The 110,076-nt window shown below is 62.1% G+C and carries 108 protein-coding genes and 2 pseudogenes (1 of these 110 only partly in view); 54 read left to right on the top strand and 56 right to left on the bottom strand.

The window, feature by feature from the left end; genetic code table 11:
* Positions 1–202 (top strand): annotated as a pseudogene (locus AC0ZZU_RS00005) (hypothetical protein); the annotation flags it as partial.
* A 270-nt stretch (positions 203–472) separates the two neighbouring features.
* Here the strand turns inward: AC0ZZU_RS00005 and AC0ZZU_RS00010 are convergent.
* Together AC0ZZU_RS00010 and AC0ZZU_RS00015 are read right to left on the bottom strand one after the other, a co-directional pair.
* On the bottom strand, positions 473–1,693 hold the full coding sequence (locus tag AC0ZZU_RS00010; protein WP_476338080.1) for a CaiB/BaiF CoA transferase family protein: 1,221 nt from the start codon (positions 1,691–1,693) through the stop codon (positions 473–475).
* A gap of 14 nt (positions 1,694–1,707) precedes the next feature.
* Positions 1,708–2,889, bottom strand: a complete 1,182-nt coding sequence (locus AC0ZZU_RS00015) for an acyl-CoA dehydrogenase (RefSeq protein WP_158460940.1) — start codon at positions 2,887–2,889, stop codon at positions 1,708–1,710.
* A 160-nt stretch (positions 2,890–3,049) separates the two neighbouring features.
* On the opposite strand from AC0ZZU_RS00015, the gene AC0ZZU_RS00020 reads away from it, so the two are divergent.
* The 10 genes from AC0ZZU_RS00020 to AC0ZZU_RS00065 all read left to right on the top strand — a co-directional run bounded on the left by AC0ZZU_RS00020 (position 3,050) and on the right by AC0ZZU_RS00065 (position 12,548).
* Positions 3,050–3,967, top strand: a complete 918-nt coding sequence (locus tag AC0ZZU_RS00020; RefSeq protein WP_476338082.1) for a LysR family transcriptional regulator — start codon at positions 3,050–3,052, stop codon at positions 3,965–3,967.
* 276 nt (positions 3,968–4,243) lie between these two features.
* Entirely contained in the window at positions 4,244–5,365 is a 1,122-nt protein-coding gene (locus tag AC0ZZU_RS00025) for a Re/Si-specific NAD(P)(+) transhydrogenase subunit alpha (RefSeq protein ID WP_476338084.1), read from the top strand.
* Between the two features lie 11 nt (positions 5,366–5,376).
* The gene (locus tag AC0ZZU_RS00030; protein WP_476338085.1) at positions 5,377–5,694 is read left to right on the top strand and encodes an NAD(P) transhydrogenase subunit alpha part 2; all 318 of its coding nucleotides are present in this window, start codon (positions 5,377–5,379) and stop codon (positions 5,692–5,694) included.
* Positions 5,695–5,696: 2 nt separating this feature from the next.
* On the top strand, positions 5,697–7,133 hold the full coding sequence (locus tag AC0ZZU_RS00035) for an NAD(P)(+) transhydrogenase (Re/Si-specific) subunit beta (RefSeq protein ID WP_476338086.1): 1,437 nt from the start codon (positions 5,697–5,699) through the stop codon (positions 7,131–7,133).
* 116 nt (positions 7,134–7,249) lie between these two features.
* Positions 7,250–8,743, top strand: coding sequence for an acetyl-CoA hydrolase/transferase family protein (locus tag AC0ZZU_RS00040; protein WP_476338088.1), 1,494 nt, complete (start codon positions 7,250–7,252; stop codon positions 8,741–8,743).
* 320 nt (positions 8,744–9,063) lie between these two features.
* Positions 9,064–9,279: a DUF1127 domain-containing protein gene (locus AC0ZZU_RS00045; RefSeq protein WP_158460934.1), complete on the top strand. Its 216-nt coding sequence runs from the start codon at positions 9,064–9,066 to the stop codon at positions 9,277–9,279.
* A gap of 262 nt (positions 9,280–9,541) precedes the next feature.
* Positions 9,542–9,859: a DUF2388 domain-containing protein gene (locus AC0ZZU_RS00050; protein ID WP_476338089.1), complete on the top strand. Its 318-nt coding sequence runs from the start codon at positions 9,542–9,544 to the stop codon at positions 9,857–9,859.
* 78 nt (positions 9,860–9,937) lie between these two features.
* Positions 9,938–10,231 carry a DUF2388 domain-containing protein gene (locus AC0ZZU_RS00055; protein WP_476338090.1) on the top strand — a complete coding sequence of 98 codons (294 nt, stop codon included), beginning with the start codon at positions 9,938–9,940 and terminating at the stop codon, positions 10,229–10,231.
* A 41-nt stretch (positions 10,232–10,272) separates the two neighbouring features.
* Positions 10,273–10,593, top strand: coding sequence for a DUF2388 domain-containing protein (locus tag AC0ZZU_RS00060; protein WP_476338091.1), 321 nt, complete (start codon positions 10,273–10,275; stop codon positions 10,591–10,593).
* Positions 10,590–12,548: a DUF7844 domain-containing protein gene (locus tag AC0ZZU_RS00065; protein ID WP_476338093.1), complete on the top strand. Its 1,959-nt coding sequence runs from the start codon at positions 10,590–10,592 to the stop codon at positions 12,546–12,548. The genes AC0ZZU_RS00060 and AC0ZZU_RS00065 overlap by 4 nt, the downstream gene beginning before the upstream one ends.
* Positions 12,549–12,555: 7 nt before the next feature.
* Here the strand turns inward: AC0ZZU_RS00065 and AC0ZZU_RS00070 are convergent, their stop codons facing one another.
* The gene (locus AC0ZZU_RS00070) at positions 12,556–12,954 is read right to left on the bottom strand and encodes a GFA family protein (protein WP_476338095.1); all 399 of its coding nucleotides are present in this window, start codon (positions 12,952–12,954) and stop codon (positions 12,556–12,558) included.
* Between the two features lie 311 nt (positions 12,955–13,265).
* Between AC0ZZU_RS00070 and AC0ZZU_RS00075 the strand changes: the two genes are divergently transcribed.
* The 5 genes from AC0ZZU_RS00075 (at position 13,266) to AC0ZZU_RS00095 (ending at position 19,800) form a co-directional block, all read left to right on the top strand.
* Complete coding sequence (locus AC0ZZU_RS00075) at positions 13,266–14,573, top strand: CitMHS family transporter (protein ID WP_476338096.1); 1,308 nt, start codon at positions 13,266–13,268, stop codon at positions 14,571–14,573.
* Positions 14,574–14,642: 69 nt separating this feature from the next.
* Positions 14,643–15,413, top strand: coding sequence for a TerC family protein (locus AC0ZZU_RS00080; protein WP_476338098.1), 771 nt, complete (start codon positions 14,643–14,645; stop codon positions 15,411–15,413).
* Positions 15,414–15,606: 193 nt separating this feature from the next.
* Positions 15,607–17,265 (top strand): Na/Pi cotransporter family protein, encoded by a 1,659-nt coding sequence (locus AC0ZZU_RS00085; protein WP_476338099.1) that lies wholly within the window; start codon positions 15,607–15,609, stop codon positions 17,263–17,265.
* A 35-nt stretch (positions 17,266–17,300) separates the two neighbouring features.
* Positions 17,301–18,707, top strand: a complete 1,407-nt coding sequence (locus AC0ZZU_RS00090) for a M16 family metallopeptidase (RefSeq protein WP_476338100.1) — start codon at positions 17,301–17,303, stop codon at positions 18,705–18,707.
* Positions 18,708–18,750: 43 nt separating this feature from the next.
* Positions 18,751–19,800 (top strand): DUF5924 family protein, encoded by a 1,050-nt coding sequence (locus AC0ZZU_RS00095; protein ID WP_476338102.1) that lies wholly within the window; start codon positions 18,751–18,753, stop codon positions 19,798–19,800.
* On the opposite strand, the gene AC0ZZU_RS00100 is transcribed toward AC0ZZU_RS00095, so the two are convergent.
* The 6 genes from AC0ZZU_RS00100 to AC0ZZU_RS00125 form a co-directional block, all read right to left on the bottom strand.
* Positions 19,782–21,011, bottom strand: coding sequence for a nucleoside recognition domain-containing protein (locus AC0ZZU_RS00100; RefSeq protein ID WP_324123432.1), 1,230 nt, complete (start codon positions 21,009–21,011; stop codon positions 19,782–19,784). The two genes, AC0ZZU_RS00095 and AC0ZZU_RS00100, sit on opposite strands and share 19 nt — an antisense overlap.
* 121 nt (positions 21,012–21,132) lie before the next feature.
* Positions 21,133–22,464, bottom strand: a complete 1,332-nt coding sequence (gene gltP / locus AC0ZZU_RS00105; RefSeq protein WP_476338104.1) for a glutamate/aspartate:proton symporter GltP — start codon at positions 22,462–22,464, stop codon at positions 21,133–21,135.
* A 729-nt stretch (positions 22,465–23,193) separates the two neighbouring features.
* Positions 23,194–23,664, bottom strand: a complete 471-nt coding sequence (locus tag AC0ZZU_RS00110) for an inhibitor of vertebrate lysozyme family protein (RefSeq protein WP_476338105.1) — start codon at positions 23,662–23,664, stop codon at positions 23,194–23,196.
* A gap of 2 nt (positions 23,665–23,666) precedes the next feature.
* Positions 23,667–23,831, bottom strand: coding sequence for a DUF1328 domain-containing protein (locus AC0ZZU_RS00115; protein WP_009401691.1), 165 nt, complete (start codon positions 23,829–23,831; stop codon positions 23,667–23,669).
* Positions 23,832–23,879: 48 nt separating this feature from the next.
* Entirely contained in the window at positions 23,880–24,164 is a 285-nt protein-coding gene (locus AC0ZZU_RS00120) for a hypothetical protein (protein ID WP_158460920.1), read from the bottom strand.
* Positions 24,165–24,337: 173 nt separating this feature from the next.
* Entirely contained in the window at positions 24,338–25,171 is an 834-nt protein-coding gene (locus AC0ZZU_RS00125; RefSeq protein WP_476338107.1) for a BON domain-containing protein, read from the bottom strand.
* Positions 25,172–25,379: 208 nt separating this feature from the next.
* On the opposite strand from AC0ZZU_RS00125, the gene algB reads away from it, so the two are divergent.
* Entirely contained in the window at positions 25,380–26,726 is a 1,347-nt protein-coding gene (gene algB, locus AC0ZZU_RS00130) for a sigma-54-dependent response regulator transcription factor AlgB (protein ID WP_476338109.1), read from the top strand.
* Positions 26,723–28,501 carry a KinB sensor domain-containing domain gene (locus AC0ZZU_RS00135; RefSeq protein ID WP_476338111.1) on the top strand — a complete coding sequence of 593 codons (1,779 nt, stop codon included), beginning with the start codon at positions 26,723–26,725 and terminating at the stop codon, positions 28,499–28,501. Before algB ends, AC0ZZU_RS00135 begins: the two co-directional genes overlap by 4 nt.
* Positions 28,502–28,507: 6 nt before the next feature.
* Here AC0ZZU_RS00135 and AC0ZZU_RS00140 read toward each other — a convergent pair whose 3' ends face one another.
* The 7 genes from AC0ZZU_RS00140 to AC0ZZU_RS00170 all read right to left on the bottom strand — a co-directional run bounded on the left by AC0ZZU_RS00140 (position 28,508) and on the right by AC0ZZU_RS00170 (position 35,615).
* On the bottom strand, positions 28,508–30,124 hold the full coding sequence (locus AC0ZZU_RS00140) for an EAL domain-containing protein (RefSeq protein ID WP_476338113.1): 1,617 nt from the start codon (positions 30,122–30,124) through the stop codon (positions 28,508–28,510).
* Between the two features lie 73 nt (positions 30,125–30,197).
* On the bottom strand, positions 30,198–30,974 hold the full coding sequence (locus AC0ZZU_RS00145; protein WP_476338115.1) for an N-acetylmuramoyl-L-alanine amidase: 777 nt from the start codon (positions 30,972–30,974) through the stop codon (positions 30,198–30,200).
* 102 nt (positions 30,975–31,076) lie between these two features.
* Positions 31,077–32,969 carry a GGDEF domain-containing protein gene (locus tag AC0ZZU_RS00150; protein WP_476338117.1) on the bottom strand — a complete coding sequence of 631 codons (1,893 nt, stop codon included), beginning with the start codon at positions 32,967–32,969 and terminating at the stop codon, positions 31,077–31,079.
* 28 nt (positions 32,970–32,997) lie between these two features.
* The gene (locus AC0ZZU_RS00155; protein WP_476338119.1) at positions 32,998–33,852 is read right to left on the bottom strand and encodes an endonuclease/exonuclease/phosphatase family protein; all 855 of its coding nucleotides are present in this window, start codon (positions 33,850–33,852) and stop codon (positions 32,998–33,000) included.
* Between the two features lie 12 nt (positions 33,853–33,864).
* Positions 33,865–34,500, bottom strand: coding sequence for a thiol:disulfide interchange protein DsbA (dsbA, locus tag AC0ZZU_RS00160; protein WP_158460912.1), 636 nt, complete (start codon positions 34,498–34,500; stop codon positions 33,865–33,867).
* A 163-nt stretch (positions 34,501–34,663) separates the two neighbouring features.
* Positions 34,664–35,281 (bottom strand): c-type cytochrome, encoded by a 618-nt coding sequence (locus tag AC0ZZU_RS00165; RefSeq protein ID WP_476338122.1) that lies wholly within the window; start codon positions 35,279–35,281, stop codon positions 34,664–34,666.
* 31 nt (positions 35,282–35,312) lie between these two features.
* Positions 35,313–35,615, bottom strand: a complete 303-nt coding sequence (locus AC0ZZU_RS00170; protein WP_476338124.1) for a c-type cytochrome — start codon at positions 35,613–35,615, stop codon at positions 35,313–35,315.
* 192 nt (positions 35,616–35,807) lie between these two features.
* Between AC0ZZU_RS00170 and yihA the strand changes: the two genes are divergently transcribed.
* Positions 35,808–36,440 (top strand): ribosome biogenesis GTP-binding protein YihA/YsxC, encoded by a 633-nt coding sequence (gene yihA / locus AC0ZZU_RS00175; RefSeq protein WP_476338126.1) that lies wholly within the window; start codon positions 35,808–35,810, stop codon positions 36,438–36,440.
* Positions 36,441–36,699: 259 nt separating this feature from the next.
* Here the strand turns inward: yihA and polA are convergent, their stop codons facing one another.
* Positions 36,700–39,474: a DNA polymerase I gene (gene polA / locus AC0ZZU_RS00180; protein WP_476338128.1), complete on the bottom strand. Its 2,775-nt coding sequence runs from the start codon at positions 39,472–39,474 to the stop codon at positions 36,700–36,702.
* Positions 39,475–39,549: 75 nt separating this feature from the next.
* On the opposite strand from polA, the gene AC0ZZU_RS00185 reads away from it, so the two are divergent.
* Both AC0ZZU_RS00185 and AC0ZZU_RS00190 read left to right on the top strand, forming a co-directional pair.
* A complete protein-coding gene (locus AC0ZZU_RS00185) occupies positions 39,550–39,837 on the top strand; it encodes a DUF2782 domain-containing protein (protein WP_158460907.1) in 288 nt (95 codons plus the stop codon).
* A gap of 69 nt (positions 39,838–39,906) precedes the next feature.
* Complete coding sequence (locus tag AC0ZZU_RS00190) at positions 39,907–40,857, top strand: homoserine kinase (RefSeq protein ID WP_476338130.1); 951 nt, start codon at positions 39,907–39,909, stop codon at positions 40,855–40,857.
* 47 nt (positions 40,858–40,904) lie between these two features.
* On the opposite strand, the gene AC0ZZU_RS00195 is transcribed toward AC0ZZU_RS00190, so the two are convergent.
* Positions 40,905–41,870: a zinc ABC transporter substrate-binding protein gene (locus AC0ZZU_RS00195; RefSeq protein WP_476338132.1), complete on the bottom strand. Its 966-nt coding sequence runs from the start codon at positions 41,868–41,870 to the stop codon at positions 40,905–40,907.
* A gap of 18 nt (positions 41,871–41,888) precedes the next feature.
* On the opposite strand from AC0ZZU_RS00195, the gene zur reads away from it, so the two are divergent.
* The 4 genes from zur to AC0ZZU_RS00215 all read left to right on the top strand — a co-directional run bounded on the left by zur (position 41,889) and on the right by AC0ZZU_RS00215 (position 44,770).
* The gene (gene zur, locus AC0ZZU_RS00200; protein ID WP_158460904.1) at positions 41,889–42,374 is read left to right on the top strand and encodes a zinc uptake transcriptional repressor Zur; all 486 of its coding nucleotides are present in this window, start codon (positions 41,889–41,891) and stop codon (positions 42,372–42,374) included.
* The gene (gene znuC, locus AC0ZZU_RS00205) at positions 42,371–43,150 is read left to right on the top strand and encodes a zinc ABC transporter ATP-binding protein ZnuC (RefSeq protein WP_476338135.1); all 780 of its coding nucleotides are present in this window, start codon (positions 42,371–42,373) and stop codon (positions 43,148–43,150) included. The genes zur and znuC overlap by 4 nt, the downstream gene beginning before the upstream one ends.
* Positions 43,143–43,925: a zinc ABC transporter permease subunit ZnuB gene (gene znuB / locus AC0ZZU_RS00210; protein ID WP_158460902.1), complete on the top strand. Its 783-nt coding sequence runs from the start codon at positions 43,143–43,145 to the stop codon at positions 43,923–43,925. The genes znuC and znuB overlap by 8 nt, the downstream gene beginning before the upstream one ends.
* 128 nt (positions 43,926–44,053) lie before the next feature.
* Complete coding sequence (locus AC0ZZU_RS00215; RefSeq protein WP_476338137.1) at positions 44,054–44,770, top strand: PA5502 family lipoprotein; 717 nt, start codon at positions 44,054–44,056, stop codon at positions 44,768–44,770.
* A gap of 38 nt (positions 44,771–44,808) precedes the next feature.
* Here AC0ZZU_RS00215 and katE read toward each other — a convergent pair whose 3' ends face one another.
* A complete protein-coding gene (katE, locus tag AC0ZZU_RS00220; RefSeq protein WP_476338139.1) occupies positions 44,809–46,953 on the bottom strand; it encodes a catalase HPII in 2,145 nt (714 codons plus the stop codon).
* 222 nt (positions 46,954–47,175) lie between these two features.
* On the opposite strand from katE, the gene AC0ZZU_RS00225 reads away from it, so the two are divergent.
* From AC0ZZU_RS00225 to AC0ZZU_RS00235, 3 genes are read left to right on the top strand one after another with little or no spacing between them, the layout of a single operon-like run.
* The gene (locus tag AC0ZZU_RS00225; RefSeq protein ID WP_476338141.1) at positions 47,176–48,183 is read left to right on the top strand and encodes a methionine ABC transporter ATP-binding protein; all 1,008 of its coding nucleotides are present in this window, start codon (positions 47,176–47,178) and stop codon (positions 48,181–48,183) included.
* Positions 48,183–48,854: a methionine ABC transporter permease gene (locus tag AC0ZZU_RS00230; RefSeq protein WP_476338143.1), complete on the top strand. Its 672-nt coding sequence runs from the start codon at positions 48,183–48,185 to the stop codon at positions 48,852–48,854. The genes AC0ZZU_RS00225 and AC0ZZU_RS00230 overlap by 1 nt, the downstream gene beginning before the upstream one ends.
* 38 nt (positions 48,855–48,892) lie before the next feature.
* Entirely contained in the window at positions 48,893–49,663 is a 771-nt protein-coding gene (locus tag AC0ZZU_RS00235) for a MetQ/NlpA family ABC transporter substrate-binding protein (protein ID WP_476338145.1), read from the top strand.
* Between the two features lie 24 nt (positions 49,664–49,687).
* Here the strand turns inward: AC0ZZU_RS00235 and AC0ZZU_RS00240 are convergent, their stop codons facing one another.
* From AC0ZZU_RS00240 to AC0ZZU_RS00255, 4 genes are read right to left on the bottom strand one after another with little or no spacing between them, the layout of a single operon-like run.
* Positions 49,688–50,320: an SCO family protein gene (locus AC0ZZU_RS00240; protein WP_476338147.1), complete on the bottom strand. Its 633-nt coding sequence runs from the start codon at positions 50,318–50,320 to the stop codon at positions 49,688–49,690.
* Between the two features lie 37 nt (positions 50,321–50,357).
* A complete protein-coding gene (locus AC0ZZU_RS00245) occupies positions 50,358–51,419 on the bottom strand; it encodes a COX15/CtaA family protein (protein ID WP_476338149.1) in 1,062 nt (353 codons plus the stop codon).
* A 9-nt stretch (positions 51,420–51,428) separates the two neighbouring features.
* On the bottom strand, positions 51,429–52,013 hold the full coding sequence (locus AC0ZZU_RS00250) for a hypothetical protein (protein WP_476338151.1): 585 nt from the start codon (positions 52,011–52,013) through the stop codon (positions 51,429–51,431).
* The gene (locus AC0ZZU_RS00255) at positions 51,979–52,719 is read right to left on the bottom strand and encodes an SURF1 family protein (RefSeq protein ID WP_476338153.1); all 741 of its coding nucleotides are present in this window, start codon (positions 52,717–52,719) and stop codon (positions 51,979–51,981) included. The genes AC0ZZU_RS00250 and AC0ZZU_RS00255 overlap by 35 nt, the downstream gene beginning before the upstream one ends.
* Before the next feature lie 51 nt (positions 52,720–52,770).
* On the opposite strand from AC0ZZU_RS00255, the gene AC0ZZU_RS00260 reads away from it, so the two are divergent.
* The gene (locus AC0ZZU_RS00260) at positions 52,771–52,974 is read left to right on the top strand and encodes a twin transmembrane helix small protein (RefSeq protein ID WP_158460893.1); all 204 of its coding nucleotides are present in this window, start codon (positions 52,771–52,773) and stop codon (positions 52,972–52,974) included.
* A 6-nt stretch (positions 52,975–52,980) separates the two neighbouring features.
* On the opposite strand, the gene AC0ZZU_RS00265 is transcribed toward AC0ZZU_RS00260, so the two are convergent.
* From AC0ZZU_RS00265 to coxB, 4 genes are read right to left on the bottom strand one after another with little or no spacing between them, the layout of a single operon-like run.
* Entirely contained in the window at positions 52,981–53,868 is an 888-nt protein-coding gene (locus tag AC0ZZU_RS00265) for a cytochrome c oxidase subunit 3 (RefSeq protein WP_476338155.1), read from the bottom strand.
* An 11-nt stretch (positions 53,869–53,879) separates the two neighbouring features.
* Positions 53,880–54,419 (bottom strand): cytochrome c oxidase assembly protein, encoded by a 540-nt coding sequence (locus AC0ZZU_RS00270; protein WP_476338157.1) that lies wholly within the window; start codon positions 54,417–54,419, stop codon positions 53,880–53,882.
* 1 nt (position 54,420) lies between these two features.
* Entirely contained in the window at positions 54,421–56,010 is a 1,590-nt protein-coding gene (gene ctaD, locus AC0ZZU_RS00275; RefSeq protein ID WP_158460890.1) for a cytochrome c oxidase subunit I, read from the bottom strand.
* A gap of 37 nt (positions 56,011–56,047) precedes the next feature.
* Positions 56,048–57,175 carry a cytochrome c oxidase subunit II gene (gene coxB / locus AC0ZZU_RS00280; protein WP_476338160.1) on the bottom strand — a complete coding sequence of 376 codons (1,128 nt, stop codon included), beginning with the start codon at positions 57,173–57,175 and terminating at the stop codon, positions 56,048–56,050.
* Between the two features lie 367 nt (positions 57,176–57,542).
* On the opposite strand from coxB, the gene AC0ZZU_RS00285 reads away from it, so the two are divergent.
* Positions 57,543–58,184, top strand: a complete 642-nt coding sequence (locus AC0ZZU_RS00285) for a hypothetical protein (protein WP_476338162.1) — start codon at positions 57,543–57,545, stop codon at positions 58,182–58,184.
* 32 nt (positions 58,185–58,216) lie between these two features.
* On the opposite strand, the gene AC0ZZU_RS00290 is transcribed toward AC0ZZU_RS00285, so the two are convergent.
* From AC0ZZU_RS00290 to prlC, 7 genes and pseudogenes are all read right to left on the bottom strand, one after another.
* Positions 58,217–59,752, bottom strand: a complete 1,536-nt coding sequence (locus tag AC0ZZU_RS00290; RefSeq protein ID WP_476339087.1) for a SulP family inorganic anion transporter — start codon at positions 59,750–59,752, stop codon at positions 58,217–58,219.
* A gap of 185 nt (positions 59,753–59,937) precedes the next feature.
* Complete coding sequence (locus AC0ZZU_RS00295; protein ID WP_476338164.1) at positions 59,938–60,657, bottom strand: carbonic anhydrase; 720 nt, start codon at positions 60,655–60,657, stop codon at positions 59,938–59,940.
* Between the two features lie 346 nt (positions 60,658–61,003).
* Positions 61,004–62,062 (bottom strand): PA0069 family radical SAM protein, encoded by a 1,059-nt coding sequence (locus AC0ZZU_RS00300; RefSeq protein WP_476338166.1) that lies wholly within the window; start codon positions 62,060–62,062, stop codon positions 61,004–61,006.
* Positions 62,063–62,128: 66 nt separating this feature from the next.
* Positions 62,129–63,544: pseudogene (locus tag AC0ZZU_RS00305) on the bottom strand (M3 family metallopeptidase).
* The gene (locus AC0ZZU_RS00310) at positions 63,545–63,667 is read right to left on the bottom strand and encodes a hypothetical protein (RefSeq protein ID WP_476338168.1); all 123 of its coding nucleotides are present in this window, start codon (positions 63,665–63,667) and stop codon (positions 63,545–63,547) included.
* Between the two features lie 127 nt (positions 63,668–63,794).
* The gene (locus tag AC0ZZU_RS00315) at positions 63,795–64,076 is read right to left on the bottom strand and encodes a YheV family putative zinc ribbon protein (RefSeq protein ID WP_476338170.1); all 282 of its coding nucleotides are present in this window, start codon (positions 64,074–64,076) and stop codon (positions 63,795–63,797) included.
* On the bottom strand, positions 64,073–66,124 hold the full coding sequence (gene prlC / locus AC0ZZU_RS00320) for an oligopeptidase A (RefSeq protein WP_476338172.1): 2,052 nt from the start codon (positions 66,122–66,124) through the stop codon (positions 64,073–64,075). The genes AC0ZZU_RS00315 and prlC overlap by 4 nt, the downstream gene beginning before the upstream one ends.
* Positions 66,125–66,225: 101 nt before the next feature.
* Here prlC and AC0ZZU_RS00325 point away from each other — a divergent pair, with 101 nt between their 5' ends.
* Together AC0ZZU_RS00325 and AC0ZZU_RS00330 are read left to right on the top strand one after the other, a co-directional pair.
* Positions 66,226–66,774 carry a gamma carbonic anhydrase family protein gene (locus tag AC0ZZU_RS00325; protein ID WP_476338174.1) on the top strand — a complete coding sequence of 183 codons (549 nt, stop codon included), beginning with the start codon at positions 66,226–66,228 and terminating at the stop codon, positions 66,772–66,774.
* 23 nt (positions 66,775–66,797) lie between these two features.
* Entirely contained in the window at positions 66,798–67,442 is a 645-nt protein-coding gene (locus tag AC0ZZU_RS00330; protein WP_476338176.1) for an HAD family hydrolase, read from the top strand.
* 3 nt (positions 67,443–67,445) lie between these two features.
* On the opposite strand, the gene AC0ZZU_RS00335 is transcribed toward AC0ZZU_RS00330, so the two are convergent.
* A complete protein-coding gene (locus AC0ZZU_RS00335; protein ID WP_476338178.1) occupies positions 67,446–68,555 on the bottom strand; it encodes an aminopeptidase in 1,110 nt (369 codons plus the stop codon).
* Positions 68,556–68,622: 67 nt separating this feature from the next.
* On the opposite strand from AC0ZZU_RS00335, the gene AC0ZZU_RS00340 reads away from it, so the two are divergent.
* Both AC0ZZU_RS00340 and AC0ZZU_RS00345 read left to right on the top strand, forming a co-directional pair.
* Positions 68,623–69,036, top strand: coding sequence for a PA0061/PA0062 family lipoprotein (locus AC0ZZU_RS00340; RefSeq protein WP_476338180.1), 414 nt, complete (start codon positions 68,623–68,625; stop codon positions 69,034–69,036).
* A 55-nt stretch (positions 69,037–69,091) separates the two neighbouring features.
* Positions 69,092–69,505: a PA0061/PA0062 family lipoprotein gene (locus tag AC0ZZU_RS00345; RefSeq protein ID WP_476338182.1), complete on the top strand. Its 414-nt coding sequence runs from the start codon at positions 69,092–69,094 to the stop codon at positions 69,503–69,505.
* Positions 69,506–69,508: 3 nt separating this feature from the next.
* Here the strand turns inward: AC0ZZU_RS00345 and AC0ZZU_RS00350 are convergent, their stop codons facing one another.
* Together AC0ZZU_RS00350 and AC0ZZU_RS00355 are read right to left on the bottom strand one after the other, a co-directional pair.
* On the bottom strand, positions 69,509–69,742 hold the full coding sequence (locus tag AC0ZZU_RS00350) for a DUF1161 domain-containing protein (protein WP_476338184.1): 234 nt from the start codon (positions 69,740–69,742) through the stop codon (positions 69,509–69,511).
* 72 nt (positions 69,743–69,814) lie between these two features.
* The gene (locus AC0ZZU_RS00355; RefSeq protein ID WP_476338186.1) at positions 69,815–70,240 is read right to left on the bottom strand and encodes an OsmC family protein; all 426 of its coding nucleotides are present in this window, start codon (positions 70,238–70,240) and stop codon (positions 69,815–69,817) included.
* Positions 70,241–70,396: 156 nt separating this feature from the next.
* Between AC0ZZU_RS00355 and AC0ZZU_RS00360 the strand changes: the two genes are divergently transcribed.
* Positions 70,397–71,401, top strand: coding sequence for an LLM class flavin-dependent oxidoreductase (locus AC0ZZU_RS00360; protein ID WP_476338188.1), 1,005 nt, complete (start codon positions 70,397–70,399; stop codon positions 71,399–71,401).
* A gap of 58 nt (positions 71,402–71,459) precedes the next feature.
* Here AC0ZZU_RS00360 and AC0ZZU_RS00365 read toward each other — a convergent pair whose 3' ends face one another.
* Positions 71,460–71,681, bottom strand: coding sequence for a DUF1161 domain-containing protein (locus tag AC0ZZU_RS00365; protein WP_476338190.1), 222 nt, complete (start codon positions 71,679–71,681; stop codon positions 71,460–71,462).
* A gap of 37 nt (positions 71,682–71,718) precedes the next feature.
* A complete protein-coding gene (locus AC0ZZU_RS00370) occupies positions 71,719–71,934 on the bottom strand; it encodes a dodecin (RefSeq protein WP_158460873.1) in 216 nt (71 codons plus the stop codon).
* A 154-nt stretch (positions 71,935–72,088) separates the two neighbouring features.
* On the opposite strand from AC0ZZU_RS00370, the gene AC0ZZU_RS00375 reads away from it, so the two are divergent.
* Positions 72,089–72,415 (top strand): ElaB/YgaM/YqjD family protein, encoded by a 327-nt coding sequence (locus tag AC0ZZU_RS00375; RefSeq protein WP_158460872.1) that lies wholly within the window; start codon positions 72,089–72,091, stop codon positions 72,413–72,415.
* Here AC0ZZU_RS00375 and AC0ZZU_RS00380 read toward each other — a convergent pair.
* Positions 72,412–73,308 (bottom strand): LysR family transcriptional regulator, encoded by an 897-nt coding sequence (locus AC0ZZU_RS00380; protein ID WP_476338193.1) that lies wholly within the window; start codon positions 73,306–73,308, stop codon positions 72,412–72,414. The two genes, AC0ZZU_RS00375 and AC0ZZU_RS00380, sit on opposite strands and share 4 nt — an antisense overlap.
* Positions 73,309–73,418: 110 nt before the next feature.
* On the opposite strand from AC0ZZU_RS00380, the gene trpB reads away from it, so the two are divergent.
* Both trpB and trpA read left to right on the top strand, forming a co-directional pair.
* Entirely contained in the window at positions 73,419–74,636 is a 1,218-nt protein-coding gene (trpB, locus tag AC0ZZU_RS00385) for a tryptophan synthase subunit beta (RefSeq protein ID WP_476338195.1), read from the top strand.
* Entirely contained in the window at positions 74,633–75,445 is an 813-nt protein-coding gene (gene trpA / locus AC0ZZU_RS00390) for a tryptophan synthase subunit alpha (RefSeq protein ID WP_476338197.1), read from the top strand. Before trpB ends, trpA begins: the two co-directional genes overlap by 4 nt.
* A gap of 59 nt (positions 75,446–75,504) precedes the next feature.
* Here the strand turns inward: trpA and AC0ZZU_RS00395 are convergent, their stop codons facing one another.
* Positions 75,505–75,837 carry a DOPA 4,5-dioxygenase family protein gene (locus tag AC0ZZU_RS00395; protein ID WP_476338199.1) on the bottom strand — a complete coding sequence of 111 codons (333 nt, stop codon included), beginning with the start codon at positions 75,835–75,837 and terminating at the stop codon, positions 75,505–75,507.
* Positions 75,838–75,861: 24 nt separating this feature from the next.
* On the bottom strand, positions 75,862–76,761 hold the full coding sequence (locus tag AC0ZZU_RS00400) for a choline sulfate utilization transcriptional regulator (RefSeq protein WP_476338201.1): 900 nt from the start codon (positions 76,759–76,761) through the stop codon (positions 75,862–75,864).
* A 110-nt stretch (positions 76,762–76,871) separates the two neighbouring features.
* On the opposite strand from AC0ZZU_RS00400, the gene betC reads away from it, so the two are divergent.
* The 3 genes from betC to AC0ZZU_RS00415 all read left to right on the top strand — a co-directional run bounded on the left by betC (position 76,872) and on the right by AC0ZZU_RS00415 (position 80,997).
* Positions 76,872–78,383, top strand: coding sequence for a choline-sulfatase (betC, locus tag AC0ZZU_RS00405; RefSeq protein WP_476338203.1), 1,512 nt, complete (start codon positions 76,872–76,874; stop codon positions 78,381–78,383).
* An 18-nt stretch (positions 78,384–78,401) separates the two neighbouring features.
* Positions 78,402–79,325: a choline ABC transporter substrate-binding protein gene (choX, locus tag AC0ZZU_RS00410; protein ID WP_476338205.1), complete on the top strand. Its 924-nt coding sequence runs from the start codon at positions 78,402–78,404 to the stop codon at positions 79,323–79,325.
* Positions 79,326–79,431: 106 nt separating this feature from the next.
* Positions 79,432–80,997, top strand: coding sequence for a SulP family inorganic anion transporter (locus AC0ZZU_RS00415; protein WP_476338207.1), 1,566 nt, complete (start codon positions 79,432–79,434; stop codon positions 80,995–80,997).
* Here the strand turns inward: AC0ZZU_RS00415 and aroE are convergent.
* Together aroE and hemF are read right to left on the bottom strand one after the other, a co-directional pair.
* Positions 80,994–81,815, bottom strand: coding sequence for a shikimate dehydrogenase (gene aroE / locus AC0ZZU_RS00420; protein WP_476338209.1), 822 nt, complete (start codon positions 81,813–81,815; stop codon positions 80,994–80,996). The genes AC0ZZU_RS00415 and aroE overlap by 4 nt on opposite strands.
* A 25-nt stretch (positions 81,816–81,840) precedes the next feature.
* Positions 81,841–82,770, bottom strand: coding sequence for an oxygen-dependent coproporphyrinogen oxidase (hemF, locus tag AC0ZZU_RS00425; protein ID WP_476338211.1), 930 nt, complete (start codon positions 82,768–82,770; stop codon positions 81,841–81,843).
* A 133-nt stretch (positions 82,771–82,903) separates the two neighbouring features.
* Between hemF and AC0ZZU_RS00430 the strand changes: the two genes are divergently transcribed.
* A complete protein-coding gene (locus tag AC0ZZU_RS00430; RefSeq protein WP_476338213.1) occupies positions 82,904–83,881 on the top strand; it encodes an NADPH:quinone reductase in 978 nt (325 codons plus the stop codon).
* Between the two features lie 64 nt (positions 83,882–83,945).
* On the opposite strand, the gene tsaC is transcribed toward AC0ZZU_RS00430, so the two are convergent.
* Together tsaC and dprA are read right to left on the bottom strand one after the other, a co-directional pair.
* A complete protein-coding gene (gene tsaC, locus AC0ZZU_RS00435; RefSeq protein ID WP_158464740.1) occupies positions 83,946–84,503 on the bottom strand; it encodes an L-threonylcarbamoyladenylate synthase type 1 TsaC in 558 nt (185 codons plus the stop codon).
* Between the two features lie 37 nt (positions 84,504–84,540).
* On the bottom strand, positions 84,541–85,638 hold the full coding sequence (dprA, locus tag AC0ZZU_RS00440; RefSeq protein ID WP_476338216.1) for a DNA-processing protein DprA: 1,098 nt from the start codon (positions 85,636–85,638) through the stop codon (positions 84,541–84,543).
* A gap of 210 nt (positions 85,639–85,848) precedes the next feature.
* On the opposite strand from dprA, the gene def reads away from it, so the two are divergent.
* The 5 genes from def to AC0ZZU_RS00465 are packed head-to-tail and all read left to right on the top strand — an operon-like array spanning position 85,849 to position 90,362.
* Positions 85,849–86,355, top strand: a complete 507-nt coding sequence (gene def, locus AC0ZZU_RS00445; protein WP_476338218.1) for a peptide deformylase — start codon at positions 85,849–85,851, stop codon at positions 86,353–86,355.
* Positions 86,356–86,413: 58 nt separating this feature from the next.
* Positions 86,414–87,346 carry a methionyl-tRNA formyltransferase gene (gene fmt / locus AC0ZZU_RS00450; RefSeq protein ID WP_476338219.1) on the top strand — a complete coding sequence of 311 codons (933 nt, stop codon included), beginning with the start codon at positions 86,414–86,416 and terminating at the stop codon, positions 87,344–87,346.
* Positions 87,343–88,653 (top strand): 16S rRNA (cytosine(967)-C(5))-methyltransferase RsmB, encoded by a 1,311-nt coding sequence (gene rsmB, locus AC0ZZU_RS00455; RefSeq protein ID WP_476338221.1) that lies wholly within the window; start codon positions 87,343–87,345, stop codon positions 88,651–88,653. Before fmt ends, rsmB begins: the two co-directional genes overlap by 4 nt.
* A 15-nt stretch (positions 88,654–88,668) precedes the next feature.
* On the top strand, positions 88,669–90,042 hold the full coding sequence (trkA, locus tag AC0ZZU_RS00460) for a Trk system potassium transporter TrkA (protein ID WP_476338223.1): 1,374 nt from the start codon (positions 88,669–88,671) through the stop codon (positions 90,040–90,042).
* Positions 90,043–90,053: 11 nt separating this feature from the next.
* Positions 90,054–90,362, top strand: a complete 309-nt coding sequence (locus tag AC0ZZU_RS00465; protein ID WP_476338225.1) for a tetratricopeptide repeat protein — start codon at positions 90,054–90,056, stop codon at positions 90,360–90,362.
* Positions 90,363–90,405: 43 nt separating this feature from the next.
* On the opposite strand, the gene AC0ZZU_RS00470 is transcribed toward AC0ZZU_RS00465, so the two are convergent.
* Together AC0ZZU_RS00470 and AC0ZZU_RS00475 are read right to left on the bottom strand one after the other, a co-directional pair.
* The gene (locus tag AC0ZZU_RS00470) at positions 90,406–91,293 is read right to left on the bottom strand and encodes a lysophospholipid acyltransferase (protein ID WP_476338227.1); all 888 of its coding nucleotides are present in this window, start codon (positions 91,291–91,293) and stop codon (positions 90,406–90,408) included.
* Positions 91,294–91,333: 40 nt separating this feature from the next.
* Positions 91,334–91,885, bottom strand: a complete 552-nt coding sequence (locus tag AC0ZZU_RS00475) for a DNA-3-methyladenine glycosylase I (protein WP_476338229.1) — start codon at positions 91,883–91,885, stop codon at positions 91,334–91,336.
* Positions 91,886–91,967: 82 nt separating this feature from the next.
* On the opposite strand from AC0ZZU_RS00475, the gene glyQ reads away from it, so the two are divergent.
* Genes glyQ through AC0ZZU_RS00495 form a run of 4 tightly spaced genes read left to right on the top strand, consistent with a single transcriptional unit; the run spans position 91,968 to position 96,333 of the window.
* A complete protein-coding gene (gene glyQ, locus AC0ZZU_RS00480) occupies positions 91,968–92,915 on the top strand; it encodes a glycine--tRNA ligase subunit alpha (RefSeq protein ID WP_158460849.1) in 948 nt (315 codons plus the stop codon).
* A complete protein-coding gene (gene glyS / locus AC0ZZU_RS00485; protein ID WP_476338232.1) occupies positions 92,912–94,966 on the top strand; it encodes a glycine--tRNA ligase subunit beta in 2,055 nt (684 codons plus the stop codon). The genes glyQ and glyS overlap by 4 nt, the downstream gene beginning before the upstream one ends.
* 3 nt (positions 94,967–94,969) lie before the next feature.
* A complete protein-coding gene (gmhB, locus tag AC0ZZU_RS00490) occupies positions 94,970–95,503 on the top strand; it encodes a D-glycero-beta-D-manno-heptose 1,7-bisphosphate 7-phosphatase (protein WP_476338234.1) in 534 nt (177 codons plus the stop codon).
* A 59-nt stretch (positions 95,504–95,562) separates the two neighbouring features.
* The gene (locus AC0ZZU_RS00495) at positions 95,563–96,333 is read left to right on the top strand and encodes a lysophospholipid acyltransferase family protein (protein WP_476339089.1); all 771 of its coding nucleotides are present in this window, start codon (positions 95,563–95,565) and stop codon (positions 96,331–96,333) included.
* A 170-nt stretch (positions 96,334–96,503) separates the two neighbouring features.
* Here AC0ZZU_RS00495 and AC0ZZU_RS00500 read toward each other — a convergent pair whose 3' ends face one another.
* On the bottom strand, positions 96,504–98,126 hold the full coding sequence (locus AC0ZZU_RS00500; RefSeq protein WP_476338236.1) for an MFS transporter: 1,623 nt from the start codon (positions 98,124–98,126) through the stop codon (positions 96,504–96,506).
* Positions 98,127–98,224: 98 nt separating this feature from the next.
* Entirely contained in the window at positions 98,225–99,874 is a 1,650-nt protein-coding gene (locus tag AC0ZZU_RS00505; protein WP_476338238.1) for a GMC family oxidoreductase, read from the bottom strand.
* Positions 99,875–100,011: 137 nt separating this feature from the next.
* Here AC0ZZU_RS00505 and AC0ZZU_RS00510 point away from each other — a divergent pair, with 137 nt between their 5' ends.
* Positions 100,012–100,899: a LysR family transcriptional regulator gene (locus tag AC0ZZU_RS00510; RefSeq protein WP_476338240.1), complete on the top strand. Its 888-nt coding sequence runs from the start codon at positions 100,012–100,014 to the stop codon at positions 100,897–100,899.
* Between the two features lie 2 nt (positions 100,900–100,901).
* Here the strand turns inward: AC0ZZU_RS00510 and AC0ZZU_RS00515 are convergent, their stop codons facing one another.
* The 6 genes from AC0ZZU_RS00515 to dnaA form a co-directional block, all read right to left on the bottom strand.
* Positions 100,902–101,708 carry a sulfite exporter TauE/SafE family protein gene (locus AC0ZZU_RS00515; protein WP_476338242.1) on the bottom strand — a complete coding sequence of 269 codons (807 nt, stop codon included), beginning with the start codon at positions 101,706–101,708 and terminating at the stop codon, positions 100,902–100,904.
* A gap of 15 nt (positions 101,709–101,723) precedes the next feature.
* Entirely contained in the window at positions 101,724–102,608 is an 885-nt protein-coding gene (locus AC0ZZU_RS00520; protein WP_476338244.1) for an MBL fold metallo-hydrolase, read from the bottom strand.
* A 163-nt stretch (positions 102,609–102,771) separates the two neighbouring features.
* Positions 102,772–105,192, bottom strand: a complete 2,421-nt coding sequence (gene gyrB / locus AC0ZZU_RS00525; RefSeq protein ID WP_476338246.1) for a DNA topoisomerase (ATP-hydrolyzing) subunit B — start codon at positions 105,190–105,192, stop codon at positions 102,772–102,774.
* 4 nt (positions 105,193–105,196) lie between these two features.
* Entirely contained in the window at positions 105,197–106,300 is a 1,104-nt protein-coding gene (gene recF, locus AC0ZZU_RS00530) for a DNA replication/repair protein RecF (RefSeq protein WP_476338248.1), read from the bottom strand.
* A 12-nt stretch (positions 106,301–106,312) separates the two neighbouring features.
* Positions 106,313–107,416, bottom strand: coding sequence for a DNA polymerase III subunit beta (dnaN, locus tag AC0ZZU_RS00535; RefSeq protein ID WP_158460839.1), 1,104 nt, complete (start codon positions 107,414–107,416; stop codon positions 106,313–106,315).
* A gap of 41 nt (positions 107,417–107,457) precedes the next feature.
* On the bottom strand, positions 107,458–108,975 hold the full coding sequence (gene dnaA, locus AC0ZZU_RS00540; RefSeq protein ID WP_476338251.1) for a chromosomal replication initiator protein DnaA: 1,518 nt from the start codon (positions 108,973–108,975) through the stop codon (positions 107,458–107,460).
* 584 nt (positions 108,976–109,559) lie between these two features.
* Between dnaA and rpmH the strand changes: the two genes are divergently transcribed.
* A complete protein-coding gene (gene rpmH, locus AC0ZZU_RS00545) occupies positions 109,560–109,694 on the top strand; it encodes a 50S ribosomal protein L34 (RefSeq protein ID WP_003253163.1) in 135 nt (44 codons plus the stop codon).
* Positions 109,695–109,707: 13 nt separating this feature from the next.
* Positions 109,708–110,076: the 5' portion of a ribonuclease P protein component gene (gene rnpA / locus AC0ZZU_RS00550; RefSeq protein ID WP_191622473.1), read on the top strand. Its footprint extends 36 nt past the window's final position; 369 of the gene's 405 nt are visible here — the first part of the coding sequence; it begins with the start codon at positions 109,708–109,710; the stop codon falls past the right edge of the window.

Here is a 110,076-nt window from a genome sequence, read left to right on the forward strand (position 1 = left end):
GCAATCTCAAATGACTACTATGATTGCTCATGTGGTCACTTGTGATGCTGATAATCTTGCAGACTATCAGTCCGTACTCACAAGCACCCACACGAATTGCTTGATTCAATTGTTAAAGAGCGGTTGGTCCGAAGCGCTTGGCTTGCTGAACCGAGGTGCGCATTCTACGCTTTCCTCTGTGTCTGTCAAGCGTTTATTTTGAAGTTTTTAACCAGAAAGCTGTTTAACTTCAAACACTTGACTCGCTGCATCACTGCTAGCGGGAGGCGAATTCTACAGCGTTTCAATCTGCTGTCAACCACCTTTTTCACCGCTACCGATCTTTCGACCGGAGCCACTTCCGGCTGCTGTCCTGAACATCCAACTCGTTGATTCTCAAGGAGTTTTCCGTTCCAACTACGCTGGAAGTGGGCGCATTATAAGGGGATTCGAAATCCGGTCAAGGACTTATTTCATAAATGTTTCAAATACTTCAAAGCACCCCGGTTTCCCTCAATTGCTGCAGATGACCGGCATCAAGACCCAGCAGCTCACTCAATACCGCCTCGGTATGCTCACCTAATAAAGGAGGTGCATGCCGGTACTGCACAGGCGTCTCGGAGAGCCTGATGGGACTGGCCACTTGCGGCACGCTGCCCGCCAAGGGATGAGCGAGGCTTACCGCCAACCCCCGCGCCTTGACCTGTGGATCCTGGAACATCTGCTCCAGGTCATTGATCGGCCCACACGGCACACCCGCCGCTTCTAGTTGACTCACCCATTCAGCGGTCGTCTTGAACACGGTAGCCTGGCGGATCAGCACCACGAGCTCCGCGCGGTGAGCTACACGCTGCTTGTTAGTAGCGAAGCGCGGATCGTCCGCCCACTGTGGTTGCCCGGCAACTTCTGCAAATCTGCGGAACTGCCCATCGTTGCCCACTGTAAGGATGAAGTCGCCATCTGCGGTGGGAAAGTCCTGGTACGGCACAATATTGGGATGGGCGTTACCCAGGCGCTGAGGCGAAGCCCCCGTGGTCAGGTAGTTCATGGCCTGATTGGCCAGGCAAGCCACCTGCACATCCAGCAAGGCCATGTCTATATGTTGTCCGACGCCTTGCTGGTCCCGGTGTGCAAGCGCGGCAAGGATTGCCACGGTCGAATACACCCCCGTGAGAATGTCGGTCAGCGCGACGCCCACCTTAACAGGGCCTGCGCCATCTTCGCCCTCAGGGCGCCCGGTCAGGCTCATCAGCCCTCCCAGGCCCTGGATCATGAAGTCGTAGCCGGCGCGCTTGGCGTAAGGCCCAGTCTGGCCGAAGCCGGTAATGGAGCAATAGATCAGCTTCGGATTGACCGCCTTGAGGCTGTTGTAATCCAGGCCATACGCCGCCAGCCCACCCACCTTGAAATTCTCGATGACGATATCGGACTTGGCCGCCAGCTCGCGTACCAGACGCTGACCCTCTGGCTGAGTGAAATCGAGCGTCACCGAACGCTTGTTGCGGTTGGCTGCCAGGTAGTAGGCGGCCTCGCTGGTGTTCTCGCCCTGGACATCCTTGAGGAAGGGCGGTCCCCAGGCGCGTGTATCGTCACCGCTGCCCGGGCGCTCCACCTTGATGACATCAGCCCCAAGGTCGGCAAGGATCTGGCCAGCCCAAGGGCCCGCCAGCACGCGCGAAAGGTCCAGCACACGCAGATGTGATAGCGCACCCATGACCGGCCCCTCTATTAATAGAAAGCCTGGATGCCGGTCTGCGCACGACCGAGGATCAGCGCATGCACATCGTGGGTACCTTCATAGGTGTTGACCACCTCCAGGTTCACCAGGTGACGAGCCACGCCGAATTCATCGGAGATACCATTGCCACCGAGCATGTCACGGGCCAGGCGCGCAATGTCCAGCGCCTTGCCGCAAGAGTTGCGCTTCATGAGCGAAGTGATCTCCACCGCCGCGGTGCCTTCGTCCTTCATGCGGCCCAGACGCAGGCAGCCCTGCAGGCCCAGAGTGATTTCGGTCTGCATGTCGGCCAGCTTTTTCTGGATCAGCTGATTGGCTGCCAGTGGGCGGCCGAACTGCTGGCGATCGAGGGTGTACTGACGCGCAGTGTGCCAGCAAGCCTCTGCAGCCCCGAGGGCACCCCAGGAGATGCCATAGCGTGCCGAATTGAGACAAGTGAACGGGCCTTTGAGGCCGCGAACATCCGGGAAGGCGTTCTCCTCTGGCACAAAGACGCTGTCCATCACGATTTCGCCTGTAATCGACGCACGCAGGCCGACCTTGCCATGAATAGCCGGCGCGCTCAGTCCCTGCCAGCCCTTCTCGAGGATGAAGCCGCGAATGTCACCAGCATCATCCTTCGCCCAGACCACGAACACATCGGCGATCGGGCTGTTGGTGATCCACATCTTGCTGCCACTCAGGCGATAGCCGCCATCGACCTTCCTGGCACGGGTGATCATCGCCCCCGGATCGGAGCCGTGGTTGGGCTCGGTGAGGCCGAAGCAGCCAATCCATTCGCCGCTGGCGAGCTTGGGCAGGTACTTCTGCTTCTGCGCTTCGCTGCCGAACTCGTTGATCGGCACCATCACCAGCGAAGACTGCACGCTCATCATCGACCGGTAGCCCGAGTCGATACGCTCGACTTCTCGGGCAATCAGGCCATAGCACACATAGTTGAGGCCACTGCCGCCGTACTGTTCAGGGATGGTCGCACCCAGCAAGCCGACTTCGCCCATCTCGCGAAAGATCGCAGGATCCGTCCGCTCGTGACGGAAAGCTTCGAGCACGCGTGGAGCGAGCTTGTCCTGGGCGAACTGATAAGCGCTTTCACGCACCATGCGCTCTTCGTCAGTGAGCTGCTGATCGAGCAGGAGCGGATCGATCCAGTTGAAGCTTGCCTTACCGGCCATGAGCGGATTCCTCGAAATAGGGCGCAGAGTTCTTGTGCATTGATCGTAGGCGCGATCAAGGGAGGCGACAAACGAGGATTGCGCATGCCCCTGTGCAGACTTATCACTCCGTGCTACCAATTCATGGCTTATTACAGCCTGAAGAGTGAGGTAGACGTACATGCGCCGGAAAATTCCCAACACCACCGCATTGATCTGCTTCGAGGCCGCAGCGCGCCACGAAAGCTTTACCAAGGCCGCCCACGAGCTGGCCCTGACCCAAGGCGCCGTCTGCCGTCAGATCGGCGGGCTGGAGGCCTTTCTCAATGTCGAGCTGTTTCGCCGCTCCCACCGAGGCGTGAAGCTGACCGAGGCCGGACTTTCATATAGCCGCCAGGTGGCCGCGCAACTGGATGCGGTGGAGCGCGACACGCTCTCGGTGATGCGTCAGCAAGGTGCCAACGTGATCGAGCTGGCAGTAGTCCCGACTTTCGGTACCCAGTGGCTGCTGCCACGCCTGAAGGACTTCCAGCGGCTGCATCCGGAGGTCACGGTCAACCTGACCAATCGCACGCGCCCCTTCCTGTTTGCAGACACCACCTTCGACGCGGCCATCTATTTCGGCGATGCCGACTGGTCCGGCACCCAGTCCCACCGCCTCATGGGCGAGAACCCGATGCCTGTATGCAGCCCGGCATTGCTTGAGGGCCAGGACACCCTTGCCGCCGAGCGGATCGCCCAGTTGCCGCTCCTGCAGCAGACCACCCGCCCGTACGCCTGGCGGCAGTGGTTCGACAGCCAGGGAATGACTGTCGACCGCGACATGACAGGCCCGCGGTATGAACTATTCTCGATGCTGGGCCAGGCGGCCATGCACGAGATGGGCATCGCGCTGATCCCGCCATTTCTGATCCAGCGGGAGCTGGAGGAGGGCAGACTGGTGGTCGCCAACACCCAGGCGCTTTCCAGCCCCAGGGCCTATTACCTGATGATCCCCGAACGCAAGGTCGAGTCAGCATCGCTTCGATCTTTTCGGGACTGGCTGGTACAGCAGGCGCACCGATACGCCACCGCTCACAAGGGCCTCCCACCTGCATGAATCCCTAGTCAATTATATTAAACGGCTCAACGTAAGCTTTTGAAACCAATATGAATTTTGCTCAAGTTGCCGAAAATACTGGTTCAAACCCAACAAACCCGGCGGTTTCATGCCGTTTACGACCTCAGTGAATGCATGGGCGAACTCTGTCCGATGCTTCTGATTTTTTCCCCTAAGCTGCGAGTAGCCTGTGCTGATCGGCCGCCCCAGACGCACCATCCGCAGTCAGTGCGCCGCTTCACCTATACAAGAACAAGGTCACGCAGGAGATAAGTCGTGCACATTGGTGTTCCTCTCGAAACGCACACGGGCGAGGCACGTGTTGCCGCTACCCCGGAAACCATCAAGAAGCTGGTCGCCCAAGGTCATCAGGTCACCGTCCAGCGAGATGCCGGCGTCAGCGCCAGCATCCCGGACTCTGCCTATGAAGCCGCAGGTGCCTCCATTGGCAGCTCCGCCGATGCTTTCGGCGCCGAACTGGTGCTCAAGGTTGTCGCCCCGCAGGACAGCGAACTCGTGCAGCTCAACAGCGGCGCCGTCGTGGTCGGCATGCTCAATCCGTTCAACAACGAACTCATCGCCAGAATGGCCGAGCGGGGTATAACCGCCTTCGCTCTGGAGGCCGCGCCGCGTACCTCCCGCGCCCAAAGCCTGGACGTGCTGTCATCCCAGGCCAACATCGCCGGATACAAGGCCGTACTGCTGGCCGCTCACTACTACCCGCGCTTCATGCCGATGCTGATGACCGCCGCTGGTACCGTGAAAGCCGCCCGCGTGCTCATCCTGGGCGCTGGCGTCGCGGGCCTTCAGGCCATTGCCACGGCCAAGCGCCTGGGCGCGGTGATCGAAGCTTCCGATGTGCGCCCGGCGGTCAAGGAGCAGATCGAATCGCTCGGCGCCAAATTCATCGATGTGCCCTACGAGACCGACGAGGAGCGTGAGTGCGCCGAAGGCGTGGGTGGCTACGCACGGCCAATGCCAGCCAGCTGGATGCAGCGCCAGGCCCAGGCAGTGCATGAGCGCGCCCGTCAGGCCGATATCGTCATCACCACCGCGCTGATCCCTGGCCGCAGGGCGCCCACGCTGCTCAGCGCCGAGACCGTGGCGCAGATGAAACCGGGCTCGGTGGTGATCGACCTGGCGGCGGCGCAGGGTGGCAACTGCCCGCTGACCGTGGCTGACCAGGTGGTGGTGGAGCAGGGCGTGACCATCGTCGGCCCGACAAACCTGCCGGCCCAGGTCGCGGCCGATGCCTCGGCGTTGTATGCGCGCAACCTGCTGGACTTCCTCAAGCTGATCTGCACGCCGCAAGCCGCGCTGTCGATCAACCTCGAAGACGACATCGTCGCCGCGTGCCTGATGTGCCGCGACGGCCAGGTCATCCGCAAGAACGGGTAAGGAGCAACACAATGGAAGACATGCTGATTTCCGACGGCATCTACAACCTGATCATCTTCGTGCTGGCGATCTACGTGGGTTACCACGTGGTGTGGAACGTCACCCCGGCCCTGCACACACCGTTGATGGCGGTCACCAACGCCATTTCGGCCATCGTCATCGTCGGCGCCATGCTGGCCGCCGCACTGACCGTGACCACGGCGGGCAAGATCATGGGCACCCTGGCCGTCGCCCTGGCGGCGGTAAACGTTTTCGGTGGTTTCCTCGTCACCCGGCGCATGCTGGAGATGTTCAAGAAAAAAGCTGTAAAGGCTGAGGGGCGCAAGTAAAGATGAGCATGAACCTGGTCACACTTCTCTACCTTGTCGCATCGGTCTGCTTCATCCAGGCCCTCAAGGGCCTGTCGCACCCGAACACGTCGCGGCGTGGCAATGTCTTCGGCATGCTCGGCATGGCGCTGGCGATCATCACCACGGTAGGGCTGATCTACAAGCTTGGGGCCGAGCTTGGCTCCGGCGGCATCGGCTATGTGATCCTCGGCCTGCTGATCGGCGGCACGGCCGGCTCGATCATGGCCAAGCGCGTCGAGATGACCAAGATGCCTGAACTGGTCGCCTTCATGCACAGCATGATCGGCCTGGCCGCGGTATTCATCGCCATCGCCGCGGTACTCGAACCGCAGTCGCTGGGGATCGTTGCCAGCATCAGCGACCCGATTCCCGCAGGCAACCGGCTGGAGCTGTTCCTGGGCGCGGCCATTGGCGCGATCACTTTCTCGGGCTCGGTCATCGCCTTTGGCAAGCTGTCGGGCAAGTACAGGTTCCGCCTGTTCCAGGGTGCGCCAGTGCAATTCAACGGCCAGCACAAACTGAACCTTATCCTGGGCGCCACGACGCTGGTCCTGGGGCTGCTGTTCACGTTCACCGGTCATTACAGCGCCTTTACCTTGATGCTGATCCTGGCATTCGTCATGGGCGTGCTGATCATCATCCCGATCGGCGGCGCCGACATGCCGGTTGTGGTGTCGATGCTAAACAGCTACTCGGGATGGGCTGCGGCGGGCATCGGCTTCTCGCTGAACAACTCCATGCTGATCATTGCAGGCTCCCTGGTCGGATCGAGCGGTGCGATTCTGTCGTATATCATGTGCAAGGCCATGAACCGCTCGTTCTTCAATGTACTGCTTGGCGGCTTCGGCGGTGCCACGGCCGCGGCCTCAGCCAGCGGCAGCCAGGAAGCACGCCCGGTGAAGTCGGGCTCGGCCGACGATGCCACCTTCCTGCTGAGCAACGCCGACACAGTGATCATCGTCCCAGGCTACGGCCTGGCGGTGGCGCGGGCCCAGCATGCACTCAAGGAGCTCACCGAGAAGCTCACCCACAACGGCGTGACCGTGAAGTACGCAATCCACCCGGTGGCCGGGCGCATGCCCGGGCACATGAACGTGCTGCTGGCCGAAGCCGAAGTGCCCTACGATCAGGTGTTCGAGATGGACGACATCAACGCCGAGTTCGGCCAGGCCGACGTGGTGCTGGTGCTGGGGGCGAACGACGTGGTGAACCCCGCGGCGAAGAACGATCCCACCTCGCCGATCGCGGGGATGCCGATCCTCGAGGCGTTCAAGGCCAAGACCATCATCGTCAACAAACGCTCGATGGCCAGCGGGTACGCAGGGCTCGATAACGAGCTGTTCTACCTGGACAAGACGATGATGGTGTTCGGGGATGCGAAGAAAGTGATCGAGGACATGGTCAAGGCGGTGGAGTAGGGCGGTGTTGGCCGGCTTTCCTTGCAGAAGGCCGGCATTCGACCTTGGTCGTGGGACGGGGCTGGGCTAAAACACTAGACTGCGCATCTAGCTTCAGTAGCCCGAGATAACAATCCATGTACCGTGATCGTATCCGCTTGTCCTCCCTGCACAGCAAGGTAATGAGTGCGGCTGATGCCGCTGGTCTGATCGAGGACGGCATGACCGTCGGCATGAGCGGCTTCACCCGCGCCGGCGAAGCCAAGGCTGTCCCCCTTGCATTGGCCGAACGCGCCAGGCACTCGCCCCTGAAAATCAGCCTGATGACCGGCGCAAGCCTGGGCAACGACCTCGACAAGCAGCTGACCGAGGCCGGTGTGCTGGCCCGCCGCATGCCGTTCCAGGTCGACAGCACGCTGCGCAAGGCCATCAATGAAGGCCAGGTGATGTTCATCGACCAGCACCTGTCGGAAACCGTCGAGCAGCTGCGCAACAAACAGTTGACTCTGCCGGACATCGCGGTCATCGAAGCAGTCGCCATCACCGAGCAAGGGCATATCGTGCCGACCACCTCGGTGGGCAACTCGGCCAGCTTCGCGATCTTCGCCAAGCAGGTGATCGTCGAGATCAACCTGGCGCACAACGCCAATCTCGAAGGCCTGCACGACATCTATATCCCCACCTACCGCCCGACGCGCACCCCGATCCCGCTGGTGCAGGTCGATGATCGCATCGGCGGCACCGCCATTGCGATCGACCCAGCGAAGATCGTCGGTATCGTGATCAGCGAACAGCCGGACTCACCCTCGACCGTGCTGCCCCCGGATCACGAGACCCAGGGCATCGCCAATCACCTGATCGACTTCTTCAAGCAGGAAGTGGCGGCCGGGCGCATGACCAACAGGCTCGGCCCATTGCAGGCAGGTATCGGGAGCATCGCCAACGCGGTGATGTGCGGTCTTATCGACTCGCCGTTCGAAGACCTGACCATGTACTCCGAAGTGCTGCAGGATTCGACCTTCGACCTGATCGACGCTGGCAAGATGAGCTTCGCCTCGGGCAGTTCGATCACCCTGTCGAGCCGCCGCAACGCCGACGTGTTCGGCAACCTCGAGCGCTACAAGGACAAACTGGTGCTGCGCCCGCAGGAAATCTCCAACCATCCCGAAGTGGTACGCCGCCTGGGCATCATCGGCATCAACACGGCGCTGGAGTTCGACCTGTACGGCAACGTGAACTCCACCCATGTCTGTGGCACCCGAATGATGAACGGCATCGGTGGTTCAGGCGACTTTGCCCGCAATGCTCACCTGGCCATCTTCGTCACCAAGTCGATCGCCAAGGGTGGCGCGATTTCCAGCGTGGTGCCGATGGTCAGCCATGTGGACCACACCGAGCACGACGTGGACATCCTGGTCACCGAGCAGGGCCTGGCCGATTTGCGCGGCCTGGCACCCCGCGAGCGCGCGCGGGTGATCATCGACAACTGCGTTCACCCTGACTACCGCGACGCTCTGAATGACTACTTCGAGCGCGCAAGTCAGCGGGGCGGCCACACACCGCACATCCTGCGCGAAGCCTTGGCCTGGCATGACAACCTGGAAGAAACAGGACGCATGATCGCCGTCTGATCCAGAACAGATATCCGGCCGATGACGTGCAATGCGCATCAGCCGGGTAACTGAAAGAGCTGTAACGCACATAACTGTACTACTGTACTGCTTTAACCCCACCTTCGAATCAGCAGACCCCCTGACCTTTCGGTGAAAACGCACCATCACGGAGCGGACCGGTACAGTTTCGCCATTTTCGAGTGCAACAGTAGGGTCTATCAGTTAACTGACTGATCGCTTTACTGTTGAACTGTATCTACTGTTATGGACGACAGAGGAGGATCATTGGCATCAGTTAAATCACTACCTAATGCCGCCATAAGCGGAAGGATGACATCATGGAACGTACCCTCAGTTCCGACATGGTTTTTGAAAGCAACGCTCAACAGTCCCACGCCTCGCTGCCTCTGCGCGTACTGGCCAACATGCTGCTGTGGCAGCGCCGCCTCTCGAGCCGCCGTCAACTGGCTCGCCTGGATGCTCGCCTGCTGGCAGATGCCGGTATCAGCGAAGCCCAGCGCTACGAAGAGCTGAGCAAGCCGTTCTGGCGTTAAGCCTGGCTCGCCGGCCACGGTCGGCACCGAATTTGAAAACCCGCCACAGGGAACTGCGGCGGGTTTTTTTATGCCTGCAGCGAAACTGTACTGGTAGTCGTAAAGTTTTTCGAAATTGTTCTGGTATGAACGCTATGAGCATGAACTTTCTCACCTCGTGGTACGCTTATTCCTCACCAGCTTGGGTAAAAAGTACCGCAACAAGCTGTGAGTGCGTCTGAAAGCAAGAACCACCCTCAGCCCATGCAGGAGTCAATCGATCATGTTCCGTACCCATTTGTTTGGCGCCGCGTTGCTGCTGTCCCTGGCCGGTGCCGCCAATGCCACCAGTTTCATCGTTACCACGGACGCGGTTGTCGGTGCGGTCGCCGAGTCCACCGATGCCACTTCCGACATGACCTCGTCGCTGCGTGATGACAAGGTCGTCCGCGCAGCCCGGGACGATGCGGCAAGCTTTGTCGGCAGCGAAGGAGCCATCCGTGGCGTCAAGCTGGAAAGTGCCTTTGACCACATCCGCCAGCATATGCCTGACCTGCAGGCAAGCGATGCCCAGCTTGCCCAGGCCATCCTGGCGATCTGATGCATCCCCCGGTGCGCTGGCCTGGGCCGGCGCATTCGGGGTAGCCTTGGCGCCCCTTGATATCAACCTTCGAAACCCATGCGTTATTTGCCGCCACTGCTGTTCGCACTTGCTGGTATGGGCACTGCCCATGCCATGGACGTCACCACCCAGACTCTGGTCAGGAGCGGTTATGTCACCAGCCAGGTGACTACTGCACCCTTCGACCGCAAGCTCGTGCTGGAGGCCCGCGACGATGCCGCCGCCTTTGTCGCCAGCGACGGTCGGATCCGCGGCGCACGCCTGCAGGCTGCGCTGACTTCGTTGCACGAACGCTATCCCAGGCAATCTGCCGACGACCTTGAACTGGCGCGGGCGATTCTCGTCCAATGACCATTCCCCTCCCGACTCCCTGTATTACCCGGAGATGCTCCATGCGTAAAACGCTGATCGCCGCCACCCTCGGCTTCCTAGTGCTGGCCGATGTGGCCCAGGCGCAAACCCTGGTGGCCACCAGCAATATCATCGTCCGCGCCTTCGGCCGGTCGATCGACTTCACTTCGGACACCACCACCTCGATCCGCGACTCCAAAGTGGTGCGCGAAGCCCACGACGACGCCGCAAGCTTCGTCGCCAGCAACGGTGATATCCGTGGCGCCCAGCTCGAAGCCGCATTCGATACCGTGCGCCAGCGCGTGCCCGAAGCTCGCGACGTCAGTGACCAGGTCCTGGCCGAAGCCATTCTCGCCCTGTGAATCGCGTGCGTGCCTGGCTGCTTGGCTGCGTCCTGACGCTGCTCGGCACGCCCGCCCTGGCCGACCTGCAGCTTGAGCTGCAGGCTGCAGGTCTTGATCCGCAACAGCAGCGCGCTACCCAGGCACTCCTCGATGAAGCCCTTGGCAAACTGCCGCCTCTGTTCAGGCAGCAGCTGGACCGGCGTATCGCGGTCAGTTGGCGTGATGACATGCGCACCGATGCCTACGGCCAAGCCTCGCTCGTCTCCACCCTTGAACTCAATCGCCGTCTGTTGCCCGGCCTGGTCGACGGCAGCGCTGCACGCGAACAGACTGGCCGTCCGCATGGCACGGTTCGCCAGGAGCTGCTGGCCACCGTCCTCCACGAACTTACCCATATCTACGACCGCGCCCGCCTGTGGCCAAGCCCGGAGCGACGGCTGATAACCCTGTGCAAACGCCAGCAGTCCAGCCTGGGCAGCATTGGCCTGCCGGAGCAGTGCCGTGGCCAGACCGAGCGCCGCTTTACCCTGAGCGACGACCCGCGCCTGCTCGACCTCGCGGGCTGGCCGCAGTACGTTGGCAGGCGCGGTGAGCGCGAGCAGCACAATCGTCAATTGGTTCGCAGCCCCGACACCTACGAGCTGAGCAGCCCCAAGGAATTCATCGCGGTCAACATGGAGTACTTTCTCCTCGACCCGAGCTTTGCCTGCCGCCGTCCGGCGATCAACCGCTACCTGAGCGAGCACTTCGGCTGGGCACCGACTCAATCCAGTTGCGCCAAAGGCTTGCCCTTCCTCAATGCAGGCAACGACTTCGCCCGCCAGCCCCTCGGTGAGATCGACCCCGAGCGGGTCTATTCCGTCGACTACCTGCTGGCCGAAGCCAATCAGAACTGGGTCAGCCGCTGGGGCCACAGCATGCTGCGCCTGGTGATCTGCGCGCCAGGGCGCCCACGCGGCCCTGATTGCCGTCTGGACCTGGACCAGCACCTCGTGCTGTCGTACCGCGCCTTCGTCAACGACCTGCAACTGTCGAGCTGGGATGGCCTGACCGGCGCCTATCCGTCGCGCCTGTTCGTGCTGCCGTTGGGCCAGGTGATCGATGAGTACACCAAGACCGAGCTGCGCAGCCTCGCCTCGATCCCCCTCAAGTTCAGCCGTCCGGAGATCGAAAGCCTGGTCCGCCAAGCCGCCGAGATGCACTGGAGCTACGACGGGAACTACTACTTCCTGTCCAACAACTGCGCGGTGGAAACCTTGAAGCTGCTACGCAGTGGCAGCGCCAATCCACGCCTGGCGGACCTGGACAGCATCGTTCCCAACGGCCTGCTCGAAGTGCTCAAGGGCCGTGGCCTGGCCGATACCAGCGTGCTCGATGACCCGCGCGAGGCGCTGCGCATGGGCTACCGCTTCGACTCCTACCGTGATCGTTACCAGGCCATGTTCCACGTGCTCAAGCAACAACTGCCCATCCCGCAGACAACGGTCGAGGGCTGGCTGGAGCAGGACGCCGCGCAGCGTCGGCAGTGGTTTGCCCAGGCCGACCTGCGCACCAGTGCCGCATTGCTGCTGCTTGAACAAGCCAGCTTGCGCCGCCAGTTGCTGCTGGCCCAGGACGAGGTCAAGCAGCGCTACTTCAATGCACGGGCGCAAAATGACGGCAGCATCGCCAAGGCCAACGAGACCCTGCAGCAGATACTTGCCAACAGCGGCTTCCTCAGTCGACCGGCCGAACTGCTCGGCACCCAGGGTTACGGCCTGCCCCAGGCCGATGAGCGTCGTCAGTTGCAGAAGTCCAGCAGCGAGCGCCAGGCACAGCTGCACCGCCTCAGCGCCGACCTGGACAAAGAAGCACGCACCTTGCTCGAACCTGCCAGAGCCAAGGAAATCGCCGCCGTCGAAACCAACGTCAAGCAGATTGGCGAACACCTTCGTGCCTTGCACAAGGCCGCTGGCGGGCTGCAGCTTCCCTGAGCGATGCTCAGGGTGACTCGCGGCCCTCGCCGGGCAGGTTCTCATCCAGGTGCAGCCAGGGCAGGCGGCTGTCGGTCCAGATATGCCGCTGCGGCCTGGCCAGCTCTGGCTCGTCCAGCGTGGCGACAGTGATGTCGATGGTCTGCGGGCTGTGCAGGGTGATCAACGCCACGTGGGCGCCGCACTTGCCGCAGAAGTAGCGCGTGCAGCTGGCGGGGGCCCGGTAGGCCCTGGGAGTGCCACACAGCCACTGGAAGCGCGGGTAGGGAAGGGTGATCCAGGTCACCAGCAGGCCGCCGCTGACCTTTCGGCAGATCGAGCAATGGCAGTGGGCGACATCGTCCAGAGTCCCCTCCAGCCGGTAGCGCAAGTTGCCGCAGTGGCATCCGCCTTCGTGGAATTGCATTCATCTACCTCCAGAGTAATGCCCCAGGACGGTGCGTTTCTGGGGTGTATGCAGATTAGGTGTTGGCCGAAAGCTGGATGAAAGCTTCCGCTCTTAGGATAGCGTCACTACCGGCGTAAGACCGGTCAGCCAGGGCAGTCGGAAAACGCGGCGCCCGGCCCGATTAACAACAACAATGGTGATACTGATGTCTTTCCGCGCCCGCCTTCTCTTCGTACCCCCCCTGCGACTCCTGGCGCAGCGCTGCACGCGCTGACCCCCAACGCCCGAAACGTCCTTCCCGTTCGCCGCGCCACGCCTGGAGTACCGCCATGCTGACCTTCCTCGGCTTTGCCATGGTCATCACCTTCATGTACCTGATCATGACCAAGCGCCTCTCGGCCTTGATCGCGCTGATCCTGGTACCCATCCTGTTCGCCCTGTTCGGTGGCTTCTACTCCGATATCGGCCCGATGATGCTGCAAGGGATCAGCAAGCTTGCGCCCACTGGCGTAATGCTGATGTTCGCGATCCTCTATTTCGCCCTGATGATCGACTCCGGCCTGTTCGACCCGGCCGTGCGCAAGATACTCAAGATGGTCAAGGGTGACCCGCTCAAGGTCTCGGTCGGCACCGCCGTGCTGGCTCTGGTGGTCTCCCTGGACGGTGACGGCGCCACTACCTACATGATCTGCGTAGCCGCCATGCTGCCGATGTACAGCCGCCTGGGCATGAGCCCGCGGATCATGGCCGGCCTGATCATCCTGGCCGGTGGCGTGATGAACATGACCCCTTGGGGCGGTCCCACCGCACGCGCTGCCAGCGCTCTGCATGTGGATCCCTCGGACATCTTCGTACCGATGATCCCGGCCATGCTGTTTGGTGTCTGCGCGATCCTGGCCATCGCCTACATGTACGGCAAGCGCGAGCGCGCCCGCCTGGGCGAGTTGCACCTGCCCGGTGATGAGGTGGATCACAGCGAGATCAGCGTGTCGCAGTTCCCTGACGCCCGCCGCCCCAAGCTGATCTACTTCAACGGCGCCCTGACCCTGGCCCTGATGGTTGCCCTGGTCAGCGGCGTGCTGCCACTGCCTGTACTGTTCATGATCGCCTTCAGCGTTGCCATGATCGTCAACTATCCGTGCCTGCAGCAGCAGAAAGACCGTATCGCCGCCCATTCCGGCAGCGTGCTCGCCGTGACCGGGCTGATCTTCGCTGCAGGTATCTTTACCGGCATCCTGTCGGGCACCGGCATGGTCGATGCCATGTCCAAGAGCCTGCTGTCGGTGATCCCCGACGCGCTCGGCCCGTACCTGGCGGTGATCACGGCGCTTGTGAGCATGCCGTTCACCTTCTTCATGTCCAATGACGCCTTCTACTACGGCGTGCTGCCAGTGCTCACCGAAGCGGCGGCCCACTATGGCATCACCCCTGTCGAGATGGCTCGCGCGTCGATCGTCGGACAGCCGGTACACCTGCTCAGCCCCTTGGTACCCTCTACCTACCTGCTGGTTGCCCTGGCGGGCATCGAGTTTGGCGATCACCAGCGATTCACCCTCAAGTGGGCAGTGCTGGTCTGCCTGTGCATAATGCTCGCCGCGCTGCTCATGGGCATTTTCCCGCTGTTCAGCAGTCTCTAGCAAACCCGCCTCATCCCCGCGATGCGCCCCATGCCGGGCGCATTGCCTTTATCGTTCGAAGGAATAGACATGGAATGGCTGACCAGCCCGGAAATCTGGGTTGCCTTTTTCACCCTCACAGCGCTCGAGATCGTTCTCGGTATCGACAACATCATCATGATCTCGATCCTGGTCAGCCGCATGCCCAAGCACATGCAGCCACGTACCCGAATCTTCGGCCTGGCCCTGGCGATGGTCACGCGTATCCTGCTGCTGCTGTCGATCACCTGGGTCATGCGCCTGACGGCCGACCTGTTCGAGGTATTCGGCCAAGGCATCTCCGGCCGCGACCTGATCCTGTTCTTCGGTGGCCTGTTCCTGTTGTGGAAGAGCTCCCAGGAGATCTACCACGGCCTGGAAGGTGACGACGAAAGCAGCGAAGACCCCAAGGGCGCAGGGGGCAAGTTCCTCTACACCATCATCCAGATCGCCATCATCGACATCGTGTTCTCGCTCGACTCGGTGATCACTGCCGTGGGCATGGTGTCGCATGTACCGGTGATGATCGCCGCGATCATCGTGGCGGTGCTGGTGATGATGCTGTGCGCGGGCGCCATCAGCAACTTCATCGACAAGCACCCGTCGCTGAAGATGCTGGCGCTATCGTTCCTGATCGTGGTGGGAACGGTGCTGATCGCTGAATCCTTCGACGTGCATGTACCCAAGGGCTACGTCTACTTCGCCATGGCGTTCTCCCTGGCAGTCGAAGCCATCAACATCCGCATGCGCGCCGCACTGGCGCACAAGCGCGGCAAGGACCGCGAGGCGGTCAAGCTGCGCAAGGATATCCCGGGGCAATAAGCTTTCGGACAGCAGTGAGAAAAAGGTCCTTCGGGGCCTTTTTTTGTGCCTGAGCGTCACGCCGCGCCCGTGTGTGTTTCAAAAATGTTTCAGCCTGTGCGATGCTGGCGCCAAGGCCTTGAGCCGACTACACCAAGAAGAACGCCCACGGCCAGGCATGGCCCACGGCGTCATTCAACAGGGGGCCTGCCTTATGCTCACCCTGCTCAACCTGCTCTCGGCCGTGACCTTGCTGATCTGGGGCACGCATATCGTGCGGACCGGGGTCCTCAGGGTCTACGGGTCGAACCTGCGCAGAGTACTGAGCCAGAACATGTCCAGGCGTCCGCTGGCCTTCATTGCCGGGATCCTGGTCACCGCACTGGTGCAAAGCAGCAATGCCACCGCCATGCTGGTGACGTCCTTTGTCGGCCAGGGCCTGATGGCGATGACGCCTGCCATGGCGATCATGCTCGGTGCCGACGTGGGTACGGCGCTGATGGCGCGGGTGCTGACGTTCGACCTGTCGTGGCTGTCGCCGCTGCTGATCTTCCTGGGGGTGATCCTTTTCCTCTCGCGCAAGCAGACCCGTGCAGGCCAGCTGGGCCGGGTGGGTATCGGCCTGGGGCTGATCATCCTGGCGTTGCAACTCATCGTCGAAGCCGCCGCGCCCATTACCCAGGCCCAGGGCGTGAAGGTGCTGTTCGCCTCGCTGACCGGCGATATCCTGCTCGATGCCTTGGTCGGTGCGATGTTTGCCTTGATCTCCTACTCCAGCCTGGCCGCGGTGCTGCTGACCGCGACCCTGGCCGGGGCCGAGCTGATCAGCCTGCCGGTGGCGATCGGGCTGGTGATCGGTGCCAACATCGGCAGCGGCCTGCTGGCGTTTCTGAGCACCAGCATGCAGAACTCGGCCGGGCGCCGCGTCGCCCTGGGCAGTCTGCTGTACAAGCTGATCGGCCTGCTGCTGGTGATCCCGGTACTCGACCCGCTGGTGCGATGGATGGACCAGCTGCGCTTCAGCCCGCAAGAACTGGTGATCGGCTTCCACCTGATCTACAACACCTTGCGCTGCCTGCTGATGCTGCCCACCGTGACCCCCATGGCGCGCCTGTGCAGCTGGTTGCTCCCCGACCGGGAAGACAGCAACGGCCGCGCCCGGCCGCGTCATCTGGACCCTACAGCGCTGGTAACGCCGAGCCTGGCGCTGGCCAACGCCGTGCGCGAGACCCTGCGCCTGGGCGACATCGTCGACAGCCTGCTGGACGCCATGCTCGGTGCCCTGCGCGGTACCCAGTCGGCCCTGCCGCAACAGGTGCGGGCCCTCGCCGAAGATGCCGAGGCTCTGTACAACGCCATCAAGCTCTACCTGGCACAGATGCCGCGCGAAGACCTCAGCGAGCAGGACAACCGCCGTTGGGCCGAGATCATCGAGCTTGCGATCAATCTCAAGCTGGCCACCGACCTGATCGAGCGCATGCTGCGCAAGGTCCAGCAGCAGAAGACCTCTCAGCGCCGGGAGTTCTCCGAGATCGGCCTGCAGGAGCTGTCCGGGCTGCAAGAGCAACTGCTGGCCAACTTGCGCCTGGGTTTGTCGGTATTCCTCAGCGCCGACCCCGAAAGCGCCCGCCAACTGCTGCGCGAGAAGCGTCGGTTTCGCGCCCACGAACGGCGCCTGGCGCATGCTCACGTCAGCCGTCTGCAACGCAAGGTGGTGCAGAGTATCGAGACCAGCTCGCTGCACCTGGAGCTGATCGCAGACATGAAACGTTTGAACTCTTTGTTCTGCAGCAGTGCCTATGTGGTACTGGGGGGCGCGGACACCGGCGGGCTCATGCTCGACAGCGTGCCGGACGAAGTCCGCCTGTCCTGACCTGTACATTTACGAATACCGGCCTGGAAGATTTCATGCGTTGCCTGTCGTTGATCTGCCTGCTGATCTTCAGCCTTCCGGGCTTTGCTCTCGACCGAACACGGACCGAGGGTTACCTGTTGCCCAATGGTCTGCAAGTGATACTCAAACCCGGCTACGAACGTGATCACGTGGCTATCCGCCTGGTGGTCGGAGTAGGACTGGACGACTTCAACTGTGAGCAGAAAGAGCTGCCGCACCTGCTCGAACACCTGCTGTTCAGCGGTATCGATGAAACCGGCGAGGGTGGCCTCGAGGCTCGTATGCAGGCGCTAGGCGGAGAATGGAACGCCTACACCAGCAGTACCGATACCACCTTTGTGATCGAGGCGCCGGCGCGCAACCAGCGCAAGGTCCTCGACCTGTTGCTCGCCGTGATCCACGACACCCGCATCGACCCCAAGGCACTGGCCACGGCCAAGAAGATCATCGAACGCGAGGACGGCGGCCACTACGGTCACCTGCAGCGCTGGCTAGACCGCCAGGACATCGGCCATCGCGCCAGTGACCAACTGGCAATCGAACTCGGCCTCAAATGCCCCGAGCGCTCTTCTCTCGAAGACATGACCCTTGAGCAGGTCGAGACCTTGCGCAACCACTGGTACGCCGCCAACAACATGACCCTGATCATGGTGGGTGGCTTCGACCGCCTGCTGCCGGCCTACCTGGAACGCACCTTTGGCGAGCTGCCTGCGGTGGAGCCTGCAGAGCGCCGCGACCTTGAAACCATCACCCAGCAGGCCGAACACCGCCGGGACCTGACCCGCGGCTGGGTGGGCGACAGCGTCAAGCTGCACTGGCTGTTCATCGAGCCGGTGCTCGACAATGCCCACGACCAGACCCTCGAGCTGCTATCGCGCTACATGGACTGGGCCCTGTACGACCAGCTCCGGCTGCGCAACGGCTTGTCCTACGGGCCCAGTATCCAGCGCGAGAGCTTTGGCAACAGCGGCATTCTCAGCCTGAACGCCGACCTTGAACGCCAGGACCTCGACAAGGCCGTGAAGGTACTGGAGGAATTGTTCGAGCAGATGCGCAAGGAAGGGCTCGACCCGGACACTTTCGAGCGTATCAAGCAAGCGGCCATCGCCCGTGAGAGCTGGACCACCCAGGGTAACAGCGCCCTGGCCGACTACTACTGGGGCGCACTCAATGACTACAACGATGGCCGTTTCACAGACCCGGTCAAGAAGCTGCGCCAGGTCACCCTGAAGGAAGCCAATGAAGCGCTGGACGGCTTGCTCAAGGAGCCGGGATACCTGCGCATCGAGAAACCACTACTCGGCTATGACGAGCTGTACGGCATGGTGGCGCTGGTGCTGGGGCTGGTTCTCGCCGCCGGCCTGCTACGCCGTCGGCGCCACGCACCGACGCCCCCGAGCGGCGCTACACGGGATCGATGAATCGGCGGTATCCTGTGCAGTTACTTAATCCAGACGGCCCCCCATGCCTCCAATACCGCAACTCATCCAGCGCTTGATCGAACTGCTCAAGCGCTATCCTGGGGTCATCGCCCTGGGTGGTTTCCTTTCGGGTATCGGCAGTTTCATCCTGGTTGACCGCCAGGCCGGGCTGGCCAGCTGGATCGCGGTGATGCTGCTGGTCAGCTGGGTCTGGCTGATGCTGGAAAACACCGTCACACGGTTGTTCAGTCGCACCTTCAACCGCGAGATCCCGCAACCGCTGCTGCGGTATGCAACGCAGATGATCCACCAGGAAAGCCTGTTCTTCGTCCTGCCGTTCTTCTTCATCACCACCACCTGGAACAGCGGCCAGCTGCTGTTCACCGGGCTGCTCGGCGCGGCGGGACTGATCTCCATCATCGACCCGCTGTACTACCGCTGGCTGGCGCCACGGCGCTGGCTGTTCATGGCCTTGCACACGCTGACACTGTTCGCGGCCCTGCTCACGGCGCTGCCGATCATCCTGCACCTGACCACCTCGCAGAGTTTCAAGCTGGCGTTGATCGCGGCAATGGTGCTGTCCTTCCCGAGCCTGGCGACCAGCTTCCCGATCACCGACTGGCGACGCGGCGTAGGCCTGGTGGCGCTGACGTTGGCCGTCGGTGGCTGCGGTTGGCTGCTGCGCTCGTGGGTGCCGCCCGCGACCTTGTGGATGACCGAAGTGGCGGTGAGCACCGAGCTGCAGAACCGCACCCCGGGGGACTCGCTGGACGAGGTGCCGGCCAGCCGCATCCTCAGTGCCGGCTTGTACGCCTACACCGCGATCAACGCCCCGCGCGGCCTGAACGAGCGCATCTACCATGTGTGGCAGCTGAACGGCAAAGAGGTCGACCGCATCGCCCTGGACATCAAGGGCGGGCGCAAGGAAGGCTACCGTGCCTGGACCCACAAGCAGAACTTCCCGCCCAATCCGGTCGGCCGCTGGCAGGTACGGGTGCTGACCGAGGACGGGCAGGTGATCGGCGTGCTGCGCTTCAAGGTGGTGGGCGACGCATCAGCCGCCCCAGGGAAGGCTCAGGCGAAGAACCAGTAGCAGACCAGGATCGCCGCGATCACGCCCGACAGCTCGGCCAGCAGCGCGCAACCGACAGCGTGGCGAGCACGCTGGATACCCACTGCACCGAAGTACACCGCCAGCACATAGAATGTGGTCTCGGTGCTGCCCTGGATCGTCGCCGCCACCAGGGCCGGGAAACTGTCGACGCCATGGGTCTGCATGGTCTCGATCAGCATCGCGCGCGCGGCACTGCCTGAAAACGGCTTGACCAGCGCAGTGGGCAGGCCTTCGACGAAGCGGGTGTCCATTCCCATCCAGTCAACCGCATGGCGGATGCCATCGAGTGCCAGCTCCAGCGCGCCCGAGGCCCTCAGCACACCTACCGCGCAGAGCATGGCGACCAGGTACGGCAACAGGCTCTTGGCCACATCGAAACCTTCTCGAGCGCCCTCCACGAAGGTTTCATACACCTTGACTCGCTTCAGCGCCCCAATCACCAGAAACAGCACGATCAGCCCGAACAGGGTCAGATTGCCCAGGATCGACGACAGGCTGGCCAGCGCTGCAGCCGACAAGGTACCCAGGAAGGCCATGAACACGCCCAGCAGCACCGCGCCGGGGATCAGGTAGGCCAGCACCACGGGGTCCCACAGGCGCAGCCGCTGCATGACCGCGACCGAGAGCAGGCCGACCAGCGTCGAGCAGCTGGTCGCCAGCAGGATGGGCAGGAACACCAGTGTAGGGTCCATCGCCCCTTGCTGGGCGCGGTACATGAAGATCGTCACCGGCAGCAGGGTCAGGGACGAGGCATTGAGCACCAGAAACAGGATCTGCGCGTTGCTCGCCGTCGTGCTGCTGGGGTTCAGCTCCTGCAATGCGCGCATGGCCTTGAGGCCGATGGGGGTGGCTGCGTTGTCCAGACCCAGGCCATTGGCGGCAAAGTTCAAGGTGATCAGGCCCAGCGCAGGGTGGCCAGGCGGTACCTCGGGCATGAGGCGCGCGAAGAGCGGGCCGAGCACCTTGGCCAGCCATTCGACGATGCCGGCTTTCTCAGCGATCTTCAGGAAACCCAGCCACAGCGTCAGGGTGCCGAACAGCAAGACCATGACCTCGACCGACAGCTTGGCCATGGCAAAGATGCTCTCGACCATCGCCGCGAAGATGCCCGCATTCCCCCCGATCAGCCACTGCGCCATGGCAGAGACGGCCGCCACCAGGAAAAAGCCGAGCCAAAGGCCGTTGAGCATCCGAAAGTCCCCCTGAAAAATGGGTGGGATCATAGCGTATCGGGGCGCCGGGTTCGCCCCTAACCTGTGGGAAGCAAAAAGCCCCGACGAGTCGGGGCTTCTGGTTCAGCTCAGGTATGGCCTAGCGTTTTGCAGTCTCGCCAACCACTGCCGTCTGCTTGCCGCGCATGTGCGGCAGGGAGTTCCAGTAGCGCTCGCCCTTGGCGGCGTCGTACATGCCTTCCCAGCGGGAGACGACCAGCACGGCAAGGGCGTTGCCGATCACGTTCAGCGCGGTACGGGCCATGTCCATGATGCGGTCGACACCGGCGATGAATGCCAGGCCTTCCAGCGGGATGCCGACACTGCCAAGGGTGGCCAGCAACACCACGAACGAAACGCCCGGCACGCCAGCAATACCCTTGGAGGTGACCATCAAGGTCAGGACCAGCAGCAGTTGCTGGCTCAACGACAGGTCGATGCCGTACAGCTGGGCGATGAAGATTGCAGCGATGCTCTGGTACAGGGTCGAGCCGTCAAGGTTGAACGAGTAGCCGGTCGGGACCACGAAGCTGCAGATCGCCTTGGGCGCACCGTAGGCCTCCATCTTCTCGATCACGCGCGGTAGCACGGTCTCGGAGCTCGACGTCGAGTACGCCAGCACCAGCTCGTCTTTCATGATGCGCATGATCTTGATGATCGAGAAGCCGAACAGGCGTGCCACCAGGCCCAGCACCATGAAGGCAAAGAAGGCAATGGCGAAGTACACCAGGAGCACCAGCTTGGCCAGCGGCAGCAGCGAGGCGAAGCCAAAGTTGGCCACGGTCACGGCAATCAGGGCGAACACGCCGATCGGCGCGTAGTTCATGATCATGTGGGTGACCTTGAACATGGCTTCCGACACGCCCTGGAAGGTGCGTACCAGCGGTTCGCGCAGGTCGGCCTGCAAGCTGGAGAGGCCCAGGCCGAACAGCACCGAGAAGAAGATGATCGGCAGCATTTCGCCACGCATCAGCGCTGCGAAGATGTTCGACGGGATCAGGTTCAGCAGGGTCTCGATGAACGCGTGTTCATGTTGCACTTCGGCCGCAGTGGCCTGGTACTTGGAGATATCCACGGTACCCAGGGTGCTCATGTCTATGCCGCTGCCCGGATGGAAGACGTTGGCCAATCCAAGACCGACAACGATCGCGATGGTAGTCACGATCTCGAAGTAGATGATGGTCTTGAGGCCGATGCTGCCCAGTTTCTTCGCGTCGCCTACTCCAGCGATCCCTACGATCAGCGAGGAGATAACGATCGGGATGACGATCATCTTGATCAGGCGAATGAAGATGTCGCCGGCAGGCTGCAGTACGTTACCGATCCACCATGCCTTTTCCGCACTGAAATGGTTCAGCAGAGCGCCAATTGCGACGCCGAGGACGAGGCCGATGAGGATCTGCCAGGCGAGGCTTAGTTTTGCCTTCTTCATGTCATTACCTTTACTTCAAGTGAACACATCGACAGGGCGCCAACCATTGCCCTAGAGCCATCCTAGGCATCTTGCAGGCTCATGGCACTGCGCGCGGCAGATGTGCAGAAGGTCGTCGCGGGGCGTACACGACCGCGCTTTGCCCCGCGAAAAAGGCCGCAACTATTGCCATGGGAGGAGGGTCAGTCTAATGCCGGAAACGACTACCCCATGCCGATTCGGCATAATAATGAAAGGTAAAAATAGGGTGTCAGGACAGGAAGACAATACGCGTTCGGTTTTCCGAACATGGCCAAAGCGCCATATTCCGGCAGATTTGTCCGGCTGCGTTCGAGGTTAGAAGGCCGTTGTTCGACAATCCGAATGGAAGCCGGGCGGCAAATGCGGGAGGGTCCTGAAGACGAAAAAATATCGATGTACGGTCCAGGTGAAATGTGTCTCGCAGACTGATTCCTGCGTAGGGTCCGGAGATGGCACGAGATAGCGCTCCGGAAGCCAGGTCAGCAGAGCGTCGTCTCCGTACTGCTGACCTGAAGCTTCCGATGCCGCTTTACCTGACCCGGCCCACAAGATGGAGGCACTCCCTGTACCCCTAGGCCACTCCGGTCCTGTTACAACCAGAACAGCCCGACCCCTTGGTCATGCATCGACTCTCTTCGAGTGACGCATCATAGAAACGCGAATGCATGAATCTCCGGCTTCTATTCAGTTACAACCTGATGAATCTGCTCAGTACCAGTTCGGATCGCGCTTGAGCTGTTCGCGAAGCAAGGCCTGCATACCCTCATCGGGCTTGCCGAGCCAGCGGTATTCGGCATGACGCGTTGGGGACTTGTCAGCGGGCAATCCCTCCGGCACTTCCACCAGCATGCCGTAGGCCTCATCCTTGTCCCAGCTGAAGGCCACGATCAGGCGCTTGTGCAAGCAGTTCTGCTCCGTCTCGCACACAGGCCCAACCAGGTACTTGTCGCCATCTTCCTCCACGGCGGACATCTGCTGTTCGGAGCTACCGCTCAGGTTGATCACCCAATCGGGGAGGCGCTCCTCCTTTTTGACCACGTCTTGCCAGGTATCCCGATACTCGGGGTCCGCGCCCAACAGCTGGTTGACACGGATCTGGCCGTCATTGGCCGCCATGGCCGCTGAACCACTGCCTAGTAATACGGCAGTGGCCAGGGCTGCGCAAAACGCTCTAACCATGGTCAACCTCGACCGCGACGTCCGAAGAAGAAGGAAGCCACGAACAGGACCAGGAAGACGATGAACAAAATCTTCGCGATACCGGTAGCGGCGCCGGCGATACCACCGAAGCCCAGCACGGCGGCGACAATGGCGATGATCAGGAAAGTGATGGCCCAACTCAGCATGGTGATTCTCCTTACTCTCTATTTTCCGAAATCATTTCGGGACGGCGCTTAGAAAACCCAGCGCTCCTGGGGTACGACAGTGTTCAACGTGGCCGGTGCGGCATTCGTCTCCGGCAGCCGGTCGGCGGCTTGCACCAAGGTGCTGGCTCGCGTTGATTGGATCTGGGCCAGCAAAGCGGTCTGAGCGGCGACCTGATCGGCCAACCGGGCAGTCTGCCAGCTGTGGTAGAGCTGGCCGGCAACCAGCGTCAACATCAGTGCCAAGGTCAGAAAAAGAACCTGGCGCAAAGGCAGTGTGGTGATCTGCGTGGTGTTGACGTTCTGGCGGTTCATGCCGGCTCCTCCTGCTGTACTTTTTATGAAACCTGATACAAGTAGTGCAGCCTGCATGCCAGCTTTTGAAACAATAAAAAATCCTTATAATTCAATGAGTTATGATTGATACGCAGACACTGCGGGGACGTATCCTGCACGATGGCCCCCGCCAGGTCGTGCGATTTGCATGATCAGCCTTCGACCTTGGTTGCCACCTTGAGCAAATCGGCGTCCACGCCACGTACTCCGACGATCTGCCGGGCAACTTCGCTGGCGATGGATTTCTGCTCGGCGCTGACCACTTCTCCAGACAGTCGGACCAGGCCGTCCTGGCTGGAAACCTTGATGTTGAGGCCGTCAAGATTGCGGCTGAAGCGATAGCTGGTCTGGATCTTGTCGATGATCCAGCTATCCCCAGGCTGCGGGCCCTTGGGCGCATCCACGGGCGTCTCGCGGGCCTTGGCCATGGCGGCGGTGTCCATGCTGACCAGGTTGTTGACGAGGTACACGCCCTCGGTCGAGCGGGCCAACACACCGGCCAGTTCCTTGGCCTCGGGACTGGCCACCTTTCCGCGCAAGGTCACAACGCCTTCACGGCTCTCTACCTCGATCGGCGCCTCATGTGTAATACGGCTCCACAACAAGCGCGAACGGATGACTGCTCCCAAGGTAGCGTCCTCCAGGCGCTGGGCGTAGGCACGCAGCTCAAGCGGCTGCTCCACCAGCTCCGGGTTGATTTGCAGCTGGTTATCGACCTGTTCGATACCCTTCGTCGCCAGTGCGACGCGCTCGGCCAAGTCACGCTGCACCTGGTTTTCCACCTCACCACTCAAGCGTGCCTTCTGATCCTGGACATGCACCTCGATGCGCAACGCATTGAGGACGCGATTAAGCGTCAGGGCCGTCTGCAGCGCACCTTCGCGCCGGGCATCCTGCACGCTGTCGGCATTCGCCATAGGCAACGACAAGACCTGAGCCAGCAAGACAGCGGCACCCGCTGCGGCCAATCGACGGGGGACGGACATGGAAACTCCTCCTTAGCGTTAAAAACCCAAGATCCTCGCAACCTGCGTGCCAAACGCGGGACTGCAAAAATTCTGTTGTTTTTCAAATAGTTAACGAATGGCTTGGCAAGCGACTAGCATGCAAGCAAGAAAATCAATCAGAATTGACCATGCAACTTGCCCGATTTTTCCGACACTAACCAAGATCTATCCCAAAGGAGCGTAGGAAATGGAATCAGCCCAGGACAACAAAGGCCGTATTCTGTTGGTGGATGACGAGTCCGCCATTCTGCGGACCTTTCGTTATTGCCTGGAGGACGAGGGCTACAGCGTGGCGACCGCCAACAGCGCGGCACAAGCCGAGACGCTGCTGCAGCGCCAGGTCTTCGACCTGTGTTTCCTTGACCTGCGCCTGGGTGAAGACAATGGCCTGGATGTTCTGGCGCAGATGCGTATCCAGGCGCCCTGGATGCGCGTGGTCATCGTGACCGCTCATTCGGCAATCGACACAGCCGTGGATGCCATCCAGGCTGGCGCAGCCGACTATCTGGTCAAGCCTTGCAGCCCCGATCAACTGCGCCTGGCCACCGCCAAGCAGCTGGAGGTGCGTCAACTGTCAGCGCGGCTTGAAGCCCTCGAAGGCGAAGTACGCAAGCCCAAGGACGGCCTGGACTCCCACAGCCCGGCGATGATGGCGGTGCTTGAAACCGCGCGGCAGGTGGCCACCACCGACGCCAACATCCTTATTCTCGGTGAGTCGGGTACCGGCAAGGGCGAACTTGCCCGCGCCATCCATGGCTGGAGCAAGCGCGCACGCAAGTCGTGCGTGACCATCAATTGCCCGTCGCTGACGGCGGAGCTGATGGAAAGCGAGCTGTTCGGTCACAGCCGCGGTGCATTTACCGGCGCCAGCGAAAGCACGCTGGGACGGGTCAACCAGGCCGATGGCGGTACACTGTTCCTCGATGAGATCGGTGACTTCCCGCTGACCCTGCAACCCAAACTGCTGCGCTTTATCCAGGACAAGGAATACGAGCGGGTTGGCGATCCTGTCACGCGCCGGGCCGATGTACGCATCCTTGCGGCCACCAACCTCAACCTGGAGGACATGGTCCGCGAAGGGCGTTTCCGTGAGGACCTGCTGTATCGCCTTAATGTGATCACCTTGCACTTGCCGCCGCTGCGCGAGCGTAGCGAAGACATCCTCACCCTGGCCGAACGCTTCCTGGCGCGCTTTGTGAAGGAATACTCGCGGCCGGCCCGGGGCTTCAGCGAAGAAGCCCGCGCCGCGCTCCTCAACTACCGCTGGCCAGGCAACATACGAGAACTGCGCAACGTGATCGAGCGAGCCAGCATCATCTGCGCGCAGGAGCGAGTAGAGATCTCGCACCTGGGCATGGGTGAACAACCTGCTGGCAATTCACCTCGCGTGGGCGCGGCGCTGAGCCTGGACGAGCTTGAGCGGGCGCACATCGGTGCGGTGCTGGCCACCAGCGACACCCTTGACCAGGCTGCACGTACATTGGGTATCGATGCCTCCACGCTCTACCGCAAACGCAAGCAGTACAACCTGTGAAGTGGGCGATGAAGCTGCGTACGCGGCTTTTCCTGAGCATCTCTGCGTTGATTACCGTGGCCTTGCTCGGCCTGCTGATCGGCCTGGTCAGCGTGCTGCAGATGGCGACATCGCAACAGACCCTGGTGCGTGACGCAACGCATGTGCTGGAGGTAGGTCTGAAGCTGCGGCAGAACCTTGGCGAGCAGCTGACGCTTATCCTCGACGACACACCCGACCCGAGAAGTCTGGAAGCCTTGCAGGGTGGCTTCCAGCAATTGCTGGACCAGGGGCTGGAGCAAGGTGGTGAGCGCACTGGCCTGAGCAAGACCAGCAGCAACTACCAGACTTTCCTGCAGGCCTACCGCAACACTCCGGTTCCCGCTGACAGCATGGGCGTCAACGAGCCATTGGGAGCGGCCTTCAACCAGGTACGCACTGACCTGATCGAGTCGCACAAGCAGGTTCTGGAGCATATCAGCCGTAACGAGGAACAAGCCCGTGACCGGGCGCTGTTGATAGGTGGAATGCTTGGCCTGATGGGACTGGCGGTGCTGATATTGGGCTTTATCACCGCTCATAGCATTGCTCGCCGCTTTGGCCAGCCGATAGAAGCACTCGCCCAGGCTGCGGATCAGGTAGGCCAGGGCAATTTCGAGGTGACTCTGCCGGTCACCCAGGCTACCGAACTCAACCAGCTGACCCGGCGCTTCGGCCTGATGGCCCAGGCGCTGCGCAAGCACCAGGCCACCAACATCGACGAACTCCTGGCCGGCCAGCAGCGCCTGCAGGCGGTACTCGACAGCATCGATGACGGTTTGCTGATCATCGATCGCCAGGGCCGCCTGGAGCACCTCAATCCGGTTGCCCAACGTCAGTTGGGGTGGGACGACAGCCGTTTGGGCAGCGGCCTGGGCGATGCCTTGCAGCGACCCGAGCTGGACGAGCAACTGCGTCAGGTACTGCGCGGTGGCACTCTCGACCGGCTGCCTGAAGACCTCAGCCTGGAGGTCGAAGACGAATCACGCCTGCTGACCTACAGCCTGACTCCGGTGAGTCATCCACAGGGCCCGATCCTTGGCGCTGTGATGGTGCTGCACGATGTCACCGAGCAGCGGGCCTTCGAACGGGTGCGCAGCGAGTTCGTGCTGCGCGCCTCTCATGAACTGCGAACCCCGGTCACCGGCATGCACATGGCTTTCGGCTTGCTCAGCGAGCGGGTTAAATTTGGCGCCGAGACCCGCGAGCACGACCTGTTCGAAACCATCGGCGAGGAGATGCAGCGGCTTACCCAGCTGATCAACGACCTGCTGAACTTCTCGCGCTACCAGAGCGGACTGCAGAAGCTTGACCTGTCGCCCTGCGTCATCGATGAGCTGCTGGACCGGGCCCGGTCACGCTTCGCCGACCAGGCCGCGGGCAAGCAGATCGAACTGATCAACGAACTCGAAGAACCCTTGCCGCGGATCCAGGCAGACATGGCGCAGCTCGACCGCGTGCTGGACAACCTGCTGCATAACGCCATCCGTCATACCGCCAGCGGTGGCCGCATTCGCCTGCACGCCCGGCGTCATGCCGAGCGGGTCATCATCAGCGTCGAGGACAACGGCGAAGGCATCGCCTACAGCCAGCAGGGGCGCATCTTCGAGCCCTTCGTGCAGGTTGGGCGCAAGAAGGGTGGAGCGGGATTGGGACTGGCCCTGTGCAAGGAGATCGTGCAGTTGCATGGCGGGCGCATGGGCGTGTTTTCCCGGCCCGGCCAAGGCACCCAGTTCTACATGGCGCTACCGGCCTGACGGGCCTCAGGCCTCGTCGCCAAAGCGCCGGGCGCCCATGCGCCGGCCACGGGTGATCAGTTCGCAGAACTGCCGCGCACTGAGCGGATGGGCGAACAGCCAGCCCTGGCCGTAATTGACACCCTCGCTGTTGAGCAGTTCGGCCTGGTCCTCGTATTCGATGCCCTCGGCGATCACCCGCAACTGCAGGGCATGTGCCATGCGGATGATATGCGGCGCCACGCCACTGCTGGCGGCGTCGTGGCCGAGCGCATCGATGAACGCTTTGTCGATCTTGAGGCAGTCCACCGGCAAGGTCTGCAGATATGCCAGGCTGCAGTAGCCGGTGCCAAAGTCATCGATCAGCACCTGATGCCCCACCGAGCGCAACGCCTGCAGGTTATCGCGCGCCACCACCACATCGATCAGCCCGCGCTCGGTCACCTCGAAGGCGATCTGGTTGGCGCAGACGTGATGGATGGCCAGCAGCCGCGCGGCCACCATGCCGATACGTGGCACCATCACATCGCAGGCCGCGAGGTTGACCGAGATATAGAGATGGCGATTGCTGCGCAGCAGCTGTCCGAGCTGTTCAAGTACCCGCTGCAGCACAAAGTCGGTGATCTCGCGGATCTGCCCGGTGTTCTCCGCCAGTGGAATGAACAGCTCCGGGCTGGTCAGGGTTCCGTCATGCCGACGCCAGCGGACCAACGCTTCGGCGCCGACACAGCGTCGGCTTTCGAGCTCGAAGATCGGCTGGTAGAGCACCTGCAGTTCGCCACGGCGCAATGCGCCCTGCAACTCGGCGCTCATCGAGTGCCGCTGACGGATCAGTTGCAGCACCAGCCAGCCAATGCAGCTGGCGAGCATCAGGCTGCCGGGAAACATCAGCCAGAGCATGCCGTGCATCTTCAACGGCATGCTCGCCCGCGGCACGATCAGCGCCAGCTGATAATCCGGCGAGTTGGTCGGCATGCGGTAGACAAGGCGGTCGGAGGTTTGCAGCAACGATTTGTCGGAAGACCGCCATTCGGCCTGCGGCGGCAAGGGCTGGGCCGGGCCAAGTACCGGGATAGCCCGGCCGCCCCGGTCGAGCACGACCAGCAGACTGCCGCCTGGCGGCAGGTCCACCACATCGGCCAGGTGCCCGCGCGATGTCGAGACCATGAACCGGCCCCGCCCGAGCATCAGGGCAGCCAAATTGTCATCGGGCTCGATAGTGGTGTTGAGCCAGTAGCTGTAGGTGGGACCCTGGATGTCAGGCGTGCGCATGGGACGGATCAGGTGCTCGGCCACCCGGTTGGAGCAGGCGACATTGCCATCTACGTACGCGGCCTCATAGATGAAGCGAGAGCTCAGGCCAATCTGCTGCAGGGCCGACAGCATGTACGCGTCGCAACCTCGCAAAGGTTGCCCCTGAAGCTGGTCGACACCTTCGCGCAGCTGACCGAAAACCTGCTCGAGACGTGCCAGAAAACGCTCGCCCCGCGCGTTCATCCGCTCACTTTCGCTTTCACGCGCCTGATGCAGAACCACCCCGACGCTTGCGAAAAGAAGCAACCCCGCACTGGCCAAGGCCGCAAGGAAGGCCAGCAGCCAGGGTCTGTAGAACACATGGCGCAGAGCGGCGAGGGTGGGTGACATCTGCAAGCATCCAGTTGAGTACCATGAGGTATAGCAACTGGTGCGCAAAATAGCGTCGCCGTTGGGCGGCGCCTCAGCGCTTGCTGTTGAGTACCTGGAGCATCGCTGCGGTCTGTGCGTCTGGCGTACCGTCAAAGCGCTGTGGGCGGAAGCGCATCTGGAAGGCTGCAAGGACATGCCGGGTACTGACGTCAAGCTCGCCGGTCTGCTCGATGGCGTAGCCGAAGCGCAGCAGCTGCTGCTGGTACCACAGGATGCTGGGGAGCGTGACATTGAAACGCGCCTGCTGCTGCGCGACCGCGCGGGCATCCGGCCAGACGCCAAGGCCAGCCTCGGCCAGTCGTTTCCAGGGGAACATGGGACCCGGGTCGAGCTTGCGCGCTGGCGCGATGTCGCTGTGACCGATGATATAGCGAGGGTTGATGCCGTTGCGCTGGACGATGTCCCTGAGCAAGGCAATCAACGACTGCACCTGGGCTTCGCTATACGGGTGCCAAAGACGGCCGGTAGGCGTATCGGTGAAGCCTGGGTTGACGATCTCGATGCCGATGGAGCTGGAGTTGAGCCAGGTGCGTCCGTCCCACTGACTGTCACCGGCATGCCAGGCGCGGCGGCTTTCGTCCACCAGCTGGTAGATCTTGGCCGGGCCGTCGCCGATCAGGTAATGACTGCTTACCTCGCCATGGGTAAGGAGCGCCAGCGAGCGCTCCAGCGATGCGTTGGTGTAGTGCAGCACAACGAACTGGATGCGGTTGTCATGGTTGACCGAGGGATGGCTGCGGTCAATGCGCAGGCCAGTCGAACAGCCAGCAAGGGTAAGCAACAGTAAAGCGGTAAGAAGTCTTTTCATTGAGAAGAACACATCATGGCCTGCGCGAAATCGCTACAGTATAACGTGCAGCTTGGCTAACGCGCAGTGCCAAGCCCGTTCCCCTGGCATGGCCATTCGTCTCTATTTATGTTCGACGCGGTTTCGACCGCGGTCCTTGGCGATGTACAACGCTTCGTCCGCCCGCTTGAGCACGCTGTCGGCGCGATCGCCCGCCCGGAATGCGCTGATGCCGATCGACAGGGTAATCACCACACGCTCGCCTTTGAAATGGAACGGGCACGCCTCGATCGCCGTCCGCAGGTTTTCCACCAACTGGGTACCTGTTGCCAGAGGCGTCTGCGGCAGGAGCAGCACAAACTCCTCGCCGCCGAAGCGGGCGATGAAGTCACGGCCACGCAGGTGTTTGCGCAGCACGTTGGCGACGATCTTCAGTACTTTGTCACCGGCCAGGTGCCCATAACCGTCGTTGATCCGCTTGAAGTGGTCCAGGTCCAGAATCGCCATCAGCAAATGGCCGCCGTCAGTCTGCCAGGCCTGCATCTGCTGCTCGACCTGCTCGGTCCAGCCGGCGCGGTTGGGCAGCCCGGTGAGTGGATCGACCAGCGCCTTCTGCCGTTGTTCTTCAAGATGCTCGCGGTAGCCCATCGCCTCCTGCTCCATGTCCGCGACCCGTTCGGCCAGACCGTGCAGGCGTTCAGCGAGCTCCTGCTCGCGCAGGTCGCGCTTGAGCCGGTGGTCATCCATGGTATCCAGCAGGCCTTCCAGGCGGTTGTCCAGCACTTGCCGCAGTCCGGCGAGATCGGCGGCGCCCTGCACACTGGTTTGCAGGCCATCGACCTGTTCACGCAATTCAATGTCCAGATCGCGCCCGGCACAGCTGTTGTCGGCATGCCCGGCGCTGGCTTCCTGCAGGTGGCTCTGAAACGACTCCAGACGCTCGTTGAGCTGCTGCAGGTACGCTTCGAACTCGTGCTGGCCGCTGTCGTTGATGGCGAGCATCAGTACCGCCAGGTCGTCGAGCACCGGGATCAGTTCGTACCAGTTCAGCCCGAGTACCACGCGTTCACGCATGGCCTGGGCCTGGGCCTGGTGGCGCTCAGGCAGGTCGAGCTTGTCGAGCAGGCCGACCAGGGTTTGTTCGATGTGAGTAGCGACGGAGCTATAGGAAGGCTCGCGGGCATCGGGGAGCGCATAGAGGACGTCATCGTCGGGCTCGGGCTCGATGACCGGCATGGGCTCTGCGGACTCAAGCAGTTCGGCGGGGACCTCGAACGGTTCCAGCGCAGCCGGGACAGTAGCCGCTTCCTGTGCGTTCGGGTCCTTGCCCTCCTGAAACTCTGCCGTTGGCTGAAGCTCATCGGCATCAAGCGGCGGCTCCCGCTCTGGCAGGGATATCTCGGGATCAGGGTCGGCGGCTATCGAAGCGGGCACGGGCGACGCTGTTTCAACCGGCGCGGCCGCAGGCTCGTGGGCAGTTGGCGCATCGCCTTCGCGGCCACCGAACAGCCGCTGCAGCAGACTGGGGCGAATGGCTTCTTCCGGACGGTCCAGAACCGACAAGGCGCGGCCTTGCAAACCACTGAGCTCGCTCAGCAGCAGCGGCATTTCGCGGGGCTGGGTAATGCGGCCGTCAAGCTGCTTGGCGAACTTCTTCAAGGGACGCCTGATCTCGCCTGGCAAGGGCAGCGACTGCAACTGCGCAACCAGCGCCGTCAAGGCGCTGCTGACCTGGCCGATACGGGTTTCGCGCCGCTGCTCGGAGTCGAGCACAGCCTTTTCGAGCCGCGGAATCAGTCCGGCCAGGGCGGCGTCCATGTTGTCGCTGCGGATGACGTCGCGCATCTCCTTCATGCACTCATCCACCGCCCGGTCACTGCCTTCGGCCGCCAGGGTGCTACGCACCAGCCCCCGCCGCAGCAAGTCGAGACGGGCCGCCCAGCGGCGCTCCTGCTTCTCCTGTTGCTCGAGGCTATTCAGGTATTTTTCTTTCCAGCGCTCGGCTTCTTCGGTCATGCCTTGAGTCCGCAAGGGGTAATGGCAATTAGCTCAAAACCGGCAGCGTATCCACAGTCAGGGCATCAGGCAAACGAATCTCGACGGCGACCGGAAGATGGTCGGAAATCGGCTGAGCCAGCACCTCGAAACGCTCGAGAGTGAGGGTTGGGCTTAGCAGAATATGGTCCAGGCAGCGCTGGGGACGCCAGCTGGGAAAGGTCGCTTCGGCTTGGGGGGCGATCAGGCCAAGGTCACGCAACGGGGAGTGCAGCAGCAGGTCGTTGGCATGGGTGTTCATGTCGCCCATCAGCACCTGATGGCGATACCCGCCGATCAGCTCTCGGATGTACGCCAGCTGCCGGGCGCGGGTCTTGGAGCCCAGGGCCAGATGCATCATCACCACGATCAGAGCGTCCTTGCCTTCGCCAAACCGCACCAGGATCGCCCCTCGTCCGGCCGGGCCGGGCAGCGGATGATCCTCGAGGAGCTGCGGCTTGAGACGACTGAGTACGCCATTGCTGTGCTGGGCGAATCGCCCAAGGTTGCGGTTGAGCTGCTGGTACCAGTAGGGGAATGACCCGAGGTGGGCGAGGTGCTCGACCTGGTTGACGTAGCCCGAGCGCAGACTGCCGCCATCGGCTTCCTGCAGGGCTACCAGGTCGAAGTCGCCCAGCAGCTCGCCGATCTTCTGCAGGTTGCCGGCACGGCCCATGTGCGGCAAAAGGTGCTGCCAGCTGCGGGTCAGGTAATGCCGGTAACGCTCGGTGCTGATGCCAACCTGGATATTGAAGCTGAGCAACCGCAAGCGGCCATTCTCAGGCAGGCCAGAGGCTGTGAGGTGGTCTTCGTTGACCTTCGGTTCATGAAGGCCAACGATGCGCGGAGCTCTCCAGCGTCGCATGGTCGGCGCCGCTTACTTAGCGGCGCGCTCCTTGGCGATCAGCTGATCGGCAACCTCGAGGACGCCATCAGGCCCGCCTGCGGTGCCCAGGTCGAAGCGGTACTTGCCGTTGACGACCATGCTTGGCACGCCGGTGATCTCGTACTTCTTCGCAAGCTCCTTGGCCTTCTGCACCTGGCCCTTGATGGCGAAGGAATTGAAGGTCGCCAGGAACTTGTCCTTGTCGACGCCCTGGGTGGCGAGGAACTCGGCCATGTCGTCAGGCTTGGTCAGTTGCTTGCGCTGGTTCTGGATTGCATCGAATACAGCCGCATGCACGCTGTGCTCCACACCCATGGCTTCGAGGGTCAGGAACATCTGGCCGTGGGCGTCCCAGGGGCCGCCGAACATGGCAGGAATGCGCTTGAAATTGACGTCGGCAGGCAGCTTCTCGGCCCACGGATTGATGGTTGGTTCGAAGTGATAGCAGTGGGGGCAGCCGTACCAGAACAGCTCCACCACCTCGATCTTGCCCGGCTGTGAGACCGCGACCGGGGTGCTCAGCTCGATATATTGCTCGCCAGCCTTGGCAGGCTCGGCGGCCTGGACAGTGGCCATACCGAACGCGCTGGCGGCGACCAGCGCAGCGCTGAGAATCAGTTTACGCATGCTTTACTCCTGAGCATTCAAAGGTCGCCTCTGCACGACCTGTATTCAGACAGGCCATGCAGGGCTCGAGTTCTTTAGTGTAACGGCAGTGGACAGGAAAAAGGGCGGCTCGCGCCACCCTTTTCATCATTGCCCTGACAGTATTAACACAAGGTTAAACCGATCAGTGCAGCCCCTGGATATAGCTGGACAGGGCCTCGATGTCCTTGTTGCTGAGCTTCGCGGCGATCGAACGCATGGTCATCGCGTCGCCGTCGTTGGTGCGGTTGCCCTCGCGAAAATCGGTCAGTTGCTTGACCACGTATTGCGCGTGCTGGCCGCTCAGGTGGGGGAAGCCGGCCAGGGCCAGGCCCGCACCGTTGGGCGAGTGGCAACCGGTGCAGGCCGGCATGCCCTTGGCCAGATCGCCACCGTTGAACAGGGCACGACCACGCTCGACCAGTTGCGGGTCGGCCGCACCCACGCTGCCTTTCTGACTGGCGAAGTAGGCGGCGATGTCCGCCAGGTCCTGCTCGTTGAAGGGAGCGAGCATACCGGTCATTTCCAGCACGACGCGCTTGCCTGACTTGATGTCATGCAGCTGTTTTTCGAGGTAACGCTGGCCCTGGCCGGCCAGTTTCGGAAAGTTTGGTGCCAGGCTGTTTCCATCAGGGTTGTGGCAGGCGCCGCAGACCACTGACTTGGTCTGGCCGGCGGTGGCATCGCCTTGAATGACTGGCGCGGCATTGGCCGCACCTGCGACCCCCAAGGTCAAGAGCAGACTCACGATTGTCTTGTTCATCAGCTAATCCAACACGGCTAAGGGTGAAATGTTATGTGCCGGGACTGCCGCTCATCCACTGGATGACTGCGCGGTAGTCGTCGGTACTACAGTCCATGCACAATCCACGCGGCGGCATAGCCTTGAAACCCTGGGTAACATGCGCCACCAGTACCTTCATACCCTGCGCCAGCCTTGGCTCCCAGGCCGCCCGGTCACCCATTTCGGGTGCCTGTGGCAACTGCCCGGCGTGACAAGCCGCGCACGTGCGGTTGTACAACGCCACGGGATCCTGTGTAGCCTGCGCACTGAAAAACGGTATCAAGACACCGACGACCATCAGCCATCTGGTCATTTGCAATGACCTTCAGGGTTGGGGACCGAGCTGCGTTCTGCTGCGCGAGCTTGAAACCGGCCCCCTGTGCACATCGTCCTACGCTGGGATAATGCGCACACAAAAACTACGGCATTATATACTTCCGTCATCCAAACGGAAACGACACCGCTTGCCGGGCAAGGCCTTGGCAACACCCACATCGGATATCGCATGCAAGTCAAAAACCCCATCCTCGGCCTCTGCCAGAAAGCTACATTCGCCATCAGCGCGGCCAAGGTCGACCAATGCCCGGACGACCAGGGTTACGAAGTAGCGTTCGCTGGCCGTTCCAACGCCGGCAAGTCAAGCGCCCTCAACACCCTGACCCACGCCAGCCTGGCACGTACCTCGAAAACCCCGGGCCGCACCCAGCTGTTGAATTTCTTCAGTCTGGACGATGAACGGCGTTTGGTCGACTTGCCGGGCTACGGTTACGCGAAAGTGCCGATCCCGCTCAAGCAGCACTGGCAGCGCCACCTCGAGGCTTACCTGGGCAGCCGCGAATGCCTGAAGGGCCTGATCCTGATGATGGACGTGCGCCACCCGATGACCGACTTCGACAAGATGATGCTCGACTGGTCGCTGGCCAGCGGCATGCCGATGCACATCCTGCTCACCAAGGCCGACAAGCTGACCTTCGGCGCGGCGAAGAACACCTTGCTCAAGGTGCAGACCGAAATCCGCAAGGGCTGGGGTGAAAGCGTGACCATCCAGCTGTTCTCGGCGCCCAAGCGTCAGGGGCTGGAGGAGGCATATGGGGTATTGGCAGGGTGGATGGAGCTCGAGGACAAGCCCGAGGCGTGACGCCTTTCGCCCTGTGGAGCGGCGGTTCGGCGTACCGACTTGCCCGCTCCGGGGTCAAATCGCAGGCAAAAAAAACCCCGGACTTCATATGGGGAGGGGGAAGTTCGGGGTCCAAGTTCGGACCGCTAGGGCGGGGTCCGAATATCTGCCAACACTTAACACAACATAGGAGCATCGAAAGGCTTCACCAGCCAATCGATAACTCAGAGTCATAATACGTCGCGAAAGTTCCAGCGAACTGAAAACTATTTGCGATGGGTCAATGCGCCTCATCCCAATTCGCGCCTGCACCAACTTCCACCAGCAGCGGAACATCAAGCTGCGCAGCGTTGCTCATGTACGGCCGGATTTCCGTCTTGACCTGCTCAACCAGGTCTTCGCGAACCTCCAGCACGAGTTCGTCGTGTACCTGCAGGATCACCCGCGCATCCAGGCCCGACTCGCCCAGCCAGCTGTCCACCGCCACCATGGCGCGCTTGATGATATCGGCCGCGGTGCCCTGCATCGGCGCGTTGATCGCTGTGCGTTCGGCGCCCTTGCGCAGAGCCTGGTTCTTGGCATTGATGTCTGGCAGGTACAAGCGCCGGCCAAACAGCGTCTCGACGAATCCTTGCTCCGCAGCCTGGGCACGAGTGCGCTCCATGTAGGCGAGCACGCCAGGGTAGCGGGCGAAGTAGCGGTCGATGTAATCCTGGGACTGTTTGCGGTCGACGCCGATCTGCTTGGCCAGGCCGAAGGCGCTCATGCCATAGATCAGGCCAAAGTTGATCGCCTTGGCGCTGCGGCGCTGATCGTTGGTGACTGCCTCAAGCTCCACTCCGAACACCTCGGCGGCAGTGGCCCGGTGCACGTCCAGATCGTTGCGGAAGGCATGCAGCAGGCCTTCGTCCTTGGCCAGGTGTGCCATGATGCGCAGCTCGATCTGCGAGTAGTCCGCGGCCAGCAGGCGGTAGCCGGGGCTGGCGACGAAGGCCTGGCGGATGCGCCGTCCTTCGGCTGTGCGGATGGGGATGTTCTGCAGGTTCGGATCGCTGGATGACAAGCGCCCGGTCGCGGCCACGGCCTGCTGATAGGACGTGTGGATACGCCCGGTGCGAGGGTTGATCTGCTCGGGCAGGCGGTCGGTATAGGTGCTCTTGAGCTTGCTCAGCGAGCGGTACTGCATCAGCACCCTGGGCAGTGGGTAGTCCTGCTCGGCCAGCTCCGCCAGCACGGCCTCGGCGGTGGAAGCCTGGCCCTTGGCGGTCTTGCTCAGCACCGGCATTCCCAGTTTGTCGTAGAGAATCACGCCCAGTTGCTTGGGCGAGCCAAGGTTGAACTCTTCACCGGCAATCTCGTAGGCCTCACGTTCCAGCTGGGCCATCTTCACCCCCAGCTCCTGGCTCTGGATGCCCAGCAGCGCCGCATCAACCAGCGCGCCCTGGCGCTCGATCTTCGCCAGCACCGGCACCAGTGGCATCTCGATGTCGGCCAGCACCGGCTGCACGCTGGGCGTCTTTTCCAGGCGTGCCTGCAGGGCCTGGTGCAGACGCAGGGTGATATCGGCGTCTTCGGCGGCATATGGACCCGCCAGTTCCAGCGGGATCTGGTTGAAGGTCAGCTGTTTGGCGCCCTTGCCGGCGACATCCTGGAAGGCAATCGTGGTATGACCCAGGTACTTGAGCGCCAGGCTGTCCATGTCATGGCGGGTGGCCGTGGAGTCCAGCACATAGGACTCGAGCATGGTGTCGTACGCCACGCCGCGCATGTGGATACCCTGGGACGGGTCGCCGCCGATGGCGCAGTTGGCGAGGATATTGATGTCGTACTTGGCGTTCTGGCCGATCTTGGCCTTGGACGGGTCTTCGAGCAGTGGCTTGAGCGCCAGCAGCACGCTGTCGCGATCCAGCTGCTGGGGTGCGTCGGCGTAGTCATGGGTGAGCGGCACGTAGGCCGCTTCATGCGCCTGGACGGCAAACGACAGGCCGACCAGCTGGGCACGCTGGGCGTCCAGGCCGGTAGTCTCGGTGTCGAAGGCGAACAGCGGCGCCTGGCGCAGCTTTTCGAGCCAGGCGTCGAAGCGGGCCTGGTCAAGGATGGTCTCGTACTTCGCCTCGACGGCTTCAGCAGCAGGAAGCTCCTCGGCCACCTCCGGCACAGGCTCGCCGGAGCGCGCGGCGTCGCGCTGCACATCGGCGATCCAGCTGCGGAACTCCATCTCGTTGTACAGCGCCAGCAACGCCTCGCGGTCAGGCTCGCCGCACACCAGTGCCTCGACCTCGACATCCAGCGGCACATCGATCTTGATGGTCGCCAGCTCATAGGACAGGAACGCCGCGTCGCGGTGCTCCTCAAGCTTGGCAGCCAATGACTTGGCGCCACGCACGGACAGGCCCGCGACCTTGTCCAGGTTCTCGTACACCTCGCGCAGGCCGCCGCCAATGCCGGTCAGCAGGCCCACGGCGGTTTTCTCGCCGACACCCGGCACGCCCGGAATGTTATCGACCTTGTCGCCCATCAGCGCCAGGAAATCGATGATGTGCTCGGGACCGACGCCGAATTTCTCGTGCACCCCGGCCACGTCCAGCACGCTGCCCGTCATGGTGTTGACCAGGGTGATATGGCCGTCGACCAGTTGCGCCATGTCCTTGTCGCCGGTGGAGATGACCACCGGTCGGCCGGCCGCGGCGCTGCTGCGGGCCAGAGTGCCTATCACATCGTCGGCCTCGACGCCTTCGACGCACAGCAGTGGATAGCCCAAGGCTCGCACGCTGGCGTGCAGCGGCTCGATCTGCACGCGCAGGTCATCGGGCATGCTGGGGCGATTGGCCTTGTATTCAGCGAACATGGCGTCGCGGAAGGTACCGCCCTTGGCGTCGAAGACCACCGCGAACAGACCGTCCGGGTATTGCTTGCGCAGGCTCTTGAGCATGTTCAGCACGCCCTTGACCGCACCCGTCGGCATGCCCTTGGAAGTGGTAAGCGGGGGCAGCGCGTGAAAGGCGCGGTACAGGTAGGAGGAGCCGTCCACTAGGACGAGGGGCGCTAGGCTCATGAGCAGAATCAACCTTTTCGACGGGTCCGGCGCTAGAATATCCGGAAAACTGGACGACAAAGGGACAAGGTTATCATGCGGACACTCAATCGCCTGTTACTGCTCGGCCTGTTGGCAACCACGCCTGTCGTCACCCTGGCGGCGGACGACGCCCCCTCGGCCGATCCCGAGGTGACCATTCGCACGGAAGGCGACAAAACCATCCAGGAGTACCGCCAGAACGGTTTCCTGTATGCGATCAAGGTCACGCCGAAGACCGGCAAGCCTTATTTTCTGGTACGCGCCGACGGTTCGGAAGGCAACTTCGTACGTTCCGACCAGCCGGACATGCTGATTCCATCGTGGAAGATCTTCGAGTGGTAAGGTAGCGCGTACCCTTCACATCAACCTGGCACTTCCAGTCGGAAGTGCCCGTATGGGCGTTTTTTGATCATGTCAGTCTTCACCCCCGTGACCCGGCCGGAGCTGGAAACCTTTCTGGCGCCCTATGGCCTGGGCCGTCTGCTCGATTTCCAGGGCATTGCCGCAGGTACAGAGAACAGCAATTTCTTCATCAGCCTGGAACAAGGGGAGTTCGTTCTGACGCTGGTTGAGCGTGGACCGGTCGAAGACATGCCGTTCTTCATCGAGCTGCTCGACGTGCTCCACGAAGCCGACATGCCGGTGCCCTATGCCTTGCGCGACCGCGACGGCAACGCCCTGCGCGAGCTGGCGGGCAAACCGGCGCTGCTGCAGCCACGGCTCTCGGGCAAGCACATCAAGGCACCGAACAACCAGCACTGCGCGCAGGTCGGCGAATTGCTCGCGCATATCCACCTGGCCACCCGCGACCGGATCATCACGCGCAAGACCGACCGCGGCCTGGACTGGATGCTGGACACCGGGGCCGAACTGCTGCCGCGCCTGACGCCGGAGCAGGGCCGCCTGCTGCACGCCAGCCTGGACGAGATCAATGCACACAAGGCGAAGATCCTGGCCCTGCCCAGGGCCAACCTGCACGCCGACCTGTTCCGCGACAACGTGATGTTCGAAGGCACGCACCTCACCGGAGTGATCGACTTCTACAACGCCTGTTCCGGCCCAATGCTCTATGACCTGGCGATTACCCTGAACGACTGGTGCAGCGACGAGCACAGCGCGATCGACGTGCCACGGGCCCAGGCCCTGCTGGGCGCATATGCGGCGCTACGCCCGTTCAGCGCCGCCGAAGCCGAGCTGTGGCCAGTGATGTTGCGTGTGGCCTGCGTGCGTTTCTGGCTCTCGCGGCTGATCGCCGCCGAGTCGTTTGCAGGCATGGACGTGATGATCCACGACCCTGCCGAGTTCGAGGTGCGCCTGGCGGCGCGGCAGGATGTGAAGCTGGCGCTGCCGTTTGCGTTGTAACTGTCACGGCCACATCGCGGGCTTGCCCGCGATGTGGCCGCAACGCCCTACAACTGCTCCAGACACCCGGCCAGATCCTTGCCCATCTTCTCCAGCAATTGCTCATACCCGTGGGCACTGGCTGCCTCGCTGCCACCCAGAGCATCCAGCTCCGCGAGCCTGACCGGCAACCCCGCCACCAGGGTCTCGGCCAGGCGCGGCCGCAGCGGCGGCTCGCTGAAGACGCAGGTCTTGCCCACTTCCTGCAACCGCTTGCGCATCGCGGCCACATGCTGCGCCCCAGGTTGCACCTCGGCCGCCACGCTGAACACGCCGGTGTGCTTCAGGCCATACGCTGACTCGAAGTAATCGAACGCCTCGTGGAAAACGAAATATGGCTTGTCGGCGATACCCGCGACCCGCTCCTTGATGCGCTGGTCCAGGGCATCCAGGCGTGTGTCGAAGGTTTTCAGGTTGGCTTGATAGCGCACGGCATTGGCAGGATCAGCGGCGACCAGGTCTGCCGCCATCTTTGCCGCGATCACCCGCGCATTCACTGACGACAACCACAGATGAGCGTCCAGGCTGCCGGGGCGATGATCATGGTCATGCTCGTCGGCGCCTTCGTCGTGGGAATGGCTGTCTTCGCCGAAGTGGCGTAGCTGCAGCCGTGGCAAGACCTGCACGGCCACGCTGGGCTTGCTCCGGTTGCCCAGCACGCGGGGCAGAAAGCCCTCCATGTCCGGGCCGATCCAGTACAGCAGGTCGACATCCGCCACTCGCCGCACATCGGATGGGCGCAAGGCATAGTGGTGCGGCGAAGCGCCGGGCGGCAACAGCACGTCAGGGATGCCGACCCCCTCCTGGACCGCGGCGGCTATCTGCTGAAGCGGCTTGATGCTGGTCAGCACACGCACCTCGGCCTGTGCCTGGCTAACCCCGGCGAAGGTGACGAATGCGACAAAAAGGGCTAGGAATCGGGACACGATGAACACTCGACAGGTCAGAAACAGGTAACATAATAACGTCTCCATCCAGAACCGTCGCTGCCCATGTCTATCATCCATCTGGCTCATCGCCCCCATGATCACTCCCGTTGCGTCCACAGTGCGCTGACCGAGGCCGATACCATCTGCGCGCGCCTGGGCCTGCGCCTGACTGCTCTGCGCCGCCGTGTGCTGGAGCTTGTCTGGCAGAGCCACAAGCCGTTGGGGGCCTACGATATCCTGGCGGTGCTGAGCGAGCAGGATGGTCGCCGCGCCGCGCCGCCGACCGTCTACCGGGCGCTCGATTTCCTGCTGGAGAACGGCCTGGTCCACCGCATCGCATCGCTCAACGCCTTCATCGGCTGCAGCCATCCCGAGCACTCGCACCAGAGTCAGTTCCTGATCTGCCGTGAATGCCACGTGGCCGTCGAGCTGGAGCAGGCGAGCATCAGCGATGCGATCCTGGCGAGCGCCAGCACCGTGGGGTTTACCGTCGAGGCGCAGACTGTCGAAGTGGTCGGCCTTTGCGGCAATTGCCGGAGCGCTGCATGAGCGACGCTTTGATCCGACTGGAACAGGTTGGCGTCACCTATGCCGGCGACGCGGTGCTCGACAGCATCGACCTAAGCGTCGCGCCGGGGCAGATCGTCACCCTGATCGGCCCCAACGGCGCTGGCAAGACCACCTTGGTCAAGGCCGTGCTCGGCCTGCTCAAGCCGCACCGGGGCAGTGTCTGGCGCAAACCGCGCCTGCGCATTGGCTACATGCCGCAGAAGATTCAGGTCGACGCTACGTTGCCGCTGTCAGTGCTGCGTTTCCTGCGCCTGGTACCCGGTGTGGACCGTCCTGCCGCGCTGGCCGCGCTCAAGGAAGTCGGTGCCGAACAGGTCATCGACAGCCCGGTGCAGACGGTATCCGGAGGCGAAATGCAGCGCGTGCTGCTGGCCCGCGCGCTGCTGCGCAAGCCTGAGCTGCTGGTCCTCGATGAGCCGGTGCAGGGCGTCGACGTCGCCGGGCAGTCCGAGCTGTACGGCCTGATCACCCGCCTGCGCGACCGTCACGGCTGCGGCGTATTGATGGTGTCCCATGACCTGCACCTGGTCATGAGCACCACTGACCAGGTGGTCTGCCTCAATCGCCACGTCTGCTGCTCGGGTCATCCGGAGCAGGTCAGCGGCGACCCGGCCTTTGTCGAGCTGTTCGGTAACAACGCCGCGACGCTGGCCATCTATCACCACCACCACGACCACAGCCATGACCTGCATGGCTCGGTGGTCGCGCCCGGGCAGGGCACCCATGTTCACGGAGAGCATTGCAAGCATGGCTGATTTTCTTCTTTACGCCCTGCTTGCAGGTCTGGCCCTGGCGTTGGTGGCTGGCCCGCTGGGATCGTTCGTGGTCTGGCGGCGCATGGCCTATTTCGGCGATACGCTTTCACACGCCGCGCTGCTTGGCGTGGCTCTGGGCTTTGTGCTGGATGTAAGCCCGGCACTGGCGGTAACCGTCGGGTGCCTGCTGCTGGCAATCCTGCTGGTCACCTTGCAGCAACGCCAGCCGCTGGCCTCGGACACCCTGCTGGGCATCCTGGCGCCGAGCACCCTTTCGCTGGGCCTGGTGGTGTTGAGCTTCATGCACGATGTGCGCATTGATCTGATGGCCTACCTGTTTGGCGACCTGCTGGCCATCAGTCCTGGCGACCTGGGCTGGATCCTGGGCGGCAGCGCGCTGGTGCTGGTCCTGCTGGCGGCGCTGTGGCGGCCGTTGCTGGCAGTTACCGTCCACGAAGAGCTGGCCATGGTGGAAGGCCTGCCGGTGGCTGCGCTGCGCATGGCCCTGATGCTGCTGATCGCAGTGGTGATCGCGGTCGCCATGAAGATCGTGGGCGTGCTGTTGATCACCTCGCTGCTGATCATTCCCGCCGCCGCGGCGCAACGCCATGCCCGCTCGCCCGAGCAGATGGCCCTGGGTGCGAGTCTGATCGGCGTCACGGCGGTGTGTGGCGGCCTGGCATTGTCCTGGTTCAAGGACACACCGGCAGGTCCGTCGATCGTGGTCTGCGCGGCGATGCTATTCTTGCTGAGCCTGGCGCTTCCCAAGCGCTGAGGGGTAGGGTGCGCGCCTGGTGCACCCTGCAACCCTTTCCAGGGTAAAGGGTCTGTAAGACTTATTTTCGAGCATGCGCACCTCGGTGTAGACTGGCTCGCTTTTTGCGCAAATAGAGAGTTGCAGGAATGAAGCCGTCCGCCTCACGTTATCTGCTCCTTGCCGCGTTTTCCGTGATCCTGGCTGCGTGCTCCAGCGCCCCGCTCGAGCAGGCGGCCGTCCCGGCCCAGCCCGATGCCTGGCAACAGCTGGAGCAGACCATTGCCAGCAATGAGCTGGCCACCGCCGAAGACCAGCTGACCCGTCTCCAGGCCCAGTCGCCGGACGACCAGCGCCTGGAGCAGTACCAGCGCCAGCTGGCCGAAGCCTACCTGCAACGCAGCCAGATCGTGCTGCAGAAGGGCGACGTCAATGCCGCCGCCACCGCGTTGGCCCGCGCCCGCGTGTTGATGCCCCAGGCGCCTGCGCTGACGGGCGGCGTCAATGGCGCCATCAGTACCGCGCGCAAGGCCGAACTGGAAAAAGCCGAAGCGGCGCTGAAGGCTGCCGAGGCCAAGCCTGCAGCACGCCTGATAGATCCGACCGCGCCGAGTACGGTGATCGCATTGACGACTACTGAGATTGCGGACATGCGCCGTCAGCTCGATGACATCGCGGCGGATGTGGTGAATTATCGGTGCGAGGTGGTGTTCCAGGTGCCACGCGCCCAGGATGCGCCTTGGCTGAAGACGCTGCTGAGCAAGCGTGTGAGCAAGCTGGATGATGGTTTCAAGCTGGTACAGCGGCACGAGATCCAGCGCGCACTACCCGCTCAGGTGGTATTGATTCCGCATCGCGCGGAGTGATCCTGCCGCGGGCTTGCCCGCGGCAGGGCCCCTTGGCCTTACGCCGGAATCGCTTCCGCCGCAGCCTCCCGATCCCAGACCCGGTGCTGCTCCACAGCCTTGATAAAGGCAGCAACCGTGGTCTTGTCATCACCCAGCAGCAAGCCTTTATCGGCTACAAGTCCCACCCTGTCGAGCAACGGCTTGGCCGCCGCGTCCAACGCCAGCGGCTTGAGATGCTTGTAGGCCTCCAGCAGGAAGTGAATCGCCAGACCGCTCTTGCTCACGGCCTCCAGGGCCTGGGCGCCTGCTGGCACCAGCACTCCATCGAACATCACCGACGGCATGCCTTCCATCGAGGCATCGACTTTCAGCTCTTGGCCGTCAGCCGTTTTTACAGGCGCCGAGGTCGGGCCGAGCAAGAGGGGCTGTGCACGCTCGGCTTCCATTGCCTTGACCAGTCGATCGACGCTGGCGCCATCCACGCCATCAGCCACCAATACGGCGATCTTGCGTCCGCTGATGCCGATGGTGCCGGGATGGTTCATCTGGCTCAGGGCTGGCGACTTGGTCAATTTCGGTGTTGGAACCTGCACCGTGCCGCTGGTGGGCGCGGGCAGGCCAAGTTTCGCTGCTACCCCGGCCGCCAGGGTCAGGTCGATATTGGCCAGGATCTCGTTCACCTCACGCACACGAATGTGCTCGCGCTCCACCTTGCCCAGCTCGAAGCTGTAGGCATTGATGATGTGTTGCTGCTCGTTGGGGCTCATGCTCTGGAAGAACAGCCGGGCCTGGGAGAAGTGATCGGAGAATGATTCGCTGCGTTCGCGGATCTTGTGCGCATCGACACGCTCCTGGTACGTCTCGAAGCCACCGTCCTGCGGGCCGGCCGGGGTCTCCTTCGGCCAGCCGCCATCGATCGAGTTCGGCTCGTAGGAGGTACGCCCCAGGTCTATGCGCTGGCGGTGCATGCCATCGCGCTGACCATTGTGGTTGGGCGCCAGCGGGCGATTGATCGGGATCTCGTGGAAGTTCGGGCCGCCCAGACGGCTGATCTGTGTATCGGTATACGAGAACAGCCGGCCCTGCAGCAGCGGGTCGTTGGTAAAGTCGATGCCCGGCACGATATGGCCAGGGCAGAATGCGATCTGCTCGACCTCGGCGAAGAAGTTGTCCGGGTTGCGGTTGAGCACCATCTTGCCGAGCGGCGTTACTGGAACCAGTTCTTCCGGGATGATCTTGGTCGGATCCAGGAGGTCGAAATCGAACTTGTGTTCGTCGGCCTCTGGCACGATCTGCACGCCAAGTTCCCATTCTGGGTAGTGACCGGTCTCGATCGCTTCCCACAGGTCACGGCGATGATAGTCGGTGTCCTTGCCTGCCAGCTTCTGCGCCTCGTCCCACAATACAGAGTGCACGCCCTGCTTGGGTTTCCAGTGGAACTTGACGAACGATGCCACGCCTTGGGCATTGATCAGGCGGAAGGTATGCACGCCGAAGCCTTCCATCATCCGCAGGCTGCGCGGGATGGCCCTGTCGGACATCGCCCAGATGACCATGTGCGCCGACTCCGGCACCAGCGAGACGAAGTCCCAGAAGGTGTCATGAGCCGAGCCACCGGTCGGTATCTCGTTGTGTGGCTCGGGTTTGACCGCATGGACGAAATCGGGAAACTTGATTGCGTCCTGGATGAAGAACACCGGCATGTTGTTGCCGACCAGGTCAAAAATACCTTCGTCGGTATAGAACTTGGTGGCAAAACCGCGCACATCGCGCACGGTATCACCCGACCCGCGCGGGCCTTGAACAGTAGAGAAACGCACGAATACCGGAGTGATCTTCTCCGGATCCTGCAGGAAACCGGCCTTGGTCAGTTCGGCATGATTGCCGTAGCTCTGGAAAAAGCCGTGAGCACCGGTACCGCGCGCATGAACGATGCGCTCAGGGATGCGCTCATGGTCGAAGTGGGTGATCTTCTCGCGCATGATGAAGTCTTCGAGCAGCGACGGACCGCGCGAGCCAGCCTTCAAGGTGTTCTGGTTGTCGGAAATCTTGACGCCCTGATTGGTGCGCAGAGCCTCGCCCGTGGCGTCGCTGCGTACATCCTCCAGGCTTTGCAGCTTGGCATTGACGTTGGCACGGTCCGGTGTCTGAGTTCCCGCAAGTTCGCTTTGCTTCGGCGCGTCGGTCTTGTTGCTGGGCATATCCGAGTCTCCTCATCAATCATCAGGGCGCCCGTTCAGGGCTTGTCCTGCTAGTGACTGGAGGCCGGCGCCAAGCGTTCAATCCGAGTTGCCAGCTGTCGCGTTATGCCCGTTGCATTGGATGATTACGAAATAAATGCTAAGAACTGCGATTCGAAAAGGCTAAAATGCCGGCCCGGCTAACCGCTGACCCTAATTCATGCGCCCCACAAGGTTCGCTAAGTGATCGAGTTTCAAAACGTCCATAAGACCTACCGCGTCGCCGGTAGGGATATTCCCGCCCTGCACCCGACCAGCCTGACCGTCGAAAACGGCCAGGTCTTCGGCCTGATCGGCCATTCCGGCGCAGGCAAAAGTACCCTGCTGCGCCTGATCAACCGACTCGAAGCGCCGAGCGGCGGCAAGATCATTGTCGATGGCGAGGATGTCACCGCATTCAATGCCAGTGATCTGCGCGCCTTCCGCCAGCAGGTCGGCATGATCTTCCAGCACTTCAACCTGCTGGCCTCCAAGACCGTCGCCGACAACGTGGCCTTGCCGCTGATCCTGGCCGCCGAGTTGTCGCGTGGCGAGATCGACCGGCGCGTCGACGAGCTGCTGGCCCGTGTCGGCCTCGCCGAGCATGCCAGAAAGTACCCGGCGCAGCTGTCCGGCGGCCAGAAGCAGCGCGTCGGCATCGCCCGCGCCCTGGCCACGCGGCCGAAGATCCTGCTGTGCGACGAGGCCACCAGCGCCCTGGACCCGCAGACCACAGCCTCGGTGCTGCAGCTGCTGGCCGAGATCAACCGCGAACTGAAGCTGACCATCGTCCTGATCACCCATGAAATGGACGTGATCCGCCGGGTGTGCGACCGCGTGGCCGTGATGGATGCGGGCCGGATCGTCGAGCAGGGTTCGGTGGCCGATGTGTTCCTGCACCCGCAGCACCCCACGACCAAGCGCTTTGTCCAGGAGGACGAGCAGGTGGATGAAGCCGAGCAGCGCGACGACTTCGCCCACGTGCCAGGACGCATCGTGCGCCTGACCTTCCAGGGTGATGCCACCTATGCGCCGCTGCTGGGCACCGTGGCCCGTGAAACCGGCGTGGACTACAGCATCCTTGCCGGGCGTATCGACCGCATCAAGGACACCCCCTATGGGCAATTGACCCTGGCCGTCACCGGCGGCGACATGGACGCGGCGTTCGCCCGCTTCTCGGCAGCTGATGTTCATATGGAGGTACTGCGTTAATGGACGCCCTTGGTTTCTTTGCCAACGTCGACTGGGCCGAAATCTGGCTCGCCACCGTCGACACCATGATCATGCTGTTCGGCTCGCTGTTCTTCACCGTACTGCTGGGCTTGCCGCTGGGCGTGCTGCTGTTCCTGTGCGGGCCGCGGCAGATGTTCGAGCAGAAGGGCGTCTATGCGCTGCTTTCGCTGGTGGTGAATATCCTGCGCTCGCTGCCGTTCATCATCCTGCTGATCGTGATGATCCCATTCACGGTGCTGATCACCGGCACCTCGCTGGGCGTCGCAGGGGCGATTCCGCCGCTGGTTGTCGGGGCCACGCCGTTTTTTGCCCGCCTGGTGGAAACCGCGCTGCGCGAAGTCGACCGCGGGATCATCGAGGCGACCCAGTCCATGGGCGCCACTACTCGCCAGATCATCACGAATGCGCTGCTGCCAGAGGCTCGTCCGGGCATTTTCGCAGCCATTACCGTCACGGCGATCACTCTGGTGTCCTATACCGCGATGGCCGGTGTGGTGGGCGCGGGCGGCCTGGGCGACCTGGCGATCCGCTTCGGCTACCAGCGTTTCCAGACCGACGTGATGGTGGTTACCGTGGTGCTGCTGCTGATCCTGGTTCAAGTGCTGCAAAGCGTCGGCGACAAACTGGTCGTTCACTTTTCCCGTAAGTAACCCGATGGGGTCGGCTTGGCCCTCACAAGGAGTGATTCATGAAAAAACTGCTTGCTGTCGTCGCCGCAGTCGCGGCCTTCTCGGCCAATGCCGAGTCCCTGACCGTCGCTGCCACCCCGGTGCCGCACGCCGAAATCCTGAAGTTTGTCCAGCCGCAGCTGGCCAAGGAAGGGGTGGAGCTGAAGGTCAAGGAGTTCACTGACTACATCCAGCCGAACGTGCAGGTTGCCGAGAAACGCCTGGATGCCAACTTCTTCCAGCACCAGCCGTATCTGGACGAGTTCAACAAAGCCAAGGGTACTTCGCTGGTGAGCGTTGCCGGTGTGCACCTGGAGCCGCTGGGCGCCTACTCGAGCAAGATCAAGACGCTCGGCGAGCTGCCGTCCGGTGCCACCGTGGTCATCCCCAATGACGCCACCAACGGTGGCCGTGCGCTGCTACTGCTGAACAAGGCGGGCGTGATCAAGCTCAAGGATGGCGGCAATATCCTGTCGACCGTCAAGGACATCGCCGAGAACAGCAAGAACCTCAAGTTCCGCGAGCTCGAAGCCGCCACCATCCCGCGCGTGCTGACCCAGGTCGACCTGGCGCTGATCAACACCAACTACGCGCTGGAAGCCAAGCTCAACCCCGAGAAGGACGCCCTGGTCATCGAAGGCAGCGACTCGCCTTACGTGAACATCCTTGTTGCCCGTCCAGACAACAAGGACTCGGATGCCATGAAGAAGCTCGCTGCAGCATTGCATTCGCCCGAGGTGAAGCAGTTCATCACCGAGAAGTACAAAGGCGCGGTGATTCCGGCGTTCTGATTCATCGCGGCATGTAGCGTGGGTCTATTCCTTCTGCACCAGCTTCGGCAACTGCGCCACCATTTTCTGGTTGTTGAACGGGGCTCGAATGAACCCACGCTGCCGCCCATCCGGCCCCAGGATGGCCAGGTTCCCGCTGTGATCCACCGTGTACCCCGGCTTGCTGGTGTCGGCCGGGATGAACGGAATGCTCATGCCGTTGGCCAGCTTCTGAGTGCTGTCGATCGAGCCAGTCAGCCCGCGAAAATCCTTGTCGAAATACCCCAGGTACTGCCTCAGCTGCTCCGGCGTGTCACGGTCCGGATCGACACTCACCAACACGACCTGCAACCGGTCCACGGCCTCCTTGGGGAGCTCGCTCTTCACCTGGCGCAACTGGGCCAGGGTGGTGGGGCAGATGTCCGGGCAGTAGGTGTAGCCAAAAAACAGCAGTGACCATTTGCCCTTGAGCTCGTCGAGCGCCACCGGTTGGCCTTTCTCGTCGGTCATCTCCACGGCGGGGACCGTGCGGCTCTGGGGCAGCAGGATGATACCGGCATCGATGAGCTCGGCCGGATTGCCCTCGCTGCGGCCGGTGAGCACCTTGTTGACGGTAAGGCCCATGATCAGCGCGACCAGGGCAACGAGGATGAATACGGTTTTCTGGGTTCGGGTCATAGTCTGGCAACAGTAGTGGTCGGTAAGCGGCTGGCTATCACGGTACATCACCCAGCCCCGGTGCGGCAGGGTTATTGCCAAGCGCCAGCACGCGAGAGCCTTGGCCAAGCCGTACCTTGTCGGCCACACGTATGCGGTAGTTGACCAGCACCATTCCCAACAGCAAGGCCGCGCCACCGGCGTTGTGCGCCACCGCCACCGCGAGCGGCAGGTGGAACAGCACATTGCTGATGCCCAGTCCCAGTTGCACCGCCAGGCCCAGCAGCACCAGGCGCGATAAGCCAGACAGCCCATGGCGGTAGAGCCTGTAGCTCAGCAACAGCAGCACGCCCGTGACCAGCACCGCGCCCAGGCGATGGCTGATGTGAATGGCCGTGCGCGCATCGCTGTCCAGCTGACCACCCAGGTAGTTGGGGCCGATGTGCTGGGTCAGGTGAAACCCATTGGTGAAATCCGCTGTCGGCCACCACTCGCCATGGCAGGTGGGCAGGTCGATGCAGGCCACAGCCGCATAGTTGGCGCTGACCCACCCGCCCAGCGCGATCTGTCCGATCACCATCAGCAGGGCCAGGGCCGCGAGGCGCCGCACGCTCAGGGGAAGCCGGGGCAGTGGAGCAAACGCCCCCGACAGACGCAGGCTCAGCAAGAACAGCAGGCTCAAGGTCATGAACCCGCCCAGCAGATGCGCGGTTACCACCTGCGGCCAAAGCTTGAGCGTTACCGTCCACATGCCGAACGCCGCCTGCGCCAGCACTACGCCCAGCAACAGCAGCGGCAAGCGGCACGGCTGGCCGCTCTCGGCACGCCGGCGCACGGCCTGCGCCGCCAGCGCGGCGATGACCAGCGCGAGGGTGCCTGCAAAGTAGCGATGGGTCATCTCCGCCCAGCCCTTGTGTGCCTCTACCGGCGCATCGGGAAAATGCAGCTCGGCATGCGCAAGCTGGGCTTCGGTCTTGGGCACACTGATAAAGCCGTAGCACCCCGGCCAGTCGGGGCAGCCGAGTCCGGCGTGCGTCAGGCGAGTATAGGCCCCGAGCAGTACGACGAGCAGTGCCAGCAGGGTGGCGAACACGGCAAGGCGGTAACCGGGTCTGGCCATGATGGGCTCCTAGCCGATATTGGACAGCTTGAGCAGGTGACGCAGGTCGCCGAGCACATGCTTGCCGTTGACCTTGGCGTCATACCGCAGTACCAGGTTGCCGTGCGGGTCGACGATCCACAGTTGCGCACCCGGCTGGCTGACGCGCCGGCTGTAACGCGCGAGATCCAGCGGGTAGCGCTGCAACTGCGGGTACTCCTGGGCAAGCAGTGCCTGGTAGTCGGACGGCAAAGGCTGCGCGGCCGCAAGGGCATGGCTGGCGCGGCTGGCGTCACGCCCCAGGCCGATCTGGATCTGCCGCGCCAGGTAGACCAGCTGCCGGCAGTCCTGATCGCACTCGGCAGGGACACTGACCAGCAGCTGCCAGCGCTGCTCGCCGGCATCCACGCCAAGATCACTGCGGCTCAGGCCGTCTCCGATCATCTGCCCGTGGTAGCTGCGGCTGTCCGGCACCCAGAACTGCATCCGGTACATGCTGGTGGCCAGGATCATAGGGCCCAAAACCACCAACAGGATAAGGATCAGCTGGAGGCGGCCGCGGGCCCGCGACCTGGGCTTTTCACGCGTGTCGGGTGGACTTGTGGCCGCTGCCATGAGGGCGCTCCTTGTGGTTGTGCCAGCCAAGATAGAGGTAGAGCAGTAGCAGCGTGGTAGCCAGGGCGAACCACTGGACCGCATAGCCAAGGTGCTTTTCCGGGCCCATGGCGACGATTGGCCAGTCCAGCCGGTAGCTGGCGGGGCCGGGTTCCAGGCGCAGTTCGTGGGCAAAGCCCTCGCGTTGCAGCTGTGGCCACAGTTGGCTGGCGTCGATGGCGGTCAGCAAATGCGGCCAGCGGCCACCCACCGGATCGGCGCGTAGCTGGAAGGTGCTGCCCGGGGCTACGTAGACCCAGGCGTTCAGCGCAAGGCTATGCGCTGGTGTATCGATGGCCACCGGCACACGACGGTCAGGCCAGGGCAGCCAGCCACGGTTGATCAGCAACCACTGTCCGCTGGCCTGGTCCTGGAACGGCTGCAACAGCTCGACCCCCGCCTGGCCATCACGCAGGCGGTTGTCCAACAACAGGCTGTGCCCGCCATCGAAGGTGCCCTGCAGGTGAACCCGGCGATACGCCACGTCAGGCGTTCCAGACAGCTGTCCGACAGACACCGGCGCTTCGACTCGCCGCTCGGCCTGCGCCGCCAGCAGCTCGCGTTTCTGCTCGGCCCGCCCAAGCTGCCAGCAGCCGAGGCCGATCAGCCCCGGCAGCAGCAGCGCCACCACCAGGCTTGGCACCAGGCCCGGTCGAAAAGGCATCATCGAGCCCCCGCTATACTGACAGTCATCACCGTGTCCCCCTGGAGCCCCGCCATGCTCAAAGCCGCGATTGTCCTGCTGCTGCTGGCCACCATCGCCAGCCTGTTCAGTGGCCTGGTGTTTCTGGTCAAGGACGACGGCAACTCCACCCGCCTGCTCAAGGCCCTGACCGTACGCGTGACCCTGGCCGCGCTGACCCTGGCGCTGATCACCTGGGGCCTCTACAGCGGCCAGCTGGTGTCCCACGCACCCTTCTGAAGCGGACTACAGTACGTAGACGAAAATGAACAAGCCGACCCAGACCACATCGACGAAGTGCCAGTACCAGCTGGCCGCCTCGAAGCCGAAGTGTTTCTCGGGATTGAAGTGCCCGCGCAGAATACGCACCAGCATCACGCTGAGAATCAGTGTGCCCATGGTCACGTGGGCGCCGTGGAAACCCGTGAGCATGAAGAACGTCGCCCCATAGATCCCCGACCCTAGCGTCAGCCCCAATTCGTTGTAGGCCTCGTGGTACTCGTACGCCTGCAACAGCAAGAACAGCAGGCCAAGCAGGATGGTCACCCCGAGCCACAGTTTCAGCGGGCCGCGATGATCCTTGCGCAGGGCGTGGTGGGCGATGGTAATGGTCACGCTTGAGCTGACCAGCAAAATGGTGTTGATCAGCGGCAAGTGCCACGGGTCGATCACCTCACGAGGCGGCGGAAAGAGCTTCGGATCAGGCGTATGCAGAAGCGGCCAGGCGAACTCGAAGCTCGGCCACAGCATGTGCGATACACCCTTGTGGCCTTCGCCCCCGAGCCAGGGGCCGGCCAGCACCCGCACGTAGAACAGCACCCCGAAGAAGGCGAAGAAGAACATCACCTCCGAAAAGATGAACCACGACATGCCCCAGCGGAACGAGCGGTCGAGCTGCGCGCTGTAGAGTCCGGCGTGACTCTCCTTGACCACCGCGCCGAACCAACCGAACAGCATGTAGGCCAGGCACAGGGCACCTGCGAAAAATATCCATGGCCCATGGGACTGTTCGTGCCCGGCCTTGAGATCGTTGAACCAGGTCCCAAGGCCGAACACGGTAATCAACAGGCTCAGCGTGGCAATGATCGGCCATTTGCTCTGCGCCGGAACGTAGTACGGCTCGTGACTTGCCATTGCTGTTCTCCTTATCGCGCCGCCGCAGGCGTGCGTGCGGTGATATCGAACAAGGTGTAGGCCAGTGTCAGGTGCTTCACGCTGCCAGGCAGGTCGCGGTCGACAATGAAACGCACCGGCATCTCGATGCGCTCACCGGGCTGCAACACCTGCTGGCCAAAGCAGAAGCACTCGGTCTTGTGGAAATACGCCGCCGCTTCGGCTGGGGTGATGCTGGGGATTGCCTGGGCGGTCATCGGCCGGTCTGTCGGGTTGCGGGCGACGAATATCATCTGGTTCACCGCGCCCGGGTTGACCTCCAACTGGTCGGCCGTGGAATGAAACTCCCAGACCATGTCACGCGCAGTGGTCGACATGAACTGCACCCGCACGGTCCGCGAGGGGTCGCTGACCTGGCTGCCCTCGTACTGCCCGCCCGTCTTGCCATTGATTCCGAAGGCCCGGCACATCACGTCGTAGATCGGCACCAGGGCAAAGCCGAAGGCGAACATCGCCACGCTCATCAAGCCGAGGCGAAGCACCAGGCGGCGCAGCGGAGCCCTGTCGTTCATCTCATTTCACTTCCGGAGGTGTCTGGAAGGTGTGGTAGGGCGCGGGCGAGGGGACCGACCACTCCAAACCGTCGGCGCCATCCCATGGCTTGGCCGGGGCCGGCTCGCCGCCGCGGATGCACTTGATGACAATGAAAAGGAAGAAGATCTGCGTAGCGCCAAAGGTGAAGGCGCCGATCGAGGAGACCATATTGAAGTCGGCGAACTGCAGGTTGTAGTCCGGCACCCGCCGCGGCATCCCCGCCAGGCCTACGAAGTGCATAGGGAAAAATGCCATGTTCATGCCGATGAACGACAGCCAGAAGTGCAGCTTGCCGAGGGTTTCGTCATACATGTGGCCGGTCCACTTCGGCAGCCAGTAATAGGCCGAGGCGAAGATCCCGAAGATCGCTCCCGGAACCAGCACGTAATGGAAGTGCGCCACTACGAAGTAGGTGTCGTGGTACTGGAAGTCGGCCGGGGCGATGGCCAGCATCAACCCGGAAAAGCCGCCGATGGTGAACAGGATGACAAAGGCAATGGCAAACAGCATCGGCGTCTCGAAGGTCATTGCCCCCTGCCACATGGTGCTTACCCAGTTGAATACCTTCACACCGGTCGGCACCGCGATCAGCATGGTGGCGTACATGAAGAAGAGTTCGCCGACCACCGGGATGCCGACCACGAACATATGGTGGGCCCAGACGATGAACGACAGGAAGGCGATGGCGCCGGTGGCGTAGACCATCGAGGTGTAGCCGAACAGCGGCTTGCGTGAAAACGCCGGGATGATCGAGCTGACCGCGCCAAAGGCCGGCAGGATCATGATGTAGACCTCGGGGTGGCCAAAGAACCAGAACACATGCTGGAACAGCACCGGGTCGCCCCCGCCGGCGGCGCTGAAGAAGCTGGTGCCGAAGTGGATGTCCATCAGCATCATGGTCACCACGCCGGCCAGCACCGGCATCACGGCGATCAGCAGGAACGCCGTGATCAGCCAGGTCCAGACGAACAGCGGCATCTTCATCAGCGTCATGCCGGGTGCGCGCAGGTTGAGAATGGTGGCGATCACGTTGATCGCGCCCATGATCGAGCTGATGCCCATGAGGTGGATGGCGAAGATGAAGAAGGTCACGCTCTCCGGTGCGTAGGTAGTCGACAGCGGGGCGTAGAACGTCCAGCCAAAATTGGGCCCGCCGCCCGGGCTGAACAGCGTCGATACCAGCAGCAGGAACGCCGCTGGCAGCAGCCAGAAACTGAAGTTGTTCATCCGCGGCAGCGCCATGTCCGGCGCACCGATCATCAATGGGATCATCCAGTTGGCCAGGCCGACAAAGGCGGGCATGACCGCGCCGAAGACCATGATCAGGCCGTGCATGGTGGTCATCTGGTTGAAGAACGCCGGTTCCACGATCTGCAAGCCCGGCTGGAACAGCTCGGCGCGAATCACCATGGCAAAGGATCCGCCCAGCAGGAACATCGTGAAACTGAACCACAGGTACATCGTGCCGATGTCCTTGTGGTTGGTGGTCAGCACCCAGCGCATGAGTCCCTTGGCCGGCCCGTGGGCATGCTCATGACCGTGGCCATGCTCGTCAATCACTGCACTCATGTCCTGTCTCCTGCAATCAAGTAGCTGGCTGACCGGCTCATTGGCCTTCAGCCTGCTTGAGCGCTAGCACATCCTTGGGCGTGACCATGTCACCTTTATTGTTGCCCCAGGCGTTGCGCTCGTAGGTCACCACGGCGGCGATGTCCACTTCCGAAAGCTGCTTGCCGAATGCGGCCATGGCGGTGCCGGCCTTGCCGTGGAAGACAATGCCCAGGTGCTCGCTGATGGGCCCGGTGGCGATCTTCGAGCCCTTGAGTGCCGGGAACATCGGCGGCAGGCCCTGGCCCTCGGCCTGGTGACAGGCCACGCAAGTGGTGTGGTAGACCTTGTCGCCGCGCTCGACCAGCTCCTGCAGGGTCCATTCCTTGCTGGTCAGCTCCTTGAGCTTGGCCGCCTCGGCCTTGCGCTCGCCTAGCCAGGTGTCGTAATCGGCCTTGGACTTGACCTCGACCACCACCGGCATGAAGCCATGGTCTTTCCCACACAGCTCGGTGCACTGGCCGCGGTAGACGCCTGGCTTTTCGATACGCGTCCAGGCCTCGTTGACGAAACCAGGAATGGCGTCACGCTTGACCGCGAAGGCCGGCACCCACCATGAATGAATGACGTCGGCGGCAGTGATCAGGAAGCGCACCTTGGCGCCGACCGGCAGCACCAGCGGCTGGTCGACTTCAAGCAGGTAGTGTTCCCCCTTGGGCGAGTCATTACGGATCTGTTCGGAAGGGGTTGAAAGGTTGCTGAAGAACTCGACGTCCTGGCCCAGGTACTTGTAGTGCCATTTCCACTGGTAGCCGGTGACCTGGATGTCGATGTCCGAATCGCTGGCGTCATAGATGTCGATGAGGGTCTTGGTGGCCGGAATCGCCATGGCCACAAGGATAAGAAAGGGCACCACTGTCCAGAGGATTTCCACCCAGGTGTGCTCGTGAAAATGCGCCGCCTCCTGGCCGGTGGAGCGCCGGTGGATGACCATCGACCAGAACATCGCCCCGAAGACCACGACACCGATGATCACGCAGATCCAGAAAATGGTCATGTGCAGATCGAACACGGCGTTGCTGACTTCCGTCGCCCCCGGCGCCATGTTCACGGTCCACGCAGCGTGCGCGGGACCCATCATCAACCACAACAGCAGGCCCATCCAGACAGGTGGATGTCGCTTCATTGCGGGTCCCCTTTATCGTTCTTGTTGTCCCGGAGGCATGGACCTGAGCGGAGGGAGCGGGGGTCAAGACAGCGATCTCTGACGGCCGTGCCCCTGCAGACTGCAGTCGGGCCTCATCAACGAATCACGTTCATCCGCAGTATAGACAGCGGCTTCCTGACCGCCATGGCACGTATGAAAAGCCTTTCATGAAATGAGGAGTTTACCTACAAGCCGCATGACAGCTGGGCTGGGGCAGAGTAATGGCACATTGATAGAACTGATATGTAGGTAACCGCTAAGGGTTATAACAAATATGTCTTAAACGTTTGCGTATACCAGCTAACTTAGTGTCTTCCGTTTGTAATGCCATGTCCCTGGAGTTGTCATGAACATTGCTGCTTTACGTGAGCAGATCATCCTTGCCCATCAACATGAGAGCCAGACCGCTCAGCTCAAGCAACGTCTTGAGCAACAACTGCCGCACCTGCACCCCTCGATTCAGTTACCCAAGGACGACGCGCAAGGCACTCTGACAAGGTTTGTCACCGCTTACATCGATCAAGTACCAGAGCTGCTAGAAGCTGCGCATGCCGTGGCACGCGAAGCCGGTATCGAGTCGCAGGTCACGCCTGTGCTGAAGATCGCCGAGGCCTATTTCGTACAGCCGCCCGAGGTGATGGCCGGACACATTGGTCTCGATTGCCTGCTGGATGAGGCCTACCTCGCCCATCGCCTGGTCGAAGAGGTCAACGACCTGTACATCCGGCATTTCCAGCAGCCGCTGATCCCGGTGGACACCACCGTCGCCAACCTGATCGCCCACCAGCTGATCGGCGAGACCTTCGCCAATCAGCTCGATGAGGTCGTGCATCATTCGGTCGACGAGATGCTCGATGAAGAAAGCTTCGCCGTGGAGTCGGTCGAAGTCTACCGCGACGCGCTGACCAGCCCGGCCACTGGCGAGGCGTGGAAACGCTGGCCGTGCCTGTCGCGACAGCTAGGTGTTGAGCTGGGTCAGTCGGCGTAGGCCGATAACTGGCACAACACTGGTCCTGGTATTCAGGCTCCAACCCCTGCCGTTGTCCGTAACCTCCCCTCGACCCGGCGCTTCAAGCGCCGGTGCTCGATCACCAGCACCGAGCCGTTGGCCTTGTTGCTCCGTCCCCAGTCTTCCAATAGCTCCAGGCAGGAGTGGTCGATATAGCTCAGGTTGGCCAGCGGCACATGCAGCGTGGTGCCCGCGGGTACGCTGTCGAGCACCTGGGTCAGGGCCGGGACCTTGAGGAAGGTTGCCGCTCCGCTCAGGCGCAATTCCATATGCTGCGGCGTGTCGAGGCTGATCAGGTTGATCTTCAACCGGGCTGCCTTGAACGCCAGCTTCAGCAACGTCAGGGCAAAGCCCAGCAACACACCGGTCAACAGGTCGGTGAACACAATCGCCAGCGCAGTGGCCGCATAGGTGAACATCGGCATGCGCCCATACCGGCCCAGCCCGCGAAATGCCTTGAAGTCGACCAGCTTGAAGCCGGTAAACACCAGCACGCCCGCCAGGCTCGCCACCGGGATCTGCTGCAGCACGCTGCTCAATACCACCACGAACGCCAGCAGCCACAGCCCATGCAGGATGGCCGAGGCACGGGTCTGCGCCCCGGCCTGGACATTGGCCGAGCTGCGCACGATGACGCCGGTCATTGGCAAGGCGCCGAGGAAGCCGCAGAGCATGTTGCCAATGCCCTGGGCAGTCAATTCGCGATCGAAGTCCGAACGTTGGCCGCTGTGCATGCGGTCCACCGCCGCCGCCGACAGCAAGGTCTCGGCGCTGGCGATAAAGGCCAGGGCAAAGGCCGCTACCAGCAGGCTCGGGTCAGCCAGCCTTAGCAGGTCGTCGGGGCGCAACCAGTCGATCGCCTCGCTGAGGTCCGCCGGAACCTGCACGCGGTTGACCGGCAATGCCAGCCACATGCTGATGGCCGTCATCAGCGCCACGCCCAGCAAAGCGCCTGGAATGAACCTCAGGCGCTGCGGCCGCAATCGCTCCCATCCCCACATCACGGCGATGGTGCCCAGGCCCAGTGCTCCGGCCTGCCAGACACCACTGCCGCTTTCCACTGGCAGCGCGGAGGCGAGCGTGGCCGGGAAGCCCAGCAGGTTCTGCATACCCGAGGGCTGCGGCGCCGTGTCGAACATCACATGCACCTGGGACAGCACGATCAGCACCCCGATGCCTGCAAGCATGCCATACACCACCGCCGGCGCCGTGACACGGAACCAGCAGCCCAGCTTCAGGCGACCGGCCAGCAGTTGCAGCACCCCGGCCAACAGCAGGATCGGCCCGAGCATTTCCATGCCGTGCTGGCGCACCAGCTCGAACACCAGCACCGCCAGACCCGCTGCGGGACCGCTGACCTGCAATGGCGAACCCGCCAGGAAACCCACCACCACACCGCCAATGATCCCGGTGATCAAACCTTTGGCCGGCGGCATGCCCGAGGCAATCGCAATGCCCATGCACAAGGGCAGGGCCACCAGAAAGACCACTACCGACGCCAGCAACTCGCGCGGCAGGGCCGCTTTGATCTGTGTCTTGTTCACCATGACGCTCCATTGGGAATTCACGGCCATTCCACTGGCCGATAGGACGAACCCCTGACACACAGGCAGCCGCAAGCCGCCAGCAAGCCGGCAAAGGCAGTCAGGGAAGATTCAGGACAGCCGAAGACCAGGCCGCACCACAAGGGGTGCGGCCGTCAGTCAGCCTTCAGACGGGGTAATCGGGACGCTTAGTAGCGTCCTCTCGGCGAGGCGCAGGGAAATGGCTCTTCGGCTGTCAGGGGCATGAAGCGGTCACTGGATGCGTCATACGCCTCGATCTGGCTCGATTCGATATCGTAGATCCAGCCGTGAATATGCAGCTGACCGGCGGCCAGTCGCGAGGCCACAGAAGGGTGGGTGCGCAGGTGCTGCAACTGGGCGATGACGTTTTCCTTGGTCAACACTTGCATGCTCTCGTGCTCGGAACCACACGCACAGTTGTCCTCGACCACGGTGCGGGCGACTTCGGCATGGCGCAGCCAGGCCTTGACCGTCGGCATTTTCTCCAGGCTTTGCGGGTTGAGCACCGCTCGCATCGCGCCGCAATCCGAATGACCGCAAATAATGATGTGGTGTACGCCCAGGGCCAGGACCGCATACTCGATGGCGGTGGAAACGCCGCCATTCATCTGCCCATAGGGCGGCACAACGTTCCCCACGTTGCGGGTAACGAACAGGTCGCCAGGCGAGCTCTGGGTGATCAGCTCTGGAACGATGCGCGAGTCGGCGCAGGTAATGAACATCGCACGCGGTTTCTGTGCGGTGGCGAGCTTCTTGAACAGCTCCTGCTGCTCGGGGAAGACATCGTGATGAAACCGCAGGAAGCCGTCGACGATGTGCTTGAATGCGGCATCGGCGCTTTCGGCAGGCTCTACCGGGACGGCCTTAGAGGGGTCCTTGACGGGCATGATTCATCCTCTTGACGGTTTTGTAGGAAAATTCAGTTTACCGGTAAAAGATTCCGGTATCGCATGGCATTTAGATGACAGACGCGGACTATTAATCACAGTCTCTCTCGACTGAGTTCCTACGCTACCGGGGAAAACTTAACTGAAACTGAATTTGAAGGCTCTAGGACGAGCGTTCTAGCTTCATAAGGCGGGATTGGGATAGTAGCAAAAAAACACTATTGGCCAATACCCTTTAATGGATTTATCAGCAGGTATTAGTGGGATTACAGGGTGCATGTCTGGAAAGTTATAGCGCCCTTGGGTTCGAGCGCTGCACATTTCCAGACATGCCCCGCCACAATCGCTAAAACAACGCCATCTGCCCCCCTGGGGGACAAAATGCGCTGCAATCGAGTTCATACCCTTCGCGCCGGTTCATCTCCAGCCGGCGGATCGCTTTGCTGAACCGCTGGGCAAGCAATTCGGCAAACACACCCTCACCCCGCATGCGCGCACCAAAGCGGCTGTCGTAAAGCTCTCCACCACGGCTCTGACGAATCAGGCTCAACACATGGGCGGCACGCTGCGGATAGTGATCCTGCAACCACTGCTCAAACAGCGGCGCGACCTCCAATGGCAGGCGAAGCATCATGTAAGCCGCGCTCTGTGCCCCGGCATCCTTGGCCGCTTCAAGCAGGCGTTCCAGTTCGCTGTCGTTGATCATCGGGATCATCGGCGAGCACAGCACGCCCACTGGCACGCCCGCGTCGCGCAGTACACGAATCGCCCGCAAGCGCGCCCTGGGCGCTGCGGCTCGGGGCTCAAGGGTGCGCTTGAGCTCGTCGTCGAGCGTGGTGAGGCTGATCATCACCGCCGCCAGGCGCTGGCTGGCGAGCTCGGCCAGCAGGTCGAGGTCGCGCAGGATCAGCGACCCCTTGGTGACAATAGTTACCGGATGGCGATAACGCAGCAGCACTTCAAGCAGGCGCCGGGTGAGCTGCTGCTCTCGCTCGATCGGTTGGTAGGGGTCGGTATTCGAGCCCAGGTTGATCGGCGCGCAACTATAGCCAGGCTTGCTCAACTGCTGTTCCAGCACTTCAGCCGCGTTGGTCTTGGCGATAAGCCGGGTCTCGAAATCCAGTCCTGGGGAAAGGTCCCAATAGGCATGGCTAGGCCGCGCATAGCAGTAGATACAACCGTGCTCGCAGCCTCGATAAGGGTTGATCGAGCGGTCGAAGGGCAGGTCGGGCGAGTTGTTGCGGGTGATGATGGTCTTGGCCGTCTCGATCCGTACCTCGGTCCCCTGGGTGAGCGGTACCTCCTGGTGCCAGCCGTCGTCCTCCATGACCGACCGGTTCGCAGAGAAACGGTTGTCGGGATTGTGGGTCGTGCCACGGCCGCGCTGGGGTGCTGGAGTGAACATTTTGCCACCTTACTACTGTATCTGCATACAGTAGTCGCTGGCGCCGGTTTGTTCCAGCCCCTTCTGTCAGCCGCTCGCAGACTCGCTCAGACCGTGCCACCGCAGATATGGCTGCACACTGGCAGGTCGTCCGAGAAATGCTTCGATGCTTTGCGCCAGAGGCCTGGAGCCGCCTGGGGCGAAGAGCGCGGCCCGCAACTCGCGGCCTGTATGGGCATCGAGCAAGCCCTGGGACTGGAAGCGGGTGAACAGGTCGAAGGCGTGGACGTCCGACCAGAGGTAGGCGTAATAGCCGGCATCGTATCCGCTGACCAGATGCTCGAGTGCGTGCAGCGGTCGCTCGAAACCGGCCAGGGGCCAGCGTGATGCTTGTCTGAAACTGTCCTCCACGCGTTGCTCGATGGTTCTGCCGTCGTTCGGCGAGCCGTGCAGGTCCAGGTCGAGCAGGGCTTCACTGAGAATTTGTGCGCATTCACGCAGGCCTTCTCCCTGCAGGACCGTCAGTCGATCACGCATCTGCTGCGGGGCAAGTTGCGCACCGCTCTGGTAATGGGCCTATATGCCGGCCAGGTAGTCCGCGTCCCACGTCCAGCGTTCCAGAAGCTTGCCGGACACCTCTAAACCATCGGTGCCGAGGCGGCGCAGATCCGATAACAAGTGATTGTCGGTCCGTACCAGCAAGTGATGCAAGGCGTGACCGAACTCATGGTAGAGCTTGCGCAGCGCCAGGTGATCGAGCAACGGCGGCTGGCCCTCCCGGCCCGGGGTCACGTCACTGAAGACCGCGGCGACAGCGCCGTGATAAAGACCTTCGGCATCGATGCGGCGAGTCTGGATATACGACGTGAAAACGCTGCCACTCTGTTTGCCGGTGCGTTGCAGAGCGTCCACATGGAGGTGGCCGATACGCGCATGATCCTGCAGTACTTCAAAGGTCACCACGTCCGGGGCCCACGCCACCGCGTTATCGAGACGTTTCAGGATCAGTCCGAAGAGTTGCCAGGCCAGGTCCACAAGCGCCTGCACAACGTTGGCGAGAGTGAAGAACTCGGCGAGGGTTGCCGACGCAGTAGCCTGCCGGGTCTGTCCAGTTGCGCCCTGCAGGTAGGCAATGTCCCACGGCTCTACATTGGCGATACCGGCGGCACGCCCCGCTTGACGAACCCCTTCCTGCCAGGTTTGCAGCGGTGCGCTGATCCGCGTCGCCAGGTCGTCAAGAAATGCCCGCACCTGCTGTTCGGAGCCTGCGCTCTTGCTGTGCAGGCTCAAAGCCAGGTGGCTGGCGAAGCCGAGCACGCGGGCTTTTTCGTGCTTGGCGAGGGCGAGCTTTTCGAGCACAGGGCCGTTGTCGTGCTCGACGTCGACGCTCCAGCCACGCGTGGCGTAGGCACGGTAGACCTCTTCCCGCAGGGCACGGTCGCTGGCGTACCCCAGAATTGCCTTGCAGGAGGTTTCATCGCAGGCAATCAGCCATCCAGCCAGTTATGCCGCGTTCGCCTGTGCCGCCATCTCGGCGAGCAGGCGCGCGGGCACTCCAGCCATGCGCTGCTCAACCGCGGTGTAATCGACGGGCACGGTGGTCAGGAATGGATTGATTGTGCTCATGGCGCTTTCTCGGGTCGGTTAAGACCTGAGTGTGGGCGGCCAGGCGCGCGCGGGGACGGTAACCCAATGCCGCACGGGCATGCGTCAGGAAGCCCGGGGCAGGGCGCCCCGGGCCGCACATCAAGCGTTATTCCGCTGGCTTTTTCAGCTTTGGATTTGGAAAGAACTGCACCGTCTGCACTGTCGCGGCCGGTTTCGCGGGCGCCAGGTGGTTGACCCGTGTATCCAGTTCCTTGGGCACCGACAGGCCCTGTTCATTCAAGGTATCGGAGAACCCGCAGGCCACGCACTCACGGTGTGGCACACCGTCCTCGCTCCACATCTTGAGCTTGTCGATCTCGCTGCACGCCGGGCAGACCGCCCCGGCGACAAAGCGTTTCTTCGTCTTGCTCACGCTCACCTCACTCATGCCGCCACGTCCTCGGAGAGGCCGCTATGACGCAAGAGTGCATCGATCGACGGCTCACGGCCACGGAAGTCGACGAACAGCAGCATTGGCTCGCGCGAGCCGCCACGGGCCAGCACCGCATCGCGGAAGGCACGGCCGGTCTGCTCGTTGAGCACGCCTTCCTCCTCGAAGCGCGAGAATGCGTCGGCCGACAGCACCTCGGCCCACTTGTAGCTGTAGTAGCCCGCCGCGTAACCGCCAGCAAAGATGTGCGCGAAACTGTTGGGGAAGCGGTTGTAGGCTGGAGGCCGCATCACCGACACCTCGTCCCGCACGCCTTCGAGCACTTCGAGCACGCTGCGCCCGTCGCCATGGCTGGCATGCAGCTCGAAGTCGAACAGCGAGAACTCCAGCTGGCGCACCATCATCAGGCCGGACTGGAAGTTCTTGGCCGCCAGCATCTTCTCCAACAGGTCCTGCGGCAGCGGCTGGCCGCTTTCATAGTGACCCGAGATAAACGCCAGGCCTTCGGGTTCCCAGCACCAGTTCTCCATGAACTGGCTCGGCAGCTCGACCGCATCCCAGGCCACGCCGTTGATGCCGGAGACACCGGCATGCTCGATGCGGGTCAGCAGGTGATGCAGGCCATGGCCGAACTCATGGAACAACGTGGTGACTTCGTCATGGGTCAGCAGTGCGGGCTTGCCGGGTGCAGCTGGAGTGAAGTTGCACACCAGGTTGGCCACCGGGCTTTGCAGGTCCCCTGCGGCCGTACGGCGACGGTCGCGGGCGCCATCCATCCAGGCACCGCCGCGCTTGTTGGCGCGGGCGTAGAGGTCAAAGAAGAAGCGCCCGACATGCTGGCCGTTTTCCTTGATCTCGAACAGGCGCACGTCGGGATGCCAGGTGTCAAAGCCCTTGAGCTCGGCGATCTCGATGCCATACAGGCGCTGGACGATGGAGAACAACCCCGACAGCACCTTGTCGATCGGGAAGTAGGCGCGCAGGGTTTCCTGTGAAACGCTGTAGCGCTGTTCGCGCAGTTTTTCGCCAAAGAAGCCGCTGTCCCAGCTCTTGAGATCCGCGCAGCCTTGCTCGGCGGCATACGCCTTGAGCTGGGCGAGGTCCTGGGTAGCGAACGGTTTGCTGCGCTTGGCGAGGTCGCGCAGGAAGCTCAGCACCTGGTCGCTGGACTCTGCCATCTTGGTGGCAAGGCTCAGTTCGGCAAAATTGGCGTAGCCGAGCAGTTCGGCCAGCTCCTGGCGCAGGTCCAGAATCTCACGCATGACCGGGCCGTTGTCGTGCTGGCCGGCATTGGGGCCCTGGTCCGAGGCGCGGGTGCAGTAGGCGGCGTAGATTTCCTCGCGCAGAGCGCGGTCTTCGGCATAGGTCATCACGGCGTAGTAGCTGGGGAATTCCAGCGATACCAGCCAGCCTTCGAGGCCCTTGGCCTGGGCGGCGGCGGCCATCTGCGCCTTGGCCGAATCAGTCAGGCCGGCAAGCCCGGCCTCGTCAGTGATCAGCTTGGTCCAGGCCTGGGTGGCATCGAGCAGCTGGTTGGAGAAGCGGCTGCCCAATTCGCTCAGCTTGCTCTGCACTTGCGCGTAGCGCTGCTGTTTGTCGGCCGGCAAGTCGATACCCGACAGCCGGAAATCACGCAGGGCATGCTCGAGAATGGTTTTTTGCGCAACGTCGAAACCTGCGGCCTCAGGGCTTTTGGCCAGGGCCTCGTAGGCCTCGAACAGTTCGCGATTCTGCCCCAGCTCGGTAGAGTAGGCGCTCAGGGCGGGCAGGCAGGACTCGTAGGCGTCGCGCAGCTCTGCGCTGTTGCACACGGCATTGAGGTGGCTGACCGGGCTCCAGGCCGCGCCCAGGCGGTCGTTGAGCTCGTCCATCGCCAGCACCAGGCCTGCCCAGGTAGGATTCTTGCCCTGGGTCTGGAGGATTTCGGCAATGGCTTTGCGGTTGTCGGCCAGGATCTGTTCGATGGCCGGCAGCACGTGTTCGGCACGGATCGCCGAGAAGGGCGGCAGATCGTAGGCTTGCAGAAGCGGGTTGTTCGCACTCACGGTTAGACACCTTGGCAGAAGAAACACGTGCCCATCTTAATTACAATCGAGGCCGACCGCAGCAAGCAGCCTGCCTATCCGTACCCAAGAGGGGCGCTATCATGGCCATACGCAACTTTCAGCAGCACACTCCCAAGCTAGGCGATCGTGCATTTGTCGACCGTTCCGCAGTCGTCCTGGGTGATGTCGAGATCGGCGAGGACAGCTCGGTATGGCCGCTTGTGGTCATCCGCGGCGACATGCACCGCATCCGCATAGGCGCGCGCACCAGCGTGCAGGATGCCAGCGTGTTGCACATCACCCATGCCGGGCCTTTCAATCCTGAAGGGTTTCCTTTGCTGATCGGAGACGACGTGACCATCGGCCACAAGGTGATGCTCCATGGCTGTACCCTGGGCAACCGCATTCTGGTCGGCATGGGCAGCACCATCATGGATGGTGCGGTTGTCGAGGATGACGTCATCATCGGCGCCGGCAGCCTGGTGCCGCCCGGCAAGCGCCTGGAAAGCGGCTTTCTGTATGTAGGCAGCCCGGCCAGACAGTCCCGGCCGCTGACCGACAAGGAACGAGCCTTTTTCCCCTACTCCGCCGGTAATTACGTCAAGCTCAAGGACCAGCACCTGGCCGAAGGCTACGACCGCCCCGAATGACAACCGCTTTTCTCGAGACTGCCATGCACCATCAGAACATCCTTTTCGACCTCGACGGCACCCTGACGGACCCGCGCCTGGGTATCACCCGCTCTATTCAGTACGCCTTGGCCAAGCTGGGCATCGACGAGCCCGACCTGGCGAAGCTGGAGCACTTCATTGGCTCGCCCTTGCTGCAAGCCTTCATGCAGTTCTACGGTTTCGACGAAGCCAAGGCATGGGACGCGGTGAATTTCTATCGGGAGCGGTTCAAGGTGACCGGCCTCTACGAGAACGAAGTGTTCGACGGCGTGCCTGAGTTGCTCGAAGCGCTCAATGCCCAGGGGCGCACGCTGTACATCGCCACGTCCAAACCGTGGGAGTTTGCCCGCGAGATCGCACGGCACTTTGCCTTCGACCAGCATTTCAAGGTGATCTACGGCAGCGAGCTGGACGGTACTCGCACCAACAAGGTCGAGCTGATCAAGCACTTGCTCGATATCGAAGGCCTGGACCCCGCGCAGACGCTGATGATCGGCGACCGCAAGCACGACCTGATCGGCGCGCGCAGCAACGGCGTGCAGGCAGTGGCGGTGGGATATGGATTTGGCAGCGAGGAAGAGCTGGTGGCCGAAGCACCGGCCTTCCATTTCCCGACCCTGGCCGAGATGCATCGGGCGTTTATGTAAGGCTCAAGGGACTCTTCGCTGGCAAGCCAGCGAAGAGTCCAGTTCAGACAAAGCAGCTTTGCGCTGGCTCACCGACAACCTCCCAAGCGCCTCTACGCTCTCGTAGAACCGTTCCCAATCCCCAGCCGCCTGCGCAAACAATCGTGCAAACGCTGGCACCCATTGGTCATACAACCCAAACGGCAGCAGCTTGGCGTTGTTCAACGGCCCGTTCACCCAAGCGTCATACCTGCCAGAACCACCCCATTGGGCATCCCGCAGCTGCCGATACTCCGCCCGCAGCCGCGCGAACTCCGCCTGCTTTCCCGCACGCTTGGCTTCAACATCCAAAGGCCGTGCATAGATCGCCTGAAGCCGTTCTCGGCTGGCCAGCACCAGCCGAATGAACTGGTCCCGCTGACGTAGGCTGTCGTCGGCCGCTGCCGGCAGTCCGCGCGCGGCACGCCATTGCCGGGTGCCCTCCTGCTCGACAAAAGTGGCGAAGGATTCGTTGAACGCGGTGTCATCCTGCACATAGACACGCTGATGCGCCAGCTCATGGAAGATAAGCGATGCCAGCCGCTCGTCCCCCCAGCCAAGCATCGGCGCCAACAGGGGATCATCGAACCAGCCAAGGGTCGAGTACGCTTCCACGCCTGCGACGTACACGTCCAGTCCCTCCTGGCGCAGTACCGCCGCCGCGCCCCGTGCCGCGCCTTGACGATAGTAACCGCGATACGCAACGCAGCCTGCGATGGGAAAACAATGAGTCTGTGGATCAAGTGAAAGCTCAGGGGTGGCGAACACGTTCCATACCACGTAGGGCCGACCCAAATCGGCATAGACGCGGTAGCTGCGGTTGTCCGGCAACTGCAACCGGGCACTGGCAAATGCCCGCGCCTGCTCGGCCTGCAGCAGACGCTGGCGCAACGCGGGATCGGTTGCCGGATCCTCCACCAGTGACGCCACGGAGGTGCGGGCCCGCAACAGCTGCCATTGTCCCTCAGCCAACTGCCCGTAATACCCGACGCTTGAACAACCGTTCAGCAGGACAGCGCCCAGCACGGGAACAAACCACCTGAAAACGCGGTCGAGTGCCTGGCTTGAGCGCAGCAATGGATAAGGTCGGAACATCGGGAAAACTCATCTCGCTCAAGTGCCGGTGCACTCCAAGACTATCTTGCCAGGGGGGACTTTCGCCATGCGTACACTGTTTGTGATCAGTGCTTTGGGACTGTTGGGGGGTTGCTCCAGCCTGCCGGATCCTGACCCGAGCCAGGCCTGGATCGACCTGGCGCCCCACCAGGACACCGCGCTTCATGCGGTACAGGTCGATGAGCGTGATTGGGCCGACAAGCGTTATTTCGAAGTCACTCCAGGCAGCCATGAGCTGACCGTGCGTTATCTGTTCGAGGTAGAGCCTACCAATATCGGCCCGAGCAGCGAGCCATTGTGGCGCGATTGCCAGCTCAACGTGAAATTCAAGGACTTCGATGCCGGCCAGCGCTACCAGTTGCAGGCGGGCAGCATTGGCTTCAGGCCGTGGCTCAAGCTCTACGACGACAAGCGTCAACTCGTAGGGCAGGGCTTGCCAGCCGGCTGCCAGCGCACCTGAACAACCTGAACGGCGCTATGCTTGTAGCGTGTAGTTCGCAAGCGGGAGTTTCGCCATGCGCCAGCCGATGATGCTGATCGCCCTTAGTGCACTGGGGGCCTGCGCCAGCCCCTTGCCGCCCTCCGACCCGAAACAGGCGTGGATCGACCTCTACACGATCACCCCCGGCAGGCTGGTCATGGCCGACAGGCTTGATGGCCAGCGCCTCGAGGATGGCCGCTACTTTCAGGTCAGCCCTGGAAAGCACGAACTGGTAGTCCGGTTTGACTTCGAAGTTTATTCAGGCGGTTTCACCACCGATCCCACCGAACGCACCTGCTACCTTACGGTGACGTACGACAATTTCCAGGCGGGGCAACGTTATCGCCTCGAAGCGCGTGCGCCGGTGATGCAGCCGACCGTCCATCTCTACGATGCGCAGCGCACCCTGGTGGTAGACGAGCCTAGCAAGGTCTTCTGCATACCCTGACAGCTATCGATCATTTTTCTGGTAAATGATCTTCCTGGTGCCACCGTCACAACTCCCCACGACCATGTTCTGGTCGCGGACCTCGGCGTTAGGCACGATTTCGAGCGTGTAGGCGGTCACGCCGCTGGCCTGGATCTTGGCTTCGATCTCGGCCTTGAGCTCTTCGCAGGGCTTGGGAGCGGCCAGGGCAGCTGTTGCCAGGAGAGTACCGGCAAGGGCTAGAGCAATACGAATCATGGGAAAGCTCCTCGTGACGGCATTCGGTCTGCCGGCTCCCATTTGACCACAACATCCCTGGCCCGTTGCGCCCTAGGACACCAGGGTCGCGTCGAGCGTGATGGTGGCGTTGAGTACCTTCGACACCGGGCAGCCCGCCTTGGCCTTGTTCGCGATCTCGATGAACTGCGCCTCGCTGGCGCCGGGGACCTTGGCCTTGAGAATCAGGTGCACAGCCGTGATGGCAAAGCCGTCGGGCTGCTTGTCCAGGGTCACCTCGGCAATGGTGTCGATGCGATCAGCCGTAAGCCCAGACTCGCCCAGGATCATCGACAGCGCCATGGAGAAGCAGCCAGCGTGTGCCGCACCGATCAGCTCTTCAGGATTGGTGCCTGGCGAGCCTTCGAAACGGGTATTGAAGCCATAGGGATTCTGCTTGAGCGCGCCGCTCTCGGTGGAAAGCATGCCTTTGCCATCCTTGAGACCGCCTTGCCAGATCGCCGATGCTGTCTTTTTCATATTGCCTCCGGGGTTATGAATGGATACATAAAATTCAGAGGACATGGCCTACGGCAAGTTCAGAGCAATCTGCCCCTTGCCATTGAATCCTCCAAATATGCCCATACAGAACCCTAAAGGCCGATGGCCGACCCACTTCCTGGAGGCTGTACGCCCATGACGACTTTGCGCAACCTGAAAATCTCGACCCTCGACCTGGTGCCCGTGCGCGACGACGCCGGGCCCGCCCAATCGCTGCGCAACTCCCTCGATCTGGCGCAGCATGCCGAGCGACTGGGCTACAACCGCTTCTGGGTGGCCGAGCACCACAACATGGACGGCATCGCCAGTTCCGCCACATCGGTGCTGCTGGGATACCTCGCGGGGGGTACCTCGACTATTCGCGTGGGCGCTGGCGGCGTGATGTTGCCCAACCATGCGCCGCTGGTGATCGCCGAACAGTTCGGTACGCTGGCCAGCCTTTACCCCGGGCGCATTGACCTGGGGCTTGGCCGTGCCCCGGGATCCGACCAGATGACCGCCCGCGCCCTGCGCCGCGAACGCTCCGGCAGCGCCGATGATTTCCCGGACGATGTCGAAGAACTGGTGCGTTACCTAGGCCCGCGCACCCCGGACCAGCGCGTCATTGCCGTGCCGGGGCATGGCACCGAAGTGCCGATCTGGCTACTTGGTTCAAGCCTGTTCAGCGCGCAACTGGCAGGCATGCGCGGCTTGCCCTACGCCTTCGCCTCGCACTTCGCGCCGCGCTACATGCACGAAGCGATTCGAATCTACCGCGACCATTTCCAGCCGTCGGCAGTGCTCGACAAGCCGTACGTGATGCTCGGTGTCCCCATGGTGGTCGCCGAGACCGACGAGCAGGCCAACTACCTGGCCACCTCGGTGTACCAGCGAATACTTGCCCTGATCCGCGGACAAAGCCTGATGCAGCGGCCCCCAGTGGACAGCATGGACGGCCTGTGGCTGCCGCATGAGCGCGATGCAGTGAGCAGCTTCCTGGGCTTGGCGATGATCGGCAGCCCACAGAAAGTGCGGGCGAAGGTGGAAGTATTGCTGGAGCAGACGGGGGCGGATGAGCTGATCTTCACGTGTGACCTGTATGAGCATGCAGACCGCGTGAAATCCTACGAGCTCCTGGCGCAGGCCCTGCGCCAGGAGTGATGAGAGTGGGAACGGGCTTTCCGGGACACCGGATCGCTCGCTCCCATGCAGACAGGCGTCATTCCCGCCGGTACACGATCTCCTTGCTACCGGCCTCGCAACTGCCAACCACTTTTCCAGCCGGGGTGCCCTGGTCCACGACTTCCAGGGTATATCCCTGCACCCCCTTTGCATCGAGCTTGCCGGCAATCTCTGCCTTGATCTCGTCGCAGGGCGTGCCGGCAGCCAGCACCGAGCCTGCCATCGTCATCAGGCCCAGGGCCAATATCATCTTTTTCATCGAACGCATTCCCTGTTCAGATTTCAGTCCGCTGGAATCAGCTGTTGGCGATGCGGAAGCCCACCTTCAGGGTCACCTGGAAGTGCGCAACCTGGTTGTTCTCGATATGGCCACGCGTCTCGACCACTTCAAACCACTCCAGTAGCTTGATGCTCTTGCCGGCTTCGGCGATGGCGTTGCGGATAGCATCGTCGATGCTGGTCGCCGAGGATCCAACCAGTTCGATCTGCTTGTAGGTGCGATGATCACTCATGGGTACTCTCCTGATTTAGCGGTGGAATAGAGCCTAGCAGCGCAGGGCCGATTTACCTGCGAGCGACGCGCAGCGTACAAAGTTCGATTGCACTTTCCCGCCAACCCACAGTCGCATCCTTACACAGCCCATCCCACTGCGAAGGAGAGACACCATGGCCCATAACCCGCTGCGCAAGACGTCGCTGGAAAGCATGGAAGCCGAGATCGTTAGCCTGCTCAAGACACTGGAGTCCATGAAGGGCGATGCCTCGGACGAGTCCACCAAGTCGCTCAAGGCACTCAAGAGCAACGCCGAAAATGCTCTTCAGCATTCGCGCAGCCTGCTGACCGATGCCTATGCCGAGGTCAAGACCCGCACCAAACAGACCGGCATCGCTACCCGCGATTACGCCCAGGACCATCCTTGGACCACCGCCGGTGTTGCGGTCGGCGCACTAGGCCTGGTCGCTGCATGGCTGCTGTGCAAGCGCAACCACTAAGCGGTCTGGCGCGCGAGCTCCGCGCGTAGCCACTGCGCCAGTTGCTCGGCGCGCCCATCCGCGGCGCGCCGAGGTACCCAAAGCGCCAGCGCTGCTGGCGTCGGGCTGAAGCCCCAGGGGGCGGTCAGCCGTCCGGCACGCAGGTCATCGGCAACCAAGGGTTGCGGCGCGATGGCCACTCCGAGACCCGCCACGGCGGCTTCAAGCAAATAATACAAATGCTCGAAATCCTGGCCGAACTTCAAGTCCGCCGGATCGAAGCCTTGTTCGCGTGCCCATGTAGGCCATGCCTGCGGCCGTGACGTGGTCTGCAGCAGGGTTTCGTCAAGCAAGGCACTGGGTGGCGCGGCCTGCAGCCGGGCAGAGCCGGCGAAGTGCGGGCTGAGCACGGGCCCGATACGCTCCTCGGCCAGCACATGCACCTGCATGTCCGCCGGCCATGGCGGCTCGGCGAATACAAGCAAGGCATCGAGCCCAGGCCGGCGGGGATCGAGATCGCCTTCACCCGCCGACAGATGCAGGCGAAGCTCCGGCAGGTCAGCCTTGAGACGTCCCAGGCGCGGGATGAACCAGCGCGCCAGCAAGCTGCCCGAGCACCCGAGCACGAAGGGCGCTTCGCTGCTGTCACGGCTCAGTTCACTGCACACCCCGCGCAACCGCTCGAACGCCTCGCCTGTCGCGTCGCGCAGTCGGATACCCGCATCTGTGAGTTTCACGCCACGCCCCTCCTTGACGAACAGGCTGATCCCCAGATGCTCTTCCAGCACCTTGATCTGTCGGCTTACGGCGCCGTGGGTCACGTGCAGGTGCTCGGCCGCCTGGCTGACGCTGTTTAGCCGGGCGGCGGCCTCGAAGGCTCGCAGGGCATTGAGGGGTGGGAGATCATGGCGCATGGGACGTGTGAGTTTTCCTGACATGTTGACGCAATCTTATCGGTTTTCAGACGCGCGCGTCGTGGGTACAGTAAAGCCCATACCTTATCCGTCACGCCCTGGAGCGACCCATGACCCAGACCAACTTCCGCGCCGGCCCCGATGCCAATGGCCTGTTCGGCTCGTTCGGCGGCCGCTACGTCGCAGAAACCCTGATGCCATTGGTGCTCGACCTGGCCCGCGAATACGAAGCCGCCAAGGCCGATCCGCAATTCCTTGAAGAGCTGGCGTACTTCCAGCGCGACTACATCGGCCGCCCCAACCCGTTGTACTTCGCCGAACGCCTGACCGAACACTGCGGCGGCGCGAAGATCTTCTTCAAGCGCGAAGAGCTCAACCACACTGGCGCGCACAAGGTGAACAACTGCATCGGCCAGGTGTTGCTGGCCCGTCGCATGGGCAAGAAACGCCTGATCGCCGAAACCGGCGCAGGCATGCATGGCGTGGCCACGGCCACCGTTGCCGCGCGCTTCGGCCTGCCCTGCGTGATCTACATGGGTGCCACCGACATCGAGCGCCAGCAAGCCAACGTGTTCCGCATGAAGCTGCTTGGCGCCGAGATCGTCCCGGTAACCGCTGGTACCGGCACCCTCAAGGACGCCATGAACGAGGCCCTGCGCGACTGGGTCACCAACGTCGAGGACACCTTCTATCTGATCGGCACCGTGGCGGGTCCCCACCCGTACCCTGCGATGGTGCGCGACTTCCAGTCGATCATCGGCAAGGAAACCCGCGCCCAGTTGCAGGAAAAGGAAGGCCGCCTGCCGGACAGCCTGATCGCCTGCGTCGGTGGCGGTTCCAACGCCATGGGCCTGTTCCACGAGTTCCTCGATGATGCCAGCGTGCAGATCATCGGCGTCGAAGCCGGTGGCCATGGCGTGCACACCGACAAGCATGCGGCCAGTCTCAACGGCGGCGTGCCGGGCGTTCTGCACGGCAACCGCACCTATCTGCTGCAAGATGAAGACGGCCAGATCACTGACGCCCACTCCATCTCCGCTGGCCTGGACTACCCCGGGATCGGCCCCGAGCACGCCCACCTTCACGAGGTGAAGCGCGTCGACTACGTCAGCATCACCGACGACGAAGCCCTGGACGCCTTCCATGCCACCTGCCGTCTCGAAGGCATCATCCCGGCGCTGGAGACTTCTCATGCCCTGGCCGAGGCGATCAAGCGCGCGCCGACCCTGCCCAAGGACCACCTTATGGTGGTGTGCCTGTCAGGGCGCGGCGACAAGGACATGCAAACCGTGATGAACCACATGGCCGCCCAGGAGAAACAGGCATGAGCCGTCTCGAACAACGCTTCGCCGACCTGAAAGCCGAAGGCCGCTCCGCGCTGGTCACCTTCATCACTGCAGGCGACCCGGGCTATGACGCCTCGCTGGCTATCCTCAAGGGCCTGCCTGCAGCCGGCGCCGACGTGATCGAGCTGGGCATGCCGTTCACCGACCCGATGGCCGATGGCGTCGCCATCCAGTTGGCCACCCTGCGTGCGCTGGAAGCTGGGCAGACCCTGGCGAAAACCCTGCAGATGGTCCGCGAATTCCGGGTCGACGACCATGCCACCCCTATCGTGCTGATGGGGTACTACAACCCGATCCACCGCTTCGGTGTGGATAACTTTGTGGCTCAAGCCAAGGAAGCGGGCGTCGATGGCCTGATCATCGTCGACCTGCCGCCAGAGCACGACGCCGAGCTGGCGACTCCGGCCCAGGCCGCTGGCATCGACTTTATCCGCCTGACCACGCCGACCACCGATGACGCACGCCTGCCGCGCGTACTCGAGCGCAGCTCCGGTTTTGTCTATTACGTGTCCGTGGCCGGTGTGACTGGCGCGGGCTCGGCGACCACCGAGCATGTCGGCGAAGCGATCGCCCGTCTGCGCCGCCATACCGACCTGCCAGTGAGCGTCGGCTTTGGTATCCGCACTCCGGAGCAGGCCGCGGCAATTGCCCGGTTGGCGGATGGTGTGGTGGTGGGGTCGGCGCTGATCGACAAGATCGCCCAGGCCAAGCATGCCGATCAGGCTGTCGGTGATGTGCTCGCACTGTGCTCATCCCTCGCCGAAGGCGTGCGCGGCGCGCGCAGGACCTGATTCAGCACCGCGATCCGCTGTGTGCACCCCAGCGGATCGCGAACCACCACAGGCTGTGCTCAGCCGCCAAACAGCTCCAGCTTCAACGGCCGCACGGCGCCCATCCAGATCGCATGATCCCGGTGATCCGCCAGCTCGTCCCCCGTCAGCGGATGCAGAAACACCACCAGCCCCCGCCGATACAAGGCCAGCCACGGCAAGACCACCCCCACCACCTCCGGCCCGAAGGACAGCTGGCAGCTCCAGTCCGGATGCGGACCGACTGGTTTCTGATGCATGCGCCCCATGGTCACGGGAAACAGCCGCGCCGCTTCCTCGCACAGCTCACGCGCCGGCTCGAACGTGCTTGCGTCGTAGTACACGTGGGCGTGGTACCCCTTGATCCTCTGCACAATTGCTCCTGACAAGAATAAGCCCTAGCGATGCTGCTCTTCGGCCAGCCAGTCGACAAAGCGCTGGATCAGCGCCCCGCGACGCTTGCGTGGTGGCAAGACTACATAATAGCCGCGCGCCGAGCGCAAGCTACCTTCCATGGGCCGGCACAACAGGCCTTGCTCGACCAGCGCATCGACCAGGTGAGCCCAGCCGATCGCCACGCCTTGACCGGCAATCGCCGCCTGTATCAACAGAGTGTAATTGTCGAAGCGCAGTTGTCCCGGGGCCGGTGGGCTGGCCAGCCCCAGCTCGCGAAACACTCCAGCCCAGTCGAACCAGCGACTGGCCTGTTCGCCGCGCAGATGGAGCAACGGCATGCGTTGCAAAGCTTCGCGGGACAGGGCCTTGCCACTGATCAGCCGTGGGCTGCAGACCGGGAAGACTTCCTCGTCGAACAGCCACTGGCTTTCACCCTGATGAAAGCGGCCATCACCAAACAGCAGCGCCACGTCGATATCCGGACGCAGCATCGCCTGGCTGCGTTCACCCGTGACCAGGCTCACATCCACCTGTGGATTGGCCGCATGGAAGCGCTGGAGCCGCGGCATGAGCCAGAAAGCGGCAAATGCGAAGTCGGTGGCGACCTGCAGCACTTCGCGCTGGTTGTGGCCACGCGCCTGGGCAATACCATCGTCGATGGCCAGCAAGCCCTGGTGAACCTGCTCGAACAGCAACTGGCCCGCGTCGGTGAGCTGGATGCCCCGATAGATGCGGTCGAACAGCCGGGTCCCCAGTTGCGCTTCCAGGCGTTTGACCTGCTGGCTGATAGCGGGCTGCGTCGTGCCCAGTTCAAGCGCAGCCGCCGTGAAGCCGCGCAAGCGCGCTGCGGCCTCGAAGACCCGGAGGCTGTCCAACGACATGTGTCCAAGCTGCTCAAGCATAAGCGCTGCTAATCCCAGTCATTGCCCGCCATGGGCTTTACCCATGTTAGCGCCAGTCGCATTCTCCTTCGTAGATGAATTACATAATCCCCGACGATGGAAAAAGCCTAATGAAGCGCAAGAACATCCTGTTCATCATGGCCGACCAGATGGCCGCCCCCTTGCTGCCGATCTATGGCCCGTCGCCATTGAAGATGCCGCACCTCAGCCGCCTGGCCGCGCAGGCCGTGGTATTCGATGCCGCCTATTGCAACAGCCCACTCTGCGCGCCGTCGCGCTTTACCCTGGTCAGCGGCCAGTTGCCCAGCCGCATCGGTGCCTACGACAACGCTGCCGACTTTCCGGGCGATGTACCTACTTATGCACATTACCTGCGCCGTCTGGGCTACCGCACTGCGCTGTCAGGCAAGATGCACTTCTGCGGCCCGGACCAGCTGCACGGGTACGAGGAGCGGTTGACCAGCGACATCTATCCCGCCGACTACGGCTGGGCCGTCAACTGGGACGCCCCGGATGAGCGGCCGAGCTGGTATCACAACATGTCCTCGGTACTCCAGGCCGGGCCCTGCGTGCGGACCAACCAGCTGGACTTCGACGAGGAGGTAGTGTTCAAGGCCCGGCAGTATCTGTACGACCACGTGCGCGAGGCCGAAGGCCGGCCGTTCTGTCTCACCGTGTCGATGACCCACCCGCATGATCCCTACACCATCCCCAAGCGCTGGTGGGACCTGTACCAGGACGTCGAGATCCCGATGCCGGCCTACCCGCTGGCCCAGCATGAGCAGGACCCCCACGCGCAACGCCTGCTCAAGGTCTACGACCTGTGGGACAAACCGCTGCCCGTCGAGAAGATTCGTGACGCCCGCCGCGCCTACTTCGGCGCTTGCAGCTATATCGACGAAAATATCGGCAAGTTGCTGGAGACCCTGGAGGAAACCGGCCTGGCGGATGACACCTTGATCGTGTTTTCCGGGGATCACGGGGACATGCTTGGCGAACGGGGGCTCTGGTACAAGATGCACTGGTTCGAGATGTCGGCGCGTGTGCCGCTGTTGATCCATGCGCCAGGACAGTTCGCGCCGGGCCGGGTTGGCGCGGCGGTATCGACCTGCGACCTGCTGCCAACGCTGGTGGAGCTTGCTGGCGGTAGCGTCGAGGCCAACCTGCCGCTCGATGGGCGCTCGTTGCTCGGCCACCTGCAGGGGGAGGGCGGTCATGATGAGGTCATCGGCGAATACATGGCGGAGGGCACGATCGGTCCGCTGATGATGATCCGCCGGGGCGCCTACAAGTTCGTGTACAGCGAGGAAGACCCTTGGCTACTCTATGACCTGAGCCACGACCCGCACGAGCGGGAGAATCTCGCCAGCAGCCCCGAACACCAGGCGCTGCTGCAGGCATTTGCCGATGAAGCTCGCCAGCGCTGGGATATCCCCAGCCTGCGCGAGCAAGTCCTGGCCAGCCAACGCCGCCGCCGCCTGGTGGCCGAGGCCCTGTCCATCGGCGCGCTGAAGAGCTGGGACCACCAACCCATGGTGGATGCCAGTCAACAGTACATGCGCAATCACATCGATCTCGACGACCTCGAGCGCAAGGCCCGTTATCCACAGCCCGCCCCGTAATTGAGCAGAGAGACCGCGATGAAACACTTGTCCACAGCCGCGATTGCCCTAGTCCTGAGTCTGGCCGGTGCCTCGGCCAGCGCCGAAGACGCCAGCTGCAGCACCGTGAAGCTGGCCGACCCTGGCTGGAGCGACATTGCCTCCACCAACGCCGTCGCCCGCTTGCTGATGGAAAGCCTGGGTTACCAGGTGAAAATCGACAGCCTGGCGGTGCCGATCATCTATGGCGGTCTCAAGGACGGCAAGGTCGACGCTTTCCTCGGCAACTGGATGCCGGCCCAGCAGGGATTCCACGACAAGTTCATCGCCACAGGTGACGTCAAGCAGTTGAGCCGTAACCTTGAGGGCACCGAGTTCACGCTCGCAGTTCCGGATTACGTATGGAACGCCGGCGTGAAGTCATTCGCCGACTTGCAGAAGCATGCCAGCGCATTTGACCAGAAGATTTATGGTATCGGCTCTGGTGCCCCGGCCAACCTGTCGCTCAAGGAGATCATCGACAAGAATGAATTCGACCTGGGGCGCTGGAAACTGGTCGAATCCAGCGAACAGGCGATGCTCGCCCAAGTACAGCGCGCCACTCAGAAAAAGCAGTTCATCACATTTCTTGGCTGGACCCCGCACCCGATGAACGTGAAGCTGAAGATGCATTACCTTACCGGTGGGGAGAAGTGGTTTGGCAGCAAGGGCGAGGTGTTTACCCTGACGCGCAAGGATTATCCACAGGCGTGCCCGAACGTCGCGAAGCTGCTGGGCAACCTGAATTTCACATTGGACATGGAAAACGCCATCATGGCGGAAGTTGTGGATAAGAAGGGGAGCGTCGATGCTGCGGCCAAGGCGTGGGTGAAGGCGCATCCCGAGCTGCTTGACGGATGGCTGAGCGGTGTCACCACCCGCGACGGTGCCGATGCCAAGCCCGCAGTAGCTGCCCAGTTATAGACCTGCTTCCACGCTCGGACGCGATACCTGTAGGAGCTGGCAAGCCAGCTACCACAAGTATCGCGCCGTCATAGACAAGGATGGTGTGTTATCGCCGAGAACCCGCATGCCCAGGCTTGACCGTTTGATCCCCTTCCTGAGCTGGCTCCCCCGGCAGTCCCGCACCAGCGTGCGCCGCGATCTGCTGGTGGGCCTGAGCGGTGCGATTCTGGCCTTGCCGCAATCCATTGCCTACGCCCTGATCGCCGGCCTGCCCGCCGAGTACGGTCTCTACGCAGCCATCGTGCCGGTGCTGATCGCCTGCCTGTGGGGATCGTCGTGGCACCTGATCTGCGGTCCGACCGCCGCGATCTCCATCGTGCTGTATGCCAGCGTCAGCCCGCTGGCGGTCAGCGGCAGCGATGACTACATTACGCTGGTCCTGCTCGTGACATTCCTGGGTGGCGTGTTCCAGTTGCTGCTCGGGCTGCTGCGCTTCGGAGCCCTGGTCAACTTCGTTTCCCATTCCGTGGTGCTCGGTTTCACTCTTGGGGCGGCGGTCGTGATCGCCTTGGGCCAGATGCCCAACCTGCTCGGCATGAATCTGTCCGGCCAGGCAACCGCGCTCAAGACAGTGGAAGATCTGCTCGGTCACGCAGGGGATGTGGATATCCCATCCCTCGTACTTGGCCTGGCCACGCTGGGAGTCGGCATGGCCTTCAAGGTCTGGCGTCCGCGTTGGCCAGGACTGTTGATTAGTCTGGCAGCGGTCAGCCTGGTGGCGTGGCTGCTGCCAGGATATTTCGGTCATGTGCAGCGAGTACCGGGCTTCATCGGCCAACTGCCACCGCTGAGCCCCATACCGCTGCTGGACCTTGAGGCTATTTTGCGCCTGCTCCCCAGCGCCGTCGCGGTGGGCATGCTTGGCCTGGTCACCAGCCTGTCGATTGCCCGCTCGCTGTCTGCCCGCTCCGAGCAATTGATCGATGCCAACCAGGAAATCCGTGCCCAGGGCTTGTCGAACATGGTTGGCGCGTTCTTTTCCGGTTACTTGTCCTCGGGCTCGTTCACCCGTTCGGGGTTGAGCTACGAGGCGGGGGCGCGTTCGCCGTTGGCGGGTGTGTTTTCGGCGCTGTGGGTGACGCTGTTCGCGGTGTCCGGCGCAGGGCTGATCGCGCATCTGCCCCTCCCGGCCATGGCCGGCAGCATCCTGCTGATCTGTTGGGGGCTGGTCGACCATCGTGGCATGCGAGCTCTGTTCAGGGTCAGTCGCTCGGAGTTTCTGGTCATGGCGCTGACCGCTGCGGCCACCTTGCTGCTCGAGCTGCAGACCGCCATCTATGCCGGGGTCCTGGCCTCCTTGTTCTTCTACCTCAAGCGCACCTCACGGCCGCGGGTGCAGCAGTCACGCGAAGGGAAGTCCGATGTATTGCGGGTTGGCGGTTCGATCTTCTTTGGCGCCAGCCACTACCTGCAGGTTCGCCTGCAACGTTGCGAGGGCCCTGACGTGGTGATCGACGCACGGCAGATCAACTTCATCGACTATTCGGGCGTCGACATGCTTCACCGCGAAGCCCGCCGCCTGGCGCGCGCAGGAGGCAGCCTGACGCTGCATCACGCCCGGCCACAGGTGATCGAAGATCTGCACAAGCTTGAAGGGGCAGCGCTGTGCCCCATTCGTTTCGAGAATTAGCGCGCCAGCTGGCGACGCAGCTCGGCCAACACCGGCGCGGTGTCCGGGCGCACATCACGCCAGATATAGAAGGCTTCGGCAGCCTGCTCGACGAGCATGCCCATGCCGTCGAGCACCTTGGCCGCGCCCAGGTCGCTGGCCCATTTGCAGAAAGGGGTGGGCTCCTTGGCGTACATCATGTCGTAGCACACGGTCAGCCCGGGCTGCACCAGACTCTCGGCAATCGGCGGCATCTCGCCCGCCAGGCTTGCCGAGGTGGCGTTGATGATCAGGTCGACGGGCTCCTGCAGCCAGGCGAAACCGCTGGCGGCCACCGGGCCCAGGTCGGCAAACTCACGCGCCAGTTGCTCGGCCTTCTCCACCGTGCGGTTGGCGATCACCAGCGACTGTGGCCTTTGCGCCAGGATCGGCTCCAGCACACCGCGCACCGCGCCGCCGGCACCCAGAATGAGGATTCGCTTGCCCGCAAGCTCGACCCCTGCGTTTACCGTCAGGTCACGCACCAGGCCTGCGCCATCGGTGTTATCGCCTTCCAGGGTGCCGTCATCGAGTTCCGTGAGGGTGTTGACCGCGCCAGCGCGCCGTGCACGAGGGGTCAGGGTGTCGGCGAGACGAAACGCCTCTTCCTTGAACGGCACTGTGACGTTGGCGCCATGGCCCTGCTTGAAGAAGCCACGCGCGCAGTCACTGAAGTTATCCAACGGGGCGAGCAGAGTGCTGTACTCCAGGTCTTCGCCGGTCTGGTCGGCGAACAGGCGGTGGATCAACGGCGACTTGCTGTGGCCGATGGGGTTGCCGAAAACAACGTACTGGTCCATGGACAAAGCTCCTGGGCGTTTCAGATCACAGCGTTGGGTTGCCGGCCTGGCCGAGCCAGTCGCGGTCCTGCAGGTAGTAGTCGGTCAGACGCGCTTCCTCGCTGCCCGGCGCGGCCTTCCAATCGTAGCCCCAGCGGACCTGCGGCGGTAGCGACATCAGGATCGACTCGGTACGCCCGCCCGATTGCAGGCCGAACAGGGTGCCGCGGTCGTACACCAGGTTGAACTCGACATAGCGCCCACGCCGATATTCCTGGAATTCGCGTTGCTCGGCAGTGAACGGGGTGTTCCTGCGGCGCTGGACGATGGGCAGATAGGCCTCCACGAAGGCGTCGCCGATAGCCCGGATGAAAGCGAAGCAGGTGTCGAAGTCCCAATCGTTCAGGTCATCGAAGAACAGGCCGCCGATACCGCGCGGCTCGCCGCGGTGCTTGATATGGAAGTAGCGGTCGCACCAGGCCTTGTAGCGCGGATAGACATCGGCGCCGAAGGGCGCGCAGGCGCGTTCGGCTACCCGGTGCCAATGCACGCAGTCTTCCTCGTGGCCGTAGTAGGGCGTGAGGTCGAAGCCACCGCCGAACCACCAGACTGCTTCTTCGCCTTCTTTCTCGGCAATGAAGAAACGCACGTTGGCATGGGACGTCGGCACGTGGGGGTTATGCGGATGGATCACCAGCGACACACCGAGCGCCTCGAAGCCGCGCCCCGCGAGTTCCGGACGGTGCGCGCTGGCCGAGGGTGGCAGCCCCTTGCCAAAGACGTGGGAGAAGTTGACGCCGCCTTTTTCGATCAGCTTGCCCTCGCCGATCACTCGCGTACGGCCACCACCGCCGGCTTCCCGCACCCAGGCGTCCTCGACGAAGCGGGCGCCACCGTCCTCGGTTTCGAGCGCGGTACAGATTCGGTCTTGCAGGTCGAGCAGATAGGCTTTCACGGCCTCGGTGCGGCTAGTCATCAGGTCACCTGGGTGGGGCTGGGCAGATTTCGCCGCGTAGCATACCACCGGCAACCGGCACGCCGCAGTTGACGGCGGTCACGCAAAGGCGTCCGATAACGGTTTGCCCCAATGCCGACAACAGGAGTGAGAGATGGCCAAGCGTATACAGTTCAGCAAGCACGGTGGCCCTGAGGTTCTGCAATTGCTCGACTTCGAGCCCGCTGCACCCGGCCCCCAGCAGGTTCGCGTGCGCAACCAGGCGATCGGCCTGAACTTCATCGACACTTACTTTCGCAGCGGCCTCTATGCACCGCCATCCCTGCCATCGGGTCTGGGCACGGAAGGGGCGGGCGTGGTCGAGGCCGTCGGCGAGCAGGTCAGCCGGCTCAAGGTCGGTGACCGCGTCGCCTATGGCGGCGGCCCGCTGGGTGCCTACAGCGAAGTGCACACGCTGCCCGAGGCCAACCTGGTCAAGCTGCCCGACAGCATAAGCTTCGAGCAGGCTGCGGCGGTCATGCTCAAAGGCCTTACGGTGCAGTACCTGTTCAAGCAGACCTACGCCCTGCAGTCGGGCGACACCATCCTGTTCCATGCTGCTGCCGGGGGTGTCGGCTCGCTCGCATGCCAGTGGGCAAAGGCCATCGGCGCCAAGCTGATCGGCACCGTAAGCTCCGCCGAGAAAGCCGAGCGCGCCAAGGCTCTGGGCGCTTGGGAAACCATCGACTACAGCCGTGAAGACGTCGTCCAGCGGGTGCTTGAGCTGACCGATGGCAAGAAGTGCACGGTGGTCTATGACGGCGTGGGCGCCGACACGTGGCTTACCTCGCTGGACTGCCTGCAGCCTCGCGGCCTGATGGTCAGCTTCGGCAACGCCTCGGGCGCCGTCAGTGGCGTGAACCTGGGGATTCTGGCGCAGAAGGGATCGCTGTACGTGACTCGCCCGACCCTGGCGACTTACGCCAATACGGCTGAAAACACCCAGGCGATGGCTGATGACCTGTTTGCCATGATCAGCAGCGGGCAGCTCCAGGTGGATATCCAGCAGCGTTATCCCCTGGCCGAGGCGGCCAAGGCGCAGACCGAGCTGTCGGCACGGCGGACGGTAGGCTCGACCATCCTGTTGCCCTGACAGGCCACATGCAGTCTCGGTGGTAACGGGCCGTCGTGAATCAGGCCCGTTCCCACACAAAGGCTCAGCCCGGCCGGACGATTTCGCCCGTGGCCAGGTCGCGGATCACGCTCGGATTACGCCTGCCACCCAATGCCCCTCCCAGCACCAGATCCACCTGCCCGCGGAAGTACTGCTCTACCCGCAGCCGCGACTTGGCCGCCGGCCTGCCCTGCGGATTGGCCGAAGTCGAGATCAGCGGACCAACCAGCGCGCACAGGTCGCGCACCACCGGATGGTCGCTGACCCGCAAGGCCACCGTGTCATGCACGCCGGTCACCCACTCTGGCAACAGGCCCTGATGAGGCACCAGCCAGGTGTTCGGGCCAGGCCAGGTGCTGGACATGCGGTCGAGCCAGTCCTCGGGAAAATCCTCGAACAGGAAATCGAACTGGCGGATGTTGTCGGCGATCAGGATCAATCCCTTGTCCACCGAGCGGGACTTGATCGCCAGCAGGCGGTCCACCGCCTCTTCGTTCCAGGGGTCACAGCCCAGGCCCCAGACCGCTTCGGTAGGGTAGGCGATGACCGCGCCCGCCCGGATCTCACGCGCGGCTTGTTGCACACGCCAACTGCTCACCATTGCTGTTCTCCGCATATAAGGCTGGTGAGCAGTGTACTTAGCCGCAACGGGCAAACCAACGCCCGGCTGCATTGCTGACCCGGCCATCGAGCTCAAGCTCGGTGAGACTTGCCAGCACCTGGGCCAGCGGCAGGCCACTGCTGCGGGCCAGGCCTTCGCTGGTCTGCGGGGCTGCCAGGAGCAACTCCAGCAACGGATGCCCGGCCTTGGCCACGGGCGCGGCGGGCAGGTTCTGCCAGCCGCGCAGGCTGTCGATGATCTGGCCGACGCTCTCGACCAGCAAGGCCCCATCGCGGATCAGCTGATGGCACCCTTTGGCACCCGGATGGTGAATCGAACCTGGGATGGCGTACACCTCCCGGCCTTGTTCGGCGGCCAGGCGCGCCGTGATCAACGAGCCGCTGGCAAGGCCGGCTTCGACTACCAGGACGCCGAGGGAAAGGCCGCTGATGATCCGATTGCGCCGTGGAAAGTTGCCCGGCAAGGGGCCAGCATCGAGCGGGAATTCCGAGACCACTGCGCTGCCGCTCTCGATCATCGCCTTGGCCAGTGAGCGGTGGCTCTGTGGATAAAGTTTTTGCAGCCCGGTACCCAGGACTCCAATTGTTTGCCCAGAGGCATCTAGTGCAGCCCGGTGAGCAACGCCGTCGATCCCCAGCGCGAGACCGCTGGTGATGGTGAAACCGGCTTGGGCGAGGCACCGTGAAAACCCTGCCGCAGTATCGAGCGCAGGTGGAGAAGCGCGGCGGCTACCGATGATTGCCAGCTGCGGTTGCTCGAGTATTCCTGGATCGCCTGCGACAAAAAGCAGCGGGGGCGAATCGTCCACTTCCGCAAGCAGGGCCGGGTATCCAGGGCTGTCCCACATCAGCAAATCCTGGCCCGGATGCTCTAGCCAGGCCATTGCGGCGGCGGCCCCGTCGCGCGCATCGGCACTGCGCCGAGCCTCGCTGCAGGCCGGGGGCAGGCCCAGCGAGTGCCATGCGGCGGCCGGTGCGCTGAGCGCGCTGGAGGCGCTGCCAAAGGCCTTGATGAGTGTGCGAAACCGCTGGCCGCCTATCTGCGGCAGGCGATGAAGACGCAATCGGGCTTCCAGTTCAGCTGGCGGGCAAGTGGGGCAGCAGCGGGTCGTCATGCGGATTCATCCTTGATCGGCAGGCGGTCATCCAGTTGGCACAACCTGTGGATAACTGTGTTGATAATAGTTTGACAACCTGTCGATCGAAGCGGCTTACAGGTGTCCATTCACACCCTAGCCAAGCTTTGGCAGGTGCCGAACGCGGCGAATCCCTTTATTATGTGAATCCATGTTTGCAACCGAACGCACAGTACTGCTCAGACCCCTATGGCTATCTTGAACATCCTCGAATTCCCGGACCCGCGCCTTCGCACCCTCGCCAAACCGGTGACGGAAGTGGACGACGCCCTGCGCCAGCTGATCGATGACATGTTTGAAACCATGTACGAAGCGCCTGGCATCGGCCTCGCGGCCACTCAGGTCGACGTGCACAAGCGCGTGGTGGTCATGGACCTGAGCGAAGACCGCAGCGAGCCACGGGTATTCATCAACCCTGTAATCGAAGAGCTGACCCATGACATGGGCCAATACCAGGAAGGCTGCCTGTCGGTGCCCGGCTTCTACGAGAACGTAGACCGTCCGCTGCAAGTCCGGGTCAAGGCCCTGGACCGCGACGGCAAGCCCTACGAACTGGTTGCCGAAGGCCTGCTCGCGGTGTGCATCCAGCACGAATGCGATCACCTCAACGGCAAGCTCTTCGTCGACTACCTGTCCCAGCTCAAACGCGACCGGATCAAGAAGAAGCTGGAAAAGCAGCACCGCCAGCAAGCCTGATCCCGCCGACTTCCAAGGCTTGCTCCGGCAAGCCTTTTGCTTTTCTAGCGAGAACTCCATGCGCATTGTCTTCGCAGGCACCCCAGAGTTTGCCGCCGAACACTTGAAGGCCCTGCTCGACAGCCCTTACGAGATCGTGGCCGTCTATACCCAGCCAGACCGTCCGGCTGGCCGCGGGCAAAAGCTTGCGCCCAGCCCGGTCAAGCAGTTGGCGGCGGCGCACGACATCCCGGTATTGCAACCGCCGACCCTGCGCAATGCCGAGGCCCAGGCCGAGCTCGCAGCCCTTGAGCCTGACTTGATGGTGGTGGTTGCCTACGGCCTGATCCTGCCACAGGCCGTACTCGACATCCCGCGCCTGGGCTGCATCAACAGCCATGCCTCGCTGTTGCCACGCTGGCGCGGTGCTGCGCCGATCCAGCGCGCGGTGCAGGCGGGCGATGCCGAAAGCGGCGTCACCGTCATGCGCATGGAAGCCGGGCTGGATACCGGACCGATGCTGCTGAAGGTCAGCACCCCGATCGGCGCCGACGATACCGGTGGCAGCCTGCACGACCGCCTCGCCGAGATGGGCCCGCCCGCGGTGCTCGAGGCAATAGCGGGTCTGGCCGCAGGCACACTGCAGGGTGAGGTGCAGGACGATGCGCTGGCCACTTATGCACACAAGCTGAACAAGGACGAAGCGCGCATCGACTGGAGCCGCCCGGCCCTCGAGCTGGAGCGCCTGGTGCGCGCCTTCAATCCGTGGCCGGTGTGCCACAGCACGCTGGGTGGCGAAAGCGTGAAGGTGCTGGCGGCGGACTTGTCCACAGGGCAGGGCGCGCCTGGCGAGATTCTCGGCGCCAGCAAGGACGGCCTGGTGGTCGCCTGTGGCGAGCAGGCACTGTGCCTGACCCGCCTGCAATTGCCAGGTGGCAAGCCCTTGAACTTCAGTGACCTGTTCAACAGCCGCCGCGAAAAATTCGCCACCGGCACGGTGCTTGGCCAATGAACCCGCGTCTGGCTGCCGCCCGCGCCCTGGCCTCCGTGCTCAGCGGCAAAGCCTCGCTGAACAGCGCCTTGCCCATGCAACTGGACAAGGTCGACGAGCGCGACCGTGGCCTGACTCAGGACCTGGCCTTCGGTACCGCCCGTTGGGAGCCGCGCCTGGCCCTGCTGGCCGAGCAACTGCTGCAGAAGCCCTTCAAGAGTGCCGACAGCGATGTCCAGGCATTGTTGCTGGTAGGCCTGTATCAGTTGTTCTACACGCGGATCCCGGCTCATGCGGCGATTGGCGAGACCGTCGGCTGCGCTGAAAAGCTGAAGAAGCCTTGGGCCAAGGGTCTGCTCAATGCCGTGCTGCGCCGCGCCCAGCGCGAGGGCGAAGCGCTGCTTGCCGGCATGGAACGTGATCCGGTGGTGCGTACCGCTCATCCACGCTGGCTGCAGAAGTCCCTCAAGGCGTTCTGGCCAGAACAGTGGGAAGCCATCTGCGCCGCGAACAACGCCCATCCGCCGATGATCCTGCGGATCAACCGCCGCCATCACGGCCGCGACGCCTACCTCGCCCTGCTGGCCGATGCCGGCATCGGCGCCAGCGCCTGCCGCTACAGCCAGGACGGCATCGTGCTGGCCGAGGCCTGCGATGTGCGCACTCTGCCGGGCTTTGCCGAGGGCTGGGTCAGCGTCCAGGACGAAGCTGCGCAGCTGGCTGCCGACCTGCTCGACCTGGCCCCTGGGCAGCGCGTCCTCGATGCGTGCTGCGCCCCCGGTGGGAAAACCTGCCACCTGCTCGAGGCGCAAGGCGGCCTGGAACAGGTCGTGGCGATCGACCTGGAAGCCAAGCGCCTGACCCGCGTTCGCGAAAACCTCGATCGCCTCGGCCTGGATGCCGAGCTGATCGCGTGCGATGCGCGCGAGACCGCTACCTGGTGGGATGGCAAGCCGTTCCAGCGCATCCTGCTCGACGCTCCGTGCTCGGCCACCGGCGTCATCCGCCGTCACCCGGACATCAAGCTGACCCGCCAGGCCGATGACATTCCGGCTCTGGCCAGTCTGCAGGGCGAGCTGCTCGATGCGTTGTGGCCGACCCTGGCGGTGGGTGGGGTGCTGCTCTACGCCACCTGCTCCAGCCTGCCGACGGAAAACACCGAAGTGATCGAGGCGTTTCTTGCCCGCACGCCGGGTGCCCGTGAACTGGACATGGCCATCGAAGCCGGCCTGCGCCAGCCCCATGGCCGCCAGCTGCTGGCCCAGGAACGCGGTCACGATGGGTTCTACTATGCCAAGCTGATCAAGATCGCCGCCTCGCGCGGTTAACGGTGGGAGTAGCGGATGAAAATCATCATCCTCGGTGCAGGGCAGGTCGGCGGCACGCTGGCCGAGCACCTGGCCAGTGAGGCCAACGACATCACGGTGGTCGATACCGACGGCGACCGCCTTCGCGACCTGGGCGACCGTCTCGACATCCGTACCGTGCAAGGCCGCGGGTCTTTCCCCACGGTGTTGCGCCAGGCCGGCGCCGATGACGCCGACATGCTGGTGGCGGTGACCAACAGCGACGAGACCAACATGGTGGCCTGCCAGGTCGCCTACACGCTGTTCCACACCCCGACCAAGATCGCCCGGGTGCGCGAGGCGGCCTACCTGACCCGCGCCGGCCTGTTCGACAACGAGGCCATCCCGGTCGACGTGCTGATCAGCCCGGAGCAGGTGGTTACCCACTACATCAAGCGTCTGATCGAACACCCGGGTGCCCTGCAGGTGATCGACTTCGCCGACGGCAAGGCGCAGCTGGTGGCGGTCAAGGCCTACCATGGCGGCCCGCTGGTCGGCCAGCAGCTGCGTCAGCTGCGCTCGCACATGCCCAATGTCGACACCCGGGTGGCCGCGATCTTCCGCCGTGACCGGCCGATCAAGCCCCAGGGCGATACGGTCATCGAAGCCGACGACGAAGTGTTCTTCATTGCTGCCAAGGCGCACATCCGCGCCGTGATGGGTGAGCTGCGCAGCATCGACGAAACCAACAAGCGCGTGGTGATCGCCGGCGGCGGACAGATCGGCGAACGCCTGGCCGAAGCCATCGAAAGCCGCTATCAGGTCAAGATCATCGAGATGAACCCGGCGCGTTGCCGCCACCTCTCGGACACTCTCGAAAGTACGGTAGTGCTGCAGGGCAGCGCGTCGGACAAGGACCTGATGCTCGAAGAGAACATCGCCGAGGCCGACATCTTCCTGGCCCTGACCAATGATGACGAAGCCAACATCATGTCCTCGCTGCTGGCCAAGCGCCTGGGCGCGCGCAAGGTCATGACGCTGATCAACAACCCGGCGTACGTCGACCTGGTGCAGGGCGGCGAGATCGACATCGCCATCAGCCCGCAGTTGGCCACCATCGGCACCTTGCTTGCCCACGTGCGCCGTGGCGATATCGTCAGCGTGCATTCATTGCGCCGCGGGGCGGCCGAGGCCATCGAAGCCATCGCCCATGGCGATTCCAAGTCGAGCAAGGTGATCGGCAAGGCCATCGGCGAGATTGCCTTGCCCCACGGCACTACCATCGGCGCGATCATTCGCGCTGACGAGGTGCTGATCGCCCACGACCACACGGTGATCGAGGCTGGTGACCATGTGATCCTCTTCGTTGTGGATAAAAAATACATCCGCGACGTCGAGAAGCTCTTCCACGTGGGCCTGAGCTTTTTCTAGGAGAACCCGAGATGCGTGAATCGCTGGAAAAGATGCTGGCCAAGGGCGTGGATAACGCCCTGCTGCGCTTCGGCCTGGGCAAGGCCTGGCTCGATGAGGGCAACGGCGCCGAGGCGGCGGAGCATTTGAGCAAGTGCGTGGCGTTTGATCCGAAGTACTCTGCAGCCTGGAAACTGTTGGGCAAGGCGTATCAGGTGCAGGGGGATGCAGCGGGCGCACGGCGCGCCTGGGAGCAGGGCCTGGAGGCGGCCCGCGCTCATGGGGACAAGCAGGCCGAAAAAGAGATGTCAGTGTTCTTGAAGAAGCTGGATAAAGCCTGACACCGAGGTTGATGTCATCGCGGGCAAGCCTGCGATGACGGTCTCAATACCAGCGGGTTTCCCCGGCCGGCCGCTTCTTGAAGCGTTTCATGCTCCACATGTACTGGCTCGGATACTCACGCACGTACCTCTCTACCACCTGGCTCATGGCTGCCGTCGCGGTAGCGGTGTCTTCGCTGTACATGGCTTCGGGTGCCGCTTCGAGGATCACCTTGAACCCCGAACCATCCGGCAGCCGCAGAGCATGCAGGAACACGCCCACTGCCTTGCCTCCGGACAGCATGTTCGGTACGAATTTGCTGGTCAGCGCCTGGGTACCGAGAAAGGGCACGAAGAACCCGGCCGATTCCGCAGGCTCCGGATCTGCGGGAATACCCACCTGACCACCGCGCCGCACTTCCTTGATGATGCTCAGGATGCCTTCCTTGGTCGACGGCGCCACTCGGTTGCCCATCTGCACCCGCTGCTCGCGCAACAGGTCATCGACCGCCTTGAGCTTGGGCGGACGGTAGAAGATGATCGGTTTGCACTGGGCGCAATAAAAGTGGTTGAGCACTTCCCAGTTACCCAGGTGACTGGTGATGCCAACCACACCCTTGCCCGAGGCCAGCGCCTTCTCCAGCACCTCCAGCCCCTGTACTTCGCGCACCAGCGCCAGCGAGCGGTGCGCCGGCCAGATCCAGGCGCAGGCGCTCTCGGTGAACGACTTGCCGATGTCCATCAAGGCACGGCCCACCAACTGCTCGCGGGCAGCAGGGTCCATTTCCGGGAAGCACTTGGCAAGGTTGATCCGCACCACGTTGCGCGAACCGTTGGGGACCTTCCACATCAGCCAGCCGATACCCGCGCCGACCCGCTGCACAGCCCCCCAGGGAAGCTTGGCGAACAATCGCAGCGCTCCGACCATCAGGGCGCCCTTGAACTTTTCCACAGGCTGATTCCTTTTATTGCAAGCCGGGCATTGTAAACCTTCAGCGCAGGAGTGCGGCGTAGCGATCGCAATCGGTGGTGTGGTCCATGACCATGCCGGTGGCCTGCATGAAGGCGTAGCAGATGGTCGGACCGACAAAGGTGAAGCCGGCCTTGCGCAGGGCCTTGCTCATGGCCGTGGCCTCGTCGGTGACTGCGGGTATCTCGGCTCTCGCGCTGAAATGGTTGACCAGGGGTTTGCCGCCGGTAAATGACCACAGCCATTCGCCAGGGTCATCCAGCGCCAGCCAGGCCCGGGCATTGCGCCGGGCGGCGTGGAGCTTGAGGCGATTGCGGATGATGCCGGCATCCAGCATCAGCTCCTCGATGCGCTCATCGCTCATCTGCGCAAGGCGCCGAGGATCGAAGCCGTACAACACCTCCCGGTAGCGCTCTCGCTTTTTCAATACGGTGATCCAGGACAATCCCGCCTGGAAACCTTCTAGCAACAGCATCTCGAACAATGCCGCCGGGTCTCGCTGCGGGGTGCCCCACTCCTGGTCATGATAGGCCTGGTAAAGCGGATCGTCGGTACACCAAAAGCAGCGTGGCATAAGGCTCCATGGGTAGAGGGCCGAGCGAATCGGGTTATACTCCCGCTCTTTATATTCGCAGCCCTAGATACAGGTGAATTTCGTGAGCCAGCCTACGCCAGCCGTGCGTACCTTCCAAGACCTGATCCTCGCCCTGCAACAGTACTGGGCGGAGCAAGGTTGTGTGGTACTTCAGCCCTACGATATGGAAGTAGGCGCCGGCACTTTCCATACCGCCACTTTCCTGCGCGCGATCGGTCCAGAAAACTGGAACGCCGCCTACGTGCAGCCCAGCCGTCGTCCGGCTGACGGCCGCTATGGGGAAAACCCCAACCGCCTGCAGCACTACTACCAGTTCCAGGTGGTGCTCAAGCCGAACCCGGCCAACTTCCAGGAGCTGTACCTGGGGTCGCTGAAAGCCATCGGCCTCGATCCGCTGGTGCATGACGTGCGCTTCGTCGAAGACAACTGGGAATCGCCAACCCTTGGCGCCTGGGGCCTGGGCTGGGAAATCTGGCTCAACGGCATGGAAGTCACGCAGTTCACCTACTTCCAGCAAGTGGGCGGCATCGAGTGCATGCCGGTTACCGGCGAAATCACCTACGGCCTCGAGCGCCTGGCGATGTACCTGCAGGGTGTCGACTCGGTCTATGACCTGGTCTGGACCGACGGCCCATTCGGCAAGGTCACCTACGGCGACGTGTTCCACCAGAACGAAGTGGAGCAGTCCACCTACAACTTCGAGCACGCCAACGTCGAGAAGCTGTTCGAGCTGTTCGATTTCTATGAAAGCGAAGCCAACCGGCTGATCGAACTCGAACTGCCGCTGCCGACCTACGAAATGGTCCTGAAGGCCTCTCATACCTTCAACCTGCTCGACGCCCGCCGCGCCATCTCGGTAACCGAGCGCCAGCGCTACATCCTGCGCGTACGGACCCTGGCCCGGGCCGTGGCGCAGAGCTACCTGCAGGCCCGGGCCAAGCTGGGCTTCCCGATGGCGTCCCCTGAATTGCGTGATGAAGCGTTGGCCAAGCTGGAGGCTGCACAATGAGTGCTCAAGATTTCCTGGTTGAACTGGGCACCGAAGAGCTGCCACCCAAGGCCCTCGCCACCCTCGGCGATGCCTTCCTGGCAGGCATCGAGAAAGGCCTGCAGGCCGCTGGCCTGAACTACACCGGCAAGCGTGTCTACGCAGCGCCCCGCCGCCTGGCCGTGCTGCTCACCGCGCTCGACACCGAACAGCCTGACCGCAGCATCAATGTCGATGGTCCACCGCGCCAGGCGGCATTCGACGCCGAGGGCAACCCAACCCAGGCCGCGCTCGGTTTCGCCAAGAAGTGCGGTGTCGACCTGTCGGAAATCGACCAGACCGGGGCCAAGCTGCGTTTCTCCCAGCACATCCCGGGCAAGGCCACCGCCAGCCTGCTGCCGACCATCGTCGAGGATTCGCTCAACGACTTGCCGATTCCCAAGCGCATGCGCTGGGGTGCCCGCAAGGAAGAATTCGTACGCCCGACCCAGTGGCTGGTGATGCTGCTGGGCGACGAGGTGATCGACTGCACCCTGCTCGCGCAGAAATCCGGACGTGTTTCCCGTGGTCACCGTTTCCACCATCCGGAAGACGTCACCATCAGCGCCCCGGCCAACTACGCCGAGGACCTGCGCAAGGCCTACGTGCTGGCTGACTTCGCGGAGCGCCGCGAGCTGATCAGCAAGCGTACCGCCGAACTGGCAATGCAGCAGGAGGGCACCGCGATCGTGCCGCCAGCGCTGCTGGATGAAGTGACCGCGCTGGTCGAATGGCCGGTGCCGCTGGTGTGCTCCTTCGAAGAGCGTTTCCTGGATGTACCGCAGGAAGCCCTGATCACCACCATGCAGGACAACCAGAAGTACTTCTGCCTGCTCGACAGCGAAGGCAAGTTGCTGCCGCGCTTCATCACCGTGGCCAACATCGAGAGCCGCGACCCGCAGCAGATCGTCCTGGGCAACGAGAAGGTCGTGCGTCCGCGCCTGACCGATGCCGAGTTCTTCTTCAAGCAGGACAAGAAGCAGCCGCTCGAAAGCTTCAACGACCGTCTGAAGAACGTGGTCTTCCAGGCTCAGCTGGGCAGCGTCTTCGACAAGGCCGAGCGTGTCTCCAGACTGGCCGCGTTCATTGCCCCGCACATCGGCGGCGACGCCCAGCGCGCGACGCGTGCCGGCCTGCTGTCCAAGTGCGACCTGGCCACCGAAATGGTCGGCGAGTTCCCAGAGATGCAAGGCGTCGCTGGCTACTACTACGCTCTCAACGACGGTGAGCCGCAAGACGTCGCCCTGGCCCTGAACGAGCAGTACATGCCGCGCGGTGCTGGCGCCGAGCTGCCGCAGACCCTCACCGGTGCTGCCGTGGCGATTGCCGACAAGCTCGACACCCTGGTCGGCATCTTCGGCATCGGCATGCTGCCTACCGGCAGTAAAGACCCGTACGCCTTGCGCCGCGCCGCCCTGGGCATCCTGCGCATCCTGATCGACAAGCAGCTGGACCTGGACCTGACCGACGCGGTGAGCTTTGCCGTGGTGCAATTCGGCAACAACGTCAAGTCCGCCGGCTTGGCCGAGCTGGTGCTGGAATTCATCTTCGACCGCCTGCGTGCGCGCTATGAAGACGAAGGCATCGACGTCGCGACCTATCTGTCTGTGCGTGCCCTCAAGCCAGGTTCGGCGCTGGACTTCGATCAGCGCGTGCAGGCCGTTCAGGCTTTCCGCAAGCTGCCCGAAGCCGAGGCCCTGGCTGCGGTGAACAAGCGTGTTTCGAACCTGCTAGGCAAGGGCGAAGGCGCGATTGCAGCCCAGGTCGAGCCAAAGTACTTCGACAACGCCAACGAGTTCTCGCTGTATTCGGCGATCCAGCAGGCCGACCAGGCCGTTGGCCCGATGGCTGCGGCACGCCAGTACAGTGAAGCGCTGGCCCGCCTGGCTGCGTTGCGCGAGCCGGTGGACGCCTTCTTCGAGGCGGTGATGGTCAACGCCGAGGATGCCAACGTGCGTGCCAACCGTTATGCCCTGCTCAGCCGCCTGCGCGGTCTGTTCCTGGGTGTGGCCGACATCTCGCTGCTGGGGTAAGTCTTGAAACTGCTGATACTTGATCGGGACGGCGTGATCAATCACGACTCCGACGCTTACATCAAGTCGCTGGAAGAGTGGATTCCCATTCCCGGCTCGATCGAGGCAATCGCGCAGTTGAGCAAGGCGGGCTGGACGGTGGCTGTAGCCACCAACCAGTCTGGCATTGCCCGCGGTTACTACCCGCTTGCCACGCTCGACGCCATGCACGAGCGCCTGCGCGAGCTGGTGGCCGAGGCTGGCGGTGAGATGGGATTGATCGTCTATTGCCCACACGGCCCTGACGAGGGATGCGATTGCCGCAAGCCCAAGCCTGGCATGCTGCGGGTCATCGGCGAGCACTACCGGGTCGGCCTGGGCGGTGTATGGTTTGTAGGCGACAGCAGTGGTGACCTGAACGCCGCGAGCGCCGTCGATGCACAACCTGTTCTGGTAAAAACCGGAAAAGGACTACGGACCCTGAGCAAGGGGATTCCGGAAAACACCTTGGTGTTCGATGATCTGGCAGCCATCGCCAGACAACTCATTCAACAATAGTGCGCCGCGCTGGCGCACTTTCCTTTAGGCGGGCACGACCCGCAACGGTACATGCCACTATGTCGATGCTGCAGGCGATCAGAATTTTTCTTTTTTACCTGCTGTTGGGTACCAGTTCGCTCCTGTGGTGCACCCTTAGCTTCTTTATTGCGCCCTTTCTCTCGTTTCGCGGGCGCTATCGATTCATCAACGTCTACTGGTGCCGGTTCGCCCTGCTGCTGACGCGGGTGTTCCTGGGTATCAATGTCAAGGTCACAGGGTCTGAGAACATTCCTGCCCAGCCATGCGTGATTGTCTCGAATCATCAGAGCACCTGGGAGACGTTCTTCCTCTCCGCGCATTTCCAGCCGCTGAGCCAGGTCTTGAAACGCGAATTGCTGTACGTGCCGTTCTTCGGCTGGGCGATGGCCATGCTGCGGCCGATCGCGATCGATCGCGGCAACCCCAAGGAAGCGCTGCGCCAGGTCGCCAGCAAAGGCGACAAGCTGCTCAAGGAAAAGGTCTGGGTATTGATCTTCCCGGAAGGCACGCGAGTGCCTTATGGCCAGATCGGCAAGTTCACCCGCAGCGGCAGCGCCCTGGCGGTCAATGCCGACATGCCTGTGTTGCCGATCGCTCACAATGCGGGCAAGTTCTGGCCGAAGGATGGCTGGGGCAAGCGACCGGGGACGATCGAGCTGGTAATCGGCGCCCCCATGTATGCCGAAGGCTCCGGCCCACGAGCGGTAGCCGAGCTCAATGACAGGGTAGCGGCGTGGAACGTGCAGACCCAGCGAGCGCTGGGATCGTTGCCGGCGGCGGCAGAGAATCCAGCAGAGGGGGCTGCATGAGCCTTCTGTGGATAAGATGTGTGTAGTTTTTGGATTAACTGCTAGAAAACGTCTTAAGTTATTGATAATTAAGTTTATTTATCTGTATGACCGTTTCTCGAAAATCGTGCATAAGTTTTTCCAGGGCATAAAAAAACCGGCTTTTAAGCCGGTTTTTTTATGCGTGAGATTCAGACCTTGTCGATGTCTACATCACGCGTTTCTTTCAGACAGAAAATCCCTACCACCAGGCTCACTCCAGTGATCAACACCGGATACCACAACCCGTAGAAGATATCCCCGGTATACACCACCAGCGCGAAAGACACCGTAGGCAGGAAGCCGCCGAACCAGCCATTGCCGATGTGGTAGGGGAGGGACATGGACGTGTAACGAATGCGTGTCGGGAACAGCTCGACCATCACCGCTGCCAAGGGTCCATAAGTCATTGTCGCAATCAAGATCATCGCCACGATGATCACTACCACCATGAACTGATTGACCTGGGCTGGATCTGCCTTGGCTGGATAACCCGCCTGGTCGATGGCCGCGCGCATGGCCGCCTCGTCGAATCCATTGATCTTCTGCTCCCCCACACTCACCACAACGTCGCTGCCGCTTGCTGCGCTGACCGAGCTGTACGGCAGCCCCTGCTTGACCAGGAACGTCTTGACCTTGTCGCACGGGCTGTCGAAACGGGCTTTGCCCACAGGATCGAACTGGAAGGTGCAGTCCTGCGGATCGGCGGTGACGACGATCGGCGCTTGGCGACTGGCCGCGTCGATCTGCGGGTTTGCGTAGTGACTCAGCGCCTTGAACATCGGGAAGTAGCACACCGTTGCCAGCAGAAGACCAACCATCAGGATCGGCTTGCGGCCAATGCGGTCAGACAGCCAGCCAAAGAACACGAAGAACGGAGCCCCGATCACCACGCTGATGATCAGCAGGGTATTGGCCTGGGCAGGATCCACCTTGAGCATCTGGGTCATGAAGAACAGCACATAGAACTGCGCGGTATAGAACGTCACGGCCTGGCCGGCATTGATGCTGAACAACGCAGTCAGCACTACCTTGAGGTTAGGCCAAGAGGTAAAGGACTCGCGAATCGGCGACTTGCTGATCTTTCCTTGGGCCTTCATTTTCACGAAAGCTGGCGATTCGTGCATGCTCATGCGGATCCAGGTGGAAATGCCCAAGAGCACGATCGACAGCAGGAACGGCAGACGCCAGCCCCAGGTCTCGAACTGATCGCCGCTGATATAGCGGCTGCCCAGCACGACCAACAGCGACAGCAGCAGTCCGAGGGTGGCAGTAGACTGGATGAAACCGGTGTGGAATCCACGCTTGCCGGCTGGTGCATGCTCGGCCACATAGGTGGCCGCTCCACCATATTCACCACCCAGCGCCAAGCCTTGGAGCATGCGCAACACCACAAGAATGATGGGCGCCGCGATTCCGATGCTGGCATAAGTCGGTAGCAAGCCTACAGCGAAGGTAGACAGCCCCATCAGCACGATAGTGATAAGGAAGGTGTACTTGCGCCCGATCATGTCCCCCAGGCGTCCGAACACCAAGGCGCCGAACGGACGCACAAGGAAGCCTGCCGCAAAAGCCATCAAGGCAAAGATAAAAGCGGTGGTGTCGTTCACCCCGGCAAAGAACTGCTTGCTGATGACTGCGGCCAGTGCCCCGTAGAGAAAAAAGTCATACCACTCGAAAACAGTTCCGAGGGATGACGCGAAAATGATCTTGCGCTCCTCGCGCCGGCTTGTGGTCTTGGCTGTCGCGCCTTTTTCCGAAATATAGTCCGACATCGTTGCTGTCCTCGGCCCGCAGGCCACAGTGATTATTCTTTTTGTTCCACTGTCGGCAGCCACTGACGGCTGGGCTGCCGGTATTGCGCGCACCTTGGTCAGGGCGTCGGTAATGAGCTCGCGTCGTTGAAATTGATGTGGTTGGCCGCTCCCTTGAGGATTAGTTGTGCCGCTTTCTCGGCGATCATCAGCGTGGGTGAACAGGTATTGCCCGAGACGATCTGCGGCATGATCGACGCATCCACCACGCGCAGGCCGGGTATGCCATGCACGCGCAGCTGGTCATCCACCACATCCAGCACACCACTGCCCATGCGGCACGTGCCGACCGGATGGAAGATGGTTGTACCGATCATGCCGGCCGCATCTTGAAGCTGCTCCTCGCTCTGAAGCGCCGCGCCCGGCAGGTATTCCTCGGGTGAGAACGCCGCCAGCGCAGGCGCCTGCACGATTGCGCGGGTAATACGGATCGACTGGGCAGCAACCCGCAGATCCTCGGGATCGCTCAGGTAGTTCGGATCGATGAGCGGGGGGTCGGTCATGTCCGCCGAACGGATATCAATCCGGCCGCGGCTGCGCGGACGCAGGTTGCACACCGAGGCGGTAAACGCGGGAAAGCGGTGCAATGGCTCGCCGAAACGCTCCAGTGACAGCGGCTGTACGTGATATTGCAGGTTGGCGGTCGGCTGGCCGGGATCAGAGCGAACAAACGCGCCCAGTTGGCTTGGCGCCATGGCGAGCGGCCCACTGCGGTCATAGAGGTAGCGCAGCCCCATGCCCATCTTGCCCCACACGCTGTTGGCCATCTGATTGAGAGTGCGTGCATTGCGTATCTGATAGATCAGCCTCAGCTGAAGGTGATCCTGCAGGTTGCCGCCCACACCGGGCAACTCATGACGAACTCCGATGCCCAAGCCTTCGAGCAGCACGCGCGGGCCAATGCCGGAGCGCTGCAGGATACCCGGTGAGCCAACCGCCCCTGCGCAGAGGACAATCTCGCAGCGTGCGGAGAATTCGTGCCACTGGCCTTGCCAGAGCGCTTTCACGGCACAGGCCCGAGTGTTTTCCAGCACCACCTTGTCGACTTGTGCGCCGGTCAACACGGTCAGGTTAGGGCGCTGGGCAATGGGCCGCAGAAAAGCCTTTGCCGAGTTCCAGCGGATGCCACTGCGCTGGTTGACCTGGAAGTATCCACAGCCTTCGTTGTCACCGGTATTGAAGTCGGCAACGCTGGCTATACCGGACTGAGCCGCGGCCGCACGAAAGGCATCGAGTATCGGCCAGGCGACGCGCTGCTGCTCCACGCGCCATTCGCCCATGGCACCGTGGCTGTCACTGGCACCGCCGTAGTGATTTTCGCAGGACTTGAAAAGGGGGAGTACGTCTTTCCATGCCCAACCGGCATTGCCTTGGGCAGCCCACGAGTCATAGTCAGCCGACTGGCCACGCATGTAGATCATGCCATTGATCGACGAGCAGCCACCTAGGACCTTGCCACGGGGATACCCCAGGCTTCGACCGCCCAAACCAGGCTGGGCTTCGGTCTTCAGGCACCAGTCGGTGCGCGGATTGCCGATGCAATACAGGTAACCGACAGGTATGTGAATCCAGTGATAATTGTCGCGTCCTCCCGCCTCAAGCAGCAGGACACGCTTGGTCGGGTCCGCGGACAAACGATTGGCGAGCAGGCACCCGGCAGGGCCTGCGCCGACTATTACATAGTCGAAGACGAAATCGGCTGATGGCATATGCAACCCTGCGCCTGATTATTGTTCTTGTCCCGATCCATGTTATTGATTAATTTCGCGAAGGAAACGTTAGATTTCGCGCAACTGCTGTGCGTTTTAGCACAACGCTCGTGAACGCCTGATTCACAAGGAAAAGCATGTTCGACTGGAATGATCTGCGGTTTTTCCTCGAGTTGCAGCGCAGCGGCCGGCTCCTTACGGCAGCCAAGCGCCTCAACACCACCCACAGCACCGTCGCCCGCCATATCGAGAACATCGAGCGAAGCCTCGGCACGGCCTTGTTTGTCCAGCACGCCCAGGGTTACGAGCTGACGCCCTCAGGCCAGGCGCTGCTAAAGCATGCCGAGGCCATGGAGAACGTCGCCTTGCTGGCGCAGGAGGAAATCAGCCAGGCAAGCACGCCACTGGGCAAGATCCGTCTCGGCGTAACCGAGGGCATCGGTATCATGTTCTTTACGCCACGCATGAACGCGCTGTTCGAGCGCTACCCAGGCCTGGAGGTAGAGCTGGTGGCGGTGCCGCGATTTGTCAGCATTCTGAATCGCGAGGCCGAAATCAGTATTCACCTGGAGCGGCCCAACGCTGATCTGCTGATTACCCGCAAGCTCACCGACTACCGGCTGGCGCTTTATGCCAGCCGTGAATATCTGGCAAAGGCACCGCTGTTACAGCAACGCGAGGACCTGGCGCGGCACAGCTGGATCGGCTACGTGGATGATCTGCTATACAGTCAGGAGCTGCTGTTTCTCAACAGCTTCTGCCGAGCGCCGAGCGTGGCGTTTCGCAGCACCAGCGTGATCGCCCAGCAGCAGGCGGCGAGGGCTGGGCTGGGCATCGCGGTGCTGCCCAACTACATGGCCCGGCATGACCCGCACCTGGTACGGGTGATGCCCAGCGAGACGATCCAGCGCAGCTACTGGATCTGCACTCGCCGGGAGCTTCACAAGTCAGTTCGCTTGCGCGTGGTCTGGGACTACCTGATTGCTCTGTGCGCGCAGGAGCAGGCCGACCTGCTCGCTGAGTGACTTCAGCCCAACAGGACCTTGCCAGCCAGCAACATGGCGGCAGCAAGGCCGGTGAAGGCAAACAGCTGCTGGAGCCGCGGGCCTGCCAGCTTGCTCGACAGCGGGCGCGCCAGTAACAGACCCAGCACGGCACCTGCAGCGAAGGGCCCGCCGACCTCCCATTGCATGGCGCCTACCAGGCTGGCCGTGACCACACTGCCGGTCGATACCAGGGCAATCACGGCCAGTGAGGTTGCGACGATGCTCTTCATTTCCAGATTGGTATAGCGATTCAAGGCCGGGATGATCACAAAACCGCCACCCACGCCGAGCAGGCCGGACATGAGCCCTGACAACAGGCCAGTGCAGGCCAGCGCCCGAGCGCAGGGCAGTGTCCAACGCAACCTGCCTTGCTGCGGATTCATTACACAAGGCATGAGCTGGCGAGGTCCGCAGGGCGACTCACCGCGAAGCTCCCGACGGGCCTTGCGCCAGATGCGCAGGCAGGCATACGCCAGAACCGCCGAGAACAGCAGCGCCAGCGGAGCATTCGGCAAACGATGGGCGAGCAGGAGCCCGAAAGGCGTCGCTGCAATACCGATCAGCGCAACAAACAGTGCAGCGCGATAACGCACTACTCCCTGACGCAGGCCCAGCAAGGCACCCACTGTTGCTGCCAGGCCCACTGCGAGCAAACCGACCGGCGCGGCTTCGACCATGGGCAGGCCCAGTCCGAACACCAGCAGAGGTACCGCAAGTATCCCACCGCCAGCACCTGTCAGCGCCAGTACGGCGCCGATGATCATGCCCAGCAACATCTCAACAATCATGCAGACGTTTTTCCATCAAAGCACATTCAGTGGGATTTTCAGGTAACGCACGCCGTTGGCTTCAGGCTCAGGCAACTGACCACTGCGCATGTTGACCTGCACCGAGGGCAGTATCAGCACAGGCATGTCCAGGGTAGCGTCACGTGCCTCGCGCATGGCCACAAAACTGTCTTCGCTGACGCCCTGATGGATATGGATGTTGCCCGTACGCTGTTCGGCAACGGTCGTTGCAAAACGCATCTCGCGGTCACCTGGCGGGTAGTCATGGCACATGAACAGGTGTGTATCAGAGGGGAGGGCGAATATACGCTGGATAGAGCGATACAGCGTGCGGGCGTCGGCACCCGGGAAGTCACAACGCGCGGTGCCGTAGTCAGGCATGAACAAGGTATCGCCGACAAAGGCGGCTTGGTCGCCAGCGTCTTCCACCAGATACGTCATGCAGGCGGGCGTATGACCGGGCGTGTGCAGTGCACGGGCTTGCAAGTTACCAATGGCGAACGCCTGGTCGTCGTCGAACAACACATCGAACTGGCTGCCATCGCGGGCAAACCCCACCTCGGCATTGAACAGCGCTCCGAATACCTTCTGCACTTGGGTGATACGGCTGCCGATGGCAATTTTACCGCCCAGCTCAGATTTCAAATAAGCACCTGCCGAAAGGTGATCGGCATGCACATGTGTCTCCAGGATCCACTGCACCTCGGCGCCCAATTCCTTGACTCGGGTGATCAGGCTGTCTGCGGAAGCCGTGTCAGTGCGGCCGGACTTGGCATCGAAGCCGAGCACGCTGTCGATGATCGCACACTGTCTCGAGGCGCTGTCCATGACCAGGTAGCTTATGGTCGAGGTTGCCTTGTCGAACAGCGCTTCCACCTGCATGTTGCGGCCGATGTTCATTGGCTGTCTCCTGTTGTGCGTCATTCCAGTCTAGTGCCTGGCCATGTTGAAGGCGCCGTTCGAGACTGCCGGGGTATGCCTAGCCATGCCATGATCCACGTCAGGCAAAGCCTCTAAACAAAAAACCCCGGCGCAGGCCGGGGTCATGTCTCAACAGCGCTGGTCAGAAGTCCAGGTTGGACACCGATAGTGCGTTGCTTTCGATGAACTCGCGGCGTGGTTCTACCGCATCGCCCATGAGGGTGTTGAAGATCTGGTCAGCCCCGATAGCGTCTTCGATCGTCACTTTCAGCATGCGGCGCACGGTCGGGTCCATGGTCGTTTCCCAGAGCTGGTCAGGGTTCATCTCGCCCAGACCTTTGTATCGCTGGATAGTGTGGCGCTTGGCGGTTTCGTTCATCAACCATTCCAGCGCTTCCTTGAACTCGACCACGGCTTTCTTGCGCTCGCCACGCTGCACGTAAGCACCTTCACCCAACAGGGTGCTGAGCTTGGAGCCCAGGGCGGTAACAGTGCGGTAGTCGTTGCTGCCGAAGAAGTCACGGTTGAAGGTGATGTAGCTGGCTAGACCGTGGGAGGTGATTTCCACTTCCGGCAGCCAGACACTTCGCTCCTTGTCTTCACGCAGGCTGACCTTGTAAGCCAAGCCTGACTTCTCGCTGGTGCTGAGACGCGCCTGCAGCTTGTTCAACCAGCCCTGCATGACGCTGTGATCGCCCAGCTGTTCAAGGGTCACTTCCGGGAGGTAGATAAAGTGCTCGGTCAGCTCTTGCGGGTACAGACGCGACAGACGCTTGAGGGTCTTCATTACCGAGCGGAAGTCGTTCACCAGGCGCTCGAGCTCAACGCCCGAAACGGGTGGTGCATCTTCGTCCAGGTGCAGGCTGGCATCTTCCAGGGCCGACTGGGTCATGTACTCTTCCATGGCTTCGTCGTCTTTGATGTACTGCTCCTGCTTGCCACGCTTGACCTTGTACAGCGGCGGCTGAGCGATGTAGATGTAGCCACGCTCGACCAGCTCTGGCAGCTGACGGAAGAAGAAGGTCAACAGCAGGGTACGGATGTGCGAACCGTCAACGTCAGCATCGGTCATGATGATGATGTTGTGATAACGCAGCTTGTTGATGTTGTACTCATCGCGACCAATACCACAGCCCAAGGCGGTGATCAGTGTGCCCACTTCCTGGGACGAGATCATCTTGTCGAAGCGAGCTTTCTCGACGTTGAGGATCTTGCCTTTCAGCGGCAGGATAGCCTGGGTCTTGCGGTTACGGCCTTGTTTAGCCGAACCACCTGCGGAGTCACCCTCCACCAGGTAAAGTTCGGAGAGGGCAGGGTCTTTCTCCTGGCAGTCGGCAAGCTTGCCTGGCAGGCCAGCGATATCCAGAGCGCCTTTACGACGGGTCATCTCACGCGCCTTGCGAGCCGCCTCACGGGCACGGGCAGCGTCGATCATCTTGCCAACCACGGCCTTGGCTTCTGCCGGGTTCTCCAACAGGAAGTCGGAGAAGTACTTGCCCATCTCCTGTTCGACCGCTGTTTTGACTTCGGACGAAACCAGCTTGTCTTTGGTCTGAGAACTGAACTTTGGATCTGGCACCTTGACCGAAATGATCGCGGTGAGGCCTTCACGTGCATCGTCTCCAGTAGTCGAGACCTTGTTTTTCTTGGCCAGACCTTCCTGCTCGATATAGTTGTTCAGGTTCCGGGTCAGCGCTGAACGGAAACCAACCAGGTGAGTACCGCCATCGCGCTGAGGAATGTTGTTGGTAAAGCACAACAGGTTTTCATTGAAGCTGTCGTTCCACTGCAGCGCAATCTCCACGCCCACGCCATCGTCACGCTGGACGTTGAAGTGAAACACCTGGGAGTTGACCGGAGTCTTGTTGGTGTTCAAGTAGTCCACGAATGCGCGCAGACCACCTTCGTACTTGAAGTACTCTTCCTTGCCGCTACGTTCGTCTTTCAGCAGGATGCCGACGCCGGAGTTGAGGAAAGACAACTCACGGATTCGCTTGGCAAGAATGTCCCAGCTGAAATGGATGTTCTTGAAGGTTTCAGCCGACGGCATGAACAGGATGTGAGTACCAGTGGTTTCACTTTCGCCAACGATCGCCATCGGGGCTTGAGGCACGCCATGGACATAGGTCTGTTCCCAGATCTTGCCGCTACGGCGTACTGTCAGCACCAGCTTCTCTGACAAGGCGTTCACTACCGAAACACCCACGCCATGCAGACCGCCCGACACTTTGTACGAGTTGTCGTCGAACTTACCGCCAGCGTGCAGTACGGTCATGATGACCTCAGCTGCGGATACGCCTTCTTCTTTATGCACATCAACCGGAATGCCGCGACCGTTGTCACGGACACTGATCGATTCGTCCGGGTGAATGATAACGGTGATGTCATCGCAGTGACCCGCGAGGGCTTCGTCGATTGAGTTGTCGAGCACCTCGAACACCATGTGGTGCAGGCCGCTACCATCATCGGTGTCGCCAATGTACATGCCAGGGCGCTTACGCACGGCATCCAGACCTTTCAGCACCTTGATGCTGGAAGAGTCGTACGTTTGATTCTCGCTCATGCCTTCACTCCCGATGGTCGTGGGTCTGGGTGATACGGCCTTGTTCCACGTGGAACAAAGCGACTGGCGTATCCGTCCGCCAGCAATCCCTCAGTAATTCGTGGTCTACGCAGGTGATAAAGACCTGGCAGTTCAATTCTTCTAACAAGCGACACAATGCGCGGCGATGTTGCTCATCCAGCTCGGAGGGCAAGTCATCTACAAGATAAATACATTGGCCGCGGCGCACCTGACTGACGAGATGCCCTTGGGCGATACGCAGTGCGCAGACTACAAGCTTCTGCTGGCCCCGCGAGAGGATGTCAGCGGCGTTATGAGCGCCGAGGCGCAGTCGCAAATCGGCGCGCTGGGGACCAGCCTGGGTATGCCCCATCTGCTGATCTCGCATCAACGAAGCAGCAAGTACATCACCAAGTTCGCGATCCTTGTCCCAGCCTCTGTAGTAACTCAGGGCCAAGCCATCCAGCTCGACTAATTCGCTCAGGGTCCGCTCAAAGACAGGTTTGAGGGCCATGATGTAGTTGCGTCGGTATTCATCTATTTCCGCGCTCGCGAGGGTCAATTCCCGGTCCCAAGCGGCTTGCGAAACAGCGTCAAGTGTACCATGCCGCAACCACGAGTTTCGCTGCCGCAGCGCCTTCTGCAGGCGCTGCCAAGTGGCCATGAAGCGAGGTTCCACGTGGAACACTCCCCAATCAAGAAACTGTCGTCGAATCTTCGGCGCACCTTCGAGAAGCCGAAAGCTATCCGGGTTGATCAACTGCAGCGGGAGCATCTCGGCTAGCTGGGCAGCGCTTCTGGCATTCTGCCCGTCGATACGAATGGTAAAGTCACCCTGGCGCTCGCGAGAGACACCGAGATTGCTGGAACCGCCGTCGCCGGTATCAACCTGCCCGAATACAGTGCAGATAGGTTGCTCGTACTGAATAACGGGAGTCAGTCGTGTGCTGCGGAAGGAACGGGCAAGACCCAGCAAGTGCACAGCTTCCAGCACGCTGGTCTTGCCGCTGCCATTAGCGCCATACAGGATGTTGATGCGGGGGGAGGGGGAGAAGGTCACCGGGTGCAAGTTGCGCACCGCGGTGACTGAAACGCGTAGGAGGGACATCGAGATTCGGCTTTACAGGCGCATTGGCATGACAACGTAAGCGGAGTCGTCATTGCCGGCTTCCTGCAGCAGTGCGCTGCTATTGGAGTCAGACAGGATCAGGCGAACCTGCTCCGTAGTCATGACACCAAGCACGTCCAGCAGATAGCTGACGTTGAAACCGATCTCCAAAGACCCGCCGTTGTAGTCGACGCCGATTTCTTCTTCTGCCTCTTCTTGCTCCGGGTTGTTCGCCTGGATCTTCAACTGGCTTGCGGCAAGCTGGAGACGAATACCACGGTATTTCTCATTGGACAGAATTGCGGTCCGGCTGAATGCTTCACGCAACGCTTGGCGATCACCAATCACCAACTTGTCGCCACCCTTGGGCAGAACGCGTTCGTAGTCTGGGAACTTGCCATCCACCAGCTTGGACGTAAAGGTGAACTCGCCAGTGGTCGCACGGATGTGGTGTTGACCCAGGACGATGCTGACCATGCCTTCTGGATCGGTCAGCAGACGAGCAAGTTCAAGGATGCCCTTGCGCGGAACGATCACCTGATGGCGGTCGGCCTGGCCGATAGCCGCCTGCATCGAGCACATGGCCAGGCGGTGACCGTCAGTGGCTACGGCGCGCAAGGTATCGGTCGATACCTCCAGCAGCATACCATTGAGGTAGTAACGTACGTCCTGCTGCGCCATGGCGAAGCTGGTGCGTTCGATCAGGCGGCGCAGTCTGCTCTGCTCCAGGCTACAGGTCAGTGAACCTGGGCCTTCTTCAACTGTAGGGAAATCATTGGCAGGCAGCGTCGACAGGGTGAAGCGACTGCGTCCTGCCTTGACCACCAGCTTTTGCTCATCGAGCTTGATGTCGATCAGTACATCGCTGGGCAGGCTCTTGCAGATGTCCATGAGCTTGCGCGCAGGGACGGTGATCTCGCCCGGCTCGGCCGGCTCTTCGAGCTGCACACGGCCTACCAGCTCGACTTCCAGGTCCGTACCCGTCAGCGATAACTGCTGGCCTTGCACGACTAGCAGCACGTTGGACAGTACCGGCAAGGTCTGACGTCGCTCTACGACGCCTGCGACCAGTTGCAGGGGTTTCAACAGGGCTTCGCGTTGAATGGTGAAATGCATGGTCTAGTCCCTTGCTTTCATAAAGGGTGCGCCAACGCCCATCAGGTCGTGAGCGTGCGCAGCAGGTTCTTGTAGTCCTCGCGGATGTCCGCGTCGGACTCCTTGAGTTCGTTGATCTTGCGGCAGGCGTGCAGGACAGTCGTGTGGTCGCGGCCGCCAAACACATCACCGATTTCTGGCAGGCTGTGGTTGGTCAGCTCCTTGGACAACGCCATGGCAACCTGACGCGGCCGGGCCACCGAGCGAGAGCGTCGCTTGGACAGCAGATCGGAAATCTTGATCTTGTAGTACTCAGCCACGGTGCGCTGGATGTTATCCACACTGACCAGCTTGTCCTGCAATGCCAGCAGGTCCTTGAGAGACTCGCGAATGAGCTCGATCGTGATATCGCGGCCCATGAAGTGAGAGTGTGCAATTACACGCTTCAAGGCGCCTTCAAGCTCACGCACGTTGGACCGAATGCGCTGGGCAATGAAAAACGCGGCGTCATGGGGCAGATCGACCTTGGCCTGGTCGGCCTTCTTCATCAGGATCGCCACGCGGGTCTCAAGCTCTGGTGGCTCTACGGCCACGGTAAGGCCCCAACCGAAGCGCGATTTCAGTCGCTCCTCCAGGCCTTCGATTTCCTTTGGATAGCGGTCACTGGTCAGGATTACCTGTTGGCCGCCTTCAAGCAAGGCATTGAAGGTGTGGAAGAACTCTTCCTGTGAACGCTCCTTGCGGGCGAAGAACTGGATGTCGTCGATCAGCAACGCGTCCACCGAGCGGTAGAAACGCTTGAATTCGTTGATCGCATTGAGCTGCAGCGCCTTGACCATGTCTGCGACGAAACGCTCTGAGTGAAGGTATACCACCTTGGCATTGGGGTTCTTCTTCAGCAGGTGGTTACCCACAGCATGCATCAAGTGCGTTTTACCCAGGCCCACACCACCATAAAGGAACAGCGGGTTGTAGCCATGCTTCGGATTGTCCGCCACCTGCCAGGCAGCTGCCCTGGCCAGTTGGTTGGATTTACCTTCTACAAATGTCTCGAAGGTGAAGGTCCGGTTGAGATAACTGGTGTGCTTGAGCGCACCCTCTACCTGCACGGTGCGCTGTTCGGCACGGCTGGCAGCAACCGGCGCAGGAGGCGAATCTCCCATGGCGTCGAAGCTTTCACGCGAAGGTGCTTGCTCGATCACGCTCGCGGGCGCAGCCGCGGCAACGTGAGAGACAACCGGTTCGCTAGGCGCGACCACTTGCGCGGCCTGCGCCTGGGACGCCGCCATGGCAGCGCTCACCGGGGCCGTAGGCGCAGCACGTGCTGCCGAACTGCGGCGGCTGCCTATCAACAAGGAAAGCGCAGGCGCCATGCCGTTGCCTTTCTCGCCCAGCAGCTCGAGAAGCCGGCCCAGGTACTTTTCGTTGACCCAGTCGAGCACGAAACGGTTGGGCGCGTAGACGCGCAACTCGTTGCCTTCGGCCTCGACCTGTAGCGGACGGATCCAGGTGTTGAATTGCTGGGCAGGCAGCTCATCGCGCAAAAGCTCCACGCACTGCTGCCAAAGTTCCACTGACACGGATATCCCCTGAGTTTGAAAGCCGGTGAGGCAAAAACAAGCAGCCATTGTACCGACCGAACGCGCAGTTATCCACATGCACCTACGACTTGAAGGACGACAAATCAGCAATTTAGCGTCTAAAAACACACAATTCACCTGTGCATAAACCCTGTGGATAAGCTGCCATGAGCTCTATGCACAACCCTGTCAGGAAATCTGTGGATAACACACCTGTGGACAAGTAATCATTCAATCCACAGCTTTTCCGTAGGTCCAGCACAGGTGCCGCACGCGTTACCGACAGACTTTTGAATCTCTGTACAGCACGAATTTCGTGGCATCTAGGGGTTTATCCACAGAAGATTGTCCACATAAGCTTTATAAGATCTTTAGAAAAGCTTTATAAAATCCTTCTTTCTTTTTTCTATGTTTATTCGCCTTCGTGACCTTGGGCAGTCCGTTCAGCCACGCTGCTGATCCACGTAAATCCATAAAGGAAACGCTGGTTGGAAATTGACCTATCGCCTTGCTTTCTCTAGAATCGCCGATCTCTTAAAACGGGGGCCATTCCGGCCCGTTGTCGACGAACCAGGTAACACGCCATGAAACGTACTTTCCAACCAAGCACCATCAAGCGCGCGCGCACTCACGGTTTCCGTGCCCGTATGGCTACCAAGAACGGCCGCGCCGTACTGTCGCGTCGTCGTGCCAAAGGCCGTAAGCGTCTGGCCATTTGATTTTTCGGCACAGGTGGTGAGTCAGGACTTCAGTCGGGATAAGCGTCTGCTTACACCCCGGCATTTCAAAGCGGTCTTCGACTCCCCAACCGGCAAGGTTCCAGGGAAAAACCTGCTTATCCTTGCCCGCGAGAACGGTTTTGATCACCCCCGCCTGGGCCTGGTGATCGGCAAGAAGAGCGTCAAGCTCTCCGTTCAACGCAATCGCCTTAAACGTTTGATGCGCGATTCCTTTCGCCTGCACCAGCAAATGCTTGCCGGTTGGGATATCGTGATCGTCGCGCGCAAGGGGTTGGGCGAGATTGAAAACCCAGAATTGCACCAACATTTTGGCAAGCTCTGGAAGCGGCTCGCACGCAGTCGGCCCTCTCCAGCGGTTAAC

The sequence above is a fragment of the Pseudomonas sp. JE3303 genome (assembly GCF_056312565.1).

What these genes read in the sequence shown, in the direction of transcription:
- AC0ZZU_RS00340 (WP_476338180.1), top strand. Translation starts at nt 68,623, where the DNA reads ATGCGTACACTGTTTGTGATCAGTGCTTTGGGACTGTTGGGGGGTTGC.
- AC0ZZU_RS00095 (WP_476338102.1), top strand. Translation starts at nt 18,751, where the DNA reads ATGCCTCCAATACCGCAACTCATCCAGCGCTTGATCGAACTGCTCAAG.
- AC0ZZU_RS00510 (WP_476338240.1), top strand. Translation starts at nt 100,012, where the DNA reads ATGTTCGACTGGAATGATCTGCGGTTTTTCCTCGAGTTGCAGCGCAGC.
- AC0ZZU_RS00110 (WP_476338105.1), bottom strand. Translation starts at nt 23,664, where the DNA reads ATGGTTAGAGCGTTTTGCGCAGCCCTGGCCACTGCCGTATTACTAGGC.
- AC0ZZU_RS00120 (WP_158460920.1), bottom strand. Translation starts at nt 24,164, where the DNA reads ATGAACCGCCAGAACGTCAACACCACGCAGATCACCACACTGCCTTTG.
- AC0ZZU_RS00260 (WP_158460893.1), top strand. Translation starts at nt 52,771, where the DNA reads ATGCTCAAAGCCGCGATTGTCCTGCTGCTGCTGGCCACCATCGCCAGC.
- AC0ZZU_RS00195 (WP_476338132.1), bottom strand. Translation starts at nt 41,870, where the DNA reads ATGGAGACGTTATTATGTTACCTGTTTCTGACCTGTCGAGTGTTCATC.
- AC0ZZU_RS00335 (WP_476338178.1), bottom strand. Translation starts at nt 68,555, where the DNA reads ATGTTCCGACCTTATCCATTGCTGCGCTCAAGCCAGGCACTCGACCGC.
- gyrB (WP_476338246.1), bottom strand. Translation starts at nt 105,192, where the DNA reads ATGAGCGAGAATCAAACGTACGACTCTTCCAGCATCAAGGTGCTGAAA.
- AC0ZZU_RS00495 (WP_476339089.1), top strand. Translation starts at nt 95,563, where the DNA reads ATGTCGATGCTGCAGGCGATCAGAATTTTTCTTTTTTACCTGCTGTTG.
- dprA (WP_476338216.1), bottom strand. Translation starts at nt 85,638, where the DNA reads ATGACGACCCGCTGCTGCCCCACTTGCCCGCCAGCTGAACTGGAAGCC.
- AC0ZZU_RS00155 (WP_476338119.1), bottom strand. Translation starts at nt 33,852, where the DNA reads ATGCGACGCTGGAGAGCTCCGCGCATCGTTGGCCTTCATGAACCGAAG.
- choX (WP_476338205.1), top strand. Translation starts at nt 78,402, where the DNA reads ATGAAACACTTGTCCACAGCCGCGATTGCCCTAGTCCTGAGTCTGGCC.
- AC0ZZU_RS00145 (WP_476338115.1), bottom strand. Translation starts at nt 30,974, where the DNA reads ATGAAAAGACTTCTTACCGCTTTACTGTTGCTTACCCTTGCTGGCTGT.
- rsmB (WP_476338221.1), top strand. Translation starts at nt 87,343, where the DNA reads ATGAACCCGCGTCTGGCTGCCGCCCGCGCCCTGGCCTCCGTGCTCAGC.
- AC0ZZU_RS00150 (WP_476338117.1), bottom strand. Translation starts at nt 32,969, where the DNA reads ATGACCGAAGAAGCCGAGCGCTGGAAAGAAAAATACCTGAATAGCCTC.
- AC0ZZU_RS00520 (WP_476338244.1), bottom strand. Translation starts at nt 102,608, where the DNA reads ATGAACATCGGCCGCAACATGCAGGTGGAAGCGCTGTTCGACAAGGCA.
- AC0ZZU_RS00170 (WP_476338124.1), bottom strand. Translation starts at nt 35,615, where the DNA reads ATGACCAGATGGCTGATGGTCGTCGGTGTCTTGATACCGTTTTTCAGT.
- trkA (WP_476338223.1), top strand. Translation starts at nt 88,669, where the DNA reads ATGAAAATCATCATCCTCGGTGCAGGGCAGGTCGGCGGCACGCTGGCC.
- AC0ZZU_RS00270 (WP_476338157.1), bottom strand. Translation starts at nt 54,419, where the DNA reads ATGAACGACAGGGCTCCGCTGCGCCGCCTGGTGCTTCGCCTCGGCTTG.
- AC0ZZU_RS00240 (WP_476338147.1), bottom strand. Translation starts at nt 50,320, where the DNA reads ATGACCCGAACCCAGAAAACCGTATTCATCCTCGTTGCCCTGGTCGCG.
- AC0ZZU_RS00050 (WP_476338089.1), top strand. Translation starts at nt 9,542, where the DNA reads ATGTTCCGTACCCATTTGTTTGGCGCCGCGTTGCTGCTGTCCCTGGCC.
- AC0ZZU_RS00310 (WP_476338168.1), bottom strand. Translation starts at nt 63,667, where the DNA reads ATGAGCACAATCAATCCATTCCTGACCACCGTGCCCGTCGATTACACC.
- AC0ZZU_RS00090 (WP_476338100.1), top strand. Translation starts at nt 17,301, where the DNA reads ATGCGTTGCCTGTCGTTGATCTGCCTGCTGATCTTCAGCCTTCCGGGC.
- def (WP_476338218.1), top strand. Translation starts at nt 85,849, where the DNA reads ATGGCTATCTTGAACATCCTCGAATTCCCGGACCCGCGCCTTCGCACC.
- yihA (WP_476338126.1), top strand. Translation starts at nt 35,808, where the DNA reads ATGCAAGTCAAAAACCCCATCCTCGGCCTCTGCCAGAAAGCTACATTC.
- recF (WP_476338248.1), bottom strand. Translation starts at nt 106,300, where the DNA reads ATGTCCCTCCTACGCGTTTCAGTCACCGCGGTGCGCAACTTGCACCCG.
- AC0ZZU_RS00325 (WP_476338174.1), top strand. Translation starts at nt 66,226, where the DNA reads ATGGCCATACGCAACTTTCAGCAGCACACTCCCAAGCTAGGCGATCGT.
- AC0ZZU_RS00415 (WP_476338207.1), top strand. Translation starts at nt 79,432, where the DNA reads ATGCCCAGGCTTGACCGTTTGATCCCCTTCCTGAGCTGGCTCCCCCGG.
- AC0ZZU_RS00300 (WP_476338166.1), bottom strand. Translation starts at nt 62,062, where the DNA reads ATGTTCACTCCAGCACCCCAGCGCGGCCGTGGCACGACCCACAATCCC.
- AC0ZZU_RS00505 (WP_476338238.1), bottom strand. Translation starts at nt 99,874, where the DNA reads ATGCCATCAGCCGATTTCGTCTTCGACTATGTAATAGTCGGCGCAGGC.
- AC0ZZU_RS00045 (WP_158460934.1), top strand. Translation starts at nt 9,064, where the DNA reads ATGGAACGTACCCTCAGTTCCGACATGGTTTTTGAAAGCAACGCTCAA.
- AC0ZZU_RS00085 (WP_476338099.1), top strand. Translation starts at nt 15,607, where the DNA reads ATGCTCACCCTGCTCAACCTGCTCTCGGCCGTGACCTTGCTGATCTGG.
- AC0ZZU_RS00370 (WP_158460873.1), bottom strand. Translation starts at nt 71,934, where the DNA reads ATGAGTGATCATCGCACCTACAAGCAGATCGAACTGGTTGGATCCTCG.
- AC0ZZU_RS00285 (WP_476338162.1), top strand. Translation starts at nt 57,543, where the DNA reads ATGAACATTGCTGCTTTACGTGAGCAGATCATCCTTGCCCATCAACAT.
- AC0ZZU_RS00265 (WP_476338155.1), bottom strand. Translation starts at nt 53,868, where the DNA reads ATGGCAAGTCACGAGCCGTACTACGTTCCGGCGCAGAGCAAATGGCCG.
- gltP (WP_476338104.1), bottom strand. Translation starts at nt 22,464, where the DNA reads ATGAAGAAGGCAAAACTAAGCCTCGCCTGGCAGATCCTCATCGGCCTC.
- AC0ZZU_RS00345 (WP_476338182.1), top strand. Translation starts at nt 69,092, where the DNA reads ATGCGCCAGCCGATGATGCTGATCGCCCTTAGTGCACTGGGGGCCTGC.
- AC0ZZU_RS00355 (WP_476338186.1), bottom strand. Translation starts at nt 70,240, where the DNA reads ATGAAAAAGACAGCATCGGCGATCTGGCAAGGCGGTCTCAAGGATGGC.
- tsaC (WP_158464740.1), bottom strand. Translation starts at nt 84,503, where the DNA reads ATGGTGAGCAGTTGGCGTGTGCAACAAGCCGCGCGTGAGATCCGGGCG.
- AC0ZZU_RS00030 (WP_476338085.1), top strand. Translation starts at nt 5,377, where the DNA reads ATGGAAGACATGCTGATTTCCGACGGCATCTACAACCTGATCATCTTC.
- AC0ZZU_RS00190 (WP_476338130.1), top strand. Translation starts at nt 39,907, where the DNA reads ATGTCAGTCTTCACCCCCGTGACCCGGCCGGAGCTGGAAACCTTTCTG.
- AC0ZZU_RS00115 (WP_009401691.1), bottom strand. Translation starts at nt 23,831, where the DNA reads ATGCTGAGTTGGGCCATCACTTTCCTGATCATCGCCATTGTCGCCGCC.
- dnaN (WP_158460839.1), bottom strand. Translation starts at nt 107,416, where the DNA reads ATGCATTTCACCATTCAACGCGAAGCCCTGTTGAAACCCCTGCAACTG.
- AC0ZZU_RS00290 (WP_476339087.1), bottom strand. Translation starts at nt 59,752, where the DNA reads ATGGTGAACAAGACACAGATCAAAGCGGCCCTGCCGCGCGAGTTGCTG.
- AC0ZZU_RS00250 (WP_476338151.1), bottom strand. Translation starts at nt 52,013, where the DNA reads ATGGCAGCGGCCACAAGTCCACCCGACACGCGTGAAAAGCCCAGGTCG.
- AC0ZZU_RS00080 (WP_476338098.1), top strand. Translation starts at nt 14,643, where the DNA reads ATGGAATGGCTGACCAGCCCGGAAATCTGGGTTGCCTTTTTCACCCTC.
- trpB (WP_476338195.1), top strand. Translation starts at nt 73,419, where the DNA reads ATGACCCAGACCAACTTCCGCGCCGGCCCCGATGCCAATGGCCTGTTC.
- AC0ZZU_RS00020 (WP_476338082.1), top strand. Translation starts at nt 3,050, where the DNA reads ATGCGCCGGAAAATTCCCAACACCACCGCATTGATCTGCTTCGAGGCC.
- coxB (WP_476338160.1), bottom strand. Translation starts at nt 57,175, where the DNA reads ATGAAGCGACATCCACCTGTCTGGATGGGCCTGCTGTTGTGGTTGATG.
- hemF (WP_476338211.1), bottom strand. Translation starts at nt 82,770, where the DNA reads ATGACTAGCCGCACCGAGGCCGTGAAAGCCTATCTGCTCGACCTGCAA.
- AC0ZZU_RS00055 (WP_476338090.1), top strand. Translation starts at nt 9,938, where the DNA reads ATGCGTTATTTGCCGCCACTGCTGTTCGCACTTGCTGGTATGGGCACT.
- trpA (WP_476338197.1), top strand. Translation starts at nt 74,633, where the DNA reads ATGAGCCGTCTCGAACAACGCTTCGCCGACCTGAAAGCCGAAGGCCGC.
- AC0ZZU_RS00100 (WP_324123432.1), bottom strand. Translation starts at nt 21,011, where the DNA reads ATGCTCAACGGCCTTTGGCTCGGCTTTTTCCTGGTGGCGGCCGTCTCT.
- AC0ZZU_RS00500 (WP_476338236.1), bottom strand. Translation starts at nt 98,126, where the DNA reads ATGTCGGACTATATTTCGGAAAAAGGCGCGACAGCCAAGACCACAAGC.
- AC0ZZU_RS00465 (WP_476338225.1), top strand. Translation starts at nt 90,054, where the DNA reads ATGCGTGAATCGCTGGAAAAGATGCTGGCCAAGGGCGTGGATAACGCC.
- AC0ZZU_RS00375 (WP_158460872.1), top strand. Translation starts at nt 72,089, where the DNA reads ATGGCCCATAACCCGCTGCGCAAGACGTCGCTGGAAAGCATGGAAGCC.
- znuB (WP_158460902.1), top strand. Translation starts at nt 43,143, where the DNA reads ATGGCTGATTTTCTTCTTTACGCCCTGCTTGCAGGTCTGGCCCTGGCG.
- AC0ZZU_RS00315 (WP_476338170.1), bottom strand. Translation starts at nt 64,076, where the DNA reads ATGAGTGAGGTGAGCGTGAGCAAGACGAAGAAACGCTTTGTCGCCGGG.
- katE (WP_476338139.1), bottom strand. Translation starts at nt 46,953, where the DNA reads ATGCCCAGCAACAAGACCGACGCGCCGAAGCAAAGCGAACTTGCGGGA.
- AC0ZZU_RS00430 (WP_476338213.1), top strand. Translation starts at nt 82,904, where the DNA reads ATGGCCAAGCGTATACAGTTCAGCAAGCACGGTGGCCCTGAGGTTCTG.
- glyS (WP_476338232.1), top strand. Translation starts at nt 92,912, where the DNA reads ATGAGTGCTCAAGATTTCCTGGTTGAACTGGGCACCGAAGAGCTGCCA.
- AC0ZZU_RS00235 (WP_476338145.1), top strand. Translation starts at nt 48,893, where the DNA reads ATGAAAAAACTGCTTGCTGTCGTCGCCGCAGTCGCGGCCTTCTCGGCC.
- AC0ZZU_RS00400 (WP_476338201.1), bottom strand. Translation starts at nt 76,761, where the DNA reads ATGCTTGAGCAGCTTGGACACATGTCGTTGGACAGCCTCCGGGTCTTC.
- AC0ZZU_RS00035 (WP_476338086.1), top strand. Translation starts at nt 5,697, where the DNA reads ATGAGCATGAACCTGGTCACACTTCTCTACCTTGTCGCATCGGTCTGC.
- zur (WP_158460904.1), top strand. Translation starts at nt 41,889, where the DNA reads ATGTCTATCATCCATCTGGCTCATCGCCCCCATGATCACTCCCGTTGC.
- AC0ZZU_RS00015 (WP_158460940.1), bottom strand. Translation starts at nt 2,889, where the DNA reads ATGGCCGGTAAGGCAAGCTTCAACTGGATCGATCCGCTCCTGCTCGAT.
- AC0ZZU_RS00185 (WP_158460907.1), top strand. Translation starts at nt 39,550, where the DNA reads ATGCGGACACTCAATCGCCTGTTACTGCTCGGCCTGTTGGCAACCACG.
- AC0ZZU_RS00245 (WP_476338149.1), bottom strand. Translation starts at nt 51,419, where the DNA reads ATGGCCAGACCCGGTTACCGCCTTGCCGTGTTCGCCACCCTGCTGGCA.
- AC0ZZU_RS00350 (WP_476338184.1), bottom strand. Translation starts at nt 69,742, where the DNA reads ATGATTCGTATTGCTCTAGCCCTTGCCGGTACTCTCCTGGCAACAGCT.
- AC0ZZU_RS00075 (WP_476338096.1), top strand. Translation starts at nt 13,266, where the DNA reads ATGCTGACCTTCCTCGGCTTTGCCATGGTCATCACCTTCATGTACCTG.
- znuC (WP_476338135.1), top strand. Translation starts at nt 42,371, where the DNA reads ATGAGCGACGCTTTGATCCGACTGGAACAGGTTGGCGTCACCTATGCC.
- AC0ZZU_RS00515 (WP_476338242.1), bottom strand. Translation starts at nt 101,708, where the DNA reads ATGATTGTTGAGATGTTGCTGGGCATGATCATCGGCGCCGTACTGGCG.
- rpmH (WP_003253163.1), top strand. Translation starts at nt 109,560, where the DNA reads ATGAAACGTACTTTCCAACCAAGCACCATCAAGCGCGCGCGCACTCAC.
- ctaD (WP_158460890.1), bottom strand. Translation starts at nt 56,010, where the DNA reads ATGAGTGCAGTGATTGACGAGCATGGCCACGGTCATGAGCATGCCCAC.
- polA (WP_476338128.1), bottom strand. Translation starts at nt 39,474, where the DNA reads ATGAGCCTAGCGCCCCTCGTCCTAGTGGACGGCTCCTCCTACCTGTAC.
- AC0ZZU_RS00125 (WP_476338107.1), bottom strand. Translation starts at nt 25,171, where the DNA reads ATGTCCGTCCCCCGTCGATTGGCCGCAGCGGGTGCCGCTGTCTTGCTG.
- AC0ZZU_RS00140 (WP_476338113.1), bottom strand. Translation starts at nt 30,124, where the DNA reads ATGTCACCCACCCTCGCCGCTCTGCGCCATGTGTTCTACAGACCCTGG.
- AC0ZZU_RS00365 (WP_476338190.1), bottom strand. Translation starts at nt 71,681, where the DNA reads ATGAAAAAGATGATATTGGCCCTGGGCCTGATGACGATGGCAGGCTCG.
- aroE (WP_476338209.1), bottom strand. Translation starts at nt 81,815, where the DNA reads ATGGACCAGTACGTTGTTTTCGGCAACCCCATCGGCCACAGCAAGTCG.
- AC0ZZU_RS00040 (WP_476338088.1), top strand. Translation starts at nt 7,250, where the DNA reads ATGTACCGTGATCGTATCCGCTTGTCCTCCCTGCACAGCAAGGTAATG.
- AC0ZZU_RS00295 (WP_476338164.1), bottom strand. Translation starts at nt 60,657, where the DNA reads ATGCCCGTCAAGGACCCCTCTAAGGCCGTCCCGGTAGAGCCTGCCGAA.
- algB (WP_476338109.1), top strand. Translation starts at nt 25,380, where the DNA reads ATGGAATCAGCCCAGGACAACAAAGGCCGTATTCTGTTGGTGGATGAC.
- AC0ZZU_RS00215 (WP_476338137.1), top strand. Translation starts at nt 44,054, where the DNA reads ATGAAGCCGTCCGCCTCACGTTATCTGCTCCTTGCCGCGTTTTCCGTG.
- AC0ZZU_RS00165 (WP_476338122.1), bottom strand. Translation starts at nt 35,281, where the DNA reads ATGAACAAGACAATCGTGAGTCTGCTCTTGACCTTGGGGGTCGCAGGT.
- fmt (WP_476338219.1), top strand. Translation starts at nt 86,414, where the DNA reads ATGCGCATTGTCTTCGCAGGCACCCCAGAGTTTGCCGCCGAACACTTG.
- AC0ZZU_RS00475 (WP_476338229.1), bottom strand. Translation starts at nt 91,885, where the DNA reads ATGCCACGCTGCTTTTGGTGTACCGACGATCCGCTTTACCAGGCCTAT.
- AC0ZZU_RS00360 (WP_476338188.1), top strand. Translation starts at nt 70,397, where the DNA reads ATGACGACTTTGCGCAACCTGAAAATCTCGACCCTCGACCTGGTGCCC.
- betC (WP_476338203.1), top strand. Translation starts at nt 76,872, where the DNA reads ATGAAGCGCAAGAACATCCTGTTCATCATGGCCGACCAGATGGCCGCC.
- AC0ZZU_RS00255 (WP_476338153.1), bottom strand. Translation starts at nt 52,719, where the DNA reads ATGATGCCTTTTCGACCGGGCCTGGTGCCAAGCCTGGTGGTGGCGCTG.
- AC0ZZU_RS00380 (WP_476338193.1), bottom strand. Translation starts at nt 73,308, where the DNA reads ATGCGCCATGATCTCCCACCCCTCAATGCCCTGCGAGCCTTCGAGGCC.
- AC0ZZU_RS00230 (WP_476338143.1), top strand. Translation starts at nt 48,183, where the DNA reads ATGGACGCCCTTGGTTTCTTTGCCAACGTCGACTGGGCCGAAATCTGG.
- AC0ZZU_RS00010 (WP_476338080.1), bottom strand. Translation starts at nt 1,693, where the DNA reads ATGGGTGCGCTATCACATCTGCGTGTGCTGGACCTTTCGCGCGTGCTG.
- AC0ZZU_RS00330 (WP_476338176.1), top strand. Translation starts at nt 66,798, where the DNA reads ATGCACCATCAGAACATCCTTTTCGACCTCGACGGCACCCTGACGGAC.
- AC0ZZU_RS00070 (WP_476338095.1), bottom strand. Translation starts at nt 12,954, where the DNA reads ATGCAATTCCACGAAGGCGGATGCCACTGCGGCAACTTGCGCTACCGG.
- AC0ZZU_RS00060 (WP_476338091.1), top strand. Translation starts at nt 10,273, where the DNA reads ATGCGTAAAACGCTGATCGCCGCCACCCTCGGCTTCCTAGTGCTGGCC.
- dsbA (WP_158460912.1), bottom strand. Translation starts at nt 34,500, where the DNA reads ATGCGTAAACTGATTCTCAGCGCTGCGCTGGTCGCCGCCAGCGCGTTC.